The sequence below is a fragment of the Glutamicibacter sp. 363 genome, assembly GCF_052379505.1.
Lineage (GTDB): Bacteria > Actinomycetota > Actinomycetes > Actinomycetales > Micrococcaceae > Glutamicibacter.
Genome location: NZ_JBQSYR010000012.1, coordinates 1 through 113,769 on the forward strand (window position 1 = coordinate 1; position 113,769 = coordinate 113,769).

General features: G+C 60.1%; 101 protein-coding genes, 1 tRNA gene and 1 riboswitch (1 of these 103 only partly in view). Of the genes, 51 read left to right on the forward strand and 51 right to left on the reverse strand.

The window, feature by feature from the left end; all coding sequences use genetic code 11:
- Nucleotides 1-93: 93 nt before the first annotated feature.
- Both nhaA and ACT3UA_RS08700 read right to left on the reverse strand, forming a co-directional pair.
- Nucleotides 94-1,377, reverse strand: coding sequence for a Na+/H+ antiporter NhaA (gene nhaA, locus ACT3UA_RS08695; protein WP_308727270.1), 1,284 nt, complete (start codon nt 1,375-1,377; stop codon nt 94-96).
- Between the two features lie 228 nt (nt 1,378-1,605).
- Nucleotides 1,606-2,100, reverse strand: coding sequence for a DUF2505 domain-containing protein (locus tag ACT3UA_RS08700; protein WP_096287575.1), 495 nt, complete (start codon nt 2,098-2,100; stop codon nt 1,606-1,608).
- Nucleotides 2,101-2,326: 226 nt separating this feature from the next.
- Between ACT3UA_RS08700 and mfd the strand changes: the two genes are divergently transcribed.
- A complete protein-coding gene (gene mfd, locus ACT3UA_RS08705; RefSeq protein WP_096287573.1) occupies nt 2,327-5,944 on the forward strand; it encodes a transcription-repair coupling factor in 3,618 nt (1,205 codons plus the stop codon).
- 59 nt (nt 5,945-6,003) lie between these two features.
- Here mfd and ACT3UA_RS08710 read toward each other — a convergent pair whose 3' ends face one another.
- The 5 genes from ACT3UA_RS08710 to ACT3UA_RS08730 form a co-directional block, all read right to left on the reverse strand.
- Entirely contained in the window at nt 6,004-6,483 is a 480-nt protein-coding gene (locus tag ACT3UA_RS08710) for a tetratricopeptide repeat protein (protein ID WP_255248487.1), read from the reverse strand.
- Nucleotides 6,484-6,585: 102 nt separating this feature from the next.
- Nucleotides 6,586-6,837, reverse strand: a complete 252-nt coding sequence (locus ACT3UA_RS08715) for a hypothetical protein (RefSeq protein WP_096287571.1) — start codon at nt 6,835-6,837, stop codon at nt 6,586-6,588.
- A 35-nt stretch (nt 6,838-6,872) separates the two neighbouring features.
- Nucleotides 6,873-7,559, reverse strand: a complete 687-nt coding sequence (deoC, locus tag ACT3UA_RS08720) for a deoxyribose-phosphate aldolase (protein ID WP_096287569.1) — start codon at nt 7,557-7,559, stop codon at nt 6,873-6,875.
- A gap of 56 nt (nt 7,560-7,615) precedes the next feature.
- Nucleotides 7,616-9,346: a phospho-sugar mutase gene (locus ACT3UA_RS08725; RefSeq protein WP_096287567.1), complete on the reverse strand. Its 1,731-nt coding sequence runs from the start codon at nt 9,344-9,346 to the stop codon at nt 7,616-7,618.
- 37 nt (nt 9,347-9,383) lie between these two features.
- Nucleotides 9,384-10,184 (reverse strand): purine-nucleoside phosphorylase, encoded by an 801-nt coding sequence (locus ACT3UA_RS08730; RefSeq protein WP_096287565.1) that lies wholly within the window; start codon nt 10,182-10,184, stop codon nt 9,384-9,386.
- 114 nt (nt 10,185-10,298) lie between these two features.
- On the opposite strand from ACT3UA_RS08730, the gene ACT3UA_RS08735 reads away from it, so the two are divergent.
- The 3 genes from ACT3UA_RS08735 (at nt 10,299) to ACT3UA_RS08745 (ending at nt 14,413) form a co-directional block, all read left to right on the forward strand.
- On the forward strand, nt 10,299-11,711 hold the full coding sequence (locus ACT3UA_RS08735) for an NAD(P)H-quinone dehydrogenase (protein WP_096287563.1): 1,413 nt from the start codon (nt 10,299-10,301) through the stop codon (nt 11,709-11,711).
- 377 nt (nt 11,712-12,088) lie between these two features.
- A complete protein-coding gene (locus ACT3UA_RS08740; RefSeq protein ID WP_096287561.1) occupies nt 12,089-13,477 on the forward strand; it encodes an MFS transporter in 1,389 nt (462 codons plus the stop codon).
- Nucleotides 13,478-13,660: 183 nt separating this feature from the next.
- Complete coding sequence (locus ACT3UA_RS08745) at nt 13,661-14,413, forward strand: SDR family oxidoreductase (protein WP_096287559.1); 753 nt, start codon at nt 13,661-13,663, stop codon at nt 14,411-14,413.
- A 75-nt stretch (nt 14,414-14,488) separates the two neighbouring features.
- Here the strand turns inward: ACT3UA_RS08745 and ACT3UA_RS08750 are convergent, their stop codons facing one another.
- From ACT3UA_RS08750 to ACT3UA_RS08775, 6 genes are all read right to left on the reverse strand, one after another.
- Nucleotides 14,489-17,683 (reverse strand): type I restriction endonuclease subunit R, encoded by a 3,195-nt coding sequence (locus ACT3UA_RS08750; protein WP_217990403.1) that lies wholly within the window; start codon nt 17,681-17,683, stop codon nt 14,489-14,491.
- A gap of 22 nt (nt 17,684-17,705) precedes the next feature.
- Complete coding sequence (locus ACT3UA_RS08755) at nt 17,706-18,812, reverse strand: PDDEXK nuclease domain-containing protein (RefSeq protein ID WP_255248485.1); 1,107 nt, start codon at nt 18,810-18,812, stop codon at nt 17,706-17,708.
- A gap of 126 nt (nt 18,813-18,938) precedes the next feature.
- Entirely contained in the window at nt 18,939-20,468 is a 1,530-nt protein-coding gene (locus ACT3UA_RS08760) for a DUF4041 domain-containing protein (RefSeq protein WP_217990398.1), read from the reverse strand.
- Nucleotides 20,469-20,545: 77 nt separating this feature from the next.
- On the reverse strand, nt 20,546-21,718 hold the full coding sequence (locus ACT3UA_RS08765; RefSeq protein WP_176484226.1) for a restriction endonuclease subunit S: 1,173 nt from the start codon (nt 21,716-21,718) through the stop codon (nt 20,546-20,548).
- On the reverse strand, nt 21,715-23,331 hold the full coding sequence (locus ACT3UA_RS08770) for a class I SAM-dependent DNA methyltransferase (protein ID WP_444616012.1): 1,617 nt from the start codon (nt 23,329-23,331) through the stop codon (nt 21,715-21,717). Before ACT3UA_RS08770 ends, ACT3UA_RS08765 begins: the two co-directional genes overlap by 4 nt.
- Complete coding sequence (locus ACT3UA_RS08775; protein WP_096287553.1) at nt 23,318-25,357, reverse strand: hypothetical protein; 2,040 nt, start codon at nt 25,355-25,357, stop codon at nt 23,318-23,320. Before ACT3UA_RS08775 ends, ACT3UA_RS08770 begins: the two co-directional genes overlap by 14 nt.
- Nucleotides 25,358-25,589: 232 nt before the next feature.
- On the opposite strand from ACT3UA_RS08775, the gene ACT3UA_RS08780 reads away from it, so the two are divergent.
- Genes ACT3UA_RS08780 through ACT3UA_RS08795 form a run of 4 tightly spaced genes read left to right on the forward strand, consistent with a single transcriptional unit; the run spans nt 25,590 to nt 27,830 of the window.
- A complete protein-coding gene (locus ACT3UA_RS08780; protein WP_096287551.1) occupies nt 25,590-26,060 on the forward strand; it encodes a hypothetical protein in 471 nt (156 codons plus the stop codon).
- 2 nt (nt 26,061-26,062) lie between these two features.
- On the forward strand, nt 26,063-26,710 hold the full coding sequence (locus ACT3UA_RS08785) for a DUF3552 domain-containing protein (protein WP_096287549.1): 648 nt from the start codon (nt 26,063-26,065) through the stop codon (nt 26,708-26,710).
- 52 nt (nt 26,711-26,762) lie between these two features.
- Entirely contained in the window at nt 26,763-27,539 is a 777-nt protein-coding gene (locus ACT3UA_RS08790; protein ID WP_255248484.1) for a TM2 domain-containing protein, read from the forward strand.
- Nucleotides 27,540-27,551: 12 nt separating this feature from the next.
- Nucleotides 27,552-27,830 carry a hypothetical protein gene (locus ACT3UA_RS08795; RefSeq protein WP_096287545.1) on the forward strand — a complete coding sequence of 93 codons (279 nt, stop codon included), beginning with the start codon at nt 27,552-27,554 and terminating at the stop codon, nt 27,828-27,830.
- Nucleotides 27,831-27,939: 109 nt separating this feature from the next.
- Here ACT3UA_RS08795 and ACT3UA_RS08800 read toward each other — a convergent pair whose 3' ends face one another.
- The 5 genes from ACT3UA_RS08800 to ACT3UA_RS08820 form a co-directional block, all read right to left on the reverse strand.
- Nucleotides 27,940-29,712, reverse strand: a complete 1,773-nt coding sequence (locus ACT3UA_RS08800; protein ID WP_096287543.1) for an acetyl/propionyl/methylcrotonyl-CoA carboxylase subunit alpha — start codon at nt 29,710-29,712, stop codon at nt 27,940-27,942.
- Nucleotides 29,713-30,031: 319 nt separating this feature from the next.
- Nucleotides 30,032-30,670 carry a Maf family protein gene (locus tag ACT3UA_RS08805; RefSeq protein ID WP_096287541.1) on the reverse strand — a complete coding sequence of 213 codons (639 nt, stop codon included), beginning with the start codon at nt 30,668-30,670 and terminating at the stop codon, nt 30,032-30,034.
- Nucleotides 30,667-34,107, reverse strand: coding sequence for an MMPL family transporter (locus ACT3UA_RS08810; protein WP_444616017.1), 3,441 nt, complete (start codon nt 34,105-34,107; stop codon nt 30,667-30,669). The genes ACT3UA_RS08805 and ACT3UA_RS08810 overlap by 4 nt, the downstream gene beginning before the upstream one ends.
- 3 nt (nt 34,108-34,110) lie before the next feature.
- Nucleotides 34,111-34,782, reverse strand: coding sequence for a TetR family transcriptional regulator (locus ACT3UA_RS08815; RefSeq protein ID WP_096287537.1), 672 nt, complete (start codon nt 34,780-34,782; stop codon nt 34,111-34,113).
- A 139-nt stretch (nt 34,783-34,921) separates the two neighbouring features.
- Nucleotides 34,922-36,304, reverse strand: coding sequence for a dicarboxylate/amino acid:cation symporter (locus tag ACT3UA_RS08820; RefSeq protein ID WP_176484225.1), 1,383 nt, complete (start codon nt 36,302-36,304; stop codon nt 34,922-34,924).
- A gap of 505 nt (nt 36,305-36,809) precedes the next feature.
- Here ACT3UA_RS08820 and ACT3UA_RS08825 point away from each other — a divergent pair.
- Complete coding sequence (locus tag ACT3UA_RS08825) at nt 36,810-37,226, forward strand: VOC family protein (RefSeq protein WP_096287533.1); 417 nt, start codon at nt 36,810-36,812, stop codon at nt 37,224-37,226.
- Nucleotides 37,227-37,287: 61 nt separating this feature from the next.
- Here the strand turns inward: ACT3UA_RS08825 and ACT3UA_RS08830 are convergent, their stop codons facing one another.
- From ACT3UA_RS08830 to ACT3UA_RS08840, 3 genes are all read right to left on the reverse strand, one after another.
- Nucleotides 37,288-38,955 carry a DUF885 domain-containing protein gene (locus ACT3UA_RS08830; protein WP_096287531.1) on the reverse strand — a complete coding sequence of 556 codons (1,668 nt, stop codon included), beginning with the start codon at nt 38,953-38,955 and terminating at the stop codon, nt 37,288-37,290.
- Between the two features lie 131 nt (nt 38,956-39,086).
- Entirely contained in the window at nt 39,087-39,305 is a 219-nt protein-coding gene (locus ACT3UA_RS08835; RefSeq protein ID WP_096287529.1) for an acyl-CoA carboxylase epsilon subunit, read from the reverse strand.
- A 46-nt stretch (nt 39,306-39,351) separates the two neighbouring features.
- Nucleotides 39,352-40,962 carry an acyl-CoA carboxylase subunit beta gene (locus ACT3UA_RS08840; protein WP_096287527.1) on the reverse strand — a complete coding sequence of 537 codons (1,611 nt, stop codon included), beginning with the start codon at nt 40,960-40,962 and terminating at the stop codon, nt 39,352-39,354.
- 195 nt (nt 40,963-41,157) lie between these two features.
- On the opposite strand from ACT3UA_RS08840, the gene ACT3UA_RS08845 reads away from it, so the two are divergent.
- From ACT3UA_RS08845 to ACT3UA_RS08875, 7 genes are all read left to right on the forward strand, one after another.
- Nucleotides 41,158-42,015 (forward strand): SDR family oxidoreductase, encoded by an 858-nt coding sequence (locus ACT3UA_RS08845; protein ID WP_096287525.1) that lies wholly within the window; start codon nt 41,158-41,160, stop codon nt 42,013-42,015.
- A gap of 39 nt (nt 42,016-42,054) precedes the next feature.
- Nucleotides 42,055-42,921, forward strand: coding sequence for a biotin--[acetyl-CoA-carboxylase] ligase (locus ACT3UA_RS08850; RefSeq protein WP_096287523.1), 867 nt, complete (start codon nt 42,055-42,057; stop codon nt 42,919-42,921).
- Between the two features lie 86 nt (nt 42,922-43,007).
- The gene (locus ACT3UA_RS08855; RefSeq protein ID WP_096287521.1) at nt 43,008-43,559 is read left to right on the forward strand and encodes a hypothetical protein; all 552 of its coding nucleotides are present in this window, start codon (nt 43,008-43,010) and stop codon (nt 43,557-43,559) included.
- A complete protein-coding gene (locus tag ACT3UA_RS08860; RefSeq protein ID WP_096287519.1) occupies nt 43,556-44,767 on the forward strand; it encodes an adenylate/guanylate cyclase domain-containing protein in 1,212 nt (403 codons plus the stop codon). The genes ACT3UA_RS08855 and ACT3UA_RS08860 overlap by 4 nt, the downstream gene beginning before the upstream one ends.
- Nucleotides 44,768-45,697, forward strand: coding sequence for a PP2C family protein-serine/threonine phosphatase (locus tag ACT3UA_RS08865; protein WP_096287517.1), 930 nt, complete (start codon nt 44,768-44,770; stop codon nt 45,695-45,697).
- An 87-nt stretch (nt 45,698-45,784) separates the two neighbouring features.
- On the forward strand, nt 45,785-48,028 hold the full coding sequence (gene ligA / locus ACT3UA_RS08870; protein WP_096287515.1) for an NAD-dependent DNA ligase LigA: 2,244 nt from the start codon (nt 45,785-45,787) through the stop codon (nt 48,026-48,028).
- On the forward strand, nt 48,029-48,826 hold the full coding sequence (locus tag ACT3UA_RS08875; RefSeq protein ID WP_096287513.1) for an inositol monophosphatase family protein: 798 nt from the start codon (nt 48,029-48,031) through the stop codon (nt 48,824-48,826). It abuts the gene before it with no gap.
- A 106-nt stretch (nt 48,827-48,932) separates the two neighbouring features.
- On the opposite strand, the gene ACT3UA_RS08880 is transcribed toward ACT3UA_RS08875, so the two are convergent.
- The 3 genes from ACT3UA_RS08880 to ACT3UA_RS08890 all read right to left on the reverse strand — a co-directional run bounded on the left by ACT3UA_RS08880 (nt 48,933) and on the right by ACT3UA_RS08890 (nt 51,074).
- Nucleotides 48,933-49,445, reverse strand: a complete 513-nt coding sequence (locus ACT3UA_RS08880; RefSeq protein WP_444616024.1) for a hypothetical protein — start codon at nt 49,443-49,445, stop codon at nt 48,933-48,935.
- Nucleotides 49,446-49,775: 330 nt separating this feature from the next.
- Nucleotides 49,776-50,126 carry an SRPBCC family protein gene (locus ACT3UA_RS08885; RefSeq protein ID WP_444616026.1) on the reverse strand — a complete coding sequence of 117 codons (351 nt, stop codon included), beginning with the start codon at nt 50,124-50,126 and terminating at the stop codon, nt 49,776-49,778.
- Nucleotides 50,127-50,267: 141 nt separating this feature from the next.
- Nucleotides 50,268-51,074 carry a glucosamine-6-phosphate deaminase gene (locus tag ACT3UA_RS08890; RefSeq protein ID WP_096287785.1) on the reverse strand — a complete coding sequence of 269 codons (807 nt, stop codon included), beginning with the start codon at nt 51,072-51,074 and terminating at the stop codon, nt 50,268-50,270.
- Between the two features lie 505 nt (nt 51,075-51,579).
- Here ACT3UA_RS08890 and ACT3UA_RS08895 point away from each other — a divergent pair.
- Together ACT3UA_RS08895 and ACT3UA_RS08900 are read left to right on the forward strand one after the other, a co-directional pair.
- Nucleotides 51,580-52,116, forward strand: a complete 537-nt coding sequence (locus tag ACT3UA_RS08895) for a GNAT family N-acetyltransferase (RefSeq protein ID WP_096287509.1) — start codon at nt 51,580-51,582, stop codon at nt 52,114-52,116.
- 72 nt (nt 52,117-52,188) lie between these two features.
- Nucleotides 52,189-54,102 (forward strand): penicillin-binding transpeptidase domain-containing protein, encoded by a 1,914-nt coding sequence (locus ACT3UA_RS08900; protein WP_096287507.1) that lies wholly within the window; start codon nt 52,189-52,191, stop codon nt 54,100-54,102.
- A 13-nt stretch (nt 54,103-54,115) separates the two neighbouring features.
- Here ACT3UA_RS08900 and ACT3UA_RS08905 read toward each other — a convergent pair whose 3' ends face one another.
- Nucleotides 54,116-54,718: a GNAT family N-acetyltransferase gene (locus ACT3UA_RS08905; RefSeq protein ID WP_176484224.1), complete on the reverse strand. Its 603-nt coding sequence runs from the start codon at nt 54,716-54,718 to the stop codon at nt 54,116-54,118.
- 54 nt (nt 54,719-54,772) lie between these two features.
- Here ACT3UA_RS08905 and ACT3UA_RS08910 point away from each other — a divergent pair, with 54 nt between their 5' ends.
- From ACT3UA_RS08910 to ACT3UA_RS08930, 5 genes are all read left to right on the forward strand, one after another.
- Nucleotides 54,773-55,399 (forward strand): maltokinase N-terminal cap-like domain-containing protein, encoded by a 627-nt coding sequence (locus ACT3UA_RS08910; RefSeq protein ID WP_096287503.1) that lies wholly within the window; start codon nt 54,773-54,775, stop codon nt 55,397-55,399.
- An 86-nt stretch (nt 55,400-55,485) separates the two neighbouring features.
- Entirely contained in the window at nt 55,486-55,782 is a 297-nt protein-coding gene (gatC, locus tag ACT3UA_RS08915; RefSeq protein WP_096287501.1) for an Asp-tRNA(Asn)/Glu-tRNA(Gln) amidotransferase subunit GatC, read from the forward strand.
- On the forward strand, nt 55,772-57,325 hold the full coding sequence (gene gatA, locus ACT3UA_RS08920; protein ID WP_176484223.1) for an Asp-tRNA(Asn)/Glu-tRNA(Gln) amidotransferase subunit GatA: 1,554 nt from the start codon (nt 55,772-55,774) through the stop codon (nt 57,323-57,325). Before gatC ends, gatA begins: the two co-directional genes overlap by 11 nt.
- A 9-nt stretch (nt 57,326-57,334) precedes the next feature.
- Entirely contained in the window at nt 57,335-58,843 is a 1,509-nt protein-coding gene (gene gatB, locus ACT3UA_RS08925; protein WP_096287498.1) for an Asp-tRNA(Asn)/Glu-tRNA(Gln) amidotransferase subunit GatB, read from the forward strand.
- 1,292 nt (nt 58,844-60,135) lie between these two features.
- Nucleotides 60,136-61,044: an aminoglycoside phosphotransferase family protein gene (locus ACT3UA_RS08930; RefSeq protein ID WP_096256696.1), complete on the forward strand. Its 909-nt coding sequence runs from the start codon at nt 60,136-60,138 to the stop codon at nt 61,042-61,044.
- Nucleotides 61,045-61,142: 98 nt separating this feature from the next.
- Here the strand turns inward: ACT3UA_RS08930 and ACT3UA_RS08935 are convergent, their stop codons facing one another.
- A complete protein-coding gene (locus tag ACT3UA_RS08935; RefSeq protein WP_096287496.1) occupies nt 61,143-61,817 on the reverse strand; it encodes an HAD family hydrolase in 675 nt (224 codons plus the stop codon).
- Between the two features lie 32 nt (nt 61,818-61,849).
- Nucleotides 61,850-62,296 carry a MarR family winged helix-turn-helix transcriptional regulator gene (locus tag ACT3UA_RS08940; RefSeq protein WP_096256698.1) on the reverse strand — a complete coding sequence of 149 codons (447 nt, stop codon included), beginning with the start codon at nt 62,294-62,296 and terminating at the stop codon, nt 61,850-61,852.
- Between the two features lie 115 nt (nt 62,297-62,411).
- Here ACT3UA_RS08940 and ACT3UA_RS08945 point away from each other — a divergent pair, with 115 nt between their 5' ends.
- Together ACT3UA_RS08945 and ACT3UA_RS08950 are read left to right on the forward strand one after the other, a co-directional pair.
- Entirely contained in the window at nt 62,412-63,590 is a 1,179-nt protein-coding gene (locus tag ACT3UA_RS08945) for an MFS transporter (RefSeq protein ID WP_096287494.1), read from the forward strand.
- Nucleotides 63,591-63,637: 47 nt separating this feature from the next.
- Nucleotides 63,638-64,468 carry an aldo/keto reductase gene (locus ACT3UA_RS08950; protein WP_444616033.1) on the forward strand — a complete coding sequence of 277 codons (831 nt, stop codon included), beginning with the start codon at nt 63,638-63,640 and terminating at the stop codon, nt 64,466-64,468.
- Between the two features lie 57 nt (nt 64,469-64,525).
- Here the strand turns inward: ACT3UA_RS08950 and ACT3UA_RS08955 are convergent, their stop codons facing one another.
- Both ACT3UA_RS08955 and ACT3UA_RS08960 read right to left on the reverse strand, forming a co-directional pair.
- Nucleotides 64,526-64,648, reverse strand: a complete 123-nt coding sequence (locus ACT3UA_RS08955) for a hypothetical protein (RefSeq protein ID WP_255248482.1) — start codon at nt 64,646-64,648, stop codon at nt 64,526-64,528.
- Between the two features lie 28 nt (nt 64,649-64,676).
- Nucleotides 64,677-65,582, reverse strand: a complete 906-nt coding sequence (locus tag ACT3UA_RS08960) for a LysR family transcriptional regulator (RefSeq protein WP_096256700.1) — start codon at nt 65,580-65,582, stop codon at nt 64,677-64,679.
- Nucleotides 65,583-65,716: 134 nt separating this feature from the next.
- Here ACT3UA_RS08960 and tdh point away from each other — a divergent pair, with 134 nt between their 5' ends.
- The 7 genes from tdh (at nt 65,717) to hutI (ending at nt 74,045) form a co-directional block, all read left to right on the forward strand.
- Nucleotides 65,717-66,763: an L-threonine 3-dehydrogenase gene (gene tdh / locus ACT3UA_RS08965; protein WP_096256701.1), complete on the forward strand. Its 1,047-nt coding sequence runs from the start codon at nt 65,717-65,719 to the stop codon at nt 66,761-66,763.
- Between the two features lie 10 nt (nt 66,764-66,773).
- Nucleotides 66,774-67,973, forward strand: coding sequence for a glycine C-acetyltransferase (locus tag ACT3UA_RS08970; protein WP_096287490.1), 1,200 nt, complete (start codon nt 66,774-66,776; stop codon nt 67,971-67,973).
- Nucleotides 67,974-68,061: 88 nt separating this feature from the next.
- Nucleotides 68,062-69,078 (forward strand): LacI family DNA-binding transcriptional regulator, encoded by a 1,017-nt coding sequence (locus ACT3UA_RS08975; RefSeq protein ID WP_096287488.1) that lies wholly within the window; start codon nt 68,062-68,064, stop codon nt 69,076-69,078.
- Nucleotides 69,079-69,214: 136 nt separating this feature from the next.
- Nucleotides 69,215-70,570 (forward strand): ABC transporter substrate-binding protein, encoded by a 1,356-nt coding sequence (locus ACT3UA_RS08980; RefSeq protein ID WP_255248481.1) that lies wholly within the window; start codon nt 69,215-69,217, stop codon nt 70,568-70,570.
- A 67-nt stretch (nt 70,571-70,637) separates the two neighbouring features.
- Complete coding sequence (locus tag ACT3UA_RS08985; protein WP_096287486.1) at nt 70,638-71,777, forward strand: carbohydrate ABC transporter permease; 1,140 nt, start codon at nt 70,638-70,640, stop codon at nt 71,775-71,777.
- Nucleotides 71,774-72,721, forward strand: a complete 948-nt coding sequence (locus ACT3UA_RS08990; protein ID WP_096256705.1) for a carbohydrate ABC transporter permease — start codon at nt 71,774-71,776, stop codon at nt 72,719-72,721. The genes ACT3UA_RS08985 and ACT3UA_RS08990 overlap by 4 nt, the downstream gene beginning before the upstream one ends.
- Before the next feature lie 136 nt (nt 72,722-72,857).
- Nucleotides 72,858-74,045 carry an imidazolonepropionase gene (gene hutI / locus ACT3UA_RS08995; protein ID WP_013348272.1) on the forward strand — a complete coding sequence of 396 codons (1,188 nt, stop codon included), beginning with the start codon at nt 72,858-72,860 and terminating at the stop codon, nt 74,043-74,045.
- 121 nt (nt 74,046-74,166) lie between these two features.
- Here the strand turns inward: hutI and ACT3UA_RS09000 are convergent, their stop codons facing one another.
- On the reverse strand, nt 74,167-74,793 hold the full coding sequence (locus ACT3UA_RS09000) for a class I SAM-dependent methyltransferase (RefSeq protein WP_096287483.1): 627 nt from the start codon (nt 74,791-74,793) through the stop codon (nt 74,167-74,169).
- A 98-nt stretch (nt 74,794-74,891) separates the two neighbouring features.
- Between ACT3UA_RS09000 and tpx the strand changes: the two genes are divergently transcribed.
- A complete protein-coding gene (gene tpx / locus ACT3UA_RS09005) occupies nt 74,892-75,389 on the forward strand; it encodes a thiol peroxidase (RefSeq protein WP_096287481.1) in 498 nt (165 codons plus the stop codon).
- Nucleotides 75,390-75,587: 198 nt separating this feature from the next.
- On the opposite strand, the gene ACT3UA_RS09010 is transcribed toward tpx, so the two are convergent.
- Entirely contained in the window at nt 75,588-76,043 is a 456-nt protein-coding gene (locus ACT3UA_RS09010) for a hypothetical protein (RefSeq protein WP_141393564.1), read from the reverse strand.
- Nucleotides 76,044-76,056: 13 nt separating this feature from the next.
- On the reverse strand, nt 76,057-76,443 hold the full coding sequence (locus tag ACT3UA_RS09015) for a hypothetical protein (protein ID WP_096256710.1): 387 nt from the start codon (nt 76,441-76,443) through the stop codon (nt 76,057-76,059).
- A 35-nt stretch (nt 76,444-76,478) separates the two neighbouring features.
- Here ACT3UA_RS09015 and ACT3UA_RS09020 point away from each other — a divergent pair, with 35 nt between their 5' ends.
- Together ACT3UA_RS09020 and ACT3UA_RS09025 are read left to right on the forward strand one after the other, a co-directional pair.
- Nucleotides 76,479-77,261 (forward strand): CPBP family intramembrane glutamic endopeptidase, encoded by a 783-nt coding sequence (locus tag ACT3UA_RS09020; RefSeq protein ID WP_096287477.1) that lies wholly within the window; start codon nt 76,479-76,481, stop codon nt 77,259-77,261.
- Between the two features lie 62 nt (nt 77,262-77,323).
- On the forward strand, nt 77,324-77,734 hold the full coding sequence (locus ACT3UA_RS09025) for a GNAT family acetyltransferase (protein ID WP_096287475.1): 411 nt from the start codon (nt 77,324-77,326) through the stop codon (nt 77,732-77,734).
- Nucleotides 77,735-77,800: 66 nt separating this feature from the next.
- On the opposite strand, the gene ACT3UA_RS09030 is transcribed toward ACT3UA_RS09025, so the two are convergent.
- Nucleotides 77,801-78,445 carry a VOC family protein gene (locus tag ACT3UA_RS09030; RefSeq protein ID WP_170947882.1) on the reverse strand — a complete coding sequence of 215 codons (645 nt, stop codon included), beginning with the start codon at nt 78,443-78,445 and terminating at the stop codon, nt 77,801-77,803.
- Nucleotides 78,446-78,619: 174 nt separating this feature from the next.
- Nucleotides 78,620-78,737, forward strand: a riboswitch (SAM riboswitch).
- A gap of 80 nt (nt 78,738-78,817) precedes the next feature.
- Between ACT3UA_RS09030 and ACT3UA_RS09035 the strand changes: the two genes are divergently transcribed.
- Nucleotides 78,818-80,173, forward strand: coding sequence for a bifunctional o-acetylhomoserine/o-acetylserine sulfhydrylase (locus ACT3UA_RS09035; protein ID WP_255248480.1), 1,356 nt, complete (start codon nt 78,818-78,820; stop codon nt 80,171-80,173).
- Between the two features lie 2 nt (nt 80,174-80,175).
- The gene (gene metX / locus ACT3UA_RS09040; protein WP_096256714.1) at nt 80,176-81,321 is read left to right on the forward strand and encodes a homoserine O-acetyltransferase MetX; all 1,146 of its coding nucleotides are present in this window, start codon (nt 80,176-80,178) and stop codon (nt 81,319-81,321) included.
- A gap of 92 nt (nt 81,322-81,413) precedes the next feature.
- Here the strand turns inward: metX and ACT3UA_RS09045 are convergent, their stop codons facing one another.
- Together ACT3UA_RS09045 and ACT3UA_RS09050 are read right to left on the reverse strand one after the other, a co-directional pair.
- Nucleotides 81,414-82,280, reverse strand: coding sequence for an SGNH/GDSL hydrolase family protein (locus tag ACT3UA_RS09045; RefSeq protein WP_096256715.1), 867 nt, complete (start codon nt 82,278-82,280; stop codon nt 81,414-81,416).
- A 48-nt stretch (nt 82,281-82,328) separates the two neighbouring features.
- On the reverse strand, nt 82,329-82,718 hold the full coding sequence (locus ACT3UA_RS09050; RefSeq protein WP_096256716.1) for an SHOCT domain-containing protein: 390 nt from the start codon (nt 82,716-82,718) through the stop codon (nt 82,329-82,331).
- A 201-nt stretch (nt 82,719-82,919) separates the two neighbouring features.
- Between ACT3UA_RS09050 and ACT3UA_RS09055 the strand changes: the two genes are divergently transcribed.
- Nucleotides 82,920-83,585 (forward strand): alpha/beta hydrolase, encoded by a 666-nt coding sequence (locus ACT3UA_RS09055; RefSeq protein ID WP_096256717.1) that lies wholly within the window; start codon nt 82,920-82,922, stop codon nt 83,583-83,585.
- A gap of 70 nt (nt 83,586-83,655) precedes the next feature.
- On the opposite strand, the gene ACT3UA_RS09060 is transcribed toward ACT3UA_RS09055, so the two are convergent.
- Nucleotides 83,656-83,883, reverse strand: a complete 228-nt coding sequence (locus ACT3UA_RS09060) for an RNA-binding S4 domain-containing protein (RefSeq protein ID WP_105678708.1) — start codon at nt 83,881-83,883, stop codon at nt 83,656-83,658.
- Nucleotides 83,884-84,084: 201 nt separating this feature from the next.
- On the opposite strand from ACT3UA_RS09060, the gene ACT3UA_RS09065 reads away from it, so the two are divergent.
- The 3 genes from ACT3UA_RS09065 to ACT3UA_RS09075 all read left to right on the forward strand — a co-directional run bounded on the left by ACT3UA_RS09065 (nt 84,085) and on the right by ACT3UA_RS09075 (nt 87,472).
- Entirely contained in the window at nt 84,085-85,470 is a 1,386-nt protein-coding gene (locus tag ACT3UA_RS09065) for a glycine--tRNA ligase (RefSeq protein WP_096287473.1), read from the forward strand.
- Between the two features lie 5 nt (nt 85,471-85,475).
- Nucleotides 85,476-86,402, forward strand: a complete 927-nt coding sequence (locus ACT3UA_RS09070) for a GNAT family N-acetyltransferase (RefSeq protein WP_096287471.1) — start codon at nt 85,476-85,478, stop codon at nt 86,400-86,402.
- An 83-nt stretch (nt 86,403-86,485) separates the two neighbouring features.
- Nucleotides 86,486-87,472, forward strand: a complete 987-nt coding sequence (locus tag ACT3UA_RS09075) for a DMT family transporter (protein ID WP_096287469.1) — start codon at nt 86,486-86,488, stop codon at nt 87,470-87,472.
- Nucleotides 87,473-87,575: 103 nt separating this feature from the next.
- On the opposite strand, the gene ACT3UA_RS09080 is transcribed toward ACT3UA_RS09075, so the two are convergent.
- From ACT3UA_RS09080 to ACT3UA_RS09110, 7 genes are all read right to left on the reverse strand, one after another.
- Nucleotides 87,576-88,052 (reverse strand): GNAT family N-acetyltransferase, encoded by a 477-nt coding sequence (locus ACT3UA_RS09080; RefSeq protein WP_096287467.1) that lies wholly within the window; start codon nt 88,050-88,052, stop codon nt 87,576-87,578.
- Between the two features lie 179 nt (nt 88,053-88,231).
- The gene (locus ACT3UA_RS09085; protein ID WP_096287465.1) at nt 88,232-89,221 is read right to left on the reverse strand and encodes an ABC transporter substrate-binding protein; all 990 of its coding nucleotides are present in this window, start codon (nt 89,219-89,221) and stop codon (nt 88,232-88,234) included.
- Between the two features lie 80 nt (nt 89,222-89,301).
- Complete coding sequence (locus ACT3UA_RS09090) at nt 89,302-90,168, reverse strand: ABC transporter ATP-binding protein (protein WP_096287463.1); 867 nt, start codon at nt 90,166-90,168, stop codon at nt 89,302-89,304.
- 17 nt (nt 90,169-90,185) lie between these two features.
- A complete protein-coding gene (gene fepG / locus ACT3UA_RS09095; protein WP_096287461.1) occupies nt 90,186-91,268 on the reverse strand; it encodes an iron-enterobactin ABC transporter permease in 1,083 nt (360 codons plus the stop codon).
- Complete coding sequence (locus ACT3UA_RS09100) at nt 91,265-92,410, reverse strand: iron chelate uptake ABC transporter family permease subunit (protein ID WP_176484222.1); 1,146 nt, start codon at nt 92,408-92,410, stop codon at nt 91,265-91,267. The genes fepG and ACT3UA_RS09100 overlap by 4 nt, the downstream gene beginning before the upstream one ends.
- A gap of 403 nt (nt 92,411-92,813) precedes the next feature.
- Entirely contained in the window at nt 92,814-94,463 is a 1,650-nt protein-coding gene (locus tag ACT3UA_RS09105; RefSeq protein WP_096287459.1) for a DUF5671 domain-containing protein, read from the reverse strand.
- A gap of 2 nt (nt 94,464-94,465) precedes the next feature.
- Entirely contained in the window at nt 94,466-94,879 is a 414-nt protein-coding gene (locus ACT3UA_RS09110) for a hypothetical protein (protein WP_096287457.1), read from the reverse strand.
- Nucleotides 94,880-95,038: 159 nt separating this feature from the next.
- Between ACT3UA_RS09110 and dusB the strand changes: the two genes are divergently transcribed.
- From dusB to ACT3UA_RS09130, 4 genes are all read left to right on the forward strand, one after another.
- On the forward strand, nt 95,039-96,235 hold the full coding sequence (gene dusB / locus ACT3UA_RS09115) for a tRNA dihydrouridine synthase DusB (protein WP_176484221.1): 1,197 nt from the start codon (nt 95,039-95,041) through the stop codon (nt 96,233-96,235).
- Between the two features lie 37 nt (nt 96,236-96,272).
- Nucleotides 96,273-97,556 carry a deoxyguanosinetriphosphate triphosphohydrolase gene (locus tag ACT3UA_RS09120; protein ID WP_096287455.1) on the forward strand — a complete coding sequence of 428 codons (1,284 nt, stop codon included), beginning with the start codon at nt 96,273-96,275 and terminating at the stop codon, nt 97,554-97,556.
- 68 nt (nt 97,557-97,624) lie between these two features.
- A complete protein-coding gene (gene dnaG, locus ACT3UA_RS09125; protein ID WP_096287453.1) occupies nt 97,625-99,505 on the forward strand; it encodes a DNA primase in 1,881 nt (626 codons plus the stop codon).
- Nucleotides 99,506-99,559: 54 nt separating this feature from the next.
- A tRNA-Asn gene (locus tag ACT3UA_RS09130) sits at nt 99,560-99,632 on the forward strand.
- Between the two features lie 117 nt (nt 99,633-99,749).
- Here the strand turns inward: ACT3UA_RS09130 and ACT3UA_RS09135 are convergent.
- Nucleotides 99,750-100,583 carry a hypothetical protein gene (locus ACT3UA_RS09135; protein ID WP_096287451.1) on the reverse strand — a complete coding sequence of 278 codons (834 nt, stop codon included), beginning with the start codon at nt 100,581-100,583 and terminating at the stop codon, nt 99,750-99,752.
- A gap of 173 nt (nt 100,584-100,756) precedes the next feature.
- On the opposite strand from ACT3UA_RS09135, the gene ACT3UA_RS09140 reads away from it, so the two are divergent.
- Nucleotides 100,757-101,086 carry a thioredoxin family protein gene (locus tag ACT3UA_RS09140; RefSeq protein ID WP_096287449.1) on the forward strand — a complete coding sequence of 110 codons (330 nt, stop codon included), beginning with the start codon at nt 100,757-100,759 and terminating at the stop codon, nt 101,084-101,086.
- Here ACT3UA_RS09140 and ACT3UA_RS09145 read toward each other — a convergent pair.
- Nucleotides 101,083-102,288 carry an ROK family transcriptional regulator gene (locus ACT3UA_RS09145; protein ID WP_096287447.1) on the reverse strand — a complete coding sequence of 402 codons (1,206 nt, stop codon included), beginning with the start codon at nt 102,286-102,288 and terminating at the stop codon, nt 101,083-101,085. The genes ACT3UA_RS09140 and ACT3UA_RS09145 overlap by 4 nt on opposite strands.
- A 486-nt stretch (nt 102,289-102,774) precedes the next feature.
- Between ACT3UA_RS09145 and xylA the strand changes: the two genes are divergently transcribed.
- The 3 genes from xylA to ACT3UA_RS09160 all read left to right on the forward strand — a co-directional run bounded on the left by xylA (nt 102,775) and on the right by ACT3UA_RS09160 (nt 106,524).
- A complete protein-coding gene (xylA, locus tag ACT3UA_RS09150; RefSeq protein ID WP_444616050.1) occupies nt 102,775-103,968 on the forward strand; it encodes a xylose isomerase in 1,194 nt (397 codons plus the stop codon).
- A gap of 95 nt (nt 103,969-104,063) precedes the next feature.
- Nucleotides 104,064-105,458, forward strand: coding sequence for a xylulokinase (locus tag ACT3UA_RS09155; protein WP_444616052.1), 1,395 nt, complete (start codon nt 104,064-104,066; stop codon nt 105,456-105,458).
- Between the two features lie 256 nt (nt 105,459-105,714).
- The gene (locus tag ACT3UA_RS09160; RefSeq protein ID WP_444616054.1) at nt 105,715-106,524 is read left to right on the forward strand and encodes a DUF4190 domain-containing protein; all 810 of its coding nucleotides are present in this window, start codon (nt 105,715-105,717) and stop codon (nt 106,522-106,524) included.
- Nucleotides 106,525-106,605: 81 nt separating this feature from the next.
- On the opposite strand, the gene ACT3UA_RS09165 is transcribed toward ACT3UA_RS09160, so the two are convergent.
- The 3 genes from ACT3UA_RS09165 to ACT3UA_RS09175 form a co-directional block, all read right to left on the reverse strand.
- Complete coding sequence (locus ACT3UA_RS09165; RefSeq protein ID WP_444616056.1) at nt 106,606-107,160, reverse strand: TetR/AcrR family transcriptional regulator; 555 nt, start codon at nt 107,158-107,160, stop codon at nt 106,606-106,608.
- Nucleotides 107,157-109,070, reverse strand: coding sequence for an MFS transporter (locus tag ACT3UA_RS09170; RefSeq protein WP_444616058.1), 1,914 nt, complete (start codon nt 109,068-109,070; stop codon nt 107,157-107,159). The genes ACT3UA_RS09165 and ACT3UA_RS09170 overlap by 4 nt, the downstream gene beginning before the upstream one ends.
- A gap of 262 nt (nt 109,071-109,332) precedes the next feature.
- Nucleotides 109,333-109,707 carry a PH domain-containing protein gene (locus ACT3UA_RS09175; protein ID WP_105553743.1) on the reverse strand — a complete coding sequence of 125 codons (375 nt, stop codon included), beginning with the start codon at nt 109,705-109,707 and terminating at the stop codon, nt 109,333-109,335.
- A 159-nt stretch (nt 109,708-109,866) separates the two neighbouring features.
- Between ACT3UA_RS09175 and ACT3UA_RS09180 the strand changes: the two genes are divergently transcribed.
- Nucleotides 109,867-110,553: a DUF6308 family protein gene (locus ACT3UA_RS09180; RefSeq protein WP_444616061.1), complete on the forward strand. Its 687-nt coding sequence runs from the start codon at nt 109,867-109,869 to the stop codon at nt 110,551-110,553.
- Between the two features lie 138 nt (nt 110,554-110,691).
- Here the strand turns inward: ACT3UA_RS09180 and ACT3UA_RS09185 are convergent, their stop codons facing one another.
- Complete coding sequence (locus tag ACT3UA_RS09185; protein WP_308727262.1) at nt 110,692-111,183, reverse strand: 6,7-dimethyl-8-ribityllumazine synthase; 492 nt, start codon at nt 111,181-111,183, stop codon at nt 110,692-110,694.
- A gap of 350 nt (nt 111,184-111,533) precedes the next feature.
- On the opposite strand from ACT3UA_RS09185, the gene ACT3UA_RS09190 reads away from it, so the two are divergent.
- Nucleotides 111,534-112,163 carry a maleylpyruvate isomerase family mycothiol-dependent enzyme gene (locus ACT3UA_RS09190; protein WP_105553740.1) on the forward strand — a complete coding sequence of 210 codons (630 nt, stop codon included), beginning with the start codon at nt 111,534-111,536 and terminating at the stop codon, nt 112,161-112,163.
- 49 nt (nt 112,164-112,212) lie between these two features.
- Here ACT3UA_RS09190 and ACT3UA_RS09195 read toward each other — a convergent pair whose 3' ends face one another.
- Together ACT3UA_RS09195 and bioD are read right to left on the reverse strand one after the other, a co-directional pair.
- Nucleotides 112,213-113,235, reverse strand: a complete 1,023-nt coding sequence (locus ACT3UA_RS09195; RefSeq protein WP_105553739.1) for an LLM class flavin-dependent oxidoreductase — start codon at nt 113,233-113,235, stop codon at nt 112,213-112,215.
- A 58-nt stretch (nt 113,236-113,293) separates the two neighbouring features.
- Nucleotides 113,294-113,769 carry the 3' portion of a dethiobiotin synthase gene (bioD, locus tag ACT3UA_RS09200; RefSeq protein WP_105553738.1) on the reverse strand. It continues 235 nt past the right edge of the window, so 476 of the gene's 711 nt are visible here — the last part of the coding sequence; the start codon falls outside the window, past its right edge — the gene reads right to left on this strand; its stop codon occupies nt 113,294-113,296.

Sequence of the window (113,769 nt, forward strand, 5' to 3'; positions counted from 1 at the left end):
ATCTCAGGGCAGCGCCAGAACAGCTAGATATAAAGAAACCCTTGCTCCGCACATTGAAAATGTGCCGAGCAAGGGTTTCTTCGTCAAGCAGAGCTAGTCTTTGTCGCCGGGCTGGTAAACATCCGGGATGCCGTCTTTGTTGTCATCGCGTGTTTCGCGGGCGGCAATGATCTTGTACCCACGGTTGCGCGGGATCAGCCACAAGGCGCCGAGGATCGCGGCAATGAAGGAGCCGGCCAGGATTGCGACCTTTGCATGCTCGTAGTGCACCGATTCCAGACCGAAGGACAGCTCGGAGACCAGCAAGGAGACGGTGAAGCCGATACCCGCCAGCAGCGTCACGCCGAACAGGTCAGCCCATTTGGCGTCCTTATCCAAGGACGCCTTGGTGAACTTGGTGAGCAACCAGGTGAAGCCCATGATGCCGATCGGCTTGCCGAGCACCAAGCCAAGCACGATGCCCCAGAGCACCGGGTCGGTGAACAGCCCGCCGCCGCCGGATTCGGAGGAAACCACCGTGACACCCGCGGCGAAGAAGGCAAAGATCGGGATGCAGAAACCGGAAGAGAGCGGACGGAAGCGGTGCTCGAAGAGTTCGGACAAACCATATCCTTCGCGGCCGTCGGTGCGTTTGACCGGTATGCAGAAGCCCAGAACCACGCCCGCGATGGTTGCGTGAATTCCCGAACCGAAGATGAAGATCCAGGTGATGACGCCCAGCGGCAACAGGATCGCCCACGCCGCCCAGGCGCGCTTGGCGAAGAATTTGCCCAGGGAACGGGCCAGCACGGTGAACAGGATGATCGGAATCAGGGCCAGCCCGAGGTAGGCCAGCTTGAGCTCGTCGGTGAAGACGAAGGCGATGATGACGATGGCGATCAGGTCATCAACCACCGCGAGGGTCAGCAGGAAGATGCGCAGCGCGGCCGGCAGAGCCGAACCGATGACGGCAAGCACCGCGACGGCGAAAGCGATATCGGTCGCCGTGGGGATCGCCCAGCCGCGGAGCAGCTCGGTGCCGCCCCCGGAACCGGCGGCGATAGCCACGAAGACCAATGCCGGAACCAGCACGCCACCGAAGGCAGCGGCAACCGGGACCGCCGCGGTTTTGACGTTGCGCAGATCGCCAATGACGAATTCTTTCTTCAATTCCAGACCGGTCAAGAAGAAGAACACCGCCAGCAAGGCATCGGCTGCCCAGTGGCCGATGGAAAGATTCAGGTCGACACCGAAGAGGGTGGGCCCGAAGTGGAAATCACGCAGCGCAAAATAGGAATCGCGCATCGGCGTGTTGGCCCAAATGAGCGCGAGGATCGCGCCAGCGATGAGGACCATGCCGCCGACGGTTTCCTTGCGCAGGATATCTCCAATGCGCACCGACTCTTTGTAGCTTGGGCGCGAAAACAGGTTCCTTGGCGAACCTGAAGAGGGCGTTGGAGTCATTGTTGAACTCGCTTACTTCGATAAATGAAAATTTGTTCGCCGACCAGACTTCCCGGCACACCTGACTTTAACACTAGCGCGAAACGTGGCTCGAACCACAAAATCCCGGGTGAGCGCATCTTCACACCGACCCGGGATCTTGCCGCTGGTTCTTGACGGCGGTTAGCGCGAAAGCCACTCATTGACCTGAGCGGCCTGCATGTTCAGCGCCTTGCCCAGGTACGGCTCCGCAGCGGAAGCAAGCTTGCCGCCGATGAACGGAATCGACGAGGAAACCTTCGCATCGATAGCGAATTCGCTCTGCTCACCGGCTGGGCTCAACGATTCGGTGCCGGAGACCGACACCGGGACGCCTGCCACGTTGATCTTCACCGATGCCGAACGATTGCCTGCTGCATCCGGTGCGCTCCACTGCTCAACCTGCGTGACATCAATGGAAGCGCCCACGAATTTACGGGCGAAGTCCGGCACGCGGTCGGTGGGCAGCGCGCGGACGGTAGTCAGGGTGAAGGCGCTATTGGTGTCGCCCTCAACGGTGAAACTCGTCAACGTGCCCTTGGCGAGCGAGGTCAGATGCTCGGCGAAACCGCGATCGGCTAAGGTCGCGATGACCTTGTCTGCAGGGTGCGCGATCTGCGTGCTTGCGTTCAATGCCATGAATACGAATCCCATTCTTGAAAGGTTCGGCGCTCTTGCAGAACAATCTTGTGTTCCGTGCCGGTTCTGGTCGTTATTAACCCTATCGGTTCCCTCAGGTTAGGTAGGCTAGGAAGGCAGCATAAAACAACATATTGGCATTGCGCCGACCGCGGAAACATTTTGCGGTCGTTGTTTGTGGTGCGCTACCGGATATTTTGCCTTCAGGAGAGGAACTTTAAGCAACATGAGCCTGAGCGGACTTCATGATTTCCTGCGCGAGGAACCGTCATTTAGGCGAATCCAGCAAGGCGCCTCGTTGGCCTTCAACGCCCGCAGCGAAGAGCTAGAGATCGCCGCCCCACCAGGGATGCGCGCAATTCTCGGCGCCCACGTCGCCGAGGGGCTTTTCTCCGGGCAAGACCAGTCGGTCATGCTGATCGTGACCGCCACCGGTCGCGAGGCCGAGGACGTCTCGGCGTCCCTGACCGCATACATGCCCGCAGAGCAGATCGCGGAGTTCCCTTCCTGGGAGACCCTGCCCCATGAGCGGCTCTCCCCGCGCAGCGATACCGTGGGCCGTCGCCTGGAAGTCCTGCGTCGGCTGCACGACGGAGACCCGACGCTGAAGGTCATCATCGCGCCGATTCGCGCGGTGCTCCAGCCGCTGGTCTCCGGATTGGGGCAGCTGCGCCCGGTGGAGCTCGAGCTCGACGCGGAGCCGGGCTTCGAAAGAGTCATCAGGGATCTGGCCGCGGCGGCTTATGCCCGGGTGGACATGGTCACTCATCGCGGCGAATTTGCCGTCCGCGGCGGCATCATCGACGTCTTCCCGCCAACTCTCGAGCATCCGGTGCGCATCGACTTCTTCGGCGAGCAAATCGATTCGATGCGCTACTTCTCCATCGCCGATCAGCGTTCCTTGGAAGGCGAGGCTCCAGCCAAGATCGTGGCCACTCCCTGCCGCGAAATGCTCATTACCCCGCAGGTGATGAGCCGGGCCGCCAACCTCAAGGCGAACTTCCCCGCGGCGACGGAAATGCTGACCAAAATTGCCGGCGGCATTGCCGTGGAAGGCATGGAATCCCTGGCGCCGCTGTTGGTCGATGAGATGGTGCCGTTGCTCTCGCTGCTTCCGGCCTCGTCCATCGCGCTGGTGATGGAACCCGAGCGAGTCCGCTCGCGCGCCCACGACCTGAATGCGACCAACGCTGAATTCCTGGCCGCGGCGTGGGCTTCGGCCTCCGACGGCGCGGCGGCGCCATTGGATCTGAGCACCGCGGAGTCCGGACGCAAGCTCGCCTCCGGCGACTTCGCCTCACTGGCCGAAACCGTTGAGCATGCCAAAGACGCCAAGGTCTCTTGGTGGTCGCTGACCTCGCTGGGTGCGGATGAAGATCTTGGCCTAGGCGCGGCGACCATCCGGGTCGAGGCCCGCGAACCACGCGGCTACCAAGGCGACATCGAAGCGATGATGGAATTCCTCTCCGGCCGGGTCAAGGACGGGTGGCGCTTGGTGGTGGCCACCGAAGGCCCGGGCCCGGCGGCGCGGCTGTCTGAACTTTTCCAGGAATACCAGATCCCGGCGCACCGTGTCCCGGAGCTCAGCGAGCTGCCCACGGCGGGACTCATCGAAATCACGCAGGCCACCGCCGGGCGCGGCTTCGTTTTTGACGAGCTGAAATTCGGGTTGCTGACCGAAGCCGACCTGCTGGGGCGTTCGAGCGCCTATGGCAGCCGCAAGACGCGCAAGCTCAGTGCCAAGCGCAAGCGCAATGCGGTGGATCCGCTGTCCCTGCAAACCGGCGACTACATCGTGCACGAGCAGCACGGCATCGGCAAATTCGTGGAATTGGTGGCACGCAAGGTGTCCGGGTCCTCGAAGGATGCCAAACGCGAATACCTCGTGGTGGAATACTCCGCTTCGAAGCGCGGGGCACCGGGGGACCGGCTCTTCGTTCCGATGGAGCAGCTGGACCTGGTCACCCGCTACGTGGGAGGCGAAGCGCCAAGCCTGTCCAAGATGGGCGGCTCGGATTGGGCCAGCACCAAATCAAAGGCCCGCAAGGCGGTCAAGGAGATCGCCGGGGACCTGATCAAGCTGTACTCCGCGCGAATGGCCAGCCGCGGCCACTCCTTCGGCCCGGACACCCCGTGGCAGAACGAGCTCGAAGAGGCCTTCGCCTATATCGAGACCCCGGATCAGCTCACCGCCATCAACGAGGTCAAGCAGGACATGGAGCGCGAGATCCCCATGGACCGGCTGATCTCCGGTGACGTGGGCTTCGGCAAGACCGAGATCGCGGTCCGGGCCGCGTTCAAGGCGGTCCAGGATTCCAAGCAAGTGGCCATCTTGGTGCCAACCACGCTGCTTGCCTCCCAGCACCACCAGACCTTCACCGAACGCTATTCGGGATTCCCGCTGCGGGTGAAGTCGCTTTCCCGTTTCCAGACGGCCAAGGAGTCCAAGGAAATCCTTGCCGGGCTCAAGGACGGCTCGATCGATATCGTGATCGGCACCCACCGGCTGCTGTCCAAGACGGTCCAGTTCAAGAACCTCGGGTTGGTGGTCATCGATGAGGAACAGCGCTTCGGTGTGGAACACAAGGAAGAGCTGAAGAAGATGCGCACCAACGTGGATGTGCTGGCGATGAGCGCCACGCCAATCCCGCGCACCTTGGAAATGAGCCTGACCGGAATCCGCGAGACCTCGACGCTGGCCACGCCTCCGGAGGAGCGCCATCCGGTGCTGACCTTCGTCGGACCGCGCAGCGATAAGCAGATCTCCGCCGCGATCCGCCGCGAGCTGATGCGCGACGGCCAGGTGTTCTTCGTGCACAACCGGGTCTCCTCCATCGACCGGGTCGCCGCGGAGCTGCGCGAACTGGTTCCTGAGGCGCGCGTCGAGGTGGCGCACGGCAAGATGAGCGAATCGCGGCTGGAACGAATCATCCAGGACTTCTGGGAGAAGAAGTTCGATGTGCTGGTCTCCACCACCATCATCGAAACCGGCCTGGACATCTCGAACGCCAACACGCTGATCGTGGACCGGGCGAACAACTACGGGCTCTCCCAGCTTCACCAGCTTCGCGGGCGTGTGGGACGTGCCCGCGAGCGCGCCTACGCCTACTTCCTCTGGGATGTGGAGAAGCCGCTCGGCGAGGTGGCGCTGGAGCGGCTGAAGGCCGTGGCAGCGCATAACGAGCTCGGCTCGGGCTACCAATTGGCGATGAAGGATCTTGAATTGCGCGGAGCAGGCAACCTGCTCGGCGGGGAGCAGTCAGGACATATCGCCGGGGTCGGCTTCGACCTCTACCTGCGCCTGGTCGGCGAGGCGGTAGCGGACTTCAAGGGCGAAGGCGAAGAAGAAGCCACCGAAATGAAAATTGACCTTCCGGTCAATGCGCACCTGCCCCACGAATACGTGCCGGGCGAACGACTGCGCTTGGAGGCCTACCGCAATATTGCCGGAGCCGAAACCGCCGAAGCGCTCGCCGAGGTCCGCGAGGAACTCGAGGACCGTTATGGCAAGCTGCCGCAGCCGGTAGAGAACCTGATGCGTGTCGCGGCGCTGCGCGTGAGGGCACGCGCGGTGGGGCTGCGTGACATCCAGCAGATCGGGAACCACATCAAGGTGTCACCGGCGAAGATCGAAGACCTTCCGGCCTCGCGCCAGGTCCGTTTGGAACGCCTCTACCCAGGGGCCGCGAACAAGCCGGCCTTGAACGCGATCTTCATCCCGAAGCCGCGGACTTCGCCGGTGGGCGGCAAGGACCTGGCCGACGAGGCGATCCTGGAATGGGCCGAACGCATGCTCTACGGAATCTTCGAGCCGACGCCAGCGGTGGCCGAAGCGAAAAAGTAGGCCTCGAGCAAACCGATGGCCGGGATCCCAGAACTGGATTCTGGGATCCCGGCCATCGGTCATTCAGCGTGTAATTCGTCCGCGTAGTCGTGCACCGGCCGGGCATAGAGTGCCAGGCTCGGAGCCAATGCTTGCAAGGCGACCCGAAGGGCCGCGGTGCCTTCGCCGGCATCATGCAAGGCCAAGGCGAGAAACGCTTGCGCATCGCGGTGCAGGGAAGAGTCCGGGCCGACCGCACGGAGCAGCTTGATGGCTTCCTGGAACTCACCCACATTGCGCAGGGTGCTGGCCAGCTGGATTCGCGCTTCGCTCAGTTTCTGCTCGCTCAACGTCCCGGCCATGGCCGCGCGGTAGGGGCCGATGGCCAGGGCTTCCTCGCCCAGATAATCGTGCAGAGAGGCTCGTTCAAAAAGGGCCTCAGCATCATTTGCTGGCTTTTGCGCAAGTAGTTGCGCCAACTCATTGCGCAGGGCATCTGGATTTTTAGTCCCTGCGGTGTTCCAGAATAATTCGATGCGTTCGTGCCAGTTGCTGGTCATGGCTTGAGACTAGTCTGGCAGCCTAAGCCCAAGCAAGCAGCCTTGGCCGGGCTGGGCACGAAAAAGGGGAGGTCCGAAGACCTCCCCTGATTCAAGCTTGACTTACTTGGCGGTGTTAGCTGCGGCAGCCACGGCGATGGAGTCCGAACGTCCCATCAGGTGCATCGGAATCGCGAAGGCGCCGAACGACAGCACGAAGCATGCGATGGTTGGCCACCAAGCGGTCTCCAAGGTCCAGTAGGACAGGGCGTAGATGCCAGCCGAGAACAGCACCAGGAAGATCACGGTATTAACGATGTTGCCAACGAGGCGACCTTCACCAGAGTGGGCGGTGTTCTTGCCGTTCGAGTACACTTTTTCTCCTTGAGGAAACGAATGGGTGCGGTGCCTTAGTAGCTGGACCCGCTTTGCTCTCCCTCTAGGATAGCAACTCCGGAGCTGGAACCGAGACGTGTTGCGCCGGCGGCAATCATGGCCCGGGCGGTTTCCACGCTGCGCACACCGCCCGAAGCCTTGACCCCCAGACCAGGGCCGACGGTCTTGCGCATCAAGGCGACATCTTCCACGGTGGCGCCGCCGGTGGAGAACCCGGTGGAAGTCTTCACGAAATCGGCGCCCGCGGCCTTGGCTGCCTCGCAGGCCAGAACCTTGGCCTCCTCGGTAAGCAGGCAGGTTTCGATAATGACCTTCAAGATCGCGCCACCTTCGTGGGCTGCCTGGGCAATGGCGAAGATCTCGTTAACCAGCGCGTCGCCATCACCACGCAGCGCCGCAGCCACGTCGATCACCATGTCGATCTCGTTGGCGCCGTCGGCTACCGCGGTGCGGGTTTCAAAGACCTTGGTATCGGTGGTGGAAGTGCCCAGCGGGAAGCCAATCACCGAACAGGTTAAGACGTTGGAGCCGGAGAGCTCGCGGGAGACCGTGGACACCCACAGCGGGTTCACGCAGACGGACTTGAACTCATACTTCTTGGCTTCCTCGCAGATCGTCACGATCTGTTCGCGTGAAGCGTTCGGTGCCAGCAGGGTGTGGTCGATAAAGCCGGCAATGTCGCGGGCGCTCAGTTCACTCATCTTGATCCTCTGTTCGTTCTCTTACCTAGTTTTTGAGCAGGTCCTGCACGAACAATTTATTCGTTCAGGAACGCTTCGAGTTCGCGCTTTAGGGCCAGACACTGTTCGGTGGCACGCGCCCGTGCGGCAGGCACGCCGGCCAAGTCATCTGCGTGCTCCACGGTTTCGAGGTAGCACTTGAGCTTGGGTTCGGTGCCCGAGGGGCGGACTATGACGCGCGCCCCGGTAAAGGTGTGCAGCACCATTGCGTTGGTTGCCGGCAGCTTTTCGGTGCCGCGGGACAGGTCGGTGACCTCGGTGACCGCCGCTCCGGCGAGTTCCGCCGGGGCGCTGGTGCGGATCTTGTCCATCAGCACCGGGATCTGCGACAGGTCGGTGAAGCGCAGGGAAAGCTGGTCGGTGACGTGCACGCCGTGTTGGGCCGCCAGCTCGTCCAGGCGCCCCTGGATGCTGCTGCCGCCGGCCTTGAGCTCCGCCGCCAGGTCTGCGAGCACCAGCGCCGCGGACATTCCGTCCTTGTCGCGCACGAGCCCCGGAGCCACGCAGTAGCCCAGTGCTTCTTCGTAGCCGAAGCCGAGGTTCTCCACCCGCGAGATCCACTTGAAACCGGTGAGGGTCTCCTCGTGTTCGCGCCCGCTGTCCTTGGCAATTGCGGCGAGCATGCGCGAGGAGACGATTGAATTCGCCAGCTTCTGTTCCGCCGGGAGGGTGCGCGAAAGCTGGTCTCCGAGCAGCCAGCCCACTTCGTCGCCGCGCAGCATGCGCCACGCGGTGCCGTCATGGATGGCACCGGCACAGCGATCCGCGTCGGGGTCATTGGCGATGACCAGATCTGCGCCGAGTTTGCGCGCCAGGGCCAGGGACAAATCGATGGCCCCGGGCTCTTCGGGATTGGGGAATTTCACCGTCGGGAAATCCGGATCGGGGTGCTCCTGCTCGGGGACCATATGCACATCGGTGAATCCCGCGTTGCGCAAGGCTTGGCGCATGGTGTGACCGCCGACGCCGTGCATGGCGCTGACCACCACCTTCAGCTGCTTGCGGTGCAGCGCGCGGGCTTCATCCGCCGGATCAATCACCTTGCCGATCGAATCCAGGTAGGCCGCCTCGATGTCTCCGTCCTGGCCGGAGCCTGGAAGCACCGTCCACCCGGAGGCCTGACGCTCAATCTGCGCCACCGGCTGGTTCGGATCGATGAGCTCCGCGATCTGCTCATCGATGGGGGAGACGATCTGCGCGCCGCGGCCCACCTCGTCGGCCACCCTGCCGCCGACATACACCTTATAGCCGTTATCTCGGGGCGGGTTGTGGCTCGCGGTGACCATGACTCCGGCCTCCGCGGAGAAGGTGCGCACCGCCCAGGCGAGCACCGGGGTCGGCAGTGCCGAAGGCATGAGCAGGACCTCGAAGCCGGCGGCGGTGAAGACCGCCGCCGAATCCACGGCGAACACCTCCGAGTTGTAGCGCGCGTCGAAACCGATCACGACCTTGGGCGCATAGGCGCCTGCGGCCCGTTCGCTGAGGAACCGGGCGATCCCGGCGGCGGTGCGCAGGACCACGACCCGGTTCATCCGCATGGGGCCGGCGCCGAGCTCGGCACGCAACCCGGCGGTTCCGAATTCGAGCACGCCGGAAAAGCGCTCGGCAAGATCCTCCATGGCGATTGCATCCCCGGATTCGACCCGGGAGATCAGCTGCTGGAGTTCTTCGGCGGTAGCCGCATCCGGATCCTGCGCCGCCCAATGGGCCGCCCGCGCGAGGAGCTGGATTTTCTCGGTGTGGTTCATCGTTTTCCTAGCCTCGAAAAGTGAAGTTGATTCTCGCCTAGAGCCGGGCGATGATCTGCGCCAGGAGCTTCGAGATCCGCGGGCCGGCAGCCTGGCCGGCCTCGATCACCTCTTCGTGGCTCAATGGAACCGGGCTGATGCCGGCGGCCAGGTTGGTCACCAGCGAGATGCCGAAGATTTCCATTCCCGCATGGCGGGCGGCGATGGCTTCCAGCGCGGTGGACATGCCCACCAGATCGGCGCCGATGGTTTTGGCGTACCGCACCTCGGCCGGGGTCTCGTAGTGCGGGCCGGTGAACTGGGCGTACACGCCTTCGTCCAGGGTCGGGTCGACCTCGCGGGCCACCTCGCGCAGGCGCGAGGAGTAGAGGTCGGTCAGGTCCACGAAGGTGGCGCCTTCCAACGGGGAGGCGGCGGTGAGGTTCAGATGATCCGAGATCAGCACCGGGGTACCCGGAGTCCATGCCGGATTCAGCCCGCCGCAGCCATTGGTCAGCACCACTTGGGTGCAGCCGGCAGCGGCAGCGGTGCGGATCGGGTGCACTACCGAACGGACGCCGCGCCCCTCGTAATAGTGGGTGCGCGCGCCAAGGACCAGCACGCGCTTGCCGGTTTCGGTCAGGATCGAGGAAATGCTGCCGCGGTGGCCGGGTACGGCCGGGGCATGGAACCCGGGGATGTTGGCGGCATCCAGGGTGTGGGTGGTCTCGCCGATCAGCTCGGCGGCCTGGCCCCAACCGGAGCCTAGGACCAGAGCGATGTCGTGCTTTTCGACGTTCGTCTGCTCGGCAATTACCTGGGCGGCCTGTGCCGCCAACGCCTGTGGGTCGTTTTGCATATCATTCACGTGAAATACGCTACCGGTAGGTAGCCCCTTTGTCAGGTGGCAACGGTGGCAACGGGGCGAAATTCACTCGATCGTGATGTGCGCAAATCCGGTGCATGGTGAACAATGGGAAAGGTGAGCGCAGATCGTAGGAATAAAGCAACCCGTTTAGTAATCCTTGGTGGCGGACCAGGTGGCTATGAAGCTGCCATGGGAGCCGCCCAGCTAGGTGCCAATGTCACCGTTGTAGAGCGTGCCGGGATGGGTGGTTCGGCGGTCCTCACGGATGTCGTGCCGTCCAAAACCCTCATCGCTACCGCTGACGCGGTACGCCGGGTGCAGCATGCGGAAACCTTCGGTGTCAACATCGAGGGCATCAACGATGCGCAGACCGACTTCTCGGTGGTCAACCACCGTTTGCTGGCCTTGGCCAAGGAACAGTCCGGAGATATCCGCACCGGCCTGGAGCGTGCCGGGGTGCGTATCGTGATCGGCGACGGCCGCCTGGTGGACCGCAAGACGGTGGCGGTAAGCCACCCGGACGGCTCGGAGCAGTCGATCGAAGCCGACGCCATCTTGCTTGCCGTCGGCGCCCATCCGCGCGAACTTCCTACCGCCAAGCCAGATGGCGAGCGCATCTTCAATTGGACCCAGATTTATAATATGAACGAGGTGCCAGAGCACCTGATCGTTGTTGGCTCCGGTGTCACCGGTGCGGAGTTCGCATCGGCCTACAATCTGCTCGGCGCCAAGGTGACCTTGGTCTCCTCGCGTGACCGTGTGCTTCCCGGCGAGGACGCGGATGCCGCGGCCGTGCTCGAGGACGCCTTCAAGGAAAACGGCGTCAACGTCGTTTCCCAAGCACGCGCCGAAGGCGTGGAGCGCAAGGGGGACAAGGTGTTTGTCACCTTGGCCGATGGCCGAGTGCTCGAAGGCAGCCATTGCCTGGTAGCCGTCGGCGGGATCCCGAACACCGAAGGCCTCGGCCTGGAGGAAGCCGGCGTTCAGCTCAGCGATTCGGGCCACATTAAGGTGGACGGTGTCTCGCGCACTACCGTCACCAACGTCTACGCCGCTGGCGACTGCACCGGTGTCTTCGCCCTGGCTTCGGTGGCCGCGATGCAGGGCCGCATTGCCGTTGCCCACCTGCTCGGCGACTCGGTGAAGCCGATCGATCTGAATCTGGTCTCCTCGAACGTCTTCACCTCCCCGGAAATCGCTACCGTCGGCGTCTCGCAGCGTGCGGTCGCCGAGGGCAAGTACCAGGCGAACATCATCAAGATTGACCTGAATACCAACGCTCGCGCAAAAATGATGAACGTCGAGCAGGGCTTCGTGAAGATCGTTGCGCGCAAGGGCTCGGGCACCGTTATCGGTGGCGTTGTCGTCGCGCCGCGGGCCAGTGAATTGATCTTCTCCCTGGCGCTTGCGGTGCAGAACAGCCTGCACGTGGATGATGTAGCCGAGACCTTCTCGGTCTACCCATCGCTCTCCGGTTCTTTGGCCGAAGCCGCCCGCCGCTTGCACCGTCATATCTAGGTCTCTTGCCGCATAAGCCGGGCGTTCCTGAGCAGCAATCGGGAATGCCCGGCTTTTTCGCGCTGTCAGGGCCGGTGGAAGCCAGCGCCAGGTGGTGCGCACGGCCACTGCCGCAAATTGGCGCAGAAGTATATTTTCGTGGGGCACTTCATAGTCCGCTCGTCTTTTGATATAGGGCATGCGCTGCGTTCAATTGCCGCGTCTCACTATTCGGGAGCACATTTCGCGCAAGTCAGGGGCGAATACTGGGCCAGGTGGGTGTTGAATAAAAAATGTGTCCAAATATTGGACACAAATATCCACATACTGGTCGTTTCGGCTTACCATTATGAAGTCATAAACGAGCCTTTTCTCGCACTTCAGAAGGAGCCGCCGCCATGTCGCAGGCTAACCAGACAGTAGCGCCAAAGGAAAACACCCGTGGGCGCGTGCTGTTCGCCAGCATGATTGGCACCACGGTCGAGTTCTTCGACTTCTATGCCTACGCCACCGCGTCGGTATTGGTTTTCCCAACGCTGTTCTTCCCCAACGCCACGGCGATCAACGCCATCCTGTCCTCTTTCGCCATTTTTGGTGTCGCATTCATCGCGCGCCCGCTCGGTTCGATCGTCTTCGGCCACTACGGTGACAAGCTGGGACGCAAGGGAACTCTGGTTGCCTCGTTGCTGCTGATGGGTATCGCGACCTTCCTGATGGGCTTCCTGCCCGCCGCACAGGGCCACTGGACGGTACTTGCGCCCACGGCGCTGGTGATCCTGCGCTTCGCTCAGGGCCTGGCCTTGGGCGGCGAATGGTCCGGTGCCGCATTGCTTGCCACCGAAAACGCTCCGAAGAACAAGCGCGCCATCTACGGAACTTTCCCGCAGCTCGGCGCACCGGTTGGCTTCATCCTGGCCAACCTGATGTTCGTGGTCCTGCAGACCACGCTGACCGCAGAGCAGTTCTTGGCCTGGGGCTGGCGCGTTCCGTTCTACTTCTCCGCGGTGATGGTCATCATCGGCCTCTGGGTGCGTCTGAAGCTCGTGGAATCGTTGTCCTTCCAGAAGGTGCTCAACGAGAAGAAGGTGGTGAAGTCCCCATTCTCGGTGACCATGAAGAACCACTGGCGACCAACCTTGGCCGGTACCTTCATCATGCTTGCCACCTATGTGCTCTTCTACCTGATGACCTCGTTCACGCTGACCTACGGCACCACCGCGGCAACGATTGAACAAGGGCAGGCTGCTGCCGAGGCCGCAGGAAAGACCTTTAGCGCCGAAGGGTTCGTTCCGGGACTGGGCATCGAACGCCCAACCTTCTTGACCATGCTCATCATCGGCGTCGTCTTCTTCGGTATCTTCACCGTGGTCTCCGGGCCGCTGGCCGAGAAGTTCGGCCGCCGCAAGTTCCTGATCTGGGTGACCAGCGGAATCTTGGTCTTCGGCTTGGCCTGGACCCTGTTCTTCGGTCCGGGGCAGGGCGCGGCGATGGCCGGTCTGGTCATCGGTTTCACGCTCATGGGCCTGACCTTCGGTCCGATGGCTTCGTTCCTGCCCGAGCTGTTCCCTTCAAACGTGCGCTACACCGGTTCGGCAGTTGCCTACAACATGTCTTCGGTGATCGGTGCGGCTCCGGCTTCGTTCGTGGCCATCGCACTGTGGAGCGCAGGCAAGGGCAACACGATGGGCGTCGGAATCTACCTGGCCATCGCCGCGGTGCTGACGCTCTTTGCGCTCTTCCTGACCCGTGAGACGAAGGACGTGGACATGGAGGAATTTGTCGAGTAATCTCGGTCCCCGAATGTTTTCGAAGGTGCGCAGGGAATTCCGCCAGGAATTTCTCTGCGCACCTTCTTTTGCTTTTTGCGGATCAAAACCGCTGAGCTTGTCGTAGAGTCGGGTTGGAAAGAGACGAGCTAGTGCTCATGGTGAGCTTGCTGACGTGGCAGGCATCCGAGATAGGGAACGCCCATGAAGATTGCTATTGCAGGTGGAACCGGAACTATCGGCCGTCACGTGGTGGCCGCAGTTGAAATGGCCGGTCACCAGCCGCTGATCCTGACCCGGAAAACGGGCATGGACCTGCTGACCGGCCGCGGCCTGGCCCAAGCCATGGCAGGGGTGGGCGCGGTTATCGACGTCACGGGCACCGCAAGCATGCGCACCAGCACCGCGGTGGACTTCTTTACGAAGGTCACCGAAAACCTGCTGGCCGCCGGCCGCGCGGTGGGCAGCGCCAATCACGTGGCCCTGTCGATCATTGGCGCGTTGGCGGTGGATGCCCAGTATTATGCGGGCAAGGCAGCCCAGGAGCGTTTGCTGATGGCGCAGCCCGGCGGATATACCCTGCTGCGCACCTCCCAGTTCCACGAGTTCGCCGGTCAAATGCAAGGCCGTTTGGGCCTCGGCCCAGCGCAATTCGCTCCGGCCATGCGTTCGCAGCCGATCGCGGCGGCCGAAGTCGCCGCCGAATTGGTGAAGCTTGCGGTGGCCCAGCCGCAAGGCGTGGTGGCAGATCTCGCCGGGCCGCGCGAAGAGCGGATGGCGGATCTGGTCCGGGCCTATCTCAAACACGCCACCGGAAGGGCAAAGCGCGTGATGGAAATACCCATTCCCGGGCCTATGGGGCGTGCCATGCGCGATGGCACATTGCTGCCCGGAGCCGGCGCGCGGCTGGGCTCCCAGACCTTTGCCGACTGGCTGCAGGAACAGCAAAGGCAGTAAGAGCCCGATTGCGGTTTCGCGGAGCCGGCAGCAGCCGGGAAAGCAGGAGCAACGCAGGAAGGCCAGGATGAGGCATCAGTGCACCCTAGCGGCGGCGTTCTCGCGCAGGGCCATGGTTTCCATCTGCTCGATCACGAGCTTGATGGCCTCGGGCTGCTGGTCTGGCGGGTAGCCGTTGATCACCAGCAGTCGTTTGACTTGGGAGCGCAATTTGGCGCGTACATCTTCGCGTACGGTCCAGTCGGTTTTGGCATCCCTTTTCATCATGGCGACGAGCTGTCGGGCGATCTCGGCAAGAATTCCCGGACCTTGCAGATCGACCGCGGACTCGTTCTGGCTGATGGCATCGTAGAACGCCAGTTCCTTGTAGTCCAACGGCGGCTCGAAGCGTTCGCCACGACTGGCCTCATCGGTGATTTCGTCGGCCATCTCCAGCAGCTCGGCGATGATTTCCGCGCTGGTGAGTTGCTGGTTGGTGTATTTGCGCATCAGTTCGGTGATGCGCTGCGAAAAGGCGCGCTGCCGAATCATGTTGTGCGCGGTGACCTTGATGGATTCCTCTGCTACCAATTTACGCAGGGCCTCGATGGCCAGATGCTGGTTCTTGGCCTTCTTCGCCTTCGCAACAAACTCCGGGGTGAGCTGGCCCAAGCTGGGCTTGGGCATTCCGGCGGCTTCGTAGATGTCCAAGACCTCACCGGTGGCATCGGTGGACCGGGCAATGAGGTTCCCCAGCAGCGTCTGGATCTCGCTTGGAATCGGGCGCCCGTTGGCGCGGCGCTCCTGCGCATCGAATTTCGCCATCCAGACACGTACTTCCTCGAAGAACTGCACATCTGCGCGCAGCTCATCCACCGCGCCGGAGGCGGAGCACAGCGACCAGGCGCGCGCCAAGGCCGAAGAGGCGACGCGATAGGTAGCCGCGAGGCTGGCTTCTCCTTCGGCCGGCTGATTGCCTGGAGTCAGCGGATCGCGCAGGTAGTTCACCGTGCTGTGCACCGCGCCGAGCCAGGAACGGGCCGAAGGCCCGCTGCGCAGCAACCGCCAGTCGATACCGGCCAGCATCTTTTCGATCTGGGCGATCAGCTGCTTGGTGAGGACCGCCAGTTCCTCGACGTTGCGGCCCACGGGTTTGCGCTTCTGGTCAGTGGAGGAGTATTCCTGCAAGGCCGCCGCCAGATTATCGGCCAACGGGGCAAACGCCACCAGCAACCCGTCTTGCTTGCCGCGGAAGGTGCGGTTCACGCGGGCCAGGGTCTGCATGAGCAGGGCGCCCTTGAGCGGGCGGTCCAGGTACAGGGTATGCAAGGCCGGGGCATCGAAGCCGGTGAGCATCATGTCCTTGACTATGACCAATTCCAGTTCGTCCTCGGGGTTCTTCACCCGGGCCTTGACAATATTGTTCAGCGAGTCGCGGCGGACATGCGTGGACACCGGTGGCACATCCGTGGCATCCCCGGAATAGACCACCTTGATCTTGCCGGCGGTCAACTCATCGCTATGCCAGTCCGGGCGAAGCCTGACGACCGCGGCGTAGAGGTTCGCGCAGATTTCCCGGGTTCCGCCAACGATCATGGCCTTGCCGTAGGTGGGTTTTCCCTCCGGTTCGGCGATGAACCCGGACATGGTTGCCCGACGCTCCTCCCAGTGATCCACGATTTCCTTGGCGAGCATCTCGATGCGCTCCGGGGCTCCGTAGACCGCATTGACCACGGCCACCGATTGCTCGATCTTGACTCGTTCGGTGTCGTCCAGACCGACGGTGGCCTCATCAGCCGCATTGTCGATGTCCTCTTCGCTCAATTCTTCCGAGCGCTGCACCTTGATCAGCCGCGGCTCGAAGTACACCGGAACGGTAGCCCCGTCGTCCACTGCCCGGGACAGGTCGTAGACGTCGATGTAGTCGCCGAACACGTCGCGGGTGTTGCGGTCTTCGAAGGAAATCGGGGTGCCGGTGAAGGCAATGAGCGTGGCACCGGGCAGCGCATCGCGCAGGTGGCGGGCATAGCCATCCAGATCGTCGTAGTGGCTGCGGTGGGCCTCATCCACCATGACGATGATGTTCTTGCGGTCCGACAGCAATGGATGGCTTTGTCCGGTTTCGCGTTCGCGCTTGGTCTTGCCGAATTTCTGCAAGGTGGTGAAATAGATGCCGCCAGTCACCCGGTTGGACAGTTCAGCGCGCAGGTCGCTGCGCCGTTGGATCTGCATGGGAGTGTCCGGGAGCAGCAGCGAGCGCTCGAACCCGGCGAAGAGCTGGCCGTCCAATTCGTTTCGGTCGGTGATCACCACGATGGTCGGATTCTTCAGTTGGGCGTGCCGCATCACCCGGTTGGCGTAGAGCTCCATTTCCATGGACTTGCCCGAGCCCTGGGTATGCCAGACCACCCCGGCCTTGCCGGTGGACTTCACCGCTGTAATGGTCGAGCCCACCGCCTTCGCCACGGCAAAGTACTGGTGCGGCTTGGCGATGCGCTTTTGCAGCTCCTCGCCGCCGTCGAAGGCGGTGTACCAGAAGAGCAGCTGGAGGAAGCGGGACGGATTGTAAAGCCCGGACAGGGCGGTTTCCAGAGGCAGCGGCGCTTCACCGCTAAGGTCATGGCCGGTTTCCACCGGCACCCCGTCATCATCGACCTTCCATGGCGAAAAATGGTTCAGCGGGGTAAATGGGGTGCCGTACCGTGCATCCAGTCCGTCGGAGGCGAGCGTGAACACGCAGAAGCGGAAAGCCAACGGGAATTCACGCAGGTAGGTTTGCAGCTGGGCGTGGGCCGTGGCCACGGTGGCGGAGACCGCACCGGCCTTCTTCAGCTCAATGATGCTCACGGGCATGCCATTGCAGAAGAGCACTACGTCGAAACGGCGTTCGTACTCGCCCTGCACGAGGCGGACCTGGTTGACGGCCAACCACTCGTTGTCTGATTCTTCCATGCCCATCAGGCGCAGGGTCGGGTTATGTTCGGTGCCGTCCGTATCGTAATAGGACAACCGGTAACCTTCGGTGAACATCCGGTGGACCCGGTAGTTCTCCGCAATGGCATCTTGGGATTTGGGAGCGATGATTTCAGCTAAGGCTTGCTGCAGATACTGGTCGGGCACCCCCGGATTCAACCGACGCAAGGCGGCAAGCAGGTGCGGCTTGATCAGCAGTTCGTCCCAGGAGTCGCGCTCTCCGGTGCCAGGGGCAATGTCCTTGCCGTGCTTGGGCTCCCAGCCTTCTTCGCCGAGCCGTTCGAGAGTGATACCTTCCCAGACATCCTCGTTGTTCATCGAATTCATGAGGGATCCTTTCCTAGGACTGCTGATCTAGCTGATGGGCATCTTCGAGTTCGGATTCGAGCTCTTCGATGGTTGGAAGTCCTGTGGCGAGCTCCGCCGGCAGGGAGTCCTTGATTTCGGTGGCCCACTCGGCGACTCCGATGGGGGATTTGAACCCACGCAACGCGTATTCGGCCACGACTTCGTTCTTCGTCTTGCACAAGAGGAGTCCGATGGTGGGATCATCGTCTGGCTGCGCGAGAAGGTCGTCTACCGCGCTCATGTACATTCCCAGTTGCCCGAGGTGACCCGGTTCGAATTTCGTGACTTTCAATTCGATGACGACGAAGCGGCGGAGCTTGAAATTGTAGAAAAGCAGGTCCGGGAAGAACTCGTCTCCGGCGATATCCAGCCTCATTTGCCGGCCGACAAAGGCGAATCCACGGCCAAGTTCGAGCAGGAAATGCTCGACTTGCTTGATGAGCTGGTTCTCGAGGTCCCGCTCGTCGCGTTGGTTGCCGAGTGACAGAAAATCAAAGATGTATGGGTCTTTGATGGACTCTTGGGCCAGAGTGGCAGCCGATTCGGGAAGCCTGTCGTGGAAATTGGTTACTGCTTTACCGGAACGTTCATGCAGGTGCGTCTCGATCTCGTGGACGAGGGAGTTACGGGACCAGCCCTCTTCGATAGCTCGCGATGCATACCAGAGCCGAGCCTCGGAATTATCAAGCTTCTCTAGCAAAGCGATGTGGTGGTACCAAGGTAATGTTGCAAGCGGCGCTTGCAACATTACTGAGCCCGGCCATGCCTCGGCTAACGATTTCATGTACCGGAGATTTCGCGGAGAGAACCCTCGCGCATCAGGAAACCGTTCCTTCAGGTCAGAAGATAGGCGCGTCACTACACGTGCGCCCCAGCCTTCCTCGGTTTCCCGGGCGAGGAGCTCGGTGCCAATTCCCCAGTAGGTGTGGATTAGGCCCTGATTTACCGCGGAAATAGTACGAGCTTGACCAGTCTCGATACGCGTGGAGACAGCCGTCAGGAGGTCGCCGTACCACTGTGGAACGGAGGATCGTGCTGGGGCATTTGAAAACTCTGCCGAGGACGAACCTTCATCAGCGTTGTTGCCTGAGATAGCCACGGATCTGACTCTCTTTCCAAACGTTTAGTGTTTCTCTAACGAGATAGGGAGTTTCGTCAAGGGAAGTTGAGTGTTGTCTTGGACCCAGTGAAATTTTGCAACTTGTCTTGCAAAAATTCACGGTACCTACTCGTTGGTGATTTTTGGCGAACTCATTCGGAATTCCTCAGCTTTCGCCACCGTCTCGTAGGTCACGACCTCCACGTTGTGCTCGTGCAGTGCTCTCAACACTTCATCGGGAGTCGCATAGAAGAACTCCTTGCGGCCGTTGACCTTGTTGAGCCGGCGGTCGGCGAAGTGTCGATGCAGCATTGTCTCGACGCCAACAGCGTCTTCAGTGAAGAACATGGCGTGCACATCGAAACGGAACGGTACCGAGGCATCGCCGAGTTCTCGCACACGGTCCATGGGATCCTGCCGACGGGTCATGCCGATCTTCACCACGCCCTCGCCGAAGGCCCCGAGATTAGAAATGACATACACATGGCCCAAGCGGAAGTTGGCCTCGTACTCTTCGACACGATGCTGCTCCTCGGACAACTCGTCGAGCTTGCTCTGGATGCGTTCGGCACCCTCCGAATCACCTTGTTCGACCAGCTGGCGATAAGTTTCTTCGTAGCGGGCTTTTTCCCGATCCAACTGTTCTTTCTTCCGGGCGAGTTCTGCTTCGGCTTTCTTTTGTTCGCGCAACTCCTCGCGGCGGGCTCGCTCTTCTTCCTTCTCTGCCGCAACAGCTTGAAGGTGGAGAGTGGCCAGCTGCAGTTCCTGCAGCCGCAAAGAGTGGTATTTGTTGTTGATGTGCAGGTCAATAAGAACCGTGTTGCGCTCGATCATCTCCCGCGCCTTATCGAGACGTTTGGTCGCCGTCTCCAGGTTGCCAGCGCGTACTGCCTTGACACAGTTCTCAGCCTCGGCGTTGTAGGCGCGCAGCATCACTGTGGACATCTGCTTGACGAACTTCTGGCCCTCCTTGGCAGAGTTGTTGAAGGTGAACCCGCTGGATGCGCGAATTGCTTGCTTCTCGCGAGCCAACCGCTTCACTTCAGTACGTACTGCTTCAAGTTCGTTCTTGAGCTTGGCAGATGACTCCGCTGGGTGCTCATAGTCGTAGAGCCCAGTATTCTGGATTGCTGCTGTAGCACGGACGTTGATCAGCTGAGCATTAGTCGATTCGGCGTCCTGCTGAATCGCTAACAGAGCGTGTTCATTCCGGGCAACATCTTGTTCAAGCCTGGCCTTGGAGCGTGCTAGTTCAACGATGTCTTCGAGATTGTGCCGGGCAATGATGTCGCGTAGTTCGGTGTTTTGTTGAGCTAGATCTTCGGCGACTTTCTTGGCGCCCCAACGCTTCACCTTCTGTGGCGGAGCTTGGTCTTTAAAACTTGGTGCGGGGGAGACCTCGACCGTTGAGGAGGATAATGGGGGATCTACAAACTCGCCATCAATCGTCTGGTGCTTTTGTTCGTGCTGCTTCCGGTCCTTATTGAGGCTGACAGCCAAGAAGATGGTGAACGCAATGACAGCTACGGTGATGAAGGGGCCAATGACTGGAATTAGTCCCAGAATGAGCCCAACGACAATGAGTACGACAGACGTGCAACCGATTGCTCCCGCTGAAAGCGGTTCATCCTGGCCCGTAACTTTGATATTCCCCACGATTATCGACTTTCTGGCTTGAGTGATGGTGGTGGCGGGACCGGATGACTGACCACGCCGATCCCACGGATAGATGCTTAGATCGCGTCGCTGACGAGGTTTTCGGCGTCCTTGACGCGCAGCGTACCGGACATGAGATGCGGGAGAAGTGAGTCGCGCAGGCTAGAGAGCGTTTCACTGTTTTCGCGCTGTGTGTGAACCAGTTGCCGTAACGGCATGGCTTTTGCCTCGAACTCTTCACGCCAAGATGCCTCGGCCCACGGGATTGGCGCGCTCAGGAAACGATCGGCTCTTACAGCAGGGTAAGCACTACCCTCAGCTACATTTTCTAGGTATGAGGTGAATTCGGGGCGCTTGGTCGCCTCATAGACGTATGCAATGCAATGCTTCGGTGGGCGAAGGACAGCCAGTCCTGTAGAAGCTACGAGAGTCTGATCATCCGACAAGTTGAGAGAGTGCGAGCGTCTATTTGGCCTCACAGTTGACCAGATTGTGTCGCCATGGATAAGGCCACGTCGAGCACGGCTTGGTGCTTCGCCCCATGGGATGGTTTCGCTCGGGGCGTGCATACCAATTCCGACCGAAGCAATGTCAATGTACTTGATTGTCTTTCCATCTTCGGGCGTGCGACGGTCTGGATTAACCTGAGCGATCTCGCCTAAACTTACTTCCTTTGCGCCTCCGGTTGTTTGTGAGAACAGTGAAGCAAGATACTTGTCTGTAGCCGAGGCTAGTTTCGAGTTGGCCGCGATCTTGTCGTCGAGCGCTCCAAGAACTTCAGCGATGGCTTGCTGATTATGAAGAGTGGGTACGCAGAATTCGTAATTGCCGAGTGTTGTCTTATTGACAATTGGAGTAGCGGATCCCGACGCCTCCAATTTTAGCCGAGCGCTCCAGTTGCTAGTCATGTAGTACAGGAAGTTGGCATCGCAAATTGATGGTTTGGCAAGCAACGAGTTGATTTGTTGATTCGTGCAGGATTCTTCGGTCGCTTGAGTCACTTTACCGATAGTTGCCCCAATGCAAGTTAAGTTTGTGGCGCCCTCGGGGACAAGGCGTTTGATGAGCTTAGCTCGGCCTGCAGGCGATAAGTACCGTGAGGCTGTGACGTTGCGTAACCCATCGACCTGATCGGACGGTGTAATGAAGGGGATGGTATTTCCCCATGAATCCGGTTCCGACGCCTTCGGTGTTGAACCGGTGATGATCGACGCGAGCTCTTTTAGCTTGTAGTTCTTGAACTCAATCACAGGACCCTCCCCAATCGATCGCGTACAATGGCACTCAACCGCTCTGACTCCTCGAATTGCTCGAAGAGCTCCTTCTCCAGCCGTTCCAACTTTTCTTCGATCGGTTCACCGTCGCCTTCGACGTCAGCTGCACCGACAAAGCGTCCTGGTGTTAGGGCGTATCCCGCGTCCTTGATTTCTTGAGTTGAAGCTGAATAGCAGAATCCCGGAACGTCGTCGTAGGTGCCTTCGGCTGATTCCTTGCCACGCCACGTATGGAAGGTATTGGCGATCGTTGAAATATCCTCATCGCTGAGAGATCGCTCGGCGCGGTCAACCATGTGTCCCATATTGCGGGCATCGATGAACAGCGTTTGCCCCGAGCGGTCAATGGAACCGCCTGCACTGGCCGTTTTGTCCTTTGCGAAGAACCAGATGCAAACGGGGATGCCGGTGGAGCGGACGAGCTGGGTCGGCAGGGCCACCATGCAGGAGACCACATCGTTCTCCACCAGCTTGGCGCGGATGTCTCCCTCGCCACCGGAATTCGAGGACATGGAGCCGTTGGCCATGACAACGCCGGCGGATCCGCCGGGAGCCAGTTTGGACAGGATGTGCTGGATCCACGCATAGTTGGCGTTGCCGGTGGGCGGAACACCGTAGGTCCAGCGGGGGTCTTCCTCGTTCCTCGCCCAGTCCTTGATATTGAATGGTGGATTGGCCATGATGTAGTCGGCCTTCATCTCCGGGTGGAGATCGCGGCCGAAGGTGTCGCCCCAGCGGGGGCCCAAATTGGCATTTAGGCCGTGAATGGCCAGGTTCATCTTGGCCATTCGCCAGGTACGCTCATTGAGCTCCTGGCCATAGACCGAGATCGCAGTGCGATCCTCATTATGGGATTCAAGGAATTTCTCGGTCTGGACGAACATGCCGCCCGAACCGCACGCAGGGTCGTAGACGCGGCCGCTCTGGGGTTCAAGCACTTCAACCAGGACTCGCACCACGCCTGCTGGTGTGTAGAATTCGCCACCGCGCTTGCCCTCAGCACGAGCGAACTTCTCCAGGAAGTATTCATAGACTTCGCCGAGCAGATCGCGGGCACGCGTTGACCCTTCACCAGTGAACCGCGCACTGTTAAACATGTCGATCAGTTCACCCAAGCGGCGTTGGTCTACGCTGTCGCGGTTGAAAATGCGCGGTAGGGTGCCCGCCAGCGTTGGGTTGGCCGTCATCAATTCATCCATGGCGGTATCAACAAGCTCACCGATGTTCTTCGGAGCATTTCCGTCAACCGCGGACAGGCCCTTGGCATTCACAGCCAGGTGGGACCAGCGCGCTGCATCCGGAACAAAGAATGCGCCATGTCCGGTGTACTCGTCCGGATCATCGATCAGCAGGGCGATCTGGGCCTCCGCCAGGCCGCTGTCCGTCAATTCGGCGCGGATCTGTTGACGCCGCTCCTCGAAGGCATCCGAGACGTATTTCAGGAAGACCAGACCAAGGATGACGTCCTTGTACTGCGAGGCATCCATGGATCCGCGAAGCTTATCCGCAGCTTTCCACAAGGTGTCTTTGAGTTCCTTCATAGTTGAAGGAAGCGCGGCTTGAGCCGCTGAATTATTACGGGGTGGCATTGCTGCCTTCCTTTCGCTGGGTCCTGCGATCAATCATGTCAATTTTTTGGTCAATAACCATATTGGTTAATGAGTTTTCAAGCGCGTTAATCGTTTCTATTCTTTTTTGCGCGATCTTTTGCTCATTTTTCAGAAACTCCAAAGCTCGAACCAGCAGGTCTTTTTTGTCTTCGGGACAGATCCGGATATGCGTTCTCGGCCATTGCTTCAGCTGCTGGCGGTTAAGCGCTTCGACTATGAGGTCAGGGATCAGCCCACTGGAATTGTCCGCGGTAATTCGCAATGCCTTTGCCGGGAAACGCACCACTCGTGAGCCTGCGCGATCTACGACCGCGCGGACTTCGCCGGTTGTGCTGAAGACAATGTCGCCGGGTTCGGTCAGTTGGCTGTTCCCATATCCGTTAGCCAATGCGAAATGGGAAATAGCTGCATCCGTTTTGGCACTGGGTAGCAAGTGTGCCTCCCAGATGCCGATGCCAGAACGTACTGAGTCGTCGACATCACCTGGAGCAAATCTGGTGCCCGGAAGATGCTTCAAAGCACCGGACTCAAGCAGCTCACCGATGGTTGGTTCATGTCCGCGCTTGAAGTCCAGCCGAGTTTCCAACGCAGAAAATTCGAAAGGAAACTCGGGGCGGGCTTCGTTGGTTTCCTGCACTACTTCGGCAAGAGCCTCCAGCTCGGCGACGGCACGGGCCGACGTTGCGTAGTCGGTGTAGATCTCCCGCTCCATGCGTGGTGCGGGAATCAGCCCTGTGGAGGCAGCGACCACCGTGGGAAGCGGCATCCAGCGTGAGTGGATTACGGCCACTGGTCTCTTGCTGGTCATATTCCGTAGACCAAACGCCAGCTGCGCGCCAAAATCCGCATTGAGCAACTGCGTCAACGTCCGTAGGCTCAGATCCGAGACGAGCATGCGTGCCGGACTCTCTCCGGTGCTTGGCAGTTCCGGCCCAAGAATCCACAAGGCCATGCGCTGCCGTGGCCTCGCGGCCCTTACGCCAGATGGGAGGGAAGCGATCACGTGAACACGCCGACTGCGCAGGATCGTTGAGCGGATCGAGTCCAGCTCCTTGTCCTCCAGCGGTTCGCTGAGAATCGATGCTGGTCCAACGATCAGTGCTCTGTCCTGGCGGTCGAGGCTGAGGGCAAGCTCATCGATTTGGGAAAGCAAGGCACTTGCCGGGGCATCCGGGGCCTCGGGGGACGGCAGTTGGGCCAGATAGGTTGCCTGTCCGTCCGTATGGACTGAGTCCAAGATGACATTGTCCTTACCGACGGCAACGGCTACCACTCGACGCATGGCCATTCGCGCCAGTGCCGACCGCGCGGCCGTGTCCGATTGCTGCAAGCCAACGGTGAGCGATTCTGTTTCCGGGAGTCGAGCCAGTGTGCTGAGCAGCAGGTCGCTTCCGCCGCGGGTGGCCTCAACTATCGCGCCTTGACCGCGCAGGGCCAAGGCCACGTCGGCGAGGAATGAGAGCGCGTCTTCACTGAGAGCCGTTTGGGATCGCTCCTTCAGGTCATCGGTATTCCGCGCCGAATAGATGGCTTCCAAAGCGTGAGCCGCCGTATATGCGGCGTCAGCGCACATGTCCGCCTTCTTTGCCAGATGCTGCAGGTTCCGTGATTCATGGATTTCCTTGAAAAGGAACTCATCATCCGGATCTTCTTCGTCGGCCAGGTCCACGAGGTCATCGACTGCGTAGGTGCCCAAAGGCTCTCCGACCAGGGTCCTCAAGGCCAACAGCGCGGTCAATGGCTCGATGTCCTGCGGATCAATCTGGATATTTATTCCAGCGTCGGTCCGGACATGTGGGTTGTTCCCTTTGCCAGTCTCTTCCAGCCACGACACCACGTCATGCGAGAAGAAATAGCGCTGTTCGCCGCGAACTACGGCAGGTTCTGGAAATGGTGTGGAGCCGGCGGCATGCCGCTTGATCCACATATTCACGACGGGACGCCTGACCTGAGCCAGGCTCGCAATATCGGACATGCTCATGAGGTCACCGTGTTGATTTTCCATGAACACCTCCTGGAATTGTGGCGCCGATTGTTCCTTTCTCCATCATGTCAGAGTTCCAAGCATTATTCTCATTTTCTTTGATAACCCCCATTATCAGTTTATTTAATGACTCAGAGTGAATGTTCTCCGTAGCGTGGACTCGTCAGCACAAGCTGGCATCCAGTTGGGCCGGGCCAAGTTTGGGGACGCGGTCCGGCCCAACAGATCTCATCACTTTCCAGGAGGTAGCGACATGTCGGAGACAGCCGACCAACCGCCAACTGAAACCAGCGAATTGGAGCAAGCAACGCGCTTGCCGCGACGGTGGATGCTCCCGGCAGCAATTGGGGGAGTTGCCGGTTGCCTCATCGGTGCGCTGGCGGTTGCCGGCATGTCGAACCCTGGACTGTTTGCCGGCGGGCCCGATTTTGCCCAGGTTGCCGACGAATGCGAAGTTTCCGCGGAAGGCTTTCTCGTGCTGGATGACGGCGAGGCGCTGCAGCTGGACAGCAAAGGCAGTGACGTCTGGGATTCCGGAACGGAGGACTTCGCGCAGATTGCCTGCGTGCTGGCCGGGCTGGAGGTCCCCGGATCGGTGATCAGCAAGATCGACAGCACCCGGGCGCTGGATGGCCGCCAAGACGACAGCTGGGACGGCGTGGCAATTTCCTGGTCCTACCACCCCGACTCCGGGGTGGACATTCTTCTAGAAAAGGAGCGGTAACCATGAATTCCACCGAGCAATCCTCCACAGCTGATTCTTCGCACGTCAACCGAAAGCGCCGCGGATGGTTCAAACCTTTGCTGGCGCTCGTGGTCCTGCTGGGAACGCTGGCCGTCGGTTTCCTTGTCGGAACCGACAGCATGGATCCGACCCAGAGCGAGGAATACGCCGCTCTGGGGGCCGAGAAGTCCGTCGTGGAAGGCGAACGGGATGCCTTCGAGGAGGCGCGCGACGAGGTGCGGCAAGAACTCGACGAGTACCGGGACGAAACCGAAACCCGGGAAGCCGAGCTGGCTGAGCGCAGCGACGAGCTGGATTCCAGATCCAAGGGGCTCGACGAGCGCAAGGAGGAGCTGGATGAAATCGACGTTGCGCTGGCCGAACGCGAGAAAGCCGTCGGCAAGGCCGAGGACGAGAAAGAAGCCAATACCGTCAGCAACGGCGTGTGGACCATTGGCGTGGATATCAAGGCCGGAACCTACAGGTCTGACGCGCCAGTCTCCAGCGACTGCTATTGGGCAGTGCTCAAAACAGGGACCAATGGGGACATCATCGACAATGACATCCCGGGCGGCGGACGTCCTTCGGTCACCGTGGGCAAAGGCCAAGACCTCGAGCTGAGCCGTTGCGGTACCTGGACCAAGCAATAACTGATCATCACTACCTATGACGCAGCTTCTAGCTGCGAGATTGAGGAATATCATGTCCAACCATATTCAGCAGGCTTATGGGGCTCCGGGTTATCCCGGTGACCAAGCGCCAGCAAAATCATTTGTCGCCACCTGGCTCTTGTCCTTGTTCTTCGGGTTCCTCGGAGTGGACCGGTTCTATCTCGGCAAGATCGGTACCGGAGTGCTGAAGCTCTTGACCTTTGGTGGTCTGGGAGTGTGGGTGCTGATCGACTGGATCATCATCCTGACCGGCTCAATGCGCGACAAGTCCGGCAGGTTGCTGGACGGCTACGCTAAGCACCGGCTCGTTGCGTGGATTGTCACCGCCGCGTTGCTGGTGGTGGGGATGGTGTCGGGCGGTAGCAGTGCCGCAATGCTTGCCAAGACGGCCGCAGACGTGCCGGCGGTGTCGCAGCAGGCAGATCCCAGCTCCGCGGCAGCAGCCCCGGCTGAAACAGAAGAAGAAGCCGAAGACCCGGTCGGCGAAGCCGTCGAAGAGGCTGCAACCTGGCAAGAAGTGGTCACGATGGAAGGCGGAACCGACAAATCCAGCTCCACCTTCGAGCTGACTGGCGCGGAAGCCCGCATGACGTACTCGTTCGCCGGCGGCGAGGATTTCGCCATCGGTGCCATCTACGTCTTGGAAGAAGGGATCGTGCTGCTCGAAGACGGAGGTCTTCCCGAGGTCATGCTTGATGGCCCTGCAGAGGATGAAACTGCCCTCCATAAGAGCGCGGGCACTTACTACCTGGACGTCAATGCGGCGAACTTCAGCGGGTGGACCGTCACCATCGAAGAGCTGCGGTAGGGCCGGGGGACAATGAAATATCTGCTGTCCAAAAAGGCGGAAGTCCTTGTATCTGCTATGTTCCTCACCGGTTGCCTGGCCATTGCCGCCTCCAACATTCTGGACAACATTGACGAAGCCACACGCGGGGCGGAGCCCAACTACCTGATCACCGGAGTCTGGGTACTGGTCGCATTAGTGCAGATAGTGCTCTTCTTCATGCACTTGAGCGCCTTGCGCACCTACAAGCGGTACGTTGCACAAACCGGAAAAGCGCAGGAAGCCAAAGCCGGACCGGAGAACCTGGAGTAGCCACCTCCAAGATTCCGGCAGGGAAGGGCCGGGGCAGAAAGCAAAAGCCGGGCTTGTTTGACCTTGAAATCCAAGGTCAAACAAGCCCGGCTTTGCATTGCCTGCTAGATTAGTCGGCGTCGACGATCGAAGCGATCACGGCGCCGGAGGACAATGATTCACCGGGGCTGACTTCCAAGCCCTCGATCTTGCCAGCGCGGTGCGCGGTGATTGGCTGCTCCATCTTCATCGCTTCGAGCACCACGATCAAGTCGCCTTCGGCTACGGTGCCACCGCTTTCAACGGCTACCTTCACGATGGTTCCCTGCATGGGCGAGCGCAGCTCGGCACTGTTTCCAGCGGCGGCCCCGGCCTTGCGGCCCGGCTTGCGCTTCTTCTTGGCAGCCTTGTCATTCGCGGCGGCAGATGCCGCGCCCAGCGAGGAGGGTAAGGTGACTTCCAAGCGCTTGCCGGCAACCTCAACGGTGACCGAGGTGCGCTCTGCAGCTTCTTCCGCCTCGACCTGCGGCATCGGGTGCGGCTCGATGACGGTGGCGAATTCGGTTTCGATCCACCGGGTATGCACCGTAAAAGGCCCGGATTCGGGCACGAAGGCCGCATCGCTCATCACCGCGCGGTGGAATGGCAGCACCGTGGCCATGCCTTCGAGCTGGAATTCTTCCAGCGCGCGGCGGGCGCGGGCCGCGGCGATCTCACGGGTGGAACCGGTGACGATCAGCTTCGAGATCATCGAGTCAAAGTTGCCCGAGACGCTCTCGCCGGCTTCGACGCCGGAATCCACGCGCACGCCGGGGCCGGTAGGCAGAGTCATCTTGGTGATGGTGCCAGGGGTGGGGACGAATCCGCGTCCGGCGTCTTCGCCGTTGATGCGGAACTCGAAGGAGTGGCCGCGGACCTCGGGGTCCGTGTAGCCGAGCTCTTCTCCACGGGCGATGCGGAACTGCTCGCGGACCAGATCCAGCCCGGTGACCTCTTCGGAGACGGTGTGCTCCACCTGCAGGCGGGTGTTGACCTCGAGGAAGGAAATGACGCCATCCTGTCCCACGAGGAATTCACAGGTGCCGGCACCGGTGTACTTCGCCTCGCGCAGGATCGCCTTGGAGGATTCGTAGAGCCGGGTGATCTGCGCTTCGCTCAGGAACGGCGCCGGGGCCTCCTCGACAAGCTTCTGGTTGCGGCGCTGCAAGGAGCAGTCGCGAGTGGAGACCACCACGACGTTGCCCTGGATGTCGGCCAGGCACTGGGTTTCCACGTGGCGCGGGGCATCCAGGAAGCGCTCGACGAAGCATTCGCCGCGGCCGAAGGCCGCGATGGCTTCACGCACGGCGGACTCGTAGAGCTCGCCGATGTCTTCGCGGTTGCGCACCACCTTGATGCCGCGTCCGCCGCCGCCGTAGGCGGCCTTGATGGCCAGCGGCAAGCCGAACTCGTCGGCGAATGCGTAGACCTCTTCGGCCGAAGCGACCGGATCCTTGGTTCCCGGAACCAGGGGAGCGCCCACCTTCTCGGCGATATGGCGCGCCTTGACCTTGTCGCCCAGCTGGTCGATGGAATCCGGGCTGGGGCCAATCCAGGTCAGGCCAGCGTCGATAACGGCCTGGGCGAAATCGGCGTTCTCGGCCAGGAAGCCGTAGCCGGGGTGGATCGCGTCGGCGCCGGAACGCTGTGCGATATCCAGAATCTTCTCGATACGAAGGTAGGATTCGGCGGCGGTGGTGCCGCCCAGTGCGTAGGCTTCATCTGCCAGGCGCACGTGCAGCGCATCGCGGTCCGAGTCGGAGTAGATCGCAACCGATTCGATTCCTTCATCGCGTGCTGCGCGGATAATTCGCACTGCAATCTCGCCGCGGTTGGCGATTAGCACCTTCGTCAATGGATTCATGGGTGAACCTTGTCTATAAAAAATTAGGGTTTCTCACCTAGGAGCCTATCGGCTTTGTGGGAAGTATATGTACTTATCCGGAAAATCTGGGGTGTTAGGCCGATATTTTTGGAGGGTTCCTACAAAATGTGCTGTCATTTGGTCCAAAGACGAAACTCCTGATGTCCTGAGGCCTAACAGGCACCGTATTCCACGCTTCGTTTCACCCTCTTCCGCGGGGCAAACCGGTGAACCGGCGGCCAACGGATTCGAGGGGGATTGTTAAACACCGCGTCCCTGTCCGAGAATAAATCTTGGACAGGGACGCGGCGGGAGATGGCTACTTCCAGAGGCTCACAATCGGGATTCCGGCTTCCGCCAGCAGCTCGCGCAGCACGAAGATATCCAGACCCACCACGTTTTGGAAGTTCCCTTCGATGGACTCGATGAAGGCCGAGGCCAAGCCATCGATGGTGAATGCGCCGGCACAGGGCAGCGGTTCACCGCTGGCCACGTAGGCTTCGATTTCCTCGTCGCTGACCTCGGCGAAGTGCACGGTGGTCGAGGAGACACGTCCCCTCGCGCTTTGCGGGGCGTCGGTGTCGACCAGCCAATGCCCGGAATGCAGGATGCCGGTGGCGCCACTGAGCTGCTGCCAGCGTTCGCGGGCCACCTCGGCGGTATAGGGCTTGCCATAGGCTACGCCATCGAGCTCGAAGACGGAGTCGCACCCCAGCACCACTGTGCCCTCGGGGTGCTCACCTGCGGCGACGTTCTCGGCCTTGGCCCGGGCCAGGAGCAGCGCGGTTGCTTCCGGGCTTTGCGCTCCGCCGGCGCTCACGGCGGCTGCCAGCACGGCATCCTCGTCAACGCGCGAGACTTGGGTTCCGAAGGCCAGCCCGGCATCGGACAATAACTTCTGCCGCCCAGCGGAGGCGGAGGCCAGCAGCAGCCGGGCGCTCTTTTTGCTAGCGGTCATACGGTTACCTCTTCCTTGGCCGAAGCTTCGCCGAGCGGCCGCTCGGCCTTGCGGTCCAGCATCTCATTGAGCTTTGCGCCCTCGACATCCACGTCTGGAAGGATCTTATCCAGCCATTTCGGCAGGTACCAAGCCTTGTCGCCCAGCAGGTGCATAATCGCTGGAATCAGCGTCATGCGTACCACGAAGGCATCAAAGAGCACCCCGGTGGCCAAGGCGAAGCCCAACGGCCGAATCATTGACAGGTGGGAGAAGATGAATCCGGCAAATACCGCGATCATGATCAACGCGGCCGCGGTCACCACCGGGGCGGCCATGGAGAATCCCGAGCGCACCGCGTCCCTGGCCGACAATCCGTGGGCGTAGTGCTCACGCATCGCCGATACCAGGAACACCTGATAGTCCATGGCCAAACCGAAGAGGATGCCGGTGAGCAGGATCGGCAGGAAGCTCAGCAGCGGGCCGGGGACATTGACGTCGAAGACCGAACCCATCCAGCCGAACTGATAGACCATGACGCTGGCCCCGAAGGCCGCAGCCAGCGAAAGCAGGAAGCCACCGGTTGCCAACAGCGGAACCACTACCGATCGGAAGACCAGCAAGAGCAGGACCAGCGAGAGCCCCACCACGATGGCCAGATACGGCGGCAAGGCTGAGGTCACCTTCTCCGAGACATCGATCTGCGCTGCGACCTGGCCGGTCACCGCGATCTTGGCGCCCGTGGCATCGTTGATCCTCTGGGCATCGTCGCGCAGCTCGTGCACCAGCGCTTCGGTGGCGGCGGAGGCGGGACCATCTGCCGGGATCACCTGGATCGCGGACAGCGACCTGTCTTCGGTCATGGTCACCGGGATGGCGGCGACCACGCCGTCGTATTCACGGAGCATGTCTGCGATATCCAATGACTTGGATTCGGCCTGCCGCTCGGATAGGTCTGCGGGAAGGTCCGCGAGGACCAGCAGCGGGCCATTGTAGCCGGCGCCGAACTTGTCGCTGGTCTGCTGATAGGCCTGGAAGGCCTGCGAGTCGGCGGCTTCGGCGCTGCCATCGGGCAAGGCGGTACGCATCTGCGATACCGGGATCGAAATGGCGCCGAGCACCACGACCACCAGCAGCGACACGGGAATCGCGATCTTGGTGACCAGGCGGACCCAGCGCGCCGAGACAGGTTCCTTGGCCACCGGCTTGTCCACCTTTTTCCGGGCACGCTTGGACACCAGCTTGGAGCCGGCCATGGCCAGCAGCGCGGGGAGCAGCGTGATGTTCAGCAACACCGAGCAGAGCACGGTAAAGGCCGCGGAGAGTCCGAGCACCGTCAAGAACGGCAGACCCGGAACCGCGAGGGCGGACAGCGCGATGATGACCGTCAGCCCGGCGAAGACTACGGCATTGCCGCTGGTACCCACCGCGCGGGCGATCGATTCGCCGACCTCCATGCCGGAGAGCAACTGCGTGCGGTGGCGGTGAATGATGAACAGCGCGTAGTCGATTCCCACCGCGAGTCCCAGCATCAAAGCCAATGCGGGGGTAATCGAGGCCATGGTGAACATCGAGGAGAAGGCAAGCGTGGTGCCCACCCCGGCGCCAACACCCAGCAGGGCGAGCAAGAGCGGCAAGCCGGCGGCGATCAGGGTGCCGAGCATGACCAGCAGGACTACGGCGGCGATCACCACGCCGATGATTTCGGCGGTGCCGAAGACCTCCGAAATGTCCTGCAGGATTTCCTTGGAGAAGAGCACCTCGACACCGGTGGACTGCGGCCCGCTGGCGATTGCGGTGATGGCTTCACGATCCGACGCGGTCAATGCGTCGGTCGCGATGCGGAAACTGACTTGGGAGACGGCGGTGGAGCCATCTTCGGAGACGAAACGCATGTCCCCGCTGGCGCCTACCTGGCGGGAGGCGAACTCAAGTTCGGCTCGTCCGCTATCGAGGTCTTTTTCTCCCTTGGCGATGTCTTTTTCGCCCTCTTCGAGCTCTTTGGTCTTTTCCTTGATCGTCGTTTCGGACTCGCGCAGCTGTTTCTCTGCGTCCGCCAGCTGCGCTTTGCCGGCTACGAAGGCAGCCTTTTGCTTGTCGAATTCTGCCTGTCCGGCGTTGAGCTCGGCGCGGCCGGATTCAACTTCGGCACGCGCCTGCGCCAGCTTTGACTTGTTCGCATCGATTTCTTGCTTGCCCGAGGCAAGCTGTGCCTTGGCCTGGTCAAGCTGCTTTTTGGCGGAGGCCAGTTCGCCGCGGCTAGCCTCGAGCTCCTGGCGGCCTTCGGCGGCCTGGGTGGCCCCGGCATCCAATTCCTTGCGCGCGGCATCCAGCTGCTTCAGGCCCGCCTCGGCCTGGTCGATCTGCTTCAGCGCGGCGCTGGCCTGAGCTTTGCCCTCGGTGGCCTGCAGCTTGGCGGCGTTCAGTTCGGCGAGGCCGCCCTGCAGTGCCGTCAGCTTTTCGGTGTACTCGCGAATCAGGGCTTCGTCACCCTCGGCTTCGGCCTGTTTGAGCGCCTGTTCGACTCCGGGGATCTGGGATTCCAGTTCCGAGATTTGCGGTTCAATGGTCTTCAGGCCCTCTTCGGCCTTCGCCAGGCCCTCGGTGGCCTGCTCTTTGCCGGCAACTAGTTCCTTGTCAAATTGGCTGCGGGACTTGCCGTCCAGAAGCTTGTCCAGCCCCGCCCGGTATTCTTCCTCGCCTGCGTTCAGCTGCGCCTCTGCCTGATCGAGCTGCTTTTCTCCGGCCTCGAACTGGCTCCGCCCGGACTGGTACTTTTCGAATCCCGCATTGTATTCGGCGAGGCCCGCCTTGTATTTCTTTTCGCCGTCGTTCAGCTGCGCCTGCCCGCTGTTCAGCTGGGTTTCACCGGCGCGTAGCTCATTCCAACCGGCGGCCAGCTTCTTTTCGGCCGCGGCGATCTGCGGCTCGGCGTCCTCGATTTCCTTGGTGCCATCGAAAAGTTCGGACCAGCCCTCGGTGATCTTCTTTTGGCCGTCCGCGAGCTGTACCTTGCCGTTAGCTACCTGTTCCTTGGCATCGTCGAGTTCTTTCTGCCCGTCCACCAGTTCTTGTTGGGCGTTGTCCAGCTCGGGCTTGGCGTCATCAAGCTGTTTCTGCAGTTCGAAGGGGCTCATGGCCTCGACGACCTGCGGATGCAAGGCCAGCTGATCCAGGGAGTCCTGGATCGCCGATTTCTGGTCCGCGTTCAACTCGCGGTTTGAACCTTCACGGAAGACGATGGTGCCCTGTCCGCCGGCAAGATCGGGGAGTTCTTCCTTCATCCGGTCCATGGTGCGCTGGGTTTCGGTGCCCGGCAGGGTGAAGGTGTTCGACAGCTGCCCCATGAACAGGCTGGCACAGACGCCGATGGCGATAAACGCCGCAATCCACATGGAGAGCATGCGGAAACGGTGCCTGTGGGCCCACGAGGCGAGGCGGTAAAGGAACGTAGCCATGGCTTAGTCTTCCTTGAGCGAGTTTGGTGCGGTCAATGGCAGCGAGTTGAAACCCGCATCGAGTGTTTCCATGGCCCGGGTGATGAGCCGATGGAAGGAAGAGATGAGTTCGTCGGAAACGTGCAGCCCGGTCGCATCCGGCTCGGGCAGCTGGTCGATCCACGTATCGAAGGCCGCTTGCCCGGCCCCGAGGATGGCATGCGTGAACACGCGGATGGAGTAGGCATCGGTATGCGGGTACCGGGCGGCTATTTTGGCGATGACGTCGCCGGTGGCGCTTTGCCAGGCAATGAAATTCGGCGGGTAGCAGGTTCCGTTTTCCTGCCGGCGCAGATAGGCGCCGAATTGCGCGACCTGCCCCAAAAGCTCGGTGGCCCGCTCGGATTCCAAGGCGCGGACCACTGCTTGCATCAGTGGCAGCTGGTCGGTCAGGGGAGTTAATGTCTCGACCATGTGTTCGAGCACCGCGTGCAGGGGGTAGGACAAGATTGCATCTACGGAGGGGAAATAATTGAACAGGGTGCGCCGGGAAATGCCGGCAATTTCGGCGATTTGGGTGGCGGTGATCGCCGTGCCGTGCCCCTCGCGCAGCAGTCGAAGGGCGGCGTCGACGATCGCCTGATGCGTCGCCTGCCTATTGAGTTCGCGGCGCGTGCCGGTGCCATTGGAAGTCACGTAATTACACTACGTGCAAACTTGCACGCTGTGCAAAGTGGGGAGTTGTGTTCTGCCCCACGAAAAAGCGGTCGGCATCCTCCTGATGGGAGGATGCCGACCGCTGGGTGCTGCTCAGGCCGCTCGGACCTGAGGGGAACTAGGCATTTGCCGACGTTGCCGCCGACTGATCCTGGGTGGCCGCGATGCTGTCGTCGGCGAATGGATTGCCATTGCGTGGGGCGTTGTACAGCTCCGCATCCAAGATGCCTTCGCGCTTGGCGACAATCGTTGGGACCAAGGCCTGGCCGGCCACGTTGACCGCGGTGCGGCCCATGTCAACAATCGGATCAACCGCGAGCAGCAGGCCAACGCCGGCCAGCGGAAGTCCAAGGGTGGAGAGGGTCAATGTCAGCATCACTACCGCTCCGGTCGTGCCGGCAGTAGCAGCCGAGCCCAGAACCGAAACCAGGGCAATTAGCAGGTAGTCGGTCACGCCGAGGTCAATTCCGAAGAACTGCGCCACGAAGGTGGCGGCAATCGCCGGATAGATGGCTGCGCAACCATCCATCTTGGTGGTTGCACCCAAGGGGACGGCGAAGGATGCGTAGCCCGAGGGCACGCCGAGGTTGCGTTCGGTCACGCGCTGAGTCAGCGGCAGCGTGCCGATGGAGGAGCGGGAGACGAAACCGAGCTGCACCGCGGGCCACACCCCGGAGAAGTACTGCTTGATGGAAAGGCCGTGGGAGCGAACCAGGATGGGGTAGAGGGCGAAGAGCACCAGGGCCAGACCGATGTAGATGGCGAGGGTGAACTTGCCCAGCGCCCCAATGGTGTCCCAGCCGTAGCTTGCGACGGCGTTGCCGATCAGGCCAACGGTGCCGAGCGGGGCGATGCGAATAATCCACCACAGCACCTTTTGGATGATCGCGAGGATCGAGGCGGAGAAGGCCAGGAATGGTTCGGCCGCCTTGCCGACCTTCAGCGCGGCAATGCCCACGGCGATGGCGATCACCAGGATCTGCAGCACATTGAAGCTGATCGAGGTGGTGGCCGCATCCTCGGCGAGCTTGGTGCTTGCGCCCAGGCCCAGGAAGTTCGAAGGGATCAGCCCGGTCAGGAATCCGAGCCAGTCGCCGGTCTTGCCGTCGTACTCGGCCGGTGCGCTTTGGCCGGTATTGGCGCCGGGCTGCATCAGCACGCCCAGTCCCATGCCGATGGTCACGGAGATCAGCGCGGTGATGCCGAACCACAGCAGGGTCTGCCAGGCCAGGCGTGCAGCATTTGTCACCTGTGCCAGATTGGCAATGGAAGCAACCACTGCGAAGAAAATGAGCGGGATGACGGCCGTGCGCAGCAGGGCAACGTAGCTGGAGCCGATGATCTGCAGGGCTTCACCGAGCGCGTTGGGTTCCTCGGAAGTGCTGCCGGTGTACTTGGCGACCAGGCCGAGGATCAGACCGACGATCAACGCAGCGATAATCTGCGGACCGAAACTGGTCATCCAACGAGGCAGTCGGGATGAAGGTGCGGTGTTAGACATGACTAAAACGGTATGCCGGAAAACGCCAACCATCGCAGTTAAAGTTACGCAACATTACGATTCTGGATTATTCCGTTATTGACAGCTCAATTACTGTGCGACCGGTCACCGATCTGGGCTGAAATCCAGAGGTGTTTTGCGGATTACTCCGAGTGCCCCGGCATTCGGAGGGGCCCTGCGCGGCATGCCGGAAGTCTCCGCCAGCGGTGTTCGGATGGATTTTCGTAGGCAATTATGCTTCCAAGGATTTGGTTATTGCCGGTGAAATACAAGATGGCAGTACGAACGGTCGGCGCCAGACGAAAACGCGCAACGAACGGTCTCAGCAGTTCTTGGGCTCCGGGCTGCACGCAATGGAATGGCACCGCGTACTGGCCAACCGCACCGCCTGCGCAGGGGTCGGTCCGCCGGCTATTGACGATGACCAATTGGCTTTGAAAGTCGGTAGATTGGATGCCGCTAGGGGATTCGCCTTAGGCGTGCGACGACGAACATCGGAGAAATCATGCGGGTATATATCACTAGCGTCATGGTTGATGACCAGGCGAAGGCCGAAATTTCTACACCGAAATTTCTACACCGAAATTTCTACACCGAAATTCTCGGATTTGTGAAGAAGCACGATGTGCCGGTGGGTGAATTCAAATGGCTGACACTTGTCTCGCCAGAAGATGAGGCAGGCGTCGAGGTCCTGCTGGAACCTGCCGAGCATCCGGCGGCGCGACCATTCCAGGCGGCTCTTTTCGCCGATGGCATTCCGCTGACCTCATTCGCGGTTGACGATGTCCGGTCCGAATATGAGCGTTTGCGCGCCCTGGGCGTGCGGTTCACCCAGGAACCCACAGAGATGGGCCCGGTGACCACTGCCGTATTGGATGACACCTGCGGAAATCTGATCCAGCTGTCCAACTACCGCGGTTAATGACGCGGCAGGAGCCGTTGGCTGCCGGGAATCCCCGGCAGCCAACGGCTTGGCTAGCTGCCTAGCTCAGCAGGGCGCGGTTGAGCGTATCAAGTCCCACCGAGCCGAGTTTCAGCGCCTTGGTGTGGAAGTCCTTGAGCTCGAATTGCCCGCCATCGCGGGCGGCAACCTCGTCGCGGGCCTGTTCCCAGAGCCGCTGGCCGATTTTATAGCTGGGGGCCTGGCCCGGCCAACCGAGGTAGCGGTTGTATTCGAAGTCCAGCTGGCCCTCAGTGAGATCAAGATTCTTCTGCAAGAACTCATACCCGTTATCGGCGTCCCAGGTTCCGGTGCCCCACTGGGGAGGAACCGCCAGGCCCAGATGCACGCCAATGTCGAAGACCACGCGGGCCGCACGAATGCGTTGGGCATCAAGCATGCCCAGATAGTCGCCCGGATCATCGAGGTAACCCAGCTTGTGCATCAGCCTCTCGGAATACAGCGCCCACCCCTCGCCGTGTCCGGAAACCCAGCAGAGCAGCCGGCGCCAGCTATTGAGCGTGTTCGCCTGCATTTGCGCGGTACCTATCTGCAGGTGATGGCCCGGTACCCCTTCGTGGTACACGGTGGTCAGCTCCGACCAGGTGGAGAACTGGTCTTCGCCCGGCGGCACCGACCACCACATGCGTCCGGGGCGGGTGAAATCTTCCGAGGGCCCGGTGTAGTAGATTCCCCCGTCTTCTGTCGGGGCGATCAGGCACTCGATTCGATCCATCGGGGCTGGAATATCGAAGTGCCTGTCGCGCAGCTCGGCAATCGCCTTGTCGGCTTTGTCCTGCATCCAGCTCTTCAGGGCCTCGGTGCCGTCCAGCTTGCGCGCCGCATCAGCGTTGAGGATCGTCTTGGCTTCCTCGATGGAGGCGCCGGGCTTGATCAGTTCGGCCACGCGCTGCTGCTCCGCGATGATCGCATCTAGCTCGCCGACTCCCCAGGCGTAGGTCTCGTCCAAATCAACCGATGCACCCAGAAAGCGGCGGGACATCAACGCGTAGTATTCACGGCCTGCCGCATCCTCCTCGGGGGCCTGCGCCAGCAGTTCTTCCCGAAGCATTTGCGCAAGCTTCAGGTAGGCGTTCTTCGCCAGGGACGCTCCGGCGTTCAGCGACTCGGCGAGCTCGGGGTCTTGCTCGGCACCGGAGGTGGCTAGCCGATCGAAGAACCCACCGTCTTTTGCATAATCCCGGCACTGGCCGGCGACGATATTCACCTGACGCTTAGCCGACACCAACCCCTTGGAGGCCGAATCGCGCAATGAGGCGATGTAGCCGTCAATCGCCTGCGGGACGTTGGCAAGCCGGGCGGCCACAAATGCGAAGTCCGCTGCGCTCTGCTGCGGCATGAGGTCGAAGACCGAACGGATTTCCTGCGCCGCGCAGGCGATATTGTTCAGCTCGGTGCGTCCGGTCAGCTGGATTTCCAGATCCAGGCCGAGCCGCTCCTGCATCGCATCGAGGGTGACCGAGTCGATGTCATCTTGTGGCTTCGCCGCCTCAAGTTCCGCGAGAGTCTCCCGCGATAGCTCGATCTGCTGATCGGTGCCCCTGGGCGAGTAGTCGGAATAGGCCGACTCGTAACCGGGGAGTCCGAATGAAACGCCGTACTCCGGAACTAATTCGAGAGTCTTGGCAAAGAAATTTTCCGCAATGGCGTCGATGCCCGTCGGCACGCGCTGCGTAGCAGTGGATGTCATGGAGCTAACACTAATAGATATGAAAGATTTGTTGAAGAGTATTGGGTAATTGCCGGCACACTTGTTTGGAATGCGATAAACCCCGGAGCCCTGTCTTTCGACAGAACGCCGGGGTGCAATACCAGCTGCCTCTAGCGTCGGCCTAAGCTCCAGCCGAGGCGGGGAGTCAGCGCGCGGCGCTTGCGAATGCGTGCTACGCGTTGTGGTTCGGCTGGGGTTTCGCTTGCTGCCGGTGCGGCGGTGCCCATCGCCGCGAGCAGCGCGGTGACCGCCGCGAGTTCCTCGGCGCTGGGCTTGCCCTTGGTCACGGTAATGAGGGCGGCCGCATTGGCGGTGCTTTGCTCGGGCACAGGCTACTCCTTGAGAAAATTAGTTGCTGGTCAATGAGTCCGCCGCTTACAGCGGGATATTGCCGTGCTTCTTTGGAGGCAGGGTCACATGCTTGTCGCGCAGCGCGCGCAGCCCGCGCACTAGCTGCAGGCGGGTCTCGCTCGGGGCGATCACCGCATCGATGTAGCCAAGCTCGGCGGCCTGGTACGGGTTGAGCAGTTCCGCTTCGTAGTCTTCGATGATTTGCTTGCGGCGCTCCTCGACGTCGCCGCCTTCGGCTTCTACCGCGGCCAGATCGCGGCGATAGAGAATATTCACCGCGCCCTGGGCGCCCATCACGCCAATCTGCGCCGTGGGCCACGCCAGGTTGAGGTCTGCGCCAAGCTTCTTGGAGCCCATCACGATGTACGCTCCGCCGTAGGCCTTGCGGGTGATGACGGTCAGCTTCGGCACGGTGGCCTCGGCGTAGGCATAGAGCAGCTTCGCGCCGCGGCGGATGATGCCCTGGAATTCCTGGTCCTTGCCGGGCAGGAAGCCCGGGACGTCCACAAAGGTCAGGATCGGGATATTGAAGGCATCGCAATTGCGCACGAAGCGGGCTGCCTTCTCCGAGGCGGCGATATCCAGGGTGCCGGCAAACTGCATTGGCTGGTTGGCGACCACGCCTACGGTGCGCCCCTCGACGCGGGCGTAGCCGATCATGACGTTTGGCGCGTAGAGCGCCTGCATCTCGAAGAAGTGAGCGTCATCGACAACCGACTCGATCACCTTGCGCATGTCATATGGCTGGTTCGCGGAATCAGGAATTAATGTGTCCAGGGACAGATCATCGTCGTTGAGTTCCAGGTCCTCGTCGAATTCGGCGACAATCCCGTCGGCGAGGTTCGAGGAAGGCAGGAAGTCCAGCAGTTCCTTGCAGAACTCCACGGCGTCTTCCTCGTCGGTGGCCAAATAGGTGGAGGTGCCGGTGTTCGCGTTGTGCTGGCGTGCACCGCCAAGGGACTCCATATCGATCTCTTCGCCGGTGACGGTCTTGATGACGTCGGGGCCGGTGATGAACATGTGGCTGGTCTTGTCGACCATGATCACGTAGTCGGTCAGTGCGGGGGAGTAGGCCGCGCCGCCGGCGCTTGGGCCCATGATCAGGGAAATCTGCGGGACGACGCCGGAGGCGTGGACGTTGTTGCGGAAGATGTCCGCGAACATGGCCAGCGAGGCGACACCTTCCTGGATGCGTGCTCCGCCGCCGTCGAGGATGCCGACGACCGGGCAGCCGTTGCGCAGCGCGAATTCCTGGACCTTGACGATTTTCTCGCCATTGACCTTGGAGAGGGAGCCGCCGTAGACGGTGAAGTCCTGCGAGTACACGGCGACAAGGCGGCCATCTACGGTGCCGTAGCCGGAAACGAGCCCATCGCCCAGAGGTTTCTTCTTTTCCATGCCGAAGGCGGTGGAGCGGTGCACTGCGAGGGCATCAAATTCGACGAAGGAGTCTTCGTCCATCAGCAGCTCAATGCGTTCGCGTGCGGTGTGCTTGCCGCGAGCGTGCTGCTTTTCGATGGCGGCTTCACCCGAAGGCGCCTGTGCCAGATTCTGGCGGCGGCGGAATTCGGCAAGCTTGCCGGCGGTGGTGGACAGATCGATTGATTCTTCCGTCTCGGTACGGCCCTGCGTCATGCCTTCGACTCCCTCGGGTTTTGTCTTATGTGTAGGAATGGCACAAGAAAAATGCCAACTAAGTCAGTCTAACCGGGAAAATTTCGGTTTTTGTTGTAGGAAACTTACAAATTGGCCCCGAGGAGAACGTGGAGCACGCCAGAATAAGTTACTCATGAGTAGCTTAGTGCGCCAGCATCGCGTAATCTAGGTCACATGACTAATGAATCGCGAGCCGACATCGCCCCTGACATTTTACAACTTAGCGGCCGAACCATCGTGATGAGCGGTGGAAGCCGCGGCATCGGATTGGCCATCGCCGAAGCTGCGGCAAAAGCCGGAGCAAATATTGTCTTGCTCTCAAAGACAGACACGCCACACCCCACCCTGGAAGGCACCATCCATTCTGCGGTAGCGAAGATCAACGCCGCCGGAGGCCAGGGGCTGGCGGTAGTCGGAGACGTGCGTGAAGATTCTGACGTCCAGCGCGTGGTTGATGCGGCGGTCGAAGCATTCGGCGGCATCGACATCGTCATCAACAACGCCTCCGCTATCAACCTGGCCAAAACGGATGACCTGGATATGAAGCGCTACGACCTGATGCAGGACATCAACGTGCGCGGGACCTTCCTGCTGTCCAAAACCGCACTTCCCTACCTGCGTCAATCGAAGCACGCGCATATTCTCACCTTGTCGCCGCCGCTGAACCTCGACCCGCATTGGGCGGGCCTGCACCTGGGCTACACGATGGCCAAATACGGCATGTCATTGACCACCCTCGGGCTGGCCGAAGAGCTCAAGGAAGATGGCGTCGGGGTGAATTCCCTGTGGCCGGCGACCCTCATCGATACCGCGGCCATCCGTAGCTTGCCAGGCGGAATGAAAATGATTCAGGCAGCCCGCACCACGGACATCGTAGCGGACGCGGCGCTGTGCATCTTGGCCAGCAATCCGTCCTCGGTGAGCGGGAATTTCTTCACCGACACCCAGGTGCTAGAGCTTTCCGGGGTAACCGACCTGGAAAAGTACTCGGTGAATCCCCAGGCCCAACTCATCGAGGACATTTTCCTTTAGAACCGAAGTTCGACGCCGCGCGTGTCATAGAGTTGAAGGATGAATCCTGAATCATCCCCGGCACGCGCGGCACTGGACCCGGTGCCGCTTCATGAATTGGCCGCGCAACTGCGGCTGGGATTTATCAAGGTCCTCGCTACCTCGGGTTCCACCAACACCGAGCTTGCCCAGCTGGCAAGCTCCGGCGCCGCCGGGCACCTGAGCGTCCTATTCAGTGAGCATCAGCAGCAGGGCAAAGGGCGGTTGGGCCGCGAATGGGTGACGCCGGCCGGGTCGGCTATCACGCTCAGCGTACTTGCCTCACCGGGCAGCGCGATGGAGCCAGAGTCCTTATCCTGGTACACCATGCTGGCGGCACTGGCCTGGTCGCAGGCCGTAGAGGAACTGGCGCCGGTGCAGGCGCGCATCAAATGGCCCAATGATCTGCTTGCCGGAGACCGGAAAATCTGTGGAATTCTGGCCCAGCTAGTGCAGACGCCGCAAGGATTCGCGGTAGTCGTTGGAACCGGGATCAATGTCGACCAAGAAGCCTCGGAGCTTCCCGTCGCCACGGCAACCTCGCTGCGTCTAGCCAGCGGCACCCGGGTAGACCGCGGCGAGCTGCTCGCCGAGTATCTGCGCCGCTTCACCGCACTGGATGCCGCTTTTCGCGCGGTGGGAGGGCAGAGCACAGCGTCGCTCGGAGAATATTCCGGCCGGTCCTTGCGCGACCTCGTCGCGGCTCGCCTAGCCACCCTGGAGCAGGATGTCCGGGTCGAATTCCCTGATGGCTCGCAGCTGCTCGGACGTGCGGTGCAGCTGGCCGCGGATGGAGCGCTAGTGGTGGAAAATGCTTCGGGGCAAAGCCAGCGAATCTTGGCAGGCGACGTGCACCACGTGCGGCGCGCCGACGGCAAATACGCGTAACAGGCGAAGCACAGAATACGCGGACTAGTATTAGAGGAGAAGACTGTACAGAAGAACCTACGGTAGGAGGGGCGAGGAACTAGACGATGAAGGTGCCGTTACATGACAGGGAGCGCGTGGTCGTCAAGACCCGAGAACATTCCCGAGTGCTACGCCAACCTTTTGCCGTCTTTTTATTCCTCACCGCCGGGTGCGCGTTCCTGCTGGGCTACCTTTCACGCAATGACCTCTCGGACTGGCTTGCGAGCGAATCCGATCTATGGATGGTTCTCAGCCTGGTGCTCTGGTTCATTCTGGTGCTGATTTGGTGCGTGACGCCGTGGGTGCGTTGGCTTCGCAGCTGCATCATCTTAACCACCGAGAGAATCTTGTTCCGGACCTCTTTTGGGCGTGCGGACCTTGAATCTGTTGGACTTTATTCCGTGCGTGACGTAATTGCGCATACCAAACAACAAGCTGCGATCACGAAACCCGGGGCCTTGGACGTTGTCTTAAGCCATGGACATGTGCGTATTATGCATGTGCCCGCAGTATCTTATTTCCGCACGTTGGCCATCGAAATGATGAGCAACTTGCATAATCAGCAGTCATCGAACTCCCAGGTAGATGCATCGAACAGTGAGGGCATTGGACAATGAGCACCGACAACTCCAATCCATCACGCCCAGATACCCCATTGGCGGCCTCCGAAGCCGTACGCGAGGCTCGGGGACATACGGCAAACCATGAGATCCCGGCGGAGCTGGACCCGATTGCGGAACTTGCGCAGGCAATGGAGAGTCCCCTGCAGGTCCCGGACCATGCTTCGGACGCGGTCAAGAACCACATGGCCGAATTGGAAAAACGGCTCATCGGTGGACAACGCGAATTCAAGCGACGAGAAGTCGCCGCCGACGCGGGGGTCTCGCTGCTTTCGGCGCGCAAACTTTGGCGCGCCATGGGCTTCCCCGAACTCGGCGACGATGAGGTCTTCTTCAGCGGCCGAGACACCGAAGCGCTGAAGACCATGGTCGACCTGGTCCGCGAAGGCAAGCTCACCGACGAAACCGCGATCTCGCTGATGCGCTCGGTCGGCCAGATGACCGACCGGATGGTCGTCTGGCAGGTCGAGGCGATCGTCGAGGATATGGTCGCCAACCAGAATATGAGCGACCGGCAAGCTCGCCGTCAACTGCTCGAGAGCCTGCCCGAACTCATCGGCCCGCTGGAAGAACTGCTGGTTTATTCATGGCGCCGACAGCTCAATGCCGGCATCCACCGGCTGGCCCTGCGCGCCGAGGCCGGGGTGGCAGCCTACAACCAGGACTCCAGCGACAGCGATGGCACCCCGTTGCCGCTTGCCCGCGCGGTAGGTTTTGCCGATTTGGTTTCCTACACCTCGCTCTCTCGCCGGATGAATGAGCGCACCTTGGCGCAAATGGTGCAGCGCTTCGAGTCCAAGAGCGCCGAAATCATTTCGGTCGGCGGCGGTCGCTTGGTTAAAACCATTGGCGACGAAGTCCTATACGTTGCCGAAACCCCGCAGGCCGGTGCCCAGATCTCCTTGGCCCTGTCGCGCGAGTTCGAAGCGGATGAGCTCTTGCCACGCACTCGCGTGGCCGTGGTGTGGGGACGATTGCTTTCCCGCCTGGGAGATATCTACGGTCCAACGGTGAACCTCGCCGCTCGGCTGACTTCCCTTGCCGAGCCTGGCATGGTGCTGACCGATGCGGTGACCGCCAATACCCTGAAACAAGATGCCCGATTCATCCTGACCGCGCAAGAAGTTACCTCGGTGCGTGGTTTTGGCGATATTCAACCCTATGAACTCTCCGCTGGCGAGGGTGGCAGGCTGGTGCTGGACTAAATGGAAACCGAACAGCACGCAGAAAGCTTCCGCCTCGCGGTGAGCGGGCAGACCCACGTGGGCCTGAAACGCCAGGACAATCAGGACCGTATCCTGATCACCGACGTGATCCAGGCGGTAGCCGACGGCATGGGCGGACACGAGGCCGGCGAGGTCGCAAGCCAGCTGGCGGTGGAGACCCTCGAAGAGCTCAATACCTTCAGCTTCAAGACCGTCGTGCCGCGTCTTCCCACCGTGGAACAGATCCAACGCCAGATCCAACTGATCGATGACCGCATTCGAGATGCCCTGGAGTCCCGCGGCGGCACGACCCTCTGCGCCTTGGCGCTGGTGCGCAGCTCCGGCCCGGGGCAAGACCAGATCAGCCAGCCAATGGTGGTTCCCCCATGGACCGGCAGCTTCAAAATGAGCCAGAACACCGACGTGCTCAGCAAGATCACCCCCGAGATGCTGGCCGAACACCGCGCCCGGACCGAGAAGGTCAGCGCGGAAACCCAGAGCACTGGCGAATACACGAGCCTGCTATTGGTGAATGTCGGGGACTCGCGAGGGTATCGCCTGCGTGGGCAGGAATTGCGACAGCTCACCCGGGATCATTCGGCCGTACAGGAAATGGTTGATGCCGGGCAGATCACCGAAGCCGAGGCACGCAGCCATCCGCACCGGAACCTCATCACCCGGGCGCTGGGGGCCGGTGCCGATAGCCAGCCCGATCTCACGGTGCTCCAGCCACGCATCGGCGACCGCTACCTGCTGTGCAGCGATGGGCTGAGCGGGGAGCTGACGGAGATGAACATCCAAGAACTCCTGATCAACCACCCCGACCGCCAAGAGGCTACCCAGGTTCTGACCCAAGCGGCATTGGAAGCCGGAGGCCGTGACAACATCGCGGTGGTAGTCATCGATGTGTTGCCTGACACCGGTTCCTGAATACCGGGCGCGCTAGAGGCCAAAGCGTAGGACCGGTGGGGCACAATTGGATACGTGAGTGAAAATCCAGTAACACCAGCAGACTCAATGAGGACCCCACCGGATAGCGTTCGAGAACGCTATGAGACGCTGGTGGAACAGATCCGCGCACATCGCGAGGCTTACTACCAGCAGGACGCTCCGCTGGTTCCCGACGCGGACTACGACGCGCTATTCCACGAACTCCAGCTGGTGGAGAGCCAATACCCAATACTCATGGGGCAGGATTCACCCACACTCGAGGTGGGCGGCGAAGTCAGCAGCGCCTTTGCGCCGGTCAAGCACGCAAGCCGCATGTACTCACTGGAAGATGTTTTCACGCTTGAAGAGCTCGATGTCTGGCTCGAACGAGCCCAAGCGAATGCCACGAAGCTACGTCCCGAATTTCCGGTTAGCTGGCTGTGCGAAGTCAAAATCGATGGATTGGCGCTGAACCTGACCTATCGGGACGGGAAACTGGTGCGCGCGGTGACCCGCGGAGATGGAACCACCGGTGAAGACGTCACGCACAACGCGCTGACCATCTCCGATATCCCGCAAGAACTCACCGGGTCCGGCTACCCGCAAGAATTCGAGGTGCGCGGTGAGGTTTACATTGCCACCAAGGACTTCAACGCCTACAACGAGATGCTGATCGCCGAAGGCAAAGCACCGTTGGCGAACCCACGCAATGCCGCCGCGGGCTCGCTTCGGCAAAAAGACCCGCAGCAGACCGCCAAGCGCCCGTTGCGGATGTTCGTGCATGGGCTCGGACGCAGCCGGGACTTCGCAATGACCCACCAGTCCGAGGCCTATGAACTGATGCGCGATTGGGGCCTTCCGGTCTCGCCCTATGGCCGCGTCGTCAGCTCGCGTGCCGAGGTTACGGACTATATTGCCGAGAATGGCGAAAAGCGCCATGAACTGATCCATGATATTGACGGTATTGTCATCAAGGTCGATGACCTGGCTACTCAGGAACAGCTCGGTTATACCTCCCGCGTCCCACGCTGGGCTGTGGCCTATAAATACCCGCCCGAAGAGGTCCACACCAAACTGCTCGACATTCAGGTGCAGGTCGGACGCACCGGACGAGTGACCCCCTTCGGGGTCATGGAACCGGTGCTCGTGGCCGGATCCACGGTTGCCCGCGCAACCTTGCACAACCAGGAAGTGGTCAAGGCAAAAAATGTGCAGATCGGTGACACGGTCATCTTGCGCAAAGCCGGAGACGTGATCCCGGAGATCGTCGGCCCGGTCCTCGCCTTGCGTGAAGGCAATGAGGGCCTGCGGGACTTCGTGATGCCCGCCGAATGCCCATCCTGTGGCCAGCGGCTGGCTCCGGCCAAGGAGGGCGACGTCGATATCCGTTGCCTCAACGCCGAATCTTGCCCGGCTCAGCTCACCGAACGCGTGGCCTATCTAGGCGGGCGCAGCGCCCTGGACATCGAGGCTCTGGGCTACGAGGCAGCCGCGGCCTTGACCAGCGGCCCCGGAGAAGACCCAGCCACCCAGGGTGGTGTCATCCTCCCGGCGGGCCCCGGCCCGCTGCGCAATGAAGCCGAGCTTTTTGACCTGAAGGACAAGCTGGAACAGCTTGCCGAGGTCAAGGTGTGGCGGGAGAAGCGCGCCAAGGGAGAGGGCACCGGGGAATTTGAACTGGTGCCGTACTTCTTCACCAAGCCCACCGCCAAAAAGCCCTCGGTTGCCACCAAAGGCACCGAGAAGCTCTTTGACGAACTGGAAAAAGCCAAGAGCAACCCGCTCTGGCGCGTGCTGGTCGCTTTGTCGATCCGTCATGTGGGTCCCAACGCTTCGCGTGCGATCGCTACCCGCTACGGATCCATGGACGCGGTGCTAGAGGCCCTCGAATCAGCTAACGCGGTGGAGGAACTGAGCCAGATCGATTCGGTGGGTTCGATTATCGCCGAAGCGCTGGTGGACTGGTTCAAGGTTGACTGGCACCGTGACATCGTCGCCAGTTGGCAGGCCGCCGGGGTGAAGATGCACGACGAACAAGATGAAAACGTCATCAAGCACCTTGAAGGACTGGCCATTGTGGTCACCGGTACTCTGGAGAATTTCTCCCGGGACACCGCTAAGGAAGGCATTATCATCCGCGGCGGCAAGGCCACCGGAAGCGTGTCGAAAAAGACCGATTTCCTCGTAGCCGGGGAAGCCGCCGGGTCAAAGCTGGATAAGGCGCAGTCGCTCGGGGTGCCGGTATTGGACGAATCAGGCTTTGTCGTTCTGCTCGAGCAGGGCCCCGACGCGGCACGCGAAGTTGCATTGACAGCAAATCAAGGAGTCTAAGTGGAAAACAACAAGGCCGCACACGACCCGCTGGTGCTCGTAGCACGCCGCGCAGCGGCGGCCGGCGCCGAGGTGCTCTCCAAGCGTGATGTGGAAAAGTTCAACGTTGATGAGAAATCTGCGGCGGGGGACTGGGTCACCGACTTTGACCGGGCCGCCGAAGAAGCCATTCGCGCCACGATCACCACCACGCGCCCCAACGACGAACTGACCGGCGAGGAATATCCGAGCCAGAAGCCGAGCAATCCCAGCGGCTTCCGCTGGAGCATCGACCCGCTCGACGGCACCACGAACTTTGTTCGCAACATCGCCTACTACTGCTCATCGGTGGGTGTGTGCCAGAAGCAAGAGGATGGAACCGATTTGTGGTTGGCGGCGGCTATTGTCGCTCCGGCCTTGCAAGTCGAATACTTCGCCGGCCGTGGACTGGGAGCTTGGAAGCATGATTTGCGCACCAAGAAGATCACCAAGCTCGCCGGACCGGTCGAGTCCGACGCCAAGTTGTTGGGCACCGGTTTCGGCTATGACGCAGAACGCCGCGGCTTCCAACTCGGGGTCTTGCAGGAATTGCTGCCTGATTTTGTGAATATCCGTCGAATCGGTTCGGCGGCACTGGATCTGTGTTTGGTCGCCGAGGGCTCCCTAGACGCGTACGCAGAATTTGGCACCCAGGAATACGATTGGGCGGCCGGTGCTTTGATTGCCGAAGAAACGGGGACCCCGGTGGGTCGCCCCGTGGGATATCCGGGATGGCAGTACGCCGGACTTGTAGATACCGAGAAGCTGGTCAATCCCTAGCGCACCGCCTCGCGGCGTATTGCTCTCGATCCAACAAGCTCAAACTGGCTCGGTCTGCCGCTCACATAATGGGCGGCGGACCGAGCCGGAAGTGCTTTGCTGACGATTATCCGAGCAGAGCTAGCTGGCTACTGACATAGTTGATCAATACGCCGACCATGACTCCGCCGCACACCTGTGAGGCGGTGTGCTGGCTGCTTCGGATGCGCGACCACGATAGCAAGGCAATGAACATTATTGCCGGGGCAAGGAAGGCATCCCCTGCGGAGATGTGAAGTACCACGTAGCAGCCCACGGCTAAATGCACCGAGACTTTCCACCAGAGGTTGATCAAAGCAACCGTGAGCAGCCCCGCCATGATGGACAGCACCTCGATGAACATTGTGGCGCTTGCCCCTAGCCAGCCGAGCAAGGCCAGCCCACAGAGGATCGACGCTGCGGTCAGAGCAAAGATCTTATGGCGTTGACTGCGTTGGGTGACGTGCAGATCGCTCACGCTGCCGCGGAACTTCGCTAGCAACAAAAATAGCCAAGGAATAATTATGGTGAACGTCGTGGCGGCTACCGCCTCAACCCAAGAGATCCCGTTGTACCGCAAGGGCGTACCGATCAACAGCAAGCCGACTAGCAGGGCAGGCGAGAGGACATGGGAAACCCCGAGCGCAATTTTTCCCGCCAGCGATTGTCTGGTCGCTGAGGGTTGAGTTTGTGTGGTGATGGGGAAGATCCTTGATCAGTGTGTCAGGCGAAACGGCTGCAGTTGGTTAGTCTCTGCGACCCCTCAAGCCTAGCGAGCCGAGGAGGGAAAATCTGCTCGGACCGGCTATGACTCGATTCCCAACGTACTAGTGGATAAGTCCATCCAGATTCGGCACTGCGATCCATCGCTGAAACCTGCAATGGCGGCTGCGCATTAATCAACTGTTGAAGAGCGGCATCACTTGCAGAACTATCCGTGCAGTAGATAATCATTGCGCTGCCGGATGAGCCGGGGCATGTACCAACCCAGGACCAACCTTTCGGCCAACCATCCCAAGGGACCGAAGGGTGCGGCGAAACGAATCCGGTCAACCATCAGTGTCTCTCCGTCGAGTTCATAGAACTCGTGGACGTGATGGAAAGACTTAAACGGTCCGCGGAGCTGTTCATCGACGAATATTTCTGCGGATTTCATTTCGGTGATTTTCGTCGTGAGGCGAAACGGCAACCCGAAATGACGAGCCCTCCAGGTAACCTGCTCACCGAGCGAGATGAGCCCACTCGTCACACCGGCTATTGCTTCTTCTTGGGTGTTGGCCATCGAACCGCGGTGCATATCGATGCTCCGTGCGCGGTCAAAAAGTTCGATTCGATCCATTGGAGTGCGAGTGACGCATTCGAAGTAGACAGCCATATGCCCCAACATTTCGGTTAGATTTTCGTGGAGCCGTGTTGAACCGGCTTAGTGCACTCGGAGATTCTCCAAGCTGATTCCTTCGGCAGCATCATCATAGTAGGCACGCTTCTTCAAGCCCGCCGCCGCTGCCTCGTCGAGGACCACCACTGCATCCTGATGCAGCTGCAGTACGGACCCGGGGCACGAAGCCGACAACGGACCTTCCACCGCCAACGCGATCGCCTCTGCTTTCGACTCACCGGTAGCCAGCAGCACCAGCCGGCCGGCCTCCAGCACCGTGCCAAGACCCTGGGTGACGCAGTGGGTTGGGACATGCTCGATTCCGTCGAAGAACCGTGCATTGTCGATTCGAGTCTGTGCAGCCAATCGCTTGATCCGGGTACGGCTGCGCAAGGCGCTGCCCGGTTCGTTGAAGCCGATATGGCCGTTGCTGCCGATTCCCAGGATCTGAACCTGGATGCCGCCGGAATCCTTGATCGACTGGTCATAGGCTCGTGCATTGGCTTCGATTTCCTCTAAGGAATCGGCCATACCCTGGGGCGTGTGCAGCCCGCTGACCGGCATTCCAAAGGTATTGCAAACCTCGGCGATGAGTGTCTGGCGATAGGACAGCTCATGCGTGTTCGGGATGCCGATGTATTCGTCCAGCGCGAAGCCCCGGGCCTTGGAAAAATCTGCGCGTCCTTCGGCTACCGCCGCACTGAGCTCGCGATACAAGCCAAGCGGCGAAGAGCCGGTGGCAACACCGAGCACGGGGTCTTTCCCTTTTCCGTGGTGAGCCAGTCCAGCGAGGACATTATCTGCGGCGATACGGGCAACATGCTCCGCGGAAGAACCAATGAGAACGCGCAAGTCGTTCACTCTCCGATCTGTTAGTGGAAAATACTCTTAGTTGGGCAGGCCGTGAACCGTAGCCCTAATCGTTGGACGTGAACCAGCGCGCTGCCCTTTGCAACATAAATATCAACGGGTGTGTGGCCGAGTCCTTGAGCAGCGTCCAATATCCCGGCCGGGGCCGCAAAATCATCCTGAAAACAATTGATTTGGTGCTGAAAGGATTGCACGGCCGAGTCCTCGGGCTGGGCGTTCACAACGGTGTGACAAGCGAGGATTGCTGCTCGAACTGCGGCAATGCTAGTCAGTTTACTGGGTTCCGGCCACAGATGGCACCTGAAATATTCATTGTTGCTTTGGAAATCTGCTTGATTCCCATGCCGGCTTCACCCGGCTTATGGTTCGTCATCTACGCTCGGAAGCGGCCGGTACGGCGCGACGCTGCAGGGAGGATTTTTCACGATTCGTCTTTTGCCCCGCCGCTGCGCCGCGAGCCGGAAATCGATGGCAAACTAGAAGCACCATGTCTGAAGTTGATGATTGCAAAGCAGCCAAGGGCCAGTTGCTCATCGAATTGGCGTCCGCAGCCGATTACGAGCGTATCGGCGACCTCACCGTTGAGGCGTACCTGCAGGCCGGGCATTTTGACGATCCGCAGCATGAGTACCTGCACTTTGTTCGCCAGGTCGCTCAGCGCGGTGCCCACTGCGATATTTTCGTGGCACGCAAAGACGGCCAGATCATTGCTTCGATGACCCTGATCCAAGCGGGCAATGAATACGCTGACGTCGCCCTCGAAGGTGAACTCGAAATCCGTATGCTCAGCGTGGATCCAACCGTGCAACGCGCCGGCGCAGGACGAGCAATGGTGCTGGCAGCGATCGAGCTTGCCCGCCAACTACCGGAGGTGCACGCGGTGTCGCTGACCACCGGCGGCCACTGGAGTGCGGCTCGTCGGCTGTATGAATCTCTAGGTTTCACCCACCGCCCGGAACGAGACTGGGTGGTTCCGGATACCGACATTCGCCTCGTGGTGTACGCGCTGGTCCTGGAAAGCTAAAGAATGTGCCTAATGCGGACTTGTGGCGAGCCATTCTGGCTTGGCGCTCTCGCATTTGCATAGACTGGCGCCATGCGTCGTTTCCCCCGAAGTGCAGTCGCCCTGTCCGTTGCAGCCCTCGTTGCGGGCTCGCTTACCGCATGCAGCGCGGCAATACCCGATCCGAAGCCTGCGGCCGAGGCGCTTGCCGCCGCGCTTGGCTCCGGCGACTTCTCTGCGGTGCCGCTGGCCGGAAGCGACCCCAGCGCGGCGGCGAAGAGCCTGGAAACCGCGTATGGCCCGATGGGGGACATCAAACGCAGCCACACGGTGCTCGGTGCCGCCGAAGACGAAGAGTCCCAAGATGGGGTGCAGACCGCTACCGCGACGCTGCAAACCACCTGGGACATTGACTCCAGCGATACCGATCTGACCTATGACACCCAAGCAGTCATGGAATTTGATGATGAGGCCGAGCAGTGGAAGCTGCGCTTTGATCCGAAAATTCTCGCACCTGATCTGGAAGCCGGCGAGTACCTCGATGCGCGATTCAGCGAAGCCGCACGCGGGCAGATCCTTGGCGGCAACGGCAACGCGCTGGTGAAGAACCGTCCGGTGGTGCGCGTGGGGATCGATAAGACCCGCGCAGAATCAGACGAGTGGGAAGCCTCCTCCCGCAAACTGGCAAAGCTCGTGGGTATTGACGAAGATTCCTTCGCGAACCGGGTGGAAAAAACCGGTGCCAAGGCCTGGGTCCAGGCGATCGTATTGCGCGATGATGCGGACCGCGAAGTGACCGACGAACAGATTGCAGAGATTCCCGGAGCCCTCGGGCAAGCCGATGAGATGCCCTTGGCGCCCACCCGAGCCTTCGCCCGCCCGATCCTTGGAAGCGTCGGCCAGGCGACCGCCGAAATTATTGAGAAGTCCGAAGGGAAGATCCAGGCAGGTGACCAAGTTGGTCTCTCCGGACTGCAAGCCACCTATAACGAGACATTGGCGGGCACCGCCGGGGTAGCGGTTTCGCGGTATAACGCAGAGCACGAACCGGTTGCCGAACTGATGGGCACCGAACCGGTAGCTGGTGAAGACCTCCAGCTTTCCTTGAATGAAAAGCTGCAGACCGTCGCAGAGTCCTTGGTTTCCGAATCCGATTCCGCCTCATCCATCGTGGCAATCCGGCCGTCCGATGGCCAGGTGCTGGCGGCAGCTTCCGGGCCGGAGTCCAATGGGCTGAATACCGCGCTGAAGGGCCGGTACGCTCCGGGATCAGTCTTCAAAGTCATCAGCGCCTTGGCGATGCTCCGCGAGGGCCAAACCCCGCAGAGCCAGGTGCAATGCCCGGCGAGCACAGAGGTGGATGGCAAGAGCTTCAAGAACTATGACGGCTACCCCGCGGGTGCCGTGGGCACGATTCCGCTCGCTGAGGCCATTGCCGAATCCTGCAATACGGTCTTCGTCAATGCAGGCAGCGAACTAGGTGCTGAATCCGTAGCCTCGGCCGCCAGCTCGCTGGGGCTTGTCGCCGAGGATGGCACCGGAGCCGAAGCATTTATCGGCTCCGTTCCGGATGCCTCGGAAGGAACCGAACTGGCTGCCAACATGATCGGACAGGGTGTGGTCGAAGCTTCCCCGCTGGGCATGGCCACAGTCATGGCATCAATCGCCCAGGGCAGCACCGTGCAACCACGGCTGGTGCTGGACCCCGAGCCGAAGGAACCTGCGCAGGCGAAGACCGAATTGACCGAATCCGAAGCCGGACAGCTGCAGGAAATGATGGCTGGGGTAGTGGACCATGGCACGCTGAGCGACCTGAAGTCGGTGCCGGGAGCAAAGATCATTGGCAAGAGCGGCACCGCGGAATACGATGCGGAACGCAACGCGCACGCCTGGGTGATCGCCGCCCAGGGCGACCTCGCGGTGGCGGCCTTCGTCGAAGACGGCGACGGGGGAGCGCAGACTGCAGGCCCGCTGGTCGCCGATTTCCTCACCGGCGCCGGCAAGTAAGCCCGCCCGGGGTTCAGGGTCGCGCGGTGGCGAAGTAATCGCGGGCAAGGAGACCCATGATGAGCTGGTCATGAAACTTGCCTTGGTGGAAATACACCTCTCGTTCGCGGCCTTCGAGGCTGAAGCCGGCTTTTTCATAGGCCCGCAGCGCACGGGTGTTGAACGCCGCGACCTTTAAGCCAATGCGGTTCAGCCCCATCTCGTTGAAGCCGTAACCGGTCATCAGCCGGACCGCACGGGTGCCGTAGCCACGGTCCACGTGCTCCCCGCCAAGCATGATGGCAAATTCCGCTGCGCGGTGCGGCAGCGCGCCACCGGCGAGCGTGGCATGCCCAATGAGGTTGCCCTGCGGCTTTTCGAAGATGCTGAATCCGGCGTCCCCGCTGTTCGGCTTGTTCTCGCTCCACACGGCCAACATATCCATTACCCGCTGCGATGGCCTGGGCTTGGCGATCCTCTGTTGGAGCACCGCCCACTGCGGGTCATTCCACCACGCCGCCAGCTGGGCCAAGTCTTCTGGCTCCACCTCGCGCAGGCACACCCGTTCATCCTGTAACAGGGCTTCGCCATAGCTTTGGGCTTGGCTGGCCTGGTTCCACTGAGCATCGGTTGTCATGGATCCCATGCTATCGATATCCTCTGGCGGCACGGGCTCTGCAGGAAAATTAACATGCGCCTTGAGAGCCGCGGGCAACACGAGGGTCAAGCTCTTGTGCGCACGTCGCTGACTTGGCAGACTGAGCCCATGGGCATCGTCTACAACACCTCAATGTCGCCAACCAAAAATGAGTTGGTGTCCGCTTGGCTGATCAAGCAGGACTTCTATTCTGGTCAGGGCGTCCCGAAACTTGAACATATCGGCGGATTCCGGCTCGAAGACCCCCAGGGGAAGGTCGGGGTGGAGCTGCGCATTTATGCGGATCATGCCGACACCTCCGAGGTGATTTACCATGTGCCCTTGAGCTATCGAGAAGCACCCCTCGAAGGCGGCGAGCCGTACCTGATAGGCATCAGCGAGCACGCCATCCTGGGGCCGCGCTATGTCTATGACGCGGCCGGGGACCCGGTCTTCAACGACCAGGCGCGCGGACTGCTCGCGGGCAAATCCATCCCGCAGCACCACACCGAATCATTTACCGACGATGCACGGATCACGCTCACCGGCGAGACCAGCGGGAAGCGCGCCGTCATTATCCGCAAGCCGGTTGCCGGCAAAGCCAACGCCGCCGGAGTCATCGGCTTCTGGGAGAATGCGCTCGGCCAGGAGCTGAGCGGTTTGGTATTGCGCACAGCATAACGTCCGAAGGACTTTTGCGACCTAGTTGCCGGCGGGCAAGGGATAGACTTGTCTGTGAAACCCATCCGCCCACTTTAGGGAGATATATGTCTGCCATCAGCCGTGAGGACCTCGTGCACTTGTCACGATTGGCCCACATCGAGATGAGCGGCGCAGAGCTGGACAAGATGACCGGTGAGCTCGGCGTGATCGTCGATGCCATCGCATCCGTCAGCGAAGTCGCCTCCTCCGATATCCCAGCCACCAGCCACCCAATCCCGTTGACCAACGTATTGCGTGAAGACGTGGTGGGACAGACGCTGAGCATCGATGAAGTTCTGCTCAACGCACCTGACTCGGACTCGAACCGCTTCAAGGTCCCGGCAATTCTGGATGGTGAATAACCTAGTGTCAGATCTGATTCGTCTTTCCGCCACCGAGCTGGCAGCAAAGCTGCGCGCAGGCGTTGTAACTTCCGTAGTCGCCGTCCAGGCTCACCTGGATCGCATCGCCGAAGTTGATGGTGCACTGAACGCCTTCCTGCATGTGAACGCCGAGGAAGCGCTCGCCGTCGCCGCCGAGGTGGACGCGATCCGCGCCGCCGGCGGCGCCGAAGCCGAAGCGCTGCACCCACTGGCCGGCGTGCCTATCGCCATCAAGGACCTGATCGTCACCAAGGGCCAGCCGACCACCGCGGCATCGAAGATGCTCGAAGGCTGGATGAGCCCCTATGACGCCACCGTCATCGAGAAGATCCGCGCCGCGAAGCTTCCGATGCTGGGCAAGACCAACCTGGACGAGTTCGCCATGGGCTCCTCCACCGAGCACTCCGCCTACGGGGTGACGCGCAACCCGTGGAACCTGGATCGTATTCCCGGCGGTTCCGGCGGCGGCTCGGCCGCGGCCGTAGCCTCCTTCGAGGCGCCGCTGGCTCTGGGCACCGACACCGGTGGTTCGATCCGCCAGCCCGGCGCCGTCACCGGCACCGTGGGCGTGAAGCCGACCTACGGCGGGGTCTCGCGCTACGGCGCGATCGCCATGGCCTCCTCGCTGGACCAGATCGGCCCGGTCTCCCGTACCGTGCTCGACTCGGCACACCTGCAGGAACTGATCGGCGGGCACGATCCGAAGGATTCCACCTCGCTGCCAAAAACCCTCGAGGGCCTGGTAGCCGCCGCAGAATCCGGCGCCACCGGGGATCTCAAGGGCCTGCGCATCGGTGTGATCACCGAGCTGCAGGGCGAGGGCTACCAAGCCGGCGTGCAGGCACGCTTCGAGGAGTCCCTCGAACTGCTCAAGGGCGCGGGCGCGGAAATCGTCGAGGTTTCCTGCCCTAACCTGAAGTACGCACTGGGTGCCTACTACCTGATCATGCCTTCGGAAGTCTCTTCCAACCTGGCGAAGTTCGACGGGGTCCGCTACGGCAACCGGGTGCTTCCGGAAGACGGCGCGCTGACCATCGAACGCGTGATGGGAGCCACCCGTGCCGCCGGTTTCGGCGACGAAGTCAAGCGCCGCATCATCCTGGGCACCTACGCGTTGAGCGCCGGCTACTACGACGCCTACTACGGTTCGGCGCAGAAGGTCCGCACGCTGATCCAGCGCGACTTCGACGCCGCGTTCGCGCAGGCCGACGTGCTGGTTTCGCCAACCGCTCCGACCGTCGCCTTCGAGCTGGGCGCCAACGACAACGACCCGCTGGCCATGTACCTCAACGACGTGGCCACCATCCCGGCAAACCTCGCCGGCATCCCGGGCATCACCGTGCCCGGCGGGCTGTCCGAGGACCTGCCGGTGGGCATCCAGTTCCTGGCTCCTGCCTTCGAGGACGCTCGCGTCTATCGTGCAGGTGCGGCACTGGAAGCACTGCTGGAAAAGAGCTGGGGGCACACCCTGATCTCGCAGGCACCTGCCATTGATTCCGCGTCGATCGCGCCAAAGGCCTAAGGGGAGCACATGTCTAACTACACCGATGAACTCGTCGACTTTGATGTGGCACTGGAGAAATATGATCCGGTGCTCGGCTTCGAGGTCCACGTAGAGCTGAACACCAAGACCAAGATGTTCTCGGACGCCCCGAATGCCTTCGGCGACGACCCGAACACCAACGTCACCCCGGTTGACCTGGGTCTGCCTGGCGTACTGCCGGTGGTCAACAAGACCGCCGTGGAGTACTCCATCCTGATCGGCCTGGCGCTGAACTGCCAGATCGCCGAGCGTTGCGGATTCGCGCGGAAGAACTACTTCTACCCGGACACCCCGAAGAACTTCCAGACCTCGCAGTACGATGATCCGATCGCCTTTGACGGCTGGCTGGATGTCGAACTGGAGGACGGGGAGATCTTCCGCGTGGAGATCGAACGCGCCCACATGGAGGAAGACGCCGGAAAGCTGACCCACATGGGCGGTGCCTCCGGACGCATCCAGGGCGCGGACTACTCGCTGGTGGACTACAACCGTGCCGGGGTGCCGCTGGTTGAAATCGTCACCAAGACCATCGAGGGCGCCGGCAAGCGGGCGCCGGAGCTGGCCAAGGCCTACGTGGCCGCGGTGCGTGAAATCGTGAAGAACCTCGGGGTATCGGATGCGAAAATGGAGCGCGGCAACGTGCGTTGCGACGCCAACGTTTCGCTGATGCTCAAGGGAGCGGACAAGTTCGGTACCCGTACCGAAACCAAGAACGTAAACTCGTTGCGTGCCGTGGAGCACGCGGTGCACTTCGAAATTGAACGCCACGCAGCGGTGCTCGATTCCGGAGCGAAGATCGTTCAGGAAACCCGTCACTGGCACGAAGACACTCGCAGCACCACCTCGGGCCGTCCGAAGTCGGATGCCGATGACTACCGTTACTTCCCGGAGCCGGACCTGGTGCCAATCGTCACCACTGCCGAATGGGTTGAGGAACTGCGTTCGCGTCTGCCCGAGCCGCCGGCAGATCGCCGCAAGCGACTGAAGGCCGACTGGGGTTATGCGGACAAGGAATTCCGTGACGTGGTCAACGCGGGCGTGCTCGACGAGATCGAGGCAACCATTGCCGCCGGTACCAGTGCCGCGGTAGCCCGCAAGTGGTGGATGGGCGAGATCGCCCGTCTGGCCAAGGCTGCGGACAAGGAAATTGCGGATCTGGGGGTCACCCCGGCAACCATCGTTGAGCTGAATTCGCTGATCACCTCGAAGAAGATCAATGACAAGATCGCCCGCCAGGTGCTGGAATTTGTGGTTGATGGCGAAGGAACTCCAAACGAGATCGTTGAGAAGCGCAGCCTAGCTGTGGTCAACGACGATGATGCGTTGGGCAAGGCCGTGGATGAAGCTATGGCCGCCATGCCGGACGTGGTCGAGAAGATCAAGGGCGGCAAGATGCAGGCCATCGGCGCCCTGATGGGACCGGTTATGAAAGCCACCCGCGGTCAGGCCGATGCCGGTCGCGTGCGCGAAATCGTGATCGAGAAGTTGGGTCTGTAAGACTCATCCTTCGGTACTAAAACAGCGAACCCCGAATTCCTTTCAAAGGAATTCGGGGTTCGCTGTTTTTCTTCATAAGCCACGATGTTCCGGTGATCGCTCGCGGGCGTTGCCAGAGTTCGGAAGTAATACTCGGATCAGTCTGGCCATCGCCGCCTCTGCGGGCGGTTTCGTGTGGCGGCGCTCGCCAGACGGTGCCGTTTTTTAGAATGGTGAATCTTATAGCGTGGGCGGGAGCGGTGGGATAGTGGAGAAGAGCTTCGAAGTTCAACTCGCTGGCACCCGCGTTGCCGGAGCCGGCCCAGATCACCATTTGACCTCAGGATGCGGCCAACGCGCGCGACACGCGATTGACGTTACGGGATTTAGTTTTTGCCGGAGCGTGGGTCCGGGGAATGGTCTTCACCGCGGGCTAGGGAGTGTTCGGAAATGAGCGAACCAATGAGCAGGGTGCCTGCGGCGCATATTCCGGGCACATAGGATGCAAAGCCGGAAGCGCCGCTAAGTAGCCAATGAGTTACGGCAAAAACCGCAAATGCCAAAGCGAGGCAGAGGAGCAGGGATCCCCATTTAGTTTTTTCGCTCACGCCATCGTCTGGTTGTTCCGATTCGTTTTTAGCCTTTTCTTCCAAGCCAAACCAAGCAAGCATGCGACTCACGAAGCCCTTCTGTGCATGTCAGGTAATCCAATCCAAGTTCAAACTGACTGGTTCCTATTAGAACTACCATCTTCACAGTACGTTGCTTTGGCGGCCACGGCTATCGTCAATTTGGATGATTAACATCCCTTTGAGCGTTCGGTGAAGGGGGTTATTTCTCGGAATTATGCAGCCAGTGGCCTTAAGCTCCAGTGTTCGAGCACGCGTTCTAGGGGGCTTTGTACTGTTTCTGAAAAACGAAAAAGAGAACCCGCCAATCGACGAAGGAAATAGGCCTCCCTTCACGACGCTAATACTATGCCGGACAGCAAATCCTAAATTTCCTATTCACACAACGCGAAAATCAGTCACTTGCCTAGGCCTATGCCGAGCTGCCAAGCCAAACTGAAGACAGAAACGCGGTACTAGTCATGAGGTCCGCATCTAGAACTCGAGCGCACTGAACGAAAACCGCAAGGTAGCGGAAAGCACGATTGTCCCGCACGTTGTTTCCACGCACGCTATTACCGAACAGATGACACGGATGATTTTGCCGCGAAAAGTGGATGAAAAATCTCCCAGATCTAGTCTCGGATTCTCGTACCGAGCGGAATGCGCGCGATCGCTTTGGCGGGATTGATTTAGCATGGAGCAATGACCTTCCAAGAAATGGCCGTTTCGGCAAAACCTGCGGCGGAAGTGTCTATTGATCGGGCGTTGGTGCGCGAATTGATCTGCGCGCAAGCGAGTCAGTGGTCCGGAAGAACTCTGACTTATCTGGCTACCGGGTGGGACAACGAGGTTTACCGTTTGGGTGATGATTTACTGGTGCGACTGCCTCGTCGTGCACTCGCCGAGAAGATCGGGCACAAGGAGCGGAAATGGTTGCCTCGCCTGTCGTCCGACAGCGGCTTGGATGTGGGGGCTCCGGTATTCATCGGGGAGCCGTCAGCGGACTACCCGTTCACCTTTTCGATCTGCCGTTACGTCCCTGGCATCAGCGCGGCGACGCTGGGGCGAAGGCAACGTGATGCCTATGCGCCGGCTTTTACCGACTATTTGTCGGTGGTGCATGGCCCTGCCCCCGAAGATGCGCCACGCAGTGAATTCAGAGGCTGCGAATTGCAAGTAGTGGATCAACGCACCAGAGAGCAGATCTCCCAGCTTCCAACGACGTACCGACGCGGTGCGCAATTCATCTGGGAACAGTCATTAGAAGCTGATGCCTACGGCGGGCCGCCACGCTGGCTCCACGGCGATCCGCATCCGCACAATACGATTGTGACCACCGGTGGTGGCAAGGCTGAACTGTCCGCATTGGTGGATTTTGGAGACCTCTGCGCCGGAGATCCCGCTTCGGATCTGGGAATGCTGTGGATGCACTTTACCGAGCCGGTGCGTGATCAAGAGTTGCGTCGGTACGCTGCAGATCGCGGGACAGCAATGTGGCTGCGGGCGCGTGGTTGGGCACTGCGCTACGCCATGCTCACCGCGCCGCTGGGCACCGCCGACCCCTTGGGACGAATCGGCTTGGATACCCTGAATATGCTGCTGAAGAGGTGAGTGTGCCGGAGCGGCTGATCCGGATCTTAGATGTTGATGCCAAAACGGCCGTTTCCGGAGGCACCACGGATCGTCCCTGCCGGGGGTTTTCTGGGGCGCTAATTCGACGAGACTAGCGCGGGGAGTTCGCCCATGCTGGTGAAAATGTGGCTGGCACCCGCGGCGGTCAGCGCCTGAGGGCTGGTGCTGGTCGGGCCGCCCGAGCAATATCCGTACACGGTGGCCCCGGCGGCGACACCTGCGGTGACTCCGGTGGCGGTATCTTCGATTACCAGCGCCTGACGCGGATCGACCCCGAGCGCAGCTGCAGCCGCCAGATAGACATCCGGTGCCGGTTTACTGCGCGGGTATTCCATGCCGCTGAACACCCGGTCGCCGAAAAACGGTGCCAGCCCGGTGAGCGAGAGCTGCATTTCCACCTTGCCGCGATCGGCCCCGGTGGCGCAGGCGATCTTGTTGCCGTAGCTCCCGGGAATTTGCGCGACTGCTTCCAGGGCGCCGGGAATGGGCTGCAGGTTCGCGCGCAGCGCCTCGTCGCGTCGTGTCCGGAACCGGGAGATCCAGGCGTCGTCGATGCGGAATCCGGTGTGGGCGAGAATTGGCTGCCATTGATCTTTCAATGCCTTGCCGATGAAAATCTGGATGCATTCTTCCTGGCTGAGATTCCATCCAAGCTCGATCAGCATCTGGCGCAGCACCGCGTTAGTGAGGGATTCGGAGTCCACCAGGACCCCGTCGCAGTCAAAGAGCAGAGCGGAGAATTTTGGGTTCATCGGTGGTTCCTTTTTGAATCCGAATGCGGAGGCTAGGAGACGGGGAGCTGATGCAGGGTCCGGGCCAGCGGGGCCAGCTCGGGTAGTTTCTCGGCATCGTTGAGCACTCGTTCCAGCGTTTCATCGTGAATCGGTTTGGCCCTCAGGTACAGCTCCTGGCCAGCTTCGGTCAGTTCGGTGTAAATGCCGCGCCGGTCATCGGCGCACAGCACGCGCGAGAGCAGGTGCCGGTCCTCCAGACGGGTGACCAGCCTGGTGGTGGCGCTCGGGCTTAATGCGGTGGCTCGGGCTAACTGCGCCATGCGCATATGCCATCCGTCTTGCCGGTTCAGCGCATCCAGCAGTGTGAACTCGACCACGGAAAGGCCGGCGTGAGCGGTGAGATCCTTTTCCAGTGCGGCCTCGATTATTCCGTGCAATGCCGCCAAAGTGCGCCATCCGCGTGAGCGGATTTCAACGGCGTCATCTGCGATTCCCATAACAACTCCCATATTTGTTGCTTGCGCTCATTACTTGCGTGTGCAACTATTATATTCATCGACGCAATAACAAGCGTCTGCAACTAATTTCTTCCAGCTTATCAGGAGTAACGTCATGCCGCTCGGACTTATTGCGTTGGCCCTCGGTGCCTTCGGCATCGGGCTCACCGAATTTGTGATCATGGGCCTGCTTCCGGAGGTGGCTGCGGACTTCGCCGTCAGCGAGGCAGCCGCCGGCTGGCTGATCTCCGGCTACGCGCTCAGCGTGGTGGTCGGTGCGCTCGGACTAACTGCAGCTACCGTGCGATTGCCGCGCAAACCCGTGCTGGCCGGCCTGCTGGTGCTGTTCATCATCGGTAATACGCTCACGGCCGTCGCCGCGACCTACGAGGTCGCCATGCTTGGCCGCGTCATCGCCGCCCTGTGCCATGGCGCCTTCTTCGGCATCGGGTCCGTGGTCGCCGCCGATCTGGTTCCCGCCAATAAGAAGGCGGGTGCTATTGCCATCATGTTCACCGGACTCACCGCAGCCAACGTACTGGGCGTGCCTTTTGGCACTTTCCTAGGCCAGCAGGCAGGGTGGCGTTCCACCTTCTGGGCGATCTCAGGCATCGGCGTGATCGCGCTGATCGGCATCCTGGCGCTGGTACCGGTACTTAAGCAGGCGGCTGAGGCAATCTCGCTGCGCAGCGAGCTGGGAGCCTTCAAATCCCGGCAGGTCTGGCTGTCGCTGGGTGTGACGGTGCTCGGTTACGGCGGCATGTTTGGTGCCTTCACTTATATCGCTTACACCCTGACCGAAGTCTCCGGATTTAATTCCCATACCGTGCCGTGGCTGCTGGTCCTCTTCGGTGCCGGTCTGTTCGCCGGCAACTGGCTAGGTGGACGCATGGCCGACAAGAACATCGACCGCACCCTGCTGATCTTCATTGGCGCATTGCTCGTGGTCCTCATTGCCTTCGGCGCGCTGGCTACCAGTCAGGTGGCCACCATCGTGGCGTTGTTCCTCATGGGTGGTTTTGGCTTCGGTACCGTGCCTGGCCTGCAAAGCCGCATCATGCGCTACGCAGGCTCAGCACCCACCTTGGCCTCCGGCGCAAACATCGGCGCCTTTAATGTCGGCAACGCCCTGGGTGCCTGGGCCGGCGGCATGGGCATCGCCGCGGGACTGGGCTATACCTCGCCAATCTGGATTGGCGCCGCGATCACCGTCGCCGCGCTGCTGCTGATGCTGTTGGCCATGAACCTGGCCAAGAAGGCCCCGGTCGTGGCGGAACTGACCCCGGCTAACTGACCCCCCCCAATTTTCACTGATCCACCACACAATTTAAGGAGTTAGAAATGACGACAGTTGTTCCCGCCGTTACCCTGAATAACGGCGTGCAGATGCCGCAGATCGGCTTCGGTGTCTTCCAGGTTCCGAACGAAGAAACCACCACCGCCGTGGCCGCCGCACTGAAGGCCGGCTACCGCAGTATTGACACCGCAGCGATCTACGGTAACGAAGAAGGCGTGGGCAAGGCGTTGGCCGAGTCCGGCATTAACCGTGAGGAACTGTTCATCACGTCCAAGATCTGGATCTCGGACATGGGCTACGAGCAGACCTTAAGAGCATTTGACGAGAGCCTGCAGCGCCTGGGCCTGGATTACCTGGACTTGTTCCTGATCCACTGGCCGGCTCCGGAGAAGGAACTGTATGTGGAGACCTGGAAGGCGCTGGAGAAGCTGTATGCCGAGAAGAAGATCCGCGCTATCGGCGTCTCTAATTTCCAGCCGACTCACCTGCAGAAGCTGATTGATGCCACGGATGTTGTTCCTGCGGTCAACCAGGTTGAGCTGCATCCTGCCTTGCAGAATGCTGAAGTCAGCGCCGCCAATGCCGGGCATGGCATTGCCACCGAGGCGTGGAGCCCGCTGGCCCAGGGGGCGCTGCTGAACGACGCATCGATCCTGGCGATCGGCGAAGCGCACCAGGTCACCGCCGCGCAGGTAATTCTGCGCTGGCACCTGCAGCGGGGCCGGGTGATCATCCCGAAGTCGGTCACCGAATCGCGCATCGTGCAGAACCTGGATCTGTTCGGCTTCGAGCTGTCCGCCGAAGAACTAGCCGCGATTGACGCGCTGGATCGCGGCGGCCGCACCGGCCCGGATCCTGACAGCTTCAACGGCTGATCTGCAGCATTCGCAAGCACCGCCCGTCCTCTGGTTTGAGGGCGGGCGGTGCTGTATCTAGAACCTTTCGCCGGTAGGCTCGGCGGACTCAGGGCCCGCCGAGCCTACCGGCGATATGAAGTAGATGATCGGCTCGATGATCCTGCCAGCTTCCACGGTCAGCGCATCGACCAGCACCATGTTCAAGCGTGCTTGCCGTGCGCGGGCATTAGCTGAGCATCAGACGTCGCACGGTACTGCGTATAGCCTCGATCACCTCGTTGACCGGTGCACGGTGCAGATGTTCGGCGCGCAGCAGCAGGTCGATTTGTCGTCCGGAGTTTAGCCCTTTAATGGGTCGTAAAGTCACCGACTCGTCCAGCGATTTGCGCGCCGTATATCGCGGAAGGATTCCTAGGCAGCTACTGGCCTGCACTAGGGCACCGGCGGTGGCATAGTCGTTGACTCGATGCTCAACCACCGGTGCGCTGCCGGCCAGAGCGGCAATAGTTTCCAGCACATCGGCGGGGGAGTAGCCCGCACGGGAGACCACCCAGCGTTCGCCGATCAGCTGTTGCGGGGTCAATTCCTCGAAGGCTGCCAGCGGGTGCTCCCGGTGAATCGCGATGTCCAGTGGTTCGAAGGCCAAGGGGATGACGGTGATCTGGTTTTCAGGCCACGGAGCGGTATGCGGCATGCGGTGGGCGAGGACCAGATCGTAGGCGGAGGTCAATGCCGGAAAGTCCTGCTGGGATACGTCTTCATCCGAGAACCGCAGCGGGGGTAGGCTGCCTTGCGGGTAGGCCAGCAACGGAGCGAAGAGCGTCTGCCCGATAGAGTGGAACCCGGCGATGCGAACGGGGGCATCGCGGTCCTGATCCTGGGTGCGGATTTTTGCTGAAACCTCAGCCAACGTTGAGGCGACCGACGCGGCAGCTGATGCCAATAATTTACCCTCTGCCGTTAACACCAACCTGCGTCCATCCTTTTGAGTCAGCGGAGTCGGGAAGCCGCGTTGCAACTGCGCGAGGTGTTGGGACACCGCCGAAGGCGAGACGTAGAGGGCCTTGGCCACGGCGTTGACGCTACCTAAGTCCGCTAGCTCGCGAAGAATTCGCAACTGATGTAATTCCATGAAGTAAATACTAAATCGTTAGATCAGGAAATCGAAGTTCTTCTAAGGTTTTATCCCGCGGTGTTGGGTGCGACACTTGAAGCAACGCCAAGTCTGTCGTGCGCACCTCGGTGCCCGATCTCAAAGGAACCAGCATGAAAGCTCTATATAAGTCCGGCCCACACGCCGGACTGGAACTCGTTGACCGGCCTGAGCCAGAGACCGGAGCCCATGACGTGAAAATCCGCGTCATGACCGCTGGCATCTGCGGCACCGACCTGCATATTGAAGCCTATGATGAGGCCGCGCAGGCCATGATCAACACACCGCTGGTCCCGGGGCACGAGTTTTACGGCGAAGTCGTGGAGGTTGGATCCTTCGCACACGGCGTTAAAGTCGGAGACCGCGTTTCCGGCGAGGGCCACGTGGTCTGCGGTATCTGCAGAAATTGCCGCGCCGGACGCCCGCACATGTGCATCAACGTCAATTCCGTTGGCGTGCAGCGCGATGGCGCGTTCGCCGAATACGTGGTAATTCCGGCAAGCAATGTGTACATTCACCGCGACGAGCGCATCACCCCGCTGCTCGGCGCAATTTTTGATCCGTTCGGCAATGCGGTACACACCGCGCTGCAGTTCCCCATGGTCGGCGAGGATGTCCTGATCACCGGAGCGGGACCCATCGGTTTGATGGCGGCAGCGGTAGCCCGCCATGCCGGAGCGCGCAACATCGCCATCACCGACGTCTCCGAGCAACGCCTGGAACTGGCCCGCAGCATGGGCGTAAACCTCGCCATCAACGTTTCTAAGCAGCGCGTCGCCGACGCTCAGAAGGAACTGGGCATGCGCGAAGGTTTCGACTTCGGCATGGAAATGTCGGGGCACAAGACCGCATTGCCAGAAATGATCGAAAACATGAACCACGGCGGCAAGATCAGCATGCTGGGACTTCCCAGCGAATCGATCGACATCAACTGGGGCAAGGTTGTCACCCACATGCTCACCTTGAAGGGGATCTATGGGCGCGAAATGTTTGAAACTTGGTACGCCATGAGCGCCATGCTCACCACCTCGGACGTTTTGCGCGAACGCGTAGCTTCGGTAGTTACCGACTTCATCCCTGCCACCGAATGGCAGGACGGATTCACCGCCGCACGCGGTGGGCACGGCGGCAAGGTTGTTTTGGACTGGACAGTTTTCTAGGAGATATGACATGTACACAGATATGAAAAACCAGCTGTCCACGGAACTGGAACAGCTTAAAGAAGCAGGACTTTTTAAAGCAGAACGCCACATCGATTCGGCGCAGTCCGCGTCTATTATGGCCGGTTCCTTGGGCAGTGAAGCTCGCCGAGTGCTGAACTTCTGCGCGAATAACTACCTGGGCCTAGCCGATGATGCCCGCATCATCGACGCGGCAAAAAATGCTATGGACGAGCGTGGCTTCGGCATGGCCTCGGTCCGCTTCATCTGCGGCACCCAGGATCTGCACTTAGAACTTGAATCCAAGCTCTCGGCCTTCCTAGGAACTGAAGACACGATCCTGTTCTCCAGCTGCTTCGACGCCAATGGTGGCGTCTTTGAGTCCTTGTTCGGCAAGGAAGACGCGATCATCTCCGATGCGCTGAACCATGCCTCGATCATTGATGGCATTCGGTTGTCCAAGGCAGCGCGTTTCCGCTATGCCAACCAGGACATGGCAGATCTGGAAACCCAGTTGCAAGCAGTTGCGGCGTCAAATGATGGGGCAGGCGCTCGCCGAACCATCATCGTCACCGACGGTGTGTTCTCCATGGACGGCTTCTTGGCACCTTTGGAAGCTATCTGCGATCTGGCTGACAAGTATGGCGCACTGGTCATGGTGGATGATTCCCACGCAGTGGGCTTCATGGGCGCAACCGGCGCCGGCACCCCGGAGCACGCAGGGGTTTCGGACCGGGTGGACATCTACACCGGCACCTTCGGCAAGGCCTTGGGCGGCGCTTCGGGCGGCTACGTATCCGGCCGCGGGGAAATTGTTGCGATGCTGCGCCAGAAGGCCCGCCCGTACCTGTTCTCCAACTCGCTGGCGCCATCGATCGTGGCTGCTACGTTGAAGGCGCTGGATCTGGTTGTTGATTCCGGGGACCTGCGCGAGAAGCTCTTCGAGAACGCAGCGCACTTCCGCCGCCGCATGAACGAAGAAGGCTTTGAATTGCTCGAAGGCGAGCATGCCATCATTCCAGTGATGTTCGGCGATGCGGTCAAGGCCGCAGAAGTTGCAGGCAAGATGCTGGAGCAGGGCGTCTTCGTGACCGCCTTCAGCTTCCCTGTGGTGCCAAAGGGTGCCGCGCGTATCCGAGTCCAGCTTTCTGCTGCGCATTCGGCTGAGGATATCGAAGCCTGCGTGCAGGCATTCGTAGCCAGCCGGTAGCCGGCATTTGCACAGCTGTTGACAGTGCGCCCGTTCACTGACGTGTTTCAATAGAAGCTACGTAACTGCATGTTGAAGCGGAGGACAAATGGCTACAAGAGATGATGTTGCACGCCTTGCCGGCGTATCTCCCAGTACCGTTTCCTACGTGATCAGTGGACGGCGCACCATCTCAGAAGCGACCAAGACCAGGGTTTTGGCCGCCATGCGGGACTTGAATTACACCCCGAACGCTTTTGCTCAGGGGCTGGCGGGTGCACGTCGCGGCATCCTTGCATTGCATTTTCCAACCAGTGTTGACGGCTACTCATCCACTGAGTTCGAGTATGTCACTGCGGCCATGGAGCGGGCTCGTGCCCTGGGCTATCACATGCTGCTCTGGTCCAACCCGATGACCGACGTCATGGGCATGGAAAGCCTTGTTGCCCAGAAATTAGTGGCCGGAGTGCTGCTCATGGAGGTTTCAATTTCTGATCCGCGCTTTGATGTTCTGCGTCGCGCCAAAATTCCTTTCGCTTCCATTGGCCGGCCCGATGACAGCGATGACGTGATTTATGTTGACAATGATTTCGCTGAAGCAGGACGCCTAGCAATAGAGCATCTGGCCGGATTGGGTCACCGATCCATCATGTACATCAATGTTTCGCAACAAGATCAGGCCGCTGGCAATGGCCCGGCAATCCGTACCGCACGAGCCATCACCGAATCAGCGCAGGCACAGAATATGTCAATTGTTGAGATGCCCGTGGAGAATAACGCCCGCGGTGGCCGGCAAGCCTTGGACGGCTACCTGAAATTCAACCCGCGCCCGAGTGCGGTGGTAGGACTCAAAGAGTTCGCCACTGCTGGTTTCCTGAATGCTGCAGGAATGGCTGGCTTGTCGATTCCAGCGGACGTCTCGGTTGTCGCTTTGGGAATCGGTGACCGTTCGGCAGAAATGGTTTCGCCTGCGCTGACCACGGTGGCACCTTCCGGTGAAGTTATTGCCCACACCGCGGTTGACGCGCTGGTGGAACAGATCGAAGGCCGATCCAGCGACGTCATTCAACAGCTCTTCACTCCCGTCATGGTGATCAGGGAAAGTTCTGGAATAGCTCCCGCTTAGCCCCCTCTTGAGGATTTTCTCCGGGTCTCGTGCGCTCGGCAGTTGACGCGCGTCGATGATCTGCGTCACTATGGAGGGGATCAGTCGTGCCAAGCTGGAACTTCCCGCAGGGTACAACTCAAAAGTGGAAGGCATCATGAAGAAAACAAAACGTGGGTTGAAGCTCGTTCCCGCTCTTTCCGTGGCCTCAATCGGTTTGCTGCTGGCCGGTTGCTCCGGGGGAGCAGATCCCAATGATCCCAATGCCCAAGGCGGGGAGACCCAAGTTGCCGAATCCGACGGAGTAGTGGATGTCTACGGACCAGTCACTGGCACCGAAGCTGAGCTGCTCGAGAAGTCCTGGGCCGACTGGTCTGAAGAGAACGGCATCAAGATCCGCTACACCGGCGACAAGAACTTCGAATCCCAGTTGGGCATCAAGGTCCAGGGCGGAGATACGCCTGACCTAGCAGTCTTCCCTCAGCCAGGTTTGCTGGAAGCTACCGTAGCTTCGGGCAAGGTGCAGAAACTTCCTGAAGGCGCCCAAGCTGAAGTGGGGAAGAACTGGTCTGAGGACTGGCAGAACTACGGCAAGGTGGACGGCGTCCAGTATGGTGCTCCGCTGATGGCCAGCGTCAAGGGCTACATCTGGTATTCGCCCAAGCAGTTCGAGGAATGGGGCGTCAGCGTTCCCAAGACTTGGGACGAAATGACCGCGCTGGGAACCGAAATTACCAAGAAGACCGATGAGCCTGCCTGGTGTGCAGGATTTGCCTCGGGCGAAGCATCGGGTTGGCCAGGCACTGACTGGATTGAGGACGCTGTCCTGCGCCAGTCGGGTACCGAAGCCTATGACAAATGGGTGTCCGGAGAACTGGAATTCACCTCGCCAGAAATCACCAGCGCATTTGATTCAGTTGGCGAGATCTTGCTGGATCCAAAGCAGGTCAACGCAGGCTATGGAGATGTAAAGTCCATTAATGCCACCGCGTTTGGTGACATCGGCACCGCAGTTGCCAAGGGCACTTGCCCGCTGACCCACCAGGCTTCATTCCTCGAAGGCTTCATCCTTGATGCCAAGAACGCAGACGGTGAAACACCTACGGTAGCTCCTGACGGAGATGTCTGGGCATTCATCGCACCACAATTCAACGAGGGTGATCCAACTTCGGTTGTCGGCGGTGGCGAATTCGTCGCGGCCTTCTCGAACGACGAAGACACTGCGAAGGTGCAGGAATACCTGGCCAGTGCAGACTGGGCCAATAGCCGAGTTAAGCTCGGTGGCGTGATCTCGGCAAACTCCGGCCTTGATCCAGAAAATGCCAGCAGTGATCTGCTGCGCTCTGCGGTGGAACTGCTGCAGGATCCAAGCACCACTTTCCGTTTCGACGGATCTGACCTGATGCCAAAGAGCGTCGGTGCCGATTCCTTCTGGAAGGGAATTGTGGACTGGATCGATGGGAAGCCCACCAATGAAGTTCTAGAGAACATCCAAGCCGGTTACGACTCTTAGTCACCAGTGAATAAGTGGGGGAGGCCGGTTCAACCGGCCTTCTCCAGCTTTAAAGGAGATATGACTCGTGTCTGATTTTTTCCAGTGGCTTGCCGGCTTGTCACCGCTTCTTCAAATACCGGTAATTTTGCTTTCCTTTGCCGTGGTGATCGGCCTGGTACTTGCGTTCGTTGAGGTTTCTACGAACCGTGGACGTGGCTTCGCAATTCTTCGTTTGCTCGCCTCCGTGCTCGTTCCTGTAGTAATACTCTTATTGCTCGGGCTATATGCCTCGGTCATGTGGGTCGCCGCAGTGGCTGCCGTTCTCGGTCTTGCCGTGTATTTCTATGACCGCCGCTCACGGTCGGGGGCCGGCACTTTTCTTCAGCTAACAGGATTCCTGGCCCCGGCCATGATCTTGCTGGCAATAGGGCTGATTTACCCAACCATCCGAACAGCAATTAGTGCTTTCATGACCAACGACGGCTCCGGATTTGCCGGGCTGGCGAACTTCGCCTGGGTCTTTGCCAGCCCCGATGGCTTGACCGCCCTGCTCAATACGCTGGTCTGGGTCTTGGTAGCCCCGGTGGTTTCAACGATTATCGGCTTGGCCTACGCCGCCTTCATCGACAAGAGCCGTGGTGAGAAGTTCTTCAAGCTGCTCGTTTTCATGCCGATGGCAATTTCATTTGTTGGCGCGTCGATCATCTTCAAATTCTTCTATGATGCGCGGCAAGGCGAACAAATTGGCGTATTGAACGCAATCATCACCGCCTTCGGGGCGAAACCGGTGGACTGGCTAGGACTGGAACCATGGAACACCCTGTTCCTGGTCATCATCCTGATCTGGACCCAAGCTGGCTTCGCCATGGTGATTCTGTCCGCGGCAATTAAAGCGGTCCCTGCCGAACAGCTTGAAGCAGCTGCCTTGGACGGCACCACCCCGTGGCAGAGCTTCATGAATGTCACGCTGCCGGGAATCCGCTCATCGGTCATCGTTGTGCTGACCACCATTTCCATTGCTTCGCTGAAGGTCTATGACATCGTGTCCTCCATGACCGGTGGACGCTCCGAGACCACGGTTCTGGCCTACGAAATGGTCCGGCAGTTCCAGCTGGGCAGCCGCACCGGTTACAGCTCCGCATTGGCAGTAGTCCTGTTTGTCCTGGTGCTTCCGATCATCATCTACAACGTTCGCCAGCAAAAGAAACAAGGAGGCACTCGATGAGTACGGTCAGTGATTCCTCGCGCCGCTTGCTTAAAGCCACCGAAAAAACCGGCGGGAAACTGCGCAAGGCCAGTTCGTCTCGAATTGCCACGGCCGCTGCGTTCCTTATCGCCGCGATCTGGACCATCCCGACATTTGGGCTTTTTGTCTCCTCATTCCGTGAAGCCAACGACATCAAAACCACTGGCTGGTGGACTGCCCTGTCCAACCCGTCATTTACGCTGGAGAACTACGCGCAAGCGTTCGTCTCGGGCGACAGCTTGCCGCTGTCCAAGGCGTTCTTGAACTCCTTGGTCATTACGATCCCGGCTGCCATCATCCCGATCATCATTGCCAGCTTGGCGGCCTACGCTTTTGCCTGGATCAATTTCAAAGGGCGCAACACTCTATTCATCTTGGTCTTTGCATTGCAGATTGTCCCGATCCAGATGGCGCTGGTTCCACTGCTGCAGATGTTTTCCGATGGCGTGAAAATCGGTGGGTTGTATATCCTTCCCGGGCTAGGCGTTAATGGGCTCGACGGGGCCTATGCCAAGGTTTGGATTGCCCATACGATTTTCGCCTTGCCTCTGGCGATCTTCATGCTGCATAACTTCATTTCGGAAATCCCGGAAGAAGTCATTGAAGCTGCACGAGTAGACGGTGCCGGGCACGGAACTATATTCACTCGTATCGTCCTTCCGCTGGCGACACCTGCCATCGCGTCGTTTGGAATTTTCCAATTCCTCTGGGTATGGAATGACTTGCTGGTGGCCACGGTCTTCACCTCCGGTGGGGAACTTCCGATTACCAAGGCGCTTCAAGACCTCTCAGGTTCTTATGGCCAATCGTGGGAGCTGCTCACAGCCGGAGCGTTCATCTCGATGATCATTCCGCTGGTTGTCTTCTTCGCACTGCAACGATTCTTCGTGCGAGGTTTGCTGGCAGGAGCCAGCAAGGGCTAAGTCGAGCTCGTTCCAGAACCAGAGGGTGTCCGTCTGAAATCTCAGACGGACACCCTCTGGTTCTCTGTTCCCAAGCCATGAATCCTAGGTAGGCTCATGCCTAAAGGACCAGCAACACCACGAAGGCGGAATTCTCATGGCAACCCTGTTGCTTACCAACATTGGACAGCTGACTACGGTTGACCAAAACGCCCGGGTGCTGGAACACGCCGCGGTGCTGATCCAAGACAGCCTGATCGCATGGGTCGGTGACATGGGCCAGGCACCGCAAGCCGATGAATCGATTGATCTCGGCGGGCGTGCGGTTTTGCCCGGCTGGGTTGACTCCCACAGCCACCTAATTTTCGGGGGCGACCGGGCCGAAGAATTCGTGGCACGCATGGCCGGGCAGTCGTATGCCGCCGGCGGCATCGCGGTCACCACTTCAGCTACCAGCCAGCTTTCCGATAACGAGCTGAGCGAAGCTGTGGCTGCACGCCGGGCGGAAGCTCTGGCAATGGGCACCACATGGATGGAAACCAAGACCGGTTACGGCCTGGCAGTGGATGAAGAGACCCGGCATTCGGTGCTGGGCAAACCGCTGGTTGATTCCTTGACCTTCCTCGGTGCGCACTTGGTACCTGCAGGATGGGATGCCGATGAGTACACGGAGTTGGTAACTGGCCCGATGCTGGATGCCGTGGCAGATAACGTTGACTTCGTCGATGTCTTCTGCGAACGCGGAGCTTTCACTGAAGAACAATCTCGCCGGGTCCTGGAAGCGGCAAGGGCAAAGGGACTGGCGACCAAGGTCCACGGAAACCAGCTGGGTCCTGGCCCAGGAGTGCAGCTGGCAGTGGAGTTCGGCAGCCACTCTGTAGACCACGTGAATTATCTGGAGGAAGAGGACATCCAGGCGCTCGCCGGAAGCTGGGCCGGCTGGGACTCAGCCACACGGACAGGAACTCCGGGCACGGTAGCAACCTGCTTGCCCGCCTGCGACCTGTCTACGCGACAGCCGCTTGCACCGGGCCGCGAACTGCTTGATGCAGGTGTGCGAATCGCTTTGGCCAGCAACTGCAATCCGGGTACCAGCTACACGAGCAATATGAACTTCTGCGTGGCTACCGCAGTGCTCCAAATGAACCTGTCGCTGGCTGAGGCAATCGAAGCGGCAACCTACGGCGGCGCCTTGGCCCTCGGAGTTGCCGGCCAAACCGGTTCCATCGAGGTAGGCAAACGTGCTGATCTGCATGTGCTTGACGCTCCGGTTGCTGCGCATCTGGCATACCGTCCCGGAATGAACCTGACCCACAGCGTATATCGGGCCGGCAAAGCAATCTAGCGGTTTGCCGCAGGCCACCGAGAACCGTGCTGCACCGGACACTATGCTCGGGGATTCCCGCCGGCGAGTGAGGAAGCCGATGAAATGGTAGCCGCCATTTCGACTCTCACTGTCCATGAGACTAGGACGGCAATACGAATATTCCGTCTGGGCTCGGGAACCCGGAACGCTGCTTGATGTGCGCGTAGACGCTGACCGACCACGGGGAATCTGACTGGTAGGGAGATAAATGCCAGTCGGAGAATCGTTGCATCAGTTGCAGCGAAGTACCTTGGCGAAGCTCGTCCTGGTCTGCTGACCCGCCTTTGGTATGGCTGGTGGTGCCGATAATGAGCACGCCCGAAGAACTGCGCACCTGATCGGCCAAACTGAAAATTCCACGTAGCTGTTCGCGTGGGATGAATGCCGGAACATTGCCGGCCAGCAAAATGGCGTCGTACTGTTCGGGCAGGCCATGGCTGCGCAAAGAGGCGCTCTCCAGCTGATTCGCTGACAGCTGCCTGAACCAGGTCCCGTCGAATAGCTCTGCAGCTACCTCCAGGACTTGGGGTGTGGGGTCTATGCCGTAGGCATGGTGTCCCATGCGGCGCAGCGCATTGACCGTATTGCCCACGCCGCAGCCGATGTCCAGAACCTGTGATTCACGGTGGCATAGCATGTCAGTGAATCGGGCGACTACTTCCAAATCAGTACCGTCCAGAGTCAGCGCTCGCATCTTGGCCGCATATGCATCGTAGTTCGTGCCCATCTCCACAGTCTTGCATGAGCACAAGGCGTGAGCGACTTGTTTGCGCTTGTTGGCTGAAAATATGGCTCCGGATTAGGCATCCATGATAAACAAGACCTATGGCTAATACTGCTTTTAAGGGAACTCCCGTACAGACCATTGGTGAACTGCCAGCCGTAGGCTCGCAGGCTCCAGCATTCACCCTCACCGACACCGGCCTTGCAGATGTCACCAGCGAGTCGCTGGCTGGCCGCCGCGTAGTCCTGAACATCTTCCCATCAGTTGATACCGGTGTCTGCGCTGCCAGCGTTCGCCGTTTCAACGAACTGGCTGCCGGCCTGGAAAACACCACCGTAGTGTGCGTTTCCGCTGACCTGCCATTCGCCTTGGGCCGCTTCTGCGGTGCAGAGAACATCGAAAATGTGACCGCTGCTTCCGTGTTCCGCTCGGACTTTGGCTCGGACTACGGCGTGACCCAGGTAGATGGGCCACTAGCGGGCCTCTTGGAACGTTCCGTCGTCGTCTTGGACGAGACCGGCAAGGTCGTTTACACCCAGATCGTTCCGGAAATCACCACCGAGCCAGATTACGATGCTGCAATTGCAGCTCTGAGCTAGTCGCTTGTTCGCATCGATAATGATGCGCAGAAAATGCCCACCCGTGCTCGGGTGGGCATTTTGCGTCTAAACAATAAATGGGGTCAATGACTACCGTTTGCTCCACGCATACTTCGGCAGACGTTTATGATCAGAATCGGACGTAAAACATCGAATGAGATCTCGCTTATTCGGCGAGTTGCGGGTTTGGCTGATTGGTTAAGCAGTCTTACTAGCTTTTAGGAAGTGAGTAGGGGCGATCGAAACCGATAAATCTCGCCCCTGCAATTCATTAACGATGAAGCTTAGCGAGCTTGAAAAGCCGTTGACATCAATCTGTTCCTGAACAGTCCCACCTTCAGGAGTGCAAATGACTTTGATCTTTCCCTGATCCTGGTGCTTGTCATCCTGCCATACCACGGTGGACGAGGTGTCTTCGCCTTTGCATCGAAGTACCGCCGAATATTGGCCACCATTCAGTGGAATTCCAACTGAGACAGTTTGGATCTTTTCTTCGATGGTCGTTTTGGTCGCCGCAATTTCATTTTTTTGCATCGGCACTAGCGACGGTCCTGTTGATGGTGTGGAGATTTCTGATTTGCCAACGGAGCAACCTGTGAATGAGAGGGCAAGTGCAACGATTGTTGCGAAAATTAGAGTGCTTTTTGATCTCAAGATTAATTCCTTGTTAGGCAGCAACTACTCGGAACTGGATTCCCGTAGGAGAAATTGCAGTCCCTGATCCGCTCGAAGTTTTGAATCCCGCAGTGTACTGCCGCCATTTGAAGATGTAGAAAGTGCTTTGTGGGCGAGCAACATACATTTGACGTGAGTTCATTTTAGACGACGCGGAAGACAAAATTGTAGTTAGCGAGCTTTGGACCGTGAAGTTCGTATTTGCGTTGAATGCTTTGATGCCCACACCTCCACCTGCAGACAAGCTAGCTGAGGCGGTGACTGAACGCGACAAATTGCCTTTCCCGCCTTTTCCTCCGATGCCACAGGACGACTCACTCGCACTCTTTTTGTTCAGCTTGCTGGTGGTCTCAACTTCAGGTTGTCGCAGGTTAGTCATGAGGCTCCTCAGCACGCGCACAGTCAGATCAGCCTATGATCGAAAATGTGAACGCTGAACAAATTGAGCAGACAGCAACCCGCAAAACTCTCAGGTTTGAGATCATCTTGGTTCTAGCCCTGTCTTTGGGGCAGAGCGCGGTGTATTCACTGATTAGTTTCGCCGACAAGGTGAGCCGTGCGCCGTTGCGCGACCAGACCACGTCGATGAATAATCCGTTAAACACGCGCGAATACTTCGACCTGTCCTATCAGTTGCTGGATATTTTCTTCGCACTGATCCCGGTTCTTCTCGCACTGTATTTGATGCACCGCACCCTGGACCGAAGCGTGAAGGATGTAGGGTTCGACTTCCGCCGTCCGGGTAAAGATCTGTTACTTGGGGCCGGATTGTTTCTTGCCATGGGCCTTGGAACCCTGGGCGTATATGCCGCAGGCCGTGCCTTGGGAGTAACCACCGCGTTGTCCACGGCTAATCTTGGTGACTATTGGTGGAGCGTGCCGGTGCTGCTGCTTTCTGCCGTACGCCACGCGGTGCTTGAAGAAGTGATCATGCTCGGTTTCCTGTTTACCTACGGTAAGAAGCTGAACCTGGGACCGTGGACGCTGATTCTCGGATCTGCGCTGATCCGCGGTAGCTACCACCTCTACCAAGGCGTCGGCCCGATGCTGGGAAACATAGCCATGGGTGTGATTTTCGGTTGGATTTACCAGAAATATGGGCGAGTGATGCCGTTGGTGATCGCGCACTTCTTGTTGGACGCAGTGGGATTTGTCGGGTTCATGCTCTTCGGCCCCGCTATCGGTATCGGAGGCTAACCCCACAACGGCAAGCATTGCGCAATGGCAATAAACGACGTTTTCAACGGTACGTTTTACTTATGCAAATCAGTGAACTCAAACTGACCGAAATAGGCGAAGCAACAGCCCTGTGGCGGAGCGTCGAGCTTACGCGGCCATGGAATGATCCGGAGGCAGATGCACGTAAAACACTGGAGAATCAGAGCTCTACGATTCTTGCGGGACCTCATGAGCAAAGACTGGTAGCTACAGCCATGGTTGGGTTCGACGGACACCGAGGCTGGCTATATTACGTGGCGGTCCAACCCGGCATGCAGGGCCAGGGGTTTGGACAGGAGATTATGGGGGCAGCGTCGCGTTGGCTTGCTGAACAAGGGGTGCCCAAAGTACAGCTCATGGTGCGTACCGAGAACACTGATGTGATCGGATTTTACGAGCGGCTAGGCTACGAAGCTCAAGAAGTGGTGGTCCTAGGCAAAAGGCTTGGATAGTTGGAACGACAAAGGGTAGGCGAGGACGTTGCCGTCCGCACCTACCCTTTATTTCGACGTTCTTTGTTATAGCGTGACCAAACCATTGTCGGTTTCAAAGGTGACCGACAAGATGCCCGGAGTGCCGTTGGGTGCTTCGTATTCCATGCTCACCGCGCCAAGATTGACGTTCTCTGGCTGGCCTAGCCAGTCTAGGACGCGGTCGCGGGAACCAGCGATAGTGATGCTTTGAATCGCACCTACAGGCTCTAGAGCCTTCGAAGGGTGCAGATCCTCCGTTCCTGCGTCCCAGCGAAGCAAATACGGAACCTGCGGATCAGCGATGAGCCCCTTGATTCCAACTTGCTGCCAGGTGAGTTCGCGGCCGTCTGGGAACTTGCGGTTTCCCGGAACAGATTTACGTCCCAGCCGCTCTTCGGCGCTGGAGAGGTCTTCAACGGAAACGCACCATCCCATCCAGCCGCCGCCAAGCTCGGAGCGGGCTCGTACTGCCTGCCCAAACGGTGCTTTGTCGCTGGAAGGGTGGTTTAGAACTTCAACAACTTCTAGGTACTGGTTGTGCTTGAGCGGGAAAATTACATTCCGCGTTCCAAAACGCGGATGTACGCCCCCCTTGACGAATTCCAGGCCCAAAGCCTTGGAGATTCTTTCGGCGGTTGGCATGAGCCCATCGGGGCCACATGCGTAACTAACGTGATCTAGCCTCATCATGTGCCCCATCATGTCACTATGTGATCTCAGTCTCGACTTAGGCGACCCTAAGTGGTAATGGTGGGATCGAACAGTCTGCATAAATTTCTTCATTAAAGATCTATATGACCGATTGAGTCACGTTAAGCTATCTCATATTGCCAAATTCTTCGGCTATCGGGCAGACTTGAGTCAGGTCATGAGTCCCAGTAACAAGCCCCGGCTTACTGGGCGGCAACCCTCCGCCGCGGTGGGGTGCCCCGGGTGAAGACCTGGCCCTCGACGCACCAAGCGTTGAGGACAAGCGCGGGTTACCCCCTTCGAAAGCTCCTCGACGAGGAATTTGCCGTCGGTGTGTTTTTGAGTGGTGTACCCCCATAGTCGACAAACAATATGGAGGAAACCATGAGTAACAACTGGTCTTTTGAAACACGTCAGATCCATTCCGGGCAGCAACCAGATCCGGTCACCGGTGCGCGTGCCCTGCCGATTTTCCAAACCACGTCTTTTGTTTTCCCGAACGCCGAGAGCGCCGCGGCTCGCTTCGCACTGCAGGAGCTGGAGCCGATTTACACCCGTATCGGTAATCCAACGCAGGAAGCGGTCGAAAACCGTATCGCGGATCTTGAAGGCGGCGTCGGCGCACTGCTGGTCGCCTCGGGGCAGGCAGCAACCACCCTCGCAATTCTCAACTTGGCTCAGTCTGGAGACCACTTGGTGGCCAGCCCGAGCCTCTACGGTGGAACGCAGAACCTGCTCAAGCACACGCTGCGCAAGCTCGGTATCGAGGTCACCTTCGTGGCGGATCCAGACAACTTGGATCAGTGGCGTGCAGCGGTGAAGCCAAATACCAAGGCCTTCTTCGGTGAAGTCGTCTCCAACCCGCGCCAAGACATTTTGGACATCGAGGGAGTCTCACAGATTGCCCATGAGGTCGGGGTTCCACTGCTGGTTGATAACACCTTGGCAACCCCATATCTGATCCGCCCCATCGAGTGGGGCGCGGATATCGTCATCCACTCGGCCACCAAGTACCTCGGTGGTCACGGCACCGCCATTGCCGGCGTAATCGTGGACTCGGGCAAATTTGATTTTGCGAAGGATCCGGAACGTTTCCCGGACTTCAACACCCCCGATGAGTCCTACAACGGTTTGGTGTTCGCCCGCGATCTGGGCGTTGATGGCATCCTTGGTGCCAATCTTGCCTACATTCTGAAGGCTCGCGTGCAGTTGCTCCGCGATCTGGGCGCGGCTGTCGCACCGTTTAATGCTTTCCTTATTGCTCAAGGTCTGGAGACTTTGTCTCTGCGTATCGAGCGTCACGTGCAAAACGCGAAGGAAGTAGCCGTCTGGCTTGAAAGCCAGGAGCAGGTTGAAAAGGTCGCTTACGCTGGCCTGCCTTCCTCGCCGTGGTTTGAACGCGGACAGAAGTACTCGGCAAACGGTGTCGGCGCGATTATTGCCTTCGATATTGCTGGTGGACTCGAAGCTGGCAAGGCTTTTGTGGATGCGCTGGAGCTGCATTCACATGTGGCCAACCTCGGTGACGTTCGTTCGCTCGTCATCCACCCGGCGTCGACCACCCACGCGCAATTGACCGAAGACGAACGTCTGGCCGCCGGTGTGCGTCCGGGCCTCGTTCGGTTGAGTGTGGGACTTGAAAACATCAAGGATATTCTCGCTGATCTGCAACTTGGTTTTGCTGCCACTAAGCAGCTCTCTCACCAGGAATTGCAGGAAACCCTTTAGGCATGGCATCCATAGTGACTACCGAAGAAACTCTGCCATCGCAGGAACTTACCGACGGGCAAGACGGCATTTTGCGTCGTGCGTTCGTGGGGGAGTACACCTTCGAAACCGGTGGCTACCTACCGCAGATCGAGTTGGCCTACGAAACATGGGGCCAGCTTAACGCGGAGGGGACCAACGCGGTGCTGGTGAAGCACGCGTTGACCGGTGATGCGCACGTATCGCGCGGAGATTCGCAGACCCCGGGCTGGTGGGAAGATTTTGTCGGCCCCGGGCTAACTGTTGATACCGACAAGTATTTTGTCGTGGCCATCAACATCATCGGTGGTTGCAATGGGTCCACCGGACCTAGTTCGCCAGATGAGCACGGCAACGCCTGGGGTTCACGCTTCCCCTTTATTACCATCAAGGATTCCGTGCGCCTCGAAGCGCGGTTGGCCGACCTGCTCGGGGTGCACTCCTGGCATACGGTCATCGGCGGTTCCATGGGTGGGGCACGAGCCCTTGAATGGGCGGTTGAATTCCCGCAACGCGTAAAGAACGTGGTGGTGATGGCCTCCACGGCGCAAGCCACGGCAGAACAGATCGCTTTTGCGCAGGTGCAGACCGAGGCCATTCGCCTCGATCCCAACTTTGCGCAGGGCGACTACTATGCCAACGGAGTGCGCCCGGATGCCGGATTGGGCCTGGCTCGACGCCTGGCGCATATTACCTATCGTTCGGAGGCTGAGCTTGAAGCGCGGTTTGCGCGTAATGCGCAGACCGGCGAACAGCCGTTTGTTACAACACGCGGCCCACGCGGCCGATACCAGGTGGAAAGCTATCTTGATCACCAGGCGACCAAGCTGGTTCATCGTTTTGACGCGAATAGCTACCTGGTGCTCACCGAGGCTTTGATGAGCCATGACGTGGCGCGCGGTTACGAATCGCTCACGGTTGCGCTGGCTCGACTGGAGAAGGTGAATGTGGTGGTCGCCGCGGTCAACAGCGACCGGTTGTACTTCCCGGCGCAGTCTGAACTGCTCGCCGCCTCGTTGCCGAAGCCTAAGCCGGTGCATTACATCGATTCACCGATTGGACATGACGGTTTCCTGACGGACGCCAAGCAACTTGGACCGGTACTGACCGCCCTAGTCTTTGATGACTAAGGGCTAAAAACTAAGCAGTCATATACATTTGGGACGTGGATTTTCGCACCAGTAATCGGTGCAACAAACCACGTCCCATTTGTTTTGTGTCTTTATTTTTGTCCGGGAGCGCTATCTCCAGCACCCAGCGAGGCATTCGGCGGCTGCACGGCGAAGGGCGTGGGAAGCGGTCTTTTTGCGCTAACTCCATCACCGGAAGACTGGTGGCGAATCCTGCGCAGGATCCACGGACCAAAGTACTCGCGAGCCCATTGCAGGTCTTCAATTCGTGCTTCGCGCCAGCTTCGGGTTGCGTGTTCTAATTGCGCGTCCATGACGCGTTCGTGGGGAACGTTCAGTGCATCGAGCACCATTGCGGAGATCACTTGGTGGCCCGCGGGGGAAAAGTGCAAGCGATCCGGATCCCACATTTGTGTTTGGCGCAGCTCGCTCAATGCCCAGAGATCTCCCACGACTGCGTCATGACGTTGGGCGATGGCACGGACGTTTTCGTTGTAAATTGCGACCTTGCCACGAATCCCACCAAGTACCGGGGTGTCGCGAATGTCCGGGCCGGTCAGTAAAACAATGGTGGCCCCAGTGCCACTTAACTCATTGATGGCGCCATCTAGCTTTTCGGCGATTTTATCCGGGTCGCCGCCGGGCCGGATGACATCATTTCCGCCCGCGCAAATGCTGATCAAATCCGGTTTAAGCGCGATTGCTGGTTCAAGCTGTTCTGCAACTATTTGATTGATTAGCCGTCCGCGGATGGCTAAGTTTGCATAGGCGAAATCCGGAACGGTGGTACTTAATTGCTGGGCGACGCGGTCAGCCCACCCACGATGTCTTCCCGGATTGTGCGGATCGGGGTCACCTATTCCCTCTGTAAAAGAATCTCCGAGCGCAACGTAACGCCGCCATGGATGATGTACTTCTTGGGGTGGGGCTGCCGGGCCGGAGATTGGGTTTTCAGACACTCCTACATTGTTACTCTTGGGTAACTTTATGTCAACGGATGAGAACAATTAATCGCGCAGCGCTTGGCTTCGCGCTTGCGTATATTCTTCGCGAGAAATGATTCCGCGTGTAAGCAGATCGTCTAGCTCGGATAGTTTCTGTTCCGTAGTTTTCTTCGGAGCTAGCATCTGCGAGCGAGCCAACCGGGTGGCGACGTCTGTCTGTAGGGTGAATGGATCAAATCCCGCTTTTCTGGTTGCCTTGTAATTTCGAACTGCGATGTAAATGATGAAGCCCACGAAAAGGATAAAGAGCACGGCAAATATTCCCGTTAGTAACGGAATAGCGCTAAAGGTCGTTTCCACGAAAGTTGAACCACCCAGTGGGTCTTCGTCGATGAAACCGAAATCCTGCAATTCATTAGAATCGATCAGCTGTGTTATATCCATCTCGTCCATGAGTCCCGTAATTCTGCGAGTTGGCCCCTGTCGACCACAAAGATCTATGACCGCTGGTGCTGCGTATTTGAATAATTATCACTAGTCAAACATGTTTATGAACAGAATGTAAGATGATTTTTGAAGTTTACGCTATTGCAACAAAAGACTTGTGACCACTATTGCGGATCAAAGTGCGCAAGATTCTGGTTGACTTGTTGGGTGAACGAAAAAACTTGGAATCCTACAGTTATCTGGTCTCGTCCCGAGGAAGAACGGGCGGGTACACCGTTGCTCGTGCTCTTGCACGGCTACCTATCCAATGAAGAAGACCTCATGGGGTTGGCTCCTATGCTGCCTAAGGAATTCACGATTGTCTCCGTGCGTGCACCTCAAGCACTGGGGCCGGGTTTCACCTGGTTCCCACTGATGCAAGATCTGGATTACTCCTTTAATGAAGTGAAATCAGCAATCACGGATTTGTGGAGTTGGCTAGAGCCAATTAGCAAGCAACATTCCTCGGTGAGCTTGCTTGGGTTCTCTATGGGCATGGCCGTGGCAACTTCGTTGCTGCGTTATCAGCCGGAGGCCATCAAAACCGTCGTGGGACTCTCCGGTTTTGCCGTTCCCGAAGAAGGAACAGGCTTCTTTAACGACGAAAAGCTTCGCCAGCTGCGCAAGCCACTTTTCTGGGGACGCGATCAAGAAGATCCGGTGATTACGGCGGAAAAAGTTGAGTACACCCATGGATGGGCAACCACCGACGTTCATCTCACCAAGGTGCTCTACTCAAATATGTTGCACTCGGTCAATGCGCAGGAGATGGCTCACGTACATGAATTTCTCAGCGCCGTGGTCCTGAAAACCGAGGCCGAGCAAGAAGTTTAATCTTACAAAAACTTGTGGCGGTGTCTCCAATAAAACAAGACACCGCCACAAGCGCAGAATATAAATTGAACTACGCGGTTTCGACAACTACCGATTCGCCGCGTACGGAGATCGTGTCTCCATTGCGCATCTGGGCACCGCGGCGAGTTTCGATCTTGCCGTTAACCAGTACCTGACCGTCTTCGATCAACTGTTTGGCGTGAATTCCGTCTTCGGCTAAGGACGCCAGCTTCAGTAGCTGTCCTAGGCGAATCGATTCGTCACGGATCTGAATGGGGAATACCTCGGAGTTTGCCATGGTTCCATCATCTCGCATCGAGGAGGGACTGTGAATGCTTTTCAGCCACGCACCGGCTTTTGTGGCGGATCAAACACAGTACAGACGGTGCTGAGTCACCCGAGAAGGGTGCGCCCCACGAGATGGACGCGATAGGCTTAAGCGGTATGTGTTTCCTACGGACCGCAACCAGCGGCCTCGTACTTTCTTTTGGAGTTGAAGATGGCGCCACAGTCCAAGCTTGATCAGGTTATTTCCCTCGCGAAACGTCGCGGATTCGTTTTTCAGGCTGGTGAAATTTACGGTGGTTCCCGTTCCGCATGGGATTACGGGCCACTAGGCACCGAGCTGAAAGAAAACATCAAGCGCGAATGGTGGCAGTCCTTTGTGCGTGGGCGCGAAGATATGGTGGGACTGGACTCGTCCATCATCCTGCCTAAGGCAGTATGGGAAGCCTCCGGCCACGTGAAGACCTTCACCGATCCGCTGGTCGAGTGCACCCAGTGCCACAAGCGCCACCGCGAGGATCACCTCATCGAGGCATTCGTTGCGAAGAAGGGCCGTGATCCAAAAGACGGCATGAGCGAAATCGCCTGCCCAGATTGCGGAACCAAAGGCCAGTTCACCGAGCCGCAGCAGTTCTCCGGCCTAATGAAGACCTTCTTGGGTCCGCTGGATACCGAGGCTGGCATGGCGTACATGCGCCCGGAAACCGCCCAGGGCATCTTCGTGAACTTCGCCAACGTGCTCAACGCCAGCCGCAAGAAGCCACCCTTTGGCATCGGCCAGATTGGCAAGGCCTTCCGCAACGAAATTACCCCAGGCAACTTCATCTTCCGCACCCGCGAGTTCGAACAGATGGAAATCGAGTTCTTCACCGCACCAGAAGAAGCCGATGAATGGTTCAAGCACTGGGTGGATGCTTGCTGGGCCTGGTTCCTGGATCTAGGCCTGAACCCAGAAAACCTGCGCCAGTTCGACGTGCCGGAAGACGACCGCGCCCACTATTCGGCTGGCACCATCGACTTCGAATACCGCTTTGGCTTCCAGGGCTCGGAATGGGGCGAGCTCATGGGCGTCGCCAACCGCACCGACTACGACCTGACCAGCCACAAGGATGCTTCGGGTTCCGATCTGTCGTACTTCAACCAGGCCTCCGGCGAACGCTACGTGCCATTCGTGATCGAGCCTTCCTTCGGCCTGACCCGTTCCATGATGGCTTTCCTGGTGGATGCCTACACCGAGGACGAAGCACCGAATACCAAGGGCGGCGTGGACAAGCGCACCGTGCTGAAGCTGGACCCGCGCCTGGCGCCGGTCAAGGCGGCCGTGCTGCCGTTGAGCCGCAACGAATCGCTGTCCCCGAAGGCCAAGGACTTGGCCGCCGAGCTGCGCAAGCGCTGGAATATCGATTTTGACGACGCCGGCGCCATTGGCCGCCGCTACCGCCGCCAGGATGAGATCGGCACCCCGTTCTGCATCACCGTGGACTTCGATACTCTCGATGACCACGCGGTCACCATCCGCGAACGCGACACCATGGCGCAGGAACGCGTGGCCCTTGACCAGGTCACGACCTACCTATCCGAGCGTCTGAACGGAGCCTAGAGCGCATGAGCGATCTAGCATTCCGCGCCTGGCGTTCGGGCGATGACCTCGAATTGCTGCAGATCTTCGGCGATCCGCTGTCTCCGCAGGCGTACCAGGACCGCACCATGCTGCGCGAGGACAGCGATGCGCCGTTCTCGCGCACCCTGGTGGCAACCAGCGAATCCGTAGCTATCGGCGCCGGCGTGATCTTTGCTTCCTCGCTGCACCCGCAGCGTTTGTGGCTCTACGTGGAGGTGGCCCCAACCCACCGCCGCCAAGGCGTGGGCACCGAGCTGGTGGCGCAGCTGCGGACTTTGATTCCGGCCGGGGAAAGCACCGAGCTGAAGTCGCGGTACACCGTGACCGCCGGTGACCCGGCGCAGGCCGCCGGCGGTTTCTGTGCGGCCCTCGGGCTGGGGGAGATCCAGGTATCCCGGGACGTCATCCTGGAACCCGGTGCGCTGGCCGAACCAGACTTTGACAACAATGACCGGGTCATCGAGGATATCGCTACCGGCAGCGTCGAATTGACCAAGCTTGTCATGGACTTCTACAACGCCACCCACCAGTGGGATCCGGCGAAGATGACCGTGGGCTCGGCGCAGAAGATGCTGCTCGACGAAAGCACCGGCGCCCAGGGCGCCATCGTGCTGCGCGACAAGCCACGCAGCGAAGGCGGAAAGATCCTGGCCTTCGCGATCAGCTATATCCCGGCCCGCGAGGAATCACCCACCGACGTGCTGGTGGGCTCCAACCCGGCATTCAGCGATGACCAGGTGGCCGAGTCGGTTCGCGACCTGGTTGCCATGCTGGTTTACCAATACCCGGTGAAGCTGGAGGTCGACTCGTCGATGTTCGTGCTTTCCTCCTTGGTGGATGCGCTGGCCACCGTTGAGCAGGCAACGATCATCTCAACGACGCACATTCTGGCGAGCGACTACGCCAACTAAGTAGTTCCCAGGCGGGACCCGGCAGGGTCCCGCCTTTGCTTTCCCCGCAATGCATTTGCCCAGTATCTGAGAAAGAACCACGAGTGAACAATTCGCTTAGCACCACCTTGAGCCCCGGCCTGAAGCTGGTGTATCTGCTGATCGCCGTGGCCACCGGACTGCTCATGCCGATTCAGAGCCGCGTCAACGGTGCCTTGGGTGTTGAGCTGGGCGACGCGGTTGCCGCCGCGCTGGTCAGTTTTCTGGTGGGGCTGGTGGCATTGACCATCATCCACCTTGTGGTCCCCGGCGCCCGCCGGGCCGCGCGCTCGGTGCCCCGCGTCATCCGCGAGCGTCAATTCCCGTGGTGGTATCTGGCCGCCGGCGCGGTAGGCGGATTTGTGGTGGTCAGCCAGTCGGCTGCGGTTCCGTTGGTTGGCGTGGCGCTATTTACCGTGAGCCTGGTGACCGGCCAGACCGTCGGCTCGATGATCGTGGACCGGATCGGCTTCGGTCCGGCAGGGCCACGAAAGATCAGTGCGCTGCGCCTGGCCGGGGCGGCGCTCACGGTGATCGGAGTAATCTGGGCCGTCAGCCCACGCATTAATACGGACATCGAGCTGACCACGCTGCTGCTGCCCATGATCTTCTCACTCGTGGTGGGCATACTCATGGGATTCCAATCGGCTTCCAACGGGGTGCAGGCCCAAGCCTATGGCACCCCGATAACCGCTACACTGATGAACTTTGTCGTGGGCAGCTTGATGCTCGCGGTGATCTTGCTGGTGCGCCTGCCCGCTGTTTCCCCGCTCGGGGCCCCGCCAAGCCAATGGTGGTTTTACGTCGGCGGGCTGCTTGGATGCGTTTTTATCGGCGTCTCCGCATTCATGGTCAAGCATCTGGGGGTGCTGTTCACCGGCTTGTGCATGATCTGCGGCCAGCTGCTCGGCTCGCTCCTGATGGATTTGCTGGTACCCACCGACGGGTCGCAGATTAGCTTTGCCACGGTAGCCGGCACCGTGCTGACCCTGCTCGCGGTAGCGCTCGCATCGGTCAGCGGCACCGGAAAACTCACCCGCAAGCGCAACTAGGGGATTCTGCTATCTATGGCTGACGGGCCATCTGGACCGCCGATGCGATTACGGCGCTTTGGGCTCGGCCCCCGGGCTGCGCGCATGACCGGGCACCGGGTGCCTATCCGTCCATGAGGCTTTTTCGCATCTTGATGCTTGTGGTTTCGTATCCGAGCGACTCATAGAGCCCTCGCGCCGAGCGATTGAAGCCGAATACGCTCAGCCCCAGGGTGCGCGCTCCACGCGATCGGGCATAATCTTCGGCCAGCAGCATGGCTGCCTTGCCATGTCCCCTGCCGCGGGCAGCGGAGTCGACGACGATGTCCCACACCCACCAAGAGGTCGGATCCTTCGAATGATCCGGTCCGACCCAGATATAGCCGACCACAGATCCGTTCTCGTCGATCAGATTGAATACCGCATTCTCTGCACTGGGGCGGCCCGTGGGAAAAGCCGCGCGGAGCGTGAGCTTCGCCTGCGACCTGGCGGCTTCGGAGGTGCTTCCCAACGAAACCAGATCGGCGGCATATTCGCTGGCGCTTCGTTCCATCCATGCGGGGAAGCCCGCGGGGTCCAAGGCAGCCAGTCGAATAGTCATGGCTCAAGCCTAAGCCGATTCCTGCCACGGGATGAACACCCCTATCGGGTACCAGCCGGTGAGCCCGGTGGCCGGTACCGCCCGGACGGCAAAGAATCCGGTTCCCGCGTTCGCCAGCAAACGAGCGGAAACCGGATCTCGTGCCCAGTGCTGGGCAACACCTTCGAGCCGACCAGTTGCTAGGAACCGACGGTCTTGGCATCCTGGAGCACGTCGATGAGCTGATCGAACCACTGCACATAGCTGGCATAGGTGTAGGGGCGCTTGTCATCCCACTCCACCACTTGGCCGGACTGCACCGCAGGCAGTGCGGAGAACACCGGATGGTCTTTGACCTGTGCTGCCGTCCCCGAGTAGCTGAGCACCACGTCTGCCGGGTAATCACTGACCTTTTCCCAGCTCAGCGAGGCCCATCCGCTATCAGCGGTCGGGCCGGCTATTTCGAATCCCAGATCCTCGAGCAAGGCGAGCTGGCCAATGGTTTTCTGACCGACGTAGAGCTCATCGTAACCGTTGAGCGCGATGATCTTCAGCCCGGGCTTTTCGGCGGCGATGCCCTTGAGCGTCTCGAGCCGCTCGGTGAAAGCCGTTTTGCCTTGTACCGCCGACTCGGAGTTCGTATCACCGCCGAGCGCTTCGGCTAGGGCGGCATAGTCCTCGATGACGCTTTGAACCGGACGGCCGCCTGATTTAATCGGCAGGTATGGTGCGGTGGCGGTAGCTTCGCCCTGGACCTTCTCATCCCACCAGGTCCAGCCGGTGCCTTCGGCGTTGCCGTAGCCGACAATCACCTCGGGGTCCAAGGAGAGCAGCTTCTCCAGATTGAACTCCGCGTCCTTGCCGATGATCGTCATCTGGCTGACATCCGCGTTGCCTACCGAAAGTCCGCCTTCTTCGGTTAGTCCATAGCCGAAGACACCGGTGGGGCGGACGCCGTAGTCCCACAGCGCGGCCGCGGAGTAGGAATCCACGACGATCGATTCGGGCACCTGGTCCAGGGTAGTGGTCTTCTCATAGAACGAGTCGGTAAACGACCACGAGCCGTGCAGGGTCTCTGGCGAAGCGCCGGTGCTCGCATTTTCAGCGCTCTGCGCTCCACAGCTGGTGAGCGCGATGATTGAGGCGGCGCTGAGCATGGTCAGCAGCGTGCGTCGGGTAGGTGCAGTCATATTCGGTTCATCTTTCGGTTAGGTGCGGCGCGTCCGGAGCCGGCCGGCCAAGGAAATATTCTGGTGGTGTTGACGAGCCGCTAGGCCCAGCTCTCTACGTCACCCAGGGGAACGACCAGCGGCGTCCGGGATACGGGGTCCTCGATGATCCGGCAGCGCAGCCCGAAGACCTCGTGAATCAGCTCTTCGGTGACGATCTCGGACGGCGCACCGGTGGCCACGATGGCGCCGTCCTTCATGGCAATCAGGTGATTGGCATAACGGCATGCATGATTCAGATCGTGGAGCACCGCGACCACCGTGTGCCCCTTGCTCCGGTTGAGCTGGCGGCAGAGCTCCATGATTTCTATCTGGTGCGAAATATCGAGGTAGGTGGTGGGTTCATCCAGTAGCAGCAACGGGGTTTGCTGCGCAAGCACCATCGCGACCCAGACGCGTTGGCGTTGTCCTCCGGAGAGCTCATCGACCAGCCTGCGTGAAAGGCTGGCCGTATTGGTCGCTAGCAGGGCTTCGAGCACCGCGCTCTCATCCGCTGCAGACCATTGCGAGAGTAGCTTCTGATGCGGGTAGCGACCGCGAGCCACCAGATCTGCGACGGTGATTCCATCCGGGGCAATCGAGGACTGGGGGAGCAGCCCCAACCGCTTGGCAACGTCCTTGGCAGGAAGCCTATGGATCGGTTTTCCGTCCAAGATAACCTGCCCGGCCAGGGGCTTGAGCAGACGCGACAGCGCGCGCAGCAAGGTTGATTTGCCGCAGGCGTTCGGACCGATAATGACGGAAAATGATCCGTCGGGGATCGCGACGTTCAGCTCCTGGGAGATGGTGCGCTGTTCGTAGCCCAGAGTAAGATCGTGGCCGCTTAGCCGAGAGGTGGTTGCCTCCCCAAGGCGGCCAGGGGCATTGGTGGCCTGGGGATCTCGAACCGATGGCTGGCTTGTTCTCATCTGCAACTTATTGCCTTTCAACTTCGTTTCGCCTCGCGGAGCAAGAGCCAGATCAAATAAATGCCGCCTACGCTGACCGTGACCACGCCGACCGGTAGCGCGGTCTCCGGAACCAGGCGCTGGGCCATCAGGTCGCTGAAAAGCAAGAGCACCGCACCGAGAATGGCCGATGAGCCCATGCGGACTCCCGCGCTGCGCGTTAAACGCCGGGCTACTTGGGGTGCGGCCAGGGCGATAAACGAAATAGGCCCGGCGGCGGCCGTGGCCAGTGCGGTGAAGCCGACGCCGACCACCATCAGCAGGAGCCTGGCGGGCTCAACTCGAATGCCCAACGCGCTGGCGGCGTCGTCTCCCATCTCCAGCATGTGCATCCGCGGGGCCAGCATGGCGGCGGCGATGAAAAAGACGGTGACCGCGAGCAGCGCCGGTTGTGCGTGCTCCCACCCCATCGCATTGAGCGACCCGGCGCCCCAGACGGCCGCGGACATCGCTTCTTCGAGCCCGGCACGCAGGATCAGCCAAGTATTCAGCGACGCGAGAATGGCGCTGATTGCAATCCCGACGATGATCAACCGGAAACCTTGGGACCCGCGGCGATAAGCCAAGAGATATACCAATGCAGCCGTCAGCAGGCCTCCGAGAAGTGCCCCAGCGGCAATCTGGAAATATCCTCCGCCAGCGAGAAAAATAATCGCCAAGGCGCCGGTGTATGCGCCGGTGTTGAACCCGATGATGTCCGGGCTGCCCAAAGGGTTCCGAGTCAGCGACTGGAAAATCGCTCCGCTGATACCCAAGGCCGCGCCAAGCGCCAGGGCCATGACTACCCGCGGCAAGCGCCAGGAGAGCACCACCAGCTCGCTCGAGCTGCTGCCGGTGCCGAGCAGCGCACGCAGAAGCTCTGTGGCCGAGAAAGTTATTTCACCTGTGGCTAGGGCCCAGAGTGCTAGCACGAGACCGAGCGCAGCAAAGATCGCGCAGACGAGGATCGAACGGCGCTGCACGCGGAGCGAGAAGCGGCCGCCAGGCGATGAAAGCACCGTGTGCCCTAGCCCGAAATCCACGCGTTGAGCGGAAGCGAGAGTGTTGCCCGTGGTGGTCATAGCCCGCTGACCTGCTTTCGGCGGACCAGCCAGATCAGCACCGGCGCGCCCACGAAGGCCGTCACGATGCCGACCTGCAACTCACCGGGCGGAGCAACTACGCGGCCGATGACGTCCGAGACCAAAAGCAGCACCGGTCCCAACGCCAGGCTATAGAGGACAATCCACCGTTGATCCGCGCCGACGATCCATCGGGCGATGTGCGGAACCATCAGCCCCACGAACCCGATGGGGCCGGCAGCCGCGGTGGCGGCGCCGCACAACAATGTCACCGCAACGATGACCGCTACGCGGGTTCGCGTAACGTTGCTTCCCAATGCGCGGGCCATGTCCTCACCCAGCGAAACCGCATTGAGCGAGCGTGTGCAGAAAAAGGCCAGGCATAATCCTGCCACGACAAAAGGCAGGATCACCCAGACCATATCCAAGGTCCGGTTGTTCAAGGTACCGGCGCCCCAATACCGCATCCGGTCGAATGCCTCCGGGTTTAATAACGTGATGCCACTTGAGATCCCGCCGAGCATGGCGCCCAAGGCAACTCCCGAGAGGGTCAGCTTGATCGGTGTAGCGCCGGACCGTCCACGGGAGCCAATGAGATACACCAGCACCGTGGTGATGATTGCGCCACCGAATGCGAACCAGATGTAATCGGCAATGGAGACGATGCCGAATACGGCAACTGCAAGGACAACCGCGAAGGCGGCACCCGCGTTGACACCAAGAATTCCCGGGTCAGCTAGCGGATTGCGGGTCAAGGCCTGGATCAACGCGCCGCCCACGGCTAGCGCCAGCCCAGCCATGAGGCCGACCAACGTACGCGGTACGCGCAGTTCGTTGAGTATCACTAAATTTTCCTGGGTGCCCAGGCCTGCTAAACCCCGGAATACCTCGACGGCCGGAATCCACTTAGCGCCAACAGCGAGCGACAAGAGCACCGATACGCCGAGCGCTGCGAGTGCTAGCGCGAATCCAACCGCGCGGGTCGCATTGCTCGCAGCTAAACCGGTACGGGTTTCAGTTGAATTTGCTTCGGGGGCAGCAAGGCCAGGCAGGGACGCGACGGCCTCATCGGTCGCCGGAGCGGGTTCGACCCCTGGGATTAATTCCTCGGGCTCTGCGGAGATCTGCGTCGGAGTTCGCATCAGACCTTCTTGAGTTAGGTAATGCTCACCTATCTGATGGCACAAAAGAAAACAGTATCATCTTCTTATTCGGAAGTATCGCAAGATTACGACGAGGACCCCGTGGCCCCTCGGTCGAATAACCGGTCGCCGGCTTGGAATGATGGACGAGCTATGAAGAAATTTGGGTTGGAGGACCCAGCGTTGGGTGCCCTAACTAACTTCGCTGAAACGCCTTGCTCGAGCGGCAGGCGTACCGCGCTTCACGCGGTGTGCATGAAATGCTCTATTTGATCCATCGGCTGGCGCTGAGCAAATGCATTGAGATAAAAAACCGCCATCGTGCCCTGAAATAGGGCACGATGGCGGGGAGAAGCAGGTCGCAACCGGGGCTGGAATTTCCCTATTCGGGTCGCATCTGGGCTCAGGCCAGTGAGACGAATTGCGCTTTGCCGGAAGAATCAACGGTTACCAGCAGCCCGGACGCTTCAGAATCGATTCGGGTGGAGACTTCAGTGAGCAGCTGGTCCAGGGCGTCCTGCGCAGGAGCAGTGCCTGTGCAGGGCACCCAGTGAAGTTGGATGTGCTTCAGTTGACGCAGTCCTTCGAGCAGGTAATCGGAGCCTTGCGGCGCAACGATCATCAGGCTGCGTGCAATTTCGGCTGCCGGGAGATTCTCCGAGGACACGGAGCTCAGCAGCTGGCGATCCGAACGCCACAAGAAGAAGTGGTACGTGGCAACCAGCGCGGTGGCAACTAGCCAGCCGAAAGGTGCTCGGATCATCTCCAAGAGGCTTCCCGAGCCGGTGCTAACCAGCAGGAATTCGAAGATTCGGTAGCCAACAACAAGCAGCGAAATCAGGGCCACCAGTGCACTGCAACCGAAGAACATCACCAGGTAGACGCGTCGGGAGGCCGGTTTGGCAGGTGCCATGGGGCGGAAGAAAAACACCCAAGCTAGCGCGCCGACAACCAGAAACGCGATTCCGGCGCGGAGCACCAATGCCGAGGTGCCTGTGGAGAACGGAACCGCGAGCGAGGCCAGAAGGGCATTGATGACCATGCCCAAACCGCTGGCGCCGATGGCCAGTGCGGCGCCGCTAACGATCTGCCGGGAAACCTCCGCTGACCACGTGCCACGTGTGTTCAATTTTGCCTGATGATAGATCCACACGATTAAACTGGCCAGCAGCCCGGCGATTAATGGCGGGCCGTCGATGGTGAGGTCCTCGACCCAGGTGTCCGACCCCACGGGTAGCGGGAGCAGTAGGGACAGCAGCCCCGCCGCGCAGAGCAGCGAGAACACCGCGGGCAAAGAAATTCCGATGATGACGTAGCTGAAATCCGTAAAATCATCAACCATGCTGTGCACGCGCTGCACTGTCCAATGCCACCACCATAGGATGAGTGCGCCAAACGTCCAGACTGCAGCCGCCAATAACTGGGGGAGAGCGGTGGGCGCTCCGAGCAGGATTTCCTGCGGTGAAAGGAGCTCGCTGACGGCACGCTGCACCAAGTACGCGGCCGAAATGCCGGCCAGTACCAGGGCGTAGGCAGAACCCAGCGCGGGAGCGAGCGAGGCGAGCTCAGTGGGCGCGTACTTCGGGCTATTGATCAAGCGGTACTGCCACACAAAAACCAGGCCCCAACCCAATCCGGCGCCCAGCAGCGACTGCCAGCCGGTGCCGTTCCTGGGGTCCACCAGCTCGGCGAATAATCGGAGGAACGATATTGAAGACATTGCCAGGGCAAGCACGTACACGGCCGCGGCCTGCAAGGACCAGATAGCGGCGTCAACCGGATTGACCTGTTGGAGGTTTTTTCGGACCGTGCGCCACAGCAGCCAGGTGAGGGGGCCGGCGATCAAGGTGAAAGACAGTCCCACCGCGAGTTCGGTGGACCCGCTGTAGGCCGGAACGAAGCCACGCAAGAGCATTGAGATCAGGGTCGAAAGTCCCGAGCCGAGGACCATGAGCAAAATGAACAACAAGCCGTGCAGAATCAATTGGCGAAGGCTGGTCACCGTTTGCCCGGGCACCGCGTGATTGGGCCGTTGCGAGGTGGGGTTGCTCATGACTAGTACCCCAGCATTTCTTCGTCGGTGCACATGTTGACCTGCCATGGGGCAACCTGGATTTTCCACTCCGAGCCGGCCAGGGCCAGCTGGAAGGAATCCTGGTACGCGTACATGCCGAAGAAGGAATCGTAGACAGCACTGGCATCATCGTTGAAGGTCACGTGGACCTCGGCGCTGTTGCCGGTGATCACGGTTTTTATCAGGCTCACCTCTGGGTCGCGCAGCTCTGCAGACACCGGATCGCAGAGCTGCTTGTCTGCGGCATTCAGAACGAAATTCTTCGCGGTATCCATATCGGCGTCGGCGACCGCCATGACGTAGCGCTGGACGACGCCCTCCGGCGTGTCCTCAGAAAGCAACGGGGCCGCGGGGCGCAGGGCAACGGAGATCAGGGCGGCTATAACCAATGCCACACAGAGCGCACCAAGGGCTATCAATGACAGCCGTACGCGCGAATAATTACTTGTCATCCCATAATTCTGCCTGTTAGATATAAGATAATCAAGCTACGCATGGTTGCGATTTGATATAGATCTCACCCGAGATTTGCTCGGGTTTGAGATAATGGTTGTGTGACGATCCTTTCTGCTACCCAAACCACCGAGTCGACCGACGTTCCGGCCCTTGAGCTGCCCCCGCTACAGCTGGGCAAGCACACCATCGAAACCCCGGTGATCCTGGCCCCCATGGCTGGCATCACCAACCGAGCGTTCCGTCGACTGTGCCGTGAATACGGTGGCGGCGTGTATGTAACCGAAATGGTCACCGCACGCGCCCTGGTGGAGCGAAACGCCGAGTCGATGCGCATCATCTCCCACGACGAGGATGAGGAGCTGCGCTCCATCCAGATTTACGGTGTGGACCCGAATACCGTGCGCGCCGCGGTGCGCATGGTCATCGACGAAGACCGCGCCGACCATATCGACCTGAATTTCGGTTGCCCGGTCCCGAAGGTCACCCGCAAGGGCGGTGGCGCTGCGCTGCCGTGGAAGACGGACCTTTTCACCTCCATTATCGAAGCGGCCACCTCCGAGGCAGCCAAGGGCGAGGTGCCGTTGACCATCAAGATGCGCAAGGGCATCGACGAGGACCACCTGACGTACATCGAGTCGGCCAAAATCGCTCGTGACCACGGCGCCGCCGCAGTCACCCTGCACGGCCGCACCTCCCGCCAGTACTACGCAGGAAAGGCCGACTGGGAAGCCATCGCCACCTTGCGCGAAGCCCTGCCGGATATTCCGGTGCTGGGCAATGGAGACATCTTCAGTGCCGAAGACGCCATCGAGATGGTCGAGCAGACCGGAGTCGACGGCATCGTGGTGGGCCGCGGCTGCCAGGGGCGCCCGTGGCTTTTCGGCGATCTGCAGGCCGCTTTCGAAGGGCGGCCGCAGCGTTTCCGCCCCGGCGTGCGCGAAGTGGCGGACACCGTGTACCGCCACGGAGAGCTGCTGGCCGAGTACTTCGAGGATGAAGGCAAGGGGATGCGCGACATCCGCAAGCATATTGCCTGGTACTTCAAGGGCTATCCGGTGGGCGGCGATATCCGCGCCCAGCTGGCCCAGGTGCCGTCCTTGGAGCGCCTGCGCGAACTGCTGAATGAACTCGATCTGGATTTGGGCTACCCGGGCTCTGCCGCCGAGGGGACCCGTGGACGTGCCGGAACGCCGAAGAAAACCCACCTGCCAGACGGCTGGCTGAGCTCGCGTGAGATGTCCGATGAGCATCGAGTCATGATCAAGGCAGCTGAGTTAGACATCTCCGGTGGATAAGTGAACGAGTGACCCAAAAAGTCACTAGACTCTTCATATGACCGAGATCAACGGATATACCGAAGCTGATCAGGAACGTTGGGTGCCCGAACCGGCTAAGAAGTCGTATCGCACCGCGTTCGCACGTGATCGCGCCCGGGTTTTGCACTCCTCGGCGCTGCGCCGGCTGGGCGCCAAAACCCAGGTGGTCTCACCCACGCTGAACGATTTCGTGCGGACCAGGCTGACCCACTCCCTGGAAGTGGCGCAGGTGGGACGCGAACTCGGGGCCGCCTTGGGCTGCGATCCCGACATCGTAGACACCGCGTGCCTGGCCCACGACCTAGGCCACCCGCCCTTCGGCCACAACGGTGAGAAAGCCTTGAACAAGCTGTCCAAGGACATCGGTGGTTTCGAAGGCAATGCGCAGACCCTGCGCCTGCTCACTCGGCTGGAGACCAAGACCTTCCGTCATAACGGCCATTCGGCCGGGCTGAACCTTTCACGAGCTGCCTTGGACGCCTCGTGCAAGTACCCTTGGCTGCGTGAAGATGCGCCGATGCGAAACGGGAAGAAGACGAAGAAATTCGGCGTCTATACCGATGACCGGCCGGTCTTCGACTGGCTGCGCAGCGGCCCGGATTCGGTGCTCGGCCAGGTGTGCATGGAAGGCCAAGTCATGGATCTGGCCGATGACATCTCCTACTCGGTGCATGACGTGGAAGACGCGATAGTCGGAGGGCGCCTGCAACTGCGCTGGCTGCTCGAATCCGCGCAAAGGGACCGCGCCCTGCAAGTGACCAAGGACTGGTACCTGCCCACCACGAACGAGTCAGATATCGAGGCGGCATTGGCTCGCCTGGAAGCCTCGGCCGAGTGGGTATCGCACGCCGACGGCTCACGCCGGGCACGAGCGGCGCTCAAGGATATGACCAGCCAATTCATCGGACGGTTCTGCCAGGCGGCCATGGACGCCACGCGCAGCGAGTACGGGCAGGGAAGCCTGACCCGGTACAACGCACAGCTGATCGTTCCCGAGGAAACCGAACACGAGATCGCGGTGATGAAGGGGATTGCCGCGAACTTCGTGATGACCAACGAAGAGCGCCAGCCAATCTATGCGCGGCAGCGGGAAATACTCACCGACCTGGTGGAGTTGTTATCCGATAAGGAAGACAAATACCTCGATTCCATCTTCGCCGCCGACTACAAGGACGCGGCGGACTCGCATGAACGTTTGCGGGTGATCATCGATCAGGTCGCCTCGTTGACCGACGCTTCGGCCCTGGAATGGCACACGGCGCTGGTCAAGGGCGAGAGTTTCGAACCGAAGCTTTTCTAGGCTGAGCATCATGCACAGCCCGTGACGCGCGCAGCCTAGGCGGCGCGCAACTTCTTAGAATGGGAAACATGGCAGGGCTGATTAAACGAGAAGACATCGACGAGGTGCGTAACCGCATCGACCTTCGTGAGGTCGTCGAATCCTATGTCACGCTCAAATCCGCGGGCGTGGGCTCCTACAAGGGCCTGTGCCCGTTCCACGATGAACGCAGTCCTTCCTTCCATATCCGCCCTCAGCTGGGAACCTTCCACTGCTTCGGCTGTGGCGAGTCCGGGGACGTGATTGCGTTCATCCAGAAGATGGACCACTCTTCATTCACCGAGACCGTTGAATCCCTGGCGGCTCGCATCAACTACGAGCTGCATTATGAGGATGGCGGAACCGGGCCCCGCCGCGAAGAATACGGTAAGCGCCAGCGACTGGTCGACGCCCATAAGGTGGCCGAGGAATTCTTCCGCACCCAGCTAGCCAGCGACGAGGCGCAAACCGCTCGAGAATTCCTGAACGGGCGCGGCTTCGAGCCTCAGGCGGCAGCCGATTTCTCCGTGGGGTACGCACCCAAGGGGTGGGACGCGCTGCTCAAGCACCTGCGTTCAAAGGGTTTTGCCGACGAGGAACTCAAACTCACCGGCATGTTCTCGGAAGGCAACCGCGGGATCTACGACCGGTTCCGTGGCCGGCTGGTATGGCCCATCCGCGACCTGTCAGGTGCCACGATTGGCTTCGGCGCGCGCAAACTCTACGAGGATGATCAGGGCCCTAAATACCTGAACACCCCCGAGACCCAGCTGTATAAGAAATCGCAGGTGCTCTACGGGCTGGATCTGGCTAAAAAACAGATTTCCAAGACCAGGCAAATCGTCGTTGTCGAAGGCTACACCGACGTGATGGCCTGCCACCTTGCGGGGATCACCACGGCGGTGGCGACCTGTGGCACCGCCTTCGGCACCGACCACATCAAGATCGCCAGGCGGCTTTTGCAGGATGACGGTACCGGTGGCGAAGTGATCTTCACCTTTGACGGCGATGCCGCCGGGCAGAAGGCGGCTTTGCGTGCCTTCGAAGAAGACCAGCGTTTTATCGCGCAAACCTATGTGTGCGTTGAGCCGACCGGTGCGGATCCCTGCGATCTGCGTTTGCATCGCGGGGATGAAGCGGTGCGTGAACTGATCGAGCTCAAGCGCCCGCTCTTCGAGTTCGCGATCCGCGCGGAGCTGAAGAAGTTCAATCTGGACACCGTTGAAGGCCGTGTGCAGGCCCTGCGGCAGACCGCACCGATCCTCGCGCAGATTCGTGACTCGTCGATCCGTCCGGCCTACGCGCGTGAACTGGCCGGCTGGCTGGGCATGAACAATGAAGACGTGAACCGTTCGGTTGCCGCCTCCATCAAACGCGCCCGGCTGCCTAAGAACACCCAGGCGGCCGCCGGTAGCGCCCAGGCTGCGGGGGAGGCGCAAGAGCAGCCCGGCAACGCCTTCGAACGTCCCGACAAGCGTGATCCGGTGATGCGTTTGGAGCGTCAGGCGCTGGAAGTTGTCATTCAGCAACCTCACCGGCTCAGTGAAGAGCAGTGGCAAGCCTTTTACGAGGCCCGCTTCATGGCTCCGGCGCACGCTGCCGTACACGACGGGGTGGTGGCTGCCAGTGCGGTAGGCGCTTCGGCATCGTCGTGGGTCGAGGTGATTCGTGATGAGGTGCCCGAACAGTTGCGTTCTTTCGTCTCCGAGCTTGCGGTGACCAGCATTCCGGCCTCCGATGAGCACAACTTGTCCCGCTATTGTTCAGACATCATCAATGGGCTGATTGAGCTTCAAATCACACATCGCAAAGCCGAGCTCATTGGCCGGTTGCAGCGGGCCGAAATGGAACCCGAAGGGGAGGAATACACCCAGATCAACCGCGAACTTATGGAACTTGAGATGCGTCGCCGAATCCTCCGTGGGACCTGAGCGGCCAGTTTTGGTTTTTGGTTGAGCGTCGGGTAAAGTTATATCTCGTTGCATTCCTCCATAGCTCAATTGGCAGAGCATTCGACTGTTAATCGAAGGGTTACTGGTTCAAGTCCAGTTGGAGGAGCTTTCAAAAGGCCCCGGTTCTCATTGCGAGAATCGGGGCCTTTGCCTTTGAGTATTCCTGCCGGATGTTTGAAGCCTCACGCCCGCCTAGGGCGCTAGAGGGATCCACTGTTGGGGCCTATGCCTGCGCGGGGTGGTTCCACAGTCTTCGAGATTCCAAATACCAGAAATAGGTGAAGAGGCCGATCTCGTACCACTCGATGATAAATAGCGCCTGCGCTACGCCCATGAGGGTAAGCACGAGCCATCCGACGATGCCCAAAGCCATGAGTACCAGCAAGACGGCGTACTGGGTTGAACGCCCACCGCTGGTATCGGTGTCGCAGAGGTCTTCGCGCCCCAGATGGCTGGCGATGGCTACTCCCATGCTGATAATCAATAGAAACGCGGCAGCATAGTGAACACCGGCAAAGTCTGTGCCTTCGATGCTGCGCCACAACAGCAAGCCGATAAACGCGATCAGCAGCACGGTACTGACGAGGGTCAAAGTTTTACTGAGCGTGCTGAAGTGCAACGAGCGCGGCGACCACTTGCTAGTTTTCCATTCAAGCCAGACAAATACCGCGGAAACCACGAGGACGGCAAACACCGATATTTGCACGGAGCGGATCAGCTGTAGTTGACCGTGCGGGGTCAGCGTGGAGAGCGTCTCGCCCAGCCGGGTTGGAACCAAGGCTACAAATATCGCGTAGAAACCGGCAAGGTTCAGGGCATAGTCCTCCAGGGGCGCGCCTTTGTAAACTACGAGCATTACTCCGGTGGCGACAAGCATTGCGACGAATAGGTCCCGGCTAGGTCCCAAGTAGTAGGAACTGATCGAGTCTTCAACTTTTCCGTTTAAAAGCCCATAAATCACGATGGCAACAACCAGTAAAAGCGGTAGGACCAGCAGAGCTAGCCTGACGTAGCGTAGCGTGTCGCGGCCATGATCGATTTCGTCGTTGGTGCCCATACTTGAATTCTGCAACAGCAACTACGTGCTGGCTAGGAATTGTTTTCATCTCAGCGTGTCGCTGGGTTAAGCGTTTGTGCACCGTGAATCCCCGCATCGCTTAGCCGTGTGGCAGCCGGGATAGCGAATCCAGAACTTCCTGGATCTCTGGATCCTTCGAGGAGAATGTACGTATGCGCATCGAATTGTTGGTTATCGAGAATTGCCCCAACTCCGCCCTTGCGGCCGAGCGACTGGGCGCTGCCCTAGAAGCACTCGGGGTCAGGAACACGACGATACTGCAACACGTTTTGAAAACGAGCGCCGAGACGCGTGGCACTGGTTTTGCCGGTTCCCCAACGATCATTGCAGGAGGCATTGATCTTTTTCCGGCGGCGACTACGCGCGAACTCGCTTGCCGCATCTATCCGACGCCGGATGGGCTGCAAGGTGCGCCAACTGTTGACCAGCTGACCGCGGCATTGTCGGCCCGAGGCTACGGGCAGCGGCAGGCAAACCGCTAGGGCGTCTGGTCCGCGGCCCTGTACCCGGCTGGGTCCGAAAGCAACCGGGCGAATGCCAATTCGGCGGCGCCAATGAGCAATAGATCCGAACCCAGCACAGCCTTTCTGATTCTGACCTCGCGGCCTAGCCCTGCAATGGGGCCGCTGGAGACCGCATCGGTCAACCGTTCGGCGCGCATTGCGTAGATGGTTCCCAAGAAACCGCCAAGGACGATCATTTCTGGGTTGAATATATTAACGAAATTGGTAAGCGCCACGGACAGCAGATCAATCTGCCGGTCGATTTCTTGGTGAAGCTGCGCGGACTCATTGCCGGCAATTGCCTGCTCAAGAGAGTCTAGGTCGGCGCTGTCGAACTGGAGGATATCCAAGAGACTTTCAACCCGCACCTCGGCATCGAGGCAACCTCGGCGCCCGCAATGGCAGAGGACCCCGCCGGTTCTGACCAAGGTATGCCCCAGTTCTCCGGCAAAGCCCGAGGCTCCACGAAGCGGGGCACCGCCGGTGAGGATGCCGCCGCCAATGCCACTGGCGCTTCCATTGAGATAGAGCACATTGGCGTAACCTTGCGCGGCACCGTGAATGCTTTCGGCAACGGAGCCTAGGGTTGCGTCGTTTCCTACGAGTAGCGGAAGTCCGAGCGCGGGTTCCAGCAATGACGACAAGGATTCATTCGCCCATTGCAGGTGCGGTGCGAGGAGGATCTTTCCGTCGCTGTCTTGCACCAGAGCGGGCACCGCTACGCCCACGGCGACGATGCGATCCAGCACATCGATATCCGCGCGCATGCCGTCAAGAATTGCCTTGCTGATGTTGGCGGTTTCAACAGGAGTCGGTTTCGCGGCGGCTTCATAGCGAATTCTGCGATGGACCTTGCCGCCGAGCCCGACAAGCCCAACATGCACGGCATCGATGTCCGGGTTGATGGCGACCGCGACGACTTTGTCGTTGGGATGAACGAGCGGGCTGGGCCGGCCAGCCCTGCCAGCTGCTTGTGGCTCGCTTTCGAAGACCAGCCCCAGCTCGCAAAGTTCGGCGACTAGTGCGCCGACCGTGGAACGGTTAAAACCGGTGCGCTCGGTAAGTTGGGCACGCGATAGCCTGCCTTCGCGGTGCAACAAAGTGAGAATGACAGACAGATTATTGCGCCGCATGGTTTCAGGGCTCTGCACCGCCTTGGACGCACGGGGTGAGGCCGTCATCTAGTGTCCTTCAATTCTTCATTCTTAGGCTGAGCTGGCTAGCTGATGGATGAGCAACGGCGGCCAGCGACCGAGTGCCATAAATTCAATCGGCTGGGCAGGGGCAACGAGCCACGAGCACCAGTGGCGTCCGTCTTGTCAGTCGTTGGAACATCTTCAAACTTTCGCCATTTTATCAACTACGTTGCCGCTCCCAATGACCGTTCTTGCGCTTGCAAGCCACGCGACGTGACGACGGGATGCCATGCGGCACGGGCCCGGCAGAAGATTGCCGCGTTTCAAGGAAATGGACAATCAAAATTCCCATAAGTTGTAAACGTAAACTTATAGGAGTTAGGGCGCTACATCAAGTCTATACCCCTTGTTTTACTTGGTGGAGAAACGCTGCCAATTTCGTTTATTCGCGAATGAGGGGGAAGTTTTCCTTGACTCTGAGGATCGTTCTGCAATAAGTTGTTGCTAGCTACAAATCATTTAGGAGTACGCATGACTTTGCAACCAACGCCAGCAGACCGTTTCACCTTTGGCCTATGGACGGTGGGATGGACCGGGAACGATCCGTTCGGCACGCCAACCCGCCAGGCACTCAACCCGGTCGAAGCGGTCAATCGGCTCAGCGAGCTGGGTGCTTACGGTATTACCTTCCACGACAACGACCTGATCCCGTTTGATGCAACGGCAGCAGAACGCGAGAGCATCCTCAAGGATTTCCGTGGCGCCTTGGAAACGACCGGTTTGAAGGTCCCAATGGTTACCACCAACCTGTTCAGCCATCCGGTCTTCAAGGACGGCGGCTTCACTTCCAACGATCGCTCCATTCGCCGCTATGCCTTGCGCAAGGTGTTGGAAAACATTGACCTCGCTGCCGAGGTGGGTGCCGAAACCTTTGTCATGTGGGGTGGCCGCGAAGGCAGCGAATACGACGGATCCAAGGATCTGGCATCTTCGCTCGATCGCATGAAGGAAGGCGTTGATACCGTCGCCGCCTATATCAAGGAAAAGAACTACGGGCTGCGCCTTGCGCTGGAACCTAAGCCAAACGAGCCACGCGGTGACATCTTCCTGCCCACGGTAGGCCACGCGCTGGCTTTCATTGCCGAGCTTGAGCACGGCGATATCGTAGGCGTTAACCCGGAAACCGGCCATGAACAGATGGCAGGATTGAACTTCACGCACGGCATCGCGCAGGCGCTTTGGGCAGAAAAGCTGTTCCACATCGACCTCAACGGACAGCGCGGAATCAAGTACGACCAGGACCTCGTCTTCGGCCACGGCGATCTCACCAGCGCCTTCTTCACTGTCGACCTGCTTGAAAATGGATTCCCGAACGGCGGGCCAACCTACAACGGTCCACGCCACTTCGACTACAAGCCATCGCGAACCGACGGCTATGACGGTGTATGGGACTCTGCCAAGGCAAATATGTCCATGTACTTGTTGCTCAAGGAACGCGCCACCGCATTCCGCGCCAACCCAGAGGTGCAGGAAGCGCTGAAGACCGCAGGCGTCTTCGAGCTGGGCGAAAGCACTCTGGCCGCCGGCGAAACCACCGCGGATCTGCTCGCGGATACGTCGGCATTCGAAGGCTTTGATGCAGACGCTGCCGCCGAGCGTTCCTTCGGGTTCATCCGCTTGAACCAGCTGGCCTTGGAACACCTGATGGGCGCACGCCAAGCCTGAGGTTTTTACAAGAAAAGTTTGACCGCGTCCCCGGTTCTGTTGCCAGATCCGGGGACGCGGCGCTGTTATTCATCCCAAGCCCGAAAGTTATCTAAATGCAGCTGGTTGCCGGAGTGGATAGCTCCACCCAATCTTGTAAGGTCGTCATTCGTGACGCCGGTTCCGGAGCCCTTATCCGACAGGGCTCCGCGCGCCATCCATCGGGCACCGAGATCGACCCAGAGCACTGGTGGACGGCACTGCAGCAAGCCATCGAAGAGGCCGGCGGTTTGGAGGATGTCTCGGCTATTTCGGTGGCAGGCCAGCAACATGGCATGGTTTGCCTCGACGCCGACGGCGCGGTAGTTCGTCCGGCCTTGCTGTGGAATGACACTCGCTCCGCGGGCGCAGCTCGGCAGCTCGTCGAAGAATTCGGCGCCGAGTATTGGGCGCGAAGCATTGGAACCATCCCGGTGGCCTCACTCACCGCGACCAAGCTGTTGTGGCTGGCTACCGCGGAACCAGAGAACGCCGCGCGCACTGCCGCGGTATGCCTACCTCACGATTGGCTCAGCTGGCGCCTGGCAGGATTTGGCCCAGGCAGCGGTGCCGAAGGCCTAGCCGCGTTGCGCACCGACCGTTCGGATGCCTCGGGAACCGGGTACTGGTCACCGAGCACCGGCGAGTATCTTCCAGAGGTGCTCGAACGCACCCTAGGGCATGTGCCGGTCCTGCCAAAGGTCCTGGCGCCATTGGAAGTCGGACAGTTGACCTCATCTGGAATGCTGATCGGCCCCGGCTGCGGCGATAACGCCGGAGCGGGATTAGGCGTGAACGCCACGCTGGGCACCGTGGTGATCTCGGTTGGCACCTCCGGGACGGTATTCACCGTGTCCGACCAGCCTACCGGGGATCGTTCGGGGCTGGTGGCCGGATTCGCCGATGCCACCGGCAGCTACCTGCCACTGGCTTGCACCTTGAATGCCTCCCGCGTGCTGGATGCGACGGCGGCGCTGCTGAAAGTCGATCTTCCGCAACTGTCCCAGCTGGCATTGACCGCGCCTGCCGGTGCCGAGGGTTTGAGCCTGATCCCTTACTTTGAGGGGGAACGAACCCCTAATCTGCCCGACGCTACAGGCTCGCTGCACGGGCTGACCTTGGAGAACTTCACCGCCCAGAATCTGGCTCGAGCCGCCTTCGAGGGGATTATCTGTTCGCTGGCGGACGGGCTGAAGGCACTGACGGACTTGGGGGTGCTGGCCGAGCGTATTGTGCTGGTCGGTGGGGCGGTGCGTTCGGTTGCACTGCAGGAAATTTCGGCCAGTGTGCTGGGCCTGCCGGTAAGCGTTCCGGAACCCGGGGAGTACGTTGCCGATGGGGCAGCGCGCCAGGCGGCGGGAGTGTTAAGCGGAGTATTGCCGCTCTGGCCAACCAATGAGGCCCTGCTGGCGACAAGCGAACCGGACAGCCGGGTCCTCCGCCAGTACCGGCAGGCTGCTTCCGGTTACTGAGAGCCCAGAGGACTGCCCTTCGGCTACATGGTCAACATGAAGTCGAGGGGCAGTCCTTTGCCGGAAGCGCGAGCTAAGCCGAGGCAGGGGCGGAACTTCTCGGGAGCTGAAAATTTACTGTGAGGCTAAAGTGTCGGAGCGTCCTCGTAGTGTCGTTGATGGATCAAGCAAGATTCAATCCGGATCACGACCATGGGGTATGAGCCGGTTTCACTTAGGCGCTGGCTAAGCGCCGTCATCACTTGAGGAAATATTCATGTCTGCTGGAACTCCACTGGAGCCTGCACCGCACTCGCAGCTCCCACCCGCAAAGTCCACTGCCGGCAAGGGGCTGGGAATTGCCGCACTGGTCATTGCCATCGTTGCCCTGACCCTGTGCTGGGTCCCGATCGTGAACAACTTCGCCGCGGTTCTGGGTTTTGTCGCCCTGATCCTCGGCATCATCTCGCTCGCCATCGCCGCGAAGCGGCGCGGCAGCAAGGGGCTGGGGATCGCCTCTAGCGTGATCGCCATCGTTGCCATCGTGCTGGTCTTCGTCACCCAGTCCGCCTACGTCAAGGCCTTGGACGGTGTCTCGGCTGCCATCGATGACGCCGCGGACGGAGAGGTCGCGGCTCCGGAGAAGGTCATCGAGCAGGCGGCAGATGAGTCTCAGGTGCTCAAGCTGGGTGAGGCGGCCACTATCGGTGAATATTCGGTCAACGTCAGTTCCGTGAACCTCGAAGCCGACGAGGCCATGGCCAAGGCCAACTCATTCAATGAAAAGGCCGAGGGGCAATATGTCCTCGTAGATCTTTCCGTGGTGTACAACGGCGAGGAAGAAGGCGACGCCTGGCTCGACCTGTCTCCGGAGCTGGTTGGTTCCGATTCACGCATCTACAGCACTTCCAGCTCCATGGCCATGGCTCCGAAACCAGCCATGGATGTGCCTACGCTGACCAAGGGCGGCAAGGGAACCTACCAGGTCGTCTTCGATGTACCGGCCGAAGCGCTCGATGACGCGAAGATCCGCGTCACCGAAGCCCTTTCCTTCGACGACGAAGCCGGACTCTGGGCGGCTAAGTAGTCTTGCCCGGTTAGGCACACGCCCGGGTCAGAGCAAGGCCGCGCCGCACAGTGACTTACTGTGCGGCGCGGCCTTGCGGCATTATTGCGCGGCGCCGGCCCGGTCGATGTGCAGTTGGACCGCCGCCGCATACTGCTCCACGACCTCGTCGGAATCGAAATCCTCGGACGCGAAATAGCCCAAGACCCGAATGCCCTCGGCCAGGCCCAGCAGCTGGCAGGCCACGGCCGAGGCGTGGCGGCGGTCGGCGGTGGTATCTCCGATGGTCCTCGCCACCCCGGCCAGATAGGTCTCGCGCAGCTCGCGCTGGGTTACCTCCGGAGTGGGCGATTGCCTGATCCGCGGGACCAGGGTCTCCCAGGGATCAACCACCGCGGCATCACGCCGGTTGAGGATCTGCTGCACCAGCGCCCGGCCCAGGCGTTCGCGGGGCAGGTCCAGGTCTGCCAGCGGAACGGTGATGGTGCTGGCCACGGTGTACAGCTCGGCCTTGGAACCGAAGAGCTTGATCACCAAGGCGGGGGAGACCTGGGCGGCCTCGGCGATCTCGCGCACGGTAACATCATGAAATCCGCGCTCGCCGAACAAGGCCGATGCCGCTTGGCGGATGCGTCCCCGGCCATCGATGGCGCTCATGCTGGCAACTCGATATCCACACGCTCGGTCCGCGCCCGCAGAATGAGCTTGACCGAAGTGGCGGTGTCACTGTGCGGTGACGCGGCGGTTAAAACGTAGGTTCCCACCGGAGGCAGATCCAAGGTGTAACTCCCGCGCCCGTCGGTGTGGGTCGCGGCGATGAAGTCGCCGGCTCCGGCACTCAGGCTGACCAGGGCCCCGGTCACGGCCATATTGCCGGTAGCCACCACGCCACTGAGCGAAAGCGTATCGTGCAGTTCCACATTGTGCTCCGTGGTTCCGCCGGAGAAAGTCACCAGCTGGGAATTCGGTACCCAGCCCGCGGCGTTGGCGACCACCAGATAGCGGCCTGGTCCGGGCAGCGCCGCGGTGAAAAGCCCCTCGTGGTCGGTGCGCGCCCAATCGCCGGGGACGCCGTCCTGGCGCACAAAGGTCACAATGGCCGGGCGCTGGGTACCGCCGGCAGCGGACATGCTGACGCGGCCATGCACCATGGTCTCTGCGACGTTGTTCTCTGCCTTCGGCGTGCGCCCGCCGCTGGGGATGAACAAGGCAATGGAGATGCCGATGGCCGCTGCCAGCGCCGCGAGCCAGAACGCCAAATGCAGCGCGTCGATCGTGGGCAGCACGGTGCCGTTGTGCTCGACGACTAGCGTGGCGAGGATCAGGCCGGTCAGCGCGCTGGCCACGCTGGTGCCCAGCGAACGGATCAGCGCATTGACCCCGTTGGCCGAGGCGGTTTCGGTAATCGGCACCGCGCTCATGATCAGCGTCGGCATCGCGGCGTAGGAGAAGGCGACCCCGACGTTGACCAAGGTCGCCCCCGCGATCACCTGCCACACCGCATCATCCAGGAAGACCCGGCCCACGTAGGTGAGGGCCATAATCGCCGCGCCGAAGATCATCGTCGGTTTGCCTCCCCAGCGATTGAGCATCGCGCCGGCAACCGGGGACAAGAAGACCATGGCCAGCCCCGAAGGCACCATGGCGAGCCCGGCGACCAGCACCGACAAGCCAAAACCATAGCCGGTCTGCGTGGGGATCTGCAGCTGTTGGGTGGTGATGAGCATGTTGACGAACATCGCCACGCAGAGGAAGAACGAGGCGACGTTGGTCAGAAGCACCGGCCGCTTCACCGCGGTGCGCAGGTCCACCATCGGCTGGTTGACGCGCAGCTGCAGCGGGATCCAACCGGCAAGCAGCGCGAGTGCCAGAGCAAATAGGCCGAGTGTGAGCGGACTGTTCCAGCCCCAACTGGCACCCTTGGTGACGGCCAATAGGGCGGCGGTGAGTATTACGGAGAGGACCAGCGCCCCGGAGATGTCGAAGCGGCCGGGGGTGGTGATCGTCGATTCCTTGACCAGCAGCAGCACGCCTACGAGGAATACCAGGCCCAGGCCTGCGGAAACCCAGAACAGCGATTCCCAGCCATAGGCGTTGTAGAGCAGTCCGGACATCGGCATGCCCAGCGCCGAGCCGATGCCCAAGGTTGCGCTCATCAGCGCGACGGCCGAGGCCACCTTTTCCTTGGGCAATTCGTCGCGAAGCACCGAGATTCCCACCGGGATCAGCGAGGAGGCGAAGCCCTGCATGGCCCGCCCGGCGATCAGTGCGCCAAAGGATCCGCCGAGGGCGGCAACAAGCGAGCCGAGGGTCATCACGGCCAAAGCGAGCAGCAGCATTTTGCGCTTGCCGTACATGTCGGCCATGCGGGAAATGACCGGGGTGAAAATCGCCGCGCTGAGCAGCGTGGCGGTGACCAGCCAGGAGGAATCTTCGGCCGAGACGTCGAGGATCACCGGAAAATCAGGCAATAGTGGGACAACGAGGGTCTGCTGGAGCGCTACCACCATCCCGCACAAGGCGAGGATGGCGGTGGTCGCCCACGCGGGAACGGAACGTATCGGCACGACGGTGGCCTTCGGATAATAGATGGCGCAAATGGGGTGAACGGCTGTTTACCCTCTCTAAGAACACACGGACATTCGGTGTACTGTCAGGTAGGTTCCGGTGCCGGAGGGGGCGATGAGACCGTCGGAACCGGACTATCGGATCCTCAGCGTGCACGGCAGCAGGGCGTTCAGTGCCCTTTCGGTTGCATGGATTCCAGCTAGCAATTGTTGATCCGGAAAAGTTCATCCCGGACGATTTTTCAAAAGCGCCAGCGTACTTCTACAGAACGTAGCCGGCGATCACTTGGGAGAGGGCGCGAATATCGACTTTGCCCTTGAAATCCAGGCTCACCTTGCCCAGACCGCTAAACCACAGTTCCAATTCCGCGTCGAGATCAAAGGTTCCGGCCGTTTCGACGGAGAAGGCCTGGATGCGGGAGTAGGGCAGCGAGGTGTAGTCGCGTTTCTTGCCGGTCAGGCCTTGGACATTGACCGCAACGAGCCGCTTATTGGTGAAGACTACATAGTCGCGTGCACCCTTGAACGCGGCGAGCAGTTCTTCCCCGGAGACGAGCATGGGAGTTATTTCCGGGGCTACCTCGGCCAGATTCCATGGGCCGAGCTTGAACACCGAGGAGTTATTAAAATCGATCATGCCTCGATCCTAGGCATGACTTGGGACAATTTGGAGCGCATTCGTCGGTGGGCGTGCCTATGTGATGTTGGCAAGGAATGAAGCGCTCCGGGCGCATCTGTCGGAAGCTGGTGATACGTTGAGCCCATCGGGCCTTCGGGCGCATTACAGGGGGAACACGTGCCACTTTTCGCAATGAACTCGATCGAGCATGACGACGCAGTCGCCGATCTCAAGAAGTACTTTGAAATCCGAGAGAACGGTCGACCTCGATATTCAGGTTCGCAGTTCGAATCCTTCGCAGGTGGAGGTGACCTTCGCGAACCCAACAAGATCACTGCCGAGGATTTGATAGCGGTTTCGATGCTCTCGGTTCACGTTCCAGGACAGGCCGCATTGGGGATTTTGGGAACCTATGCGGAACAGCTCGGCGAACAACTTGCTCAGATTCCAGTGGGCCTTCGATTCGAGGAGCTGACCGAAGGAGAATTCCAGAAATTTCTGGCCGACGGATCTCCCGCAGACAAGTTGTGGGAGATCCTTCGTCAACCAGGGAACAGGTGGGGGATTGGGCAGACTACCGCGAGCAAGATCCTGGCCCGCAAGCGTCCGCATCTGATTCCTATATTCGATTCCGTGATCGCCAAGCGGGTAAAAATACCTGGCTCCGGTACTCAATGGGCTCGTTGGTGGGACGCGTTCCATCAGGATCCAGCTGAGGATGTAAAACTCGTTGAGAAGCTGAAGAGCATTCGCGAGGACGCGGGGCAAACGCACCTCTCGCTCTTGCGAGTGCTGGATATTGTGCTGTGGACAAGCGGCGGAAGGCAAGGCATCGTTCCCGATGCAACACTCGACGAGGCGTAACGAGCTGAACGACGAGCATCCCGCTTAGCTCCGCAAATTCCCGCCAACGGGTCAAGAATTTCATACGAAAAAATGCGTGATGGTCGCTCCGGATAGTTCTCGAAGCGACCATCACGCATTGCGTATTAGAAGCGAACGCTACTCGCCGAGCGCCGCGATTGCACGCACCGCGCGCGCGGCTTCGGCGCCCTTCGTGACGAAGTGCTCGAAGTAGAACTTTTCGTGCTCTTCGCTGGAGTGGAAGTGGTGCGGGGTCAGGCTCACCGAGAAGGTCGGCACATTCGTGTCCAGCTGCACGCGCATCAACCCATCGACAACCGCCTGAGCGACAAAATCGTGGCGGTAGATCCCGCCGTCGACTACTAGCGCGGCGGCCACCACGGCATCATACTTTTCCGACTGCGCTAGCCGCTTGGCCTGCAGCGGCATCTCGTAGGCACCAGGCACGGTGACCACATCGATGCCGTATTCAACACCGGAAGCATCCATATCTGCTTTGAACCCTGCCAGCGACTGGTCCACGATATCTGCATGCCAGCTGGCCTTGATGAATGCGATATTTAGTGGCTTGCTCATGTAATTCTCCTGTGTCAGTTTTTCTTGTATTAGGCAAAATCTCATCGGAGCCATTCGAACTGCTCAACGGCTCGGGCAGTCTGAAAACCAAGCTCTCCCTATCCAGCCTAGTGTCCTGCGTCTCATTCGCTTCAATGGCGGCGAGAATTGTTGTAACGATTGCTCTCCGCCGAGTGCCTACCCCGTAGCAGCGCCAGCGGCACCGATCTGGAATCGATGGCTGGCCCGTTGTACTTGATGCCCGGCTAGTTCGGGGCAACCGGACTATTTTCCTGCGGCGTGCTGCACTAGGCTTAAATCGCCTCGGAATCGCGTCTGATCTCGACATCTTGTTCATCGCGACGCGCTGTGGAGTGCCATCCGGCGGAACCTGCCCCGACAAGATCAAACCGAACGGAAACTTGATGCACGAGTATGATTTCTGGAATGCAATCCACGCTGAACGGCACAGGCTCCTGGAAATATTGTCGCGACTGGATCATGAGGCTTGGCAATCTCCCACGCTGTGCAGCAATTGGTCGGTCTCCCAGGTTGTCGCGCATCTGAGCGCCGCCGCAAACACCGGCACGATGTCTTGGCTGCGCAGCATCGTGTTGGCAGGTTTCAACTCCGCTGTGCATAACGAGCGTAGGCTGCGCAGATATTTGGGCGACACTCCTGCCCAGACGCTCGCGAACCTGCGTGCATCCGCCGAGAACACAGTCGCCCCGACCAAGGATTACGCGGCGATGCTCGGGGAAGTGATCGTCCACGGTCAGGACATCGCCCGGCCGCTTGCCCTCGAGCTGATCCCTGATCCGGATGCGGTGCACGAGGTTGCCAAATTCTTCTCCGAGCGGGATTTCGCGGTGAACAGCAAACGCCTCGTCACTGGTCTGGCCCTGAAAGCCGAAGATTCTTCCTTCTCGGCGGGAGACGGGCCGCTGGTCAAAGGCAAGCAACTCGATCTTGTCATGATCATGGCGGGACGGCCTGACTACCTGTCTTCCCTTCGCGGCGACGGGGTAGCGGTGCTCGCACAGCGGCTAGCCTAGGGAATCCCGTGAAGTAGCCAGGCCGGTAAAGATCAGCTCGGCGTTCTCCCTAGCGCCAGCCCAGCAGCGGAGCGACATGTTTGAGCACCGATTCGATAACGTGTGCGTTGTACTCGACTCCTAGCTGATTGGGCACGGTCAGCAGCAAGGTATCCGCCGCGGCAATGGCCTCATCCTCGGCCAGCGTCTTGGCCAGTTCATCGGGTTCTCCGGCATAGGACTTGCCGAAAATTGCGCGGGTTTTGGCGTCGATGTTGCCGATCTGGTCGGAGCTGTAGCGGTCGCGTCCGAAGTACTGCCAGTCCCGCTCATCGGTCAGGGCAAAGATGCTGCGGCTCACCGAGACCCGCGGTTCGCGTGCATGGCCAGCGTCTTTCCATGCCTGTCGGTAGAGCTCGATTTGCTCGGCCTGCTGCACATGGAACGGTTTGCCGGATTCGTCGTCTTTCAGCGTGGAGCTTTGCAGGTTCATTCCAAGTTTCGCCGCCCACACGGCGGTGGCGTTCGAGCCCGAGCCCCACCAGATGCGCTCGCGCAAACCCTCGGAGTGAGGTTCTATGCGCAAGAGCCCCGGGGGATTGGGGAACATCGGCTTGGGGCTGGGCTGGGCGAATCCTTCTCCGGAGAGCACTTGGAGCAGACGCTCGGTATGCCGGCGTCCCATCTCGGCGTCGCTCTCGCCCTCATGCGGTTCGAAACCAAAATGGCGCCACCCGTCGATGACCTGTTCCGGTGAACCGCGGCTGATGCCCAACTGCAGGCGGCGGTTGGAGATGAGGTCGGCGGATCCGGCGTCCTCGGCCATGTACAACGGGTTTTCGTAGCGCATGTCGATGACGCCGGTGCCGATTTCGATGCGGCTGGTGCGCGCTCCGATGGCGGCGAGCAGCGGGAAGGGGGATGCGTATTGCTGGGCGAAGTGGTGCACGCGGAAGTATGCGCCGTCCGCGCCGAGTTCCTCGGCCGCAACCGCTAGATCGATTGCTTGCAGCAGCGCATCCGAGGCACTGCGGGTTCCTGACTGTGGGTGATCAGTCCAATGCCCAAAGGACAAAAATCCGATGTTCTTCATACTTGTGCCCAACGCATATTGCCCGGCCGGTATTCCGCAAGGTCGCCGCGCCCGGGGGCTAGGCGGGAATCGGAGCCAGCGCACGGGCCGCTGCGGCCAGCGCCTCCGGGCGGCGTGCCGGATCGCGGACCAGATTTGCGGGCAGTCTCCCGGCGAAGCTCCACCCGAAACGGGTGGCTAAGGCCCGCAGACCCGCCAGATTGCATTCGGCAAGCTGCGTGGGGCGGTCCGGGTAGCTGCCCAGCACCAGCGTGCCGCGGGAGAAGCCGCGGGCCGCACAGGCCTCCAAGGTCAGCGCGGTGTGGTTCAGGGTTCCCAGGTCCGGGCGGGTGACGACCACCAGCTCCGCCGAGACGGCCGCGGCCAGATCAGCGATGGTTTCGCCCGCGGACGTCAGCTCGACCAAGAGCCCTCCGGCGCCCTCGACAAGCACCTCGTCATAGGCAGCTGCCAGCTCGCGGATCCGCCGCACGTGCTCGGCCAGGGGCGGCAGGACCTCGGCGGGGTCGGCGAATCCCGCGCACCGGGCCGCAT

What these genes read in the sequence shown, in the direction of transcription:
- ACT3UA_RS09140 (WP_096287449.1), top strand. Translation starts at nt 100,757, where the DNA reads ATGCGCATCGAATTGTTGGTTATCGAGAATTGCCCCAACTCCGCCCTT.
- ACT3UA_RS09020 (WP_096287477.1), top strand. Translation starts at nt 76,479, where the DNA reads ATGATCGAAAATGTGAACGCTGAACAAATTGAGCAGACAGCAACCCGC.
- ACT3UA_RS08900 (WP_096287507.1), top strand. Translation starts at nt 52,189, where the DNA reads ATGCGTCGTTTCCCCCGAAGTGCAGTCGCCCTGTCCGTTGCAGCCCTC.
- ACT3UA_RS09105 (WP_096287459.1), bottom strand. Translation starts at nt 94,463, where the DNA reads ATGAGCAACCCCACCTCGCAACGGCCCAATCACGCGGTGCCCGGGCAA.
- ACT3UA_RS08710 (WP_255248487.1), bottom strand. Translation starts at nt 6,483, where the DNA reads ATGACCAGCAACTGGCACGAACGCATCGAATTATTCTGGAACACCGCA.
- ACT3UA_RS09085 (WP_096287465.1), bottom strand. Translation starts at nt 89,221, where the DNA reads ATGACTGCACCTACCCGACGCACGCTGCTGACCATGCTCAGCGCCGCC.
- ACT3UA_RS08940 (WP_096256698.1), bottom strand. Translation starts at nt 62,296, where the DNA reads ATGGGAATCGCAGATGACGCCGTTGAAATCCGCTCACGCGGATGGCGC.
- ACT3UA_RS08780 (WP_096287551.1), top strand. Translation starts at nt 25,590, where the DNA reads ATGTCGGAGACAGCCGACCAACCGCCAACTGAAACCAGCGAATTGGAG.
- metX (WP_096256714.1), top strand. Translation starts at nt 80,176, where the DNA reads ATGGCATCCATAGTGACTACCGAAGAAACTCTGCCATCGCAGGAACTT.
- ACT3UA_RS08805 (WP_096287541.1), bottom strand. Translation starts at nt 30,670, where the DNA reads ATGACCGCTAGCAAAAAGAGCGCCCGGCTGCTGCTGGCCTCCGCCTCC.
- hutI (WP_013348272.1), top strand. Translation starts at nt 72,858, where the DNA reads ATGGCAACCCTGTTGCTTACCAACATTGGACAGCTGACTACGGTTGAC.
- ACT3UA_RS09035 (WP_255248480.1), top strand. Translation starts at nt 78,818, where the DNA reads ATGGAGGAAACCATGAGTAACAACTGGTCTTTTGAAACACGTCAGATC.
- ACT3UA_RS08850 (WP_096287523.1), top strand. Translation starts at nt 42,055, where the DNA reads ATGAATCCTGAATCATCCCCGGCACGCGCGGCACTGGACCCGGTGCCG.
- ACT3UA_RS09090 (WP_096287463.1), bottom strand. Translation starts at nt 90,168, where the DNA reads ATGAGAACAAGCCAGCCATCGGTTCGAGATCCCCAGGCCACCAATGCC.
- ACT3UA_RS09065 (WP_096287473.1), top strand. Translation starts at nt 84,085, where the DNA reads ATGGCGCCACAGTCCAAGCTTGATCAGGTTATTTCCCTCGCGAAACGT.
- ACT3UA_RS08970 (WP_096287490.1), top strand. Translation starts at nt 66,774, where the DNA reads ATGTACACAGATATGAAAAACCAGCTGTCCACGGAACTGGAACAGCTT.
- mfd (WP_096287573.1), top strand. Translation starts at nt 2,327, where the DNA reads ATGAGCCTGAGCGGACTTCATGATTTCCTGCGCGAGGAACCGTCATTT.
- xylA (WP_444616050.1), top strand. Translation starts at nt 102,775, where the DNA reads ATGACTTTGCAACCAACGCCAGCAGACCGTTTCACCTTTGGCCTATGG.
- tdh (WP_096256701.1), top strand. Translation starts at nt 65,717, where the DNA reads ATGAAAGCTCTATATAAGTCCGGCCCACACGCCGGACTGGAACTCGTT.
- dnaG (WP_096287453.1), top strand. Translation starts at nt 97,625, where the DNA reads ATGGCAGGGCTGATTAAACGAGAAGACATCGACGAGGTGCGTAACCGC.
- ACT3UA_RS08960 (WP_096256700.1), bottom strand. Translation starts at nt 65,582, where the DNA reads ATGGAATTACATCAGTTGCGAATTCTTCGCGAGCTAGCGGACTTAGGT.
- ACT3UA_RS09190 (WP_105553740.1), top strand. Translation starts at nt 111,534, where the DNA reads ATGCACGAGTATGATTTCTGGAATGCAATCCACGCTGAACGGCACAGG.
- ACT3UA_RS08950 (WP_444616033.1), top strand. Translation starts at nt 63,638, where the DNA reads ATGACGACAGTTGTTCCCGCCGTTACCCTGAATAACGGCGTGCAGATG.
- ACT3UA_RS08975 (WP_096287488.1), top strand. Translation starts at nt 68,062, where the DNA reads ATGGCTACAAGAGATGATGTTGCACGCCTTGCCGGCGTATCTCCCAGT.
- gatC (WP_096287501.1), top strand. Translation starts at nt 55,486, where the DNA reads ATGTCTGCCATCAGCCGTGAGGACCTCGTGCACTTGTCACGATTGGCC.
- ACT3UA_RS08725 (WP_096287567.1), bottom strand. Translation starts at nt 9,346, where the DNA reads ATGAACCACACCGAGAAAATCCAGCTCCTCGCGCGGGCGGCCCATTGG.
- ACT3UA_RS08825 (WP_096287533.1), top strand. Translation starts at nt 36,810, where the DNA reads ATGCGGGTATATATCACTAGCGTCATGGTTGATGACCAGGCGAAGGCC.
- ACT3UA_RS08770 (WP_444616012.1), bottom strand. Translation starts at nt 23,331, where the DNA reads ATGCCACCCCGTAATAATTCAGCGGCTCAAGCCGCGCTTCCTTCAACT.
- ACT3UA_RS09120 (WP_096287455.1), top strand. Translation starts at nt 96,273, where the DNA reads ATGACCGAGATCAACGGATATACCGAAGCTGATCAGGAACGTTGGGTG.
- ACT3UA_RS09025 (WP_096287475.1), top strand. Translation starts at nt 77,324, where the DNA reads ATGCAAATCAGTGAACTCAAACTGACCGAAATAGGCGAAGCAACAGCC.
- ACT3UA_RS09050 (WP_096256716.1), bottom strand. Translation starts at nt 82,718, where the DNA reads ATGGACGAGATGGATATAACACAGCTGATCGATTCTAATGAATTGCAG.
- ACT3UA_RS08860 (WP_096287519.1), top strand. Translation starts at nt 43,556, where the DNA reads ATGAGCACCGACAACTCCAATCCATCACGCCCAGATACCCCATTGGCG.
- ACT3UA_RS08830 (WP_096287531.1), bottom strand. Translation starts at nt 38,955, where the DNA reads ATGACATCCACTGCTACGCAGCGCGTGCCGACGGGCATCGACGCCATT.
- ACT3UA_RS08730 (WP_096287565.1), bottom strand. Translation starts at nt 10,184, where the DNA reads ATGCAAAACGACCCACAGGCGTTGGCGGCACAGGCCGCCCAGGTAATT.
- ACT3UA_RS08945 (WP_096287494.1), top strand. Translation starts at nt 62,412, where the DNA reads ATGCCGCTCGGACTTATTGCGTTGGCCCTCGGTGCCTTCGGCATCGGG.
- fepG (WP_096287461.1), bottom strand. Translation starts at nt 91,268, where the DNA reads ATGACCACCACGGGCAACACTCTCGCTTCCGCTCAACGCGTGGATTTC.
- ACT3UA_RS08750 (WP_217990403.1), bottom strand. Translation starts at nt 17,683, where the DNA reads ATGAACAACGAGGATGTCTGGGAAGGTATCACTCTCGAACGGCTCGGC.
- ACT3UA_RS08775 (WP_096287553.1), bottom strand. Translation starts at nt 25,357, where the DNA reads ATGGAAAATCAACACGGTGACCTCATGAGCATGTCCGATATTGCGAGC.
- ACT3UA_RS08910 (WP_096287503.1), top strand. Translation starts at nt 54,773, where the DNA reads ATGCGCCTTGAGAGCCGCGGGCAACACGAGGGTCAAGCTCTTGTGCGC.
- ACT3UA_RS08845 (WP_096287525.1), top strand. Translation starts at nt 41,158, where the DNA reads ATGACTAATGAATCGCGAGCCGACATCGCCCCTGACATTTTACAACTT.
- ACT3UA_RS08700 (WP_096287575.1), bottom strand. Translation starts at nt 2,100, where the DNA reads ATGGCATTGAACGCAAGCACGCAGATCGCGCACCCTGCAGACAAGGTC.
- ACT3UA_RS09015 (WP_096256710.1), bottom strand. Translation starts at nt 76,443, where the DNA reads ATGACTAACCTGCGACAACCTGAAGTTGAGACCACCAGCAAGCTGAAC.
- ACT3UA_RS09160 (WP_444616054.1), top strand. Translation starts at nt 105,715, where the DNA reads ATGTCTGCTGGAACTCCACTGGAGCCTGCACCGCACTCGCAGCTCCCA.
- deoC (WP_096287569.1), bottom strand. Translation starts at nt 7,559, where the DNA reads ATGAGTGAACTGAGCGCCCGCGACATTGCCGGCTTTATCGACCACACC.
- ACT3UA_RS08990 (WP_096256705.1), top strand. Translation starts at nt 71,774, where the DNA reads ATGAGTACGGTCAGTGATTCCTCGCGCCGCTTGCTTAAAGCCACCGAA.
- ligA (WP_096287515.1), top strand. Translation starts at nt 45,785, where the DNA reads ATGAGGACCCCACCGGATAGCGTTCGAGAACGCTATGAGACGCTGGTG.
- ACT3UA_RS08865 (WP_096287517.1), top strand. Translation starts at nt 44,768, where the DNA reads ATGGAAACCGAACAGCACGCAGAAAGCTTCCGCCTCGCGGTGAGCGGG.
- ACT3UA_RS09135 (WP_096287451.1), bottom strand. Translation starts at nt 100,583, where the DNA reads ATGGGCACCAACGACGAAATCGATCATGGCCGCGACACGCTACGCTAC.
- ACT3UA_RS09070 (WP_096287471.1), top strand. Translation starts at nt 85,476, where the DNA reads ATGAGCGATCTAGCATTCCGCGCCTGGCGTTCGGGCGATGACCTCGAA.
- ACT3UA_RS08955 (WP_255248482.1), bottom strand. Translation starts at nt 64,648, where the DNA reads ATGGTGCTGGTCGATGCGCTGACCGTGGAAGCTGGCAGGATCATCGAG.
- ACT3UA_RS09100 (WP_176484222.1), bottom strand. Translation starts at nt 92,410, where the DNA reads ATGCGAACTCCGACGCAGATCTCCGCAGAGCCCGAGGAATTAATCCCA.
- ACT3UA_RS08840 (WP_096287527.1), bottom strand. Translation starts at nt 40,962, where the DNA reads ATGACGCAGGGCCGTACCGAGACGGAAGAATCAATCGATCTGTCCACC.
- ACT3UA_RS09165 (WP_444616056.1), bottom strand. Translation starts at nt 107,160, where the DNA reads ATGAGCGCCATCGATGGCCGGGGACGCATCCGCCAAGCGGCATCGGCC.
- ACT3UA_RS09060 (WP_105678708.1), bottom strand. Translation starts at nt 83,883, where the DNA reads ATGGCAAACTCCGAGGTATTCCCCATTCAGATCCGTGACGAATCGATT.
- ACT3UA_RS09155 (WP_444616052.1), top strand. Translation starts at nt 104,064, where the DNA reads ATGCAGCTGGTTGCCGGAGTGGATAGCTCCACCCAATCTTGTAAGGTC.
- ACT3UA_RS08790 (WP_255248484.1), top strand. Translation starts at nt 26,763, where the DNA reads ATGTCCAACCATATTCAGCAGGCTTATGGGGCTCCGGGTTATCCCGGT.
- ACT3UA_RS09185 (WP_308727262.1), bottom strand. Translation starts at nt 111,183, where the DNA reads ATGGCTCCGATGAGATTTTGCCTAATACAAGAAAAACTGACACAGGAG.
- ACT3UA_RS08820 (WP_176484225.1), bottom strand. Translation starts at nt 36,304, where the DNA reads ATGTCTAACACCGCACCTTCATCCCGACTGCCTCGTTGGATGACCAGT.
- ACT3UA_RS08745 (WP_096287559.1), top strand. Translation starts at nt 13,661, where the DNA reads ATGAAGATTGCTATTGCAGGTGGAACCGGAACTATCGGCCGTCACGTG.
- ACT3UA_RS08935 (WP_096287496.1), bottom strand. Translation starts at nt 61,817, where the DNA reads ATGAACCCAAAATTCTCCGCTCTGCTCTTTGACTGCGACGGGGTCCTG.
- ACT3UA_RS09195 (WP_105553739.1), bottom strand. Translation starts at nt 113,235, where the DNA reads ATGAAGAACATCGGATTTTTGTCCTTTGGGCATTGGACTGATCACCCA.
- ACT3UA_RS09080 (WP_096287467.1), bottom strand. Translation starts at nt 88,052, where the DNA reads ATGACTATTCGACTGGCTGCCTTGGACCCCGCGGGCTTCCCCGCATGG.
- ACT3UA_RS08855 (WP_096287521.1), top strand. Translation starts at nt 43,008, where the DNA reads ATGAAGGTGCCGTTACATGACAGGGAGCGCGTGGTCGTCAAGACCCGA.
- ACT3UA_RS08810 (WP_444616017.1), bottom strand. Translation starts at nt 34,107, where the DNA reads ATGGCTACGTTCCTTTACCGCCTCGCCTCGTGGGCCCACAGGCACCGT.
- ACT3UA_RS09030 (WP_170947882.1), bottom strand. Translation starts at nt 78,445, where the DNA reads ATGATGAGGCTAGATCACGTTAGTTACGCATGTGGCCCCGATGGGCTC.
- ACT3UA_RS09000 (WP_096287483.1), bottom strand. Translation starts at nt 74,793, where the DNA reads ATGGGCACGAACTACGATGCATATGCGGCCAAGATGCGAGCGCTGACT.
- ACT3UA_RS08885 (WP_444616026.1), bottom strand. Translation starts at nt 50,126, where the DNA reads ATGGCCAACACCCAAGAAGAAGCAATAGCCGGTGTGACGAGTGGGCTC.
- gatB (WP_096287498.1), top strand. Translation starts at nt 57,335, where the DNA reads ATGTCTAACTACACCGATGAACTCGTCGACTTTGATGTGGCACTGGAG.
- ACT3UA_RS08905 (WP_176484224.1), bottom strand. Translation starts at nt 54,718, where the DNA reads ATGACAACCGATGCTCAGTGGAACCAGGCCAGCCAAGCCCAAAGCTAT.
- gatA (WP_176484223.1), top strand. Translation starts at nt 55,772, where the DNA reads ATGGTGAATAACCTAGTGTCAGATCTGATTCGTCTTTCCGCCACCGAG.
- ACT3UA_RS08980 (WP_255248481.1), top strand. Translation starts at nt 69,215, where the DNA reads ATGAAGAAAACAAAACGTGGGTTGAAGCTCGTTCCCGCTCTTTCCGTG.
- ACT3UA_RS09175 (WP_105553743.1), bottom strand. Translation starts at nt 109,707, where the DNA reads ATGATCGATTTTAATAACTCCTCGGTGTTCAAGCTCGGCCCATGGAAT.
- ACT3UA_RS08795 (WP_096287545.1), top strand. Translation starts at nt 27,552, where the DNA reads ATGAAATATCTGCTGTCCAAAAAGGCGGAAGTCCTTGTATCTGCTATG.
- ACT3UA_RS08930 (WP_096256696.1), top strand. Translation starts at nt 60,136, where the DNA reads ATGACCTTCCAAGAAATGGCCGTTTCGGCAAAACCTGCGGCGGAAGTG.
- ACT3UA_RS08785 (WP_096287549.1), top strand. Translation starts at nt 26,063, where the DNA reads ATGAATTCCACCGAGCAATCCTCCACAGCTGATTCTTCGCACGTCAAC.
- tpx (WP_096287481.1), top strand. Translation starts at nt 74,892, where the DNA reads ATGGCTAATACTGCTTTTAAGGGAACTCCCGTACAGACCATTGGTGAA.
- ACT3UA_RS08735 (WP_096287563.1), top strand. Translation starts at nt 10,299, where the DNA reads ATGGGAAAGGTGAGCGCAGATCGTAGGAATAAAGCAACCCGTTTAGTA.
- ACT3UA_RS09145 (WP_096287447.1), bottom strand. Translation starts at nt 102,288, where the DNA reads ATGACGGCCTCACCCCGTGCGTCCAAGGCGGTGCAGAGCCCTGAAACC.
- ACT3UA_RS08740 (WP_096287561.1), top strand. Translation starts at nt 12,089, where the DNA reads ATGTCGCAGGCTAACCAGACAGTAGCGCCAAAGGAAAACACCCGTGGG.
- ACT3UA_RS08895 (WP_096287509.1), top strand. Translation starts at nt 51,580, where the DNA reads ATGTCTGAAGTTGATGATTGCAAAGCAGCCAAGGGCCAGTTGCTCATC.
- ACT3UA_RS08800 (WP_096287543.1), bottom strand. Translation starts at nt 29,712, where the DNA reads ATGAATCCATTGACGAAGGTGCTAATCGCCAACCGCGGCGAGATTGCA.